Source organism: Algoriphagus sp. 10J20-15 (assembly GCF_055809615.1).
The window spans coordinates 1-115,343 of sequence record NZ_JBVVUG010000032.1; the positions used below are offsets into that span (position 1 = coordinate 1).

Annotated in this window: 101 protein-coding genes, 1 tRNA gene and 15 pseudogenes (1 of these 117 running past the window's edge); 53 read left to right on the forward strand and 64 right to left on the reverse strand. The window is 40.3% G+C overall.

Going from position 1 to position 115,343, the window contains the following annotated elements:
• Positions 1 to 260 (reverse strand): hypothetical protein (locus tag AC0L6R_RS12140; protein WP_473271467.1); only part of this gene is annotated, 260 nt, incomplete at its 3' end.
• Positions 261 to 266: 6 nt separating this feature from the next.
• Here AC0L6R_RS12140 and AC0L6R_RS12145 point away from each other — a divergent pair.
• Both AC0L6R_RS12145 and AC0L6R_RS12150 read left to right on the forward strand, forming a co-directional pair.
• Positions 267 to 410 carry a carbon starvation CstA family protein gene (locus AC0L6R_RS12145; RefSeq protein ID WP_473271468.1) on the forward strand — a complete coding sequence of 48 codons (144 nt, stop codon included), beginning with the start codon at positions 267 to 269 and terminating at the stop codon, positions 408 to 410.
• A gap of 55 nt (positions 411 to 465) precedes the next feature.
• Positions 466 to 999 (forward strand): carbon starvation CstA family protein, encoded by a 534-nt coding sequence (locus tag AC0L6R_RS12150; protein WP_473271469.1) that lies wholly within the window; start codon positions 466 to 468, stop codon positions 997 to 999.
• Between the two features lie 9 nt (positions 1,000 to 1,008).
• On the opposite strand, the gene AC0L6R_RS12155 is transcribed toward AC0L6R_RS12150, so the two are convergent.
• The 6 genes and pseudogenes from AC0L6R_RS12155 to nusA (AC0L6R_RS12180) all read right to left on the reverse strand — a co-directional run.
• Positions 1,009 to 1,140 (reverse strand): hypothetical protein, encoded by a 132-nt coding sequence (locus AC0L6R_RS12155; protein ID WP_473271470.1) that lies wholly within the window; start codon positions 1,138 to 1,140, stop codon positions 1,009 to 1,011.
• 10 nt (positions 1,141 to 1,150) lie between these two features.
• On the reverse strand, positions 1,151 to 1,330 hold the full coding sequence (locus AC0L6R_RS12160; protein ID WP_473271471.1) for a hypothetical protein: 180 nt from the start codon (positions 1,328 to 1,330) through the stop codon (positions 1,151 to 1,153).
• Positions 1,296 to 2,117, reverse strand: a complete 822-nt coding sequence (locus AC0L6R_RS12165) for a hypothetical protein (RefSeq protein WP_473271472.1) — start codon at positions 2,115 to 2,117, stop codon at positions 1,296 to 1,298. The genes AC0L6R_RS12160 and AC0L6R_RS12165 overlap by 35 nt, the downstream gene beginning before the upstream one ends.
• A 143-nt stretch (positions 2,118 to 2,260) precedes the next feature.
• Positions 2,261 to 2,806, reverse strand: a complete 546-nt coding sequence (locus AC0L6R_RS12170; RefSeq protein WP_473271473.1) for a hypothetical protein — start codon at positions 2,804 to 2,806, stop codon at positions 2,261 to 2,263.
• A 384-nt stretch (positions 2,807 to 3,190) separates the two neighbouring features.
• Positions 3,191 to 6,091, reverse strand: a pseudogene (infB, locus tag AC0L6R_RS12175) (translation initiation factor IF-2).
• Positions 6,092 to 6,153: 62 nt separating this feature from the next.
• Positions 6,154 to 7,262: pseudogene (nusA, locus tag AC0L6R_RS12180) on the reverse strand (transcription termination factor NusA); the annotation flags it as partial.
• A gap of 34 nt (positions 7,263 to 7,296) precedes the next feature.
• Here nusA (AC0L6R_RS12180) and nusA (AC0L6R_RS12185) point away from each other — a divergent pair.
• The 4 genes and pseudogenes from nusA (AC0L6R_RS12185) to AC0L6R_RS12200 form a co-directional block, all read left to right on the forward strand.
• Positions 7,297 to 8,403: pseudogene (gene nusA / locus AC0L6R_RS12185) on the forward strand (transcription termination factor NusA); the annotation flags it as partial.
• A 62-nt stretch (positions 8,404 to 8,465) separates the two neighbouring features.
• On the forward strand, positions 8,466 to 11,357 hold the full coding sequence (infB, locus tag AC0L6R_RS12190; RefSeq protein ID WP_473271474.1) for a translation initiation factor IF-2: 2,892 nt from the start codon (positions 8,466 to 8,468) through the stop codon (positions 11,355 to 11,357).
• Between the two features lie 384 nt (positions 11,358 to 11,741).
• Complete coding sequence (locus AC0L6R_RS12195; protein WP_473271475.1) at positions 11,742 to 12,287, forward strand: hypothetical protein; 546 nt, start codon at positions 11,742 to 11,744, stop codon at positions 12,285 to 12,287.
• 143 nt (positions 12,288 to 12,430) lie between these two features.
• Positions 12,431 to 13,537, forward strand: coding sequence for a hypothetical protein (locus tag AC0L6R_RS12200; RefSeq protein WP_473271476.1), 1,107 nt, complete (start codon positions 12,431 to 12,433; stop codon positions 13,535 to 13,537).
• A gap of 9 nt (positions 13,538 to 13,546) precedes the next feature.
• Here AC0L6R_RS12200 and AC0L6R_RS12205 read toward each other — a convergent pair whose 3' ends face one another.
• The gene (locus AC0L6R_RS12205) at positions 13,547 to 15,181 is read right to left on the reverse strand and encodes a carbon starvation CstA family protein (RefSeq protein WP_283413669.1); all 1,635 of its coding nucleotides are present in this window, start codon (positions 15,179 to 15,181) and stop codon (positions 13,547 to 13,549) included.
• A 226-nt stretch (positions 15,182 to 15,407) separates the two neighbouring features.
• Between AC0L6R_RS12205 and accD the strand changes: the two genes are divergently transcribed.
• The 7 genes and pseudogenes from accD to AC0L6R_RS12240 all read left to right on the forward strand — a co-directional run bounded on the left by accD (position 15,408) and on the right by AC0L6R_RS12240 (position 22,542).
• Positions 15,408 to 16,250 carry an acetyl-CoA carboxylase, carboxyltransferase subunit beta gene (gene accD, locus AC0L6R_RS12210; RefSeq protein WP_192347777.1) on the forward strand — a complete coding sequence of 281 codons (843 nt, stop codon included), beginning with the start codon at positions 15,408 to 15,410 and terminating at the stop codon, positions 16,248 to 16,250.
• Positions 16,251 to 16,382: 132 nt separating this feature from the next.
• A pseudogene (gene nqrF / locus AC0L6R_RS12215) lies at positions 16,383 to 17,685 on the forward strand (NADH:ubiquinone reductase (Na(+)-transporting) subunit F).
• 84 nt (positions 17,686 to 17,769) lie between these two features.
• Complete coding sequence (locus AC0L6R_RS12220; protein WP_473271478.1) at positions 17,770 to 18,921, forward strand: formimidoylglutamase; 1,152 nt, start codon at positions 17,770 to 17,772, stop codon at positions 18,919 to 18,921.
• Positions 18,922 to 19,027: 106 nt separating this feature from the next.
• Positions 19,028 to 19,255 carry a cytochrome b5 domain-containing protein gene (locus tag AC0L6R_RS12225; protein WP_473271479.1) on the forward strand — a complete coding sequence of 76 codons (228 nt, stop codon included), beginning with the start codon at positions 19,028 to 19,030 and terminating at the stop codon, positions 19,253 to 19,255.
• On the forward strand, positions 19,256 to 20,098 hold the full coding sequence (locus AC0L6R_RS12230) for an N-acetylglucosamine kinase (protein ID WP_473271481.1): 843 nt from the start codon (positions 19,256 to 19,258) through the stop codon (positions 20,096 to 20,098). It begins immediately after the preceding gene.
• Between the two features lie 86 nt (positions 20,099 to 20,184).
• Positions 20,185 to 20,997 carry an N-acetylmuramic acid 6-phosphate etherase gene (murQ, locus tag AC0L6R_RS12235; RefSeq protein WP_339868084.1) on the forward strand — a complete coding sequence of 271 codons (813 nt, stop codon included), beginning with the start codon at positions 20,185 to 20,187 and terminating at the stop codon, positions 20,995 to 20,997.
• 216 nt (positions 20,998 to 21,213) lie between these two features.
• Positions 21,214 to 22,542, forward strand: coding sequence for a pseudouridine synthase (locus AC0L6R_RS12240; RefSeq protein ID WP_473271483.1), 1,329 nt, complete (start codon positions 21,214 to 21,216; stop codon positions 22,540 to 22,542).
• Positions 22,543 to 22,573: 31 nt separating this feature from the next.
• Here the strand turns inward: AC0L6R_RS12240 and trxA are convergent, their stop codons facing one another.
• The 10 genes and pseudogenes from trxA to AC0L6R_RS12290 form a co-directional block, all read right to left on the reverse strand.
• On the reverse strand, positions 22,574 to 22,879 hold the full coding sequence (trxA, locus tag AC0L6R_RS12245) for a thioredoxin (RefSeq protein WP_473271484.1): 306 nt from the start codon (positions 22,877 to 22,879) through the stop codon (positions 22,574 to 22,576).
• Between the two features lie 65 nt (positions 22,880 to 22,944).
• A complete protein-coding gene (locus AC0L6R_RS12250; protein WP_283413676.1) occupies positions 22,945 to 23,487 on the reverse strand; it encodes an OmpH/Skp family outer membrane protein in 543 nt (180 codons plus the stop codon).
• A 107-nt stretch (positions 23,488 to 23,594) separates the two neighbouring features.
• A complete protein-coding gene (locus AC0L6R_RS12255; protein WP_473271485.1) occupies positions 23,595 to 24,125 on the reverse strand; it encodes an OmpH/Skp family outer membrane protein in 531 nt (176 codons plus the stop codon).
• A gap of 94 nt (positions 24,126 to 24,219) precedes the next feature.
• Entirely contained in the window at positions 24,220 to 26,916 is a 2,697-nt protein-coding gene (locus tag AC0L6R_RS12260; protein WP_473271486.1) for a BamA/OMP85 family outer membrane protein, read from the reverse strand.
• 7 nt (positions 26,917 to 26,923) lie between these two features.
• Complete coding sequence (locus AC0L6R_RS12265) at positions 26,924 to 27,709, reverse strand: isoprenyl transferase (RefSeq protein WP_473271487.1); 786 nt, start codon at positions 27,707 to 27,709, stop codon at positions 26,924 to 26,926.
• Between the two features lie 35 nt (positions 27,710 to 27,744).
• Positions 27,745 to 28,494, reverse strand: a complete 750-nt coding sequence (porG, locus tag AC0L6R_RS12270) for a type IX secretion system protein PorG (RefSeq protein ID WP_473271488.1) — start codon at positions 28,492 to 28,494, stop codon at positions 27,745 to 27,747.
• Between the two features lie 104 nt (positions 28,495 to 28,598).
• Positions 28,599 to 29,474 (reverse strand): NAD kinase, encoded by an 876-nt coding sequence (locus AC0L6R_RS12275; protein ID WP_283413680.1) that lies wholly within the window; start codon positions 29,472 to 29,474, stop codon positions 28,599 to 28,601.
• A gap of 3 nt (positions 29,475 to 29,477) precedes the next feature.
• Positions 29,478 to 30,143: a CBS domain-containing protein gene (locus AC0L6R_RS12280; RefSeq protein WP_283413681.1), complete on the reverse strand. Its 666-nt coding sequence runs from the start codon at positions 30,141 to 30,143 to the stop codon at positions 29,478 to 29,480.
• 92 nt (positions 30,144 to 30,235) lie between these two features.
• Positions 30,236 to 31,437, reverse strand: a pseudogene (gene chrA / locus AC0L6R_RS12285) (chromate efflux transporter).
• 3 nt (positions 31,438 to 31,440) lie between these two features.
• Complete coding sequence (locus tag AC0L6R_RS12290) at positions 31,441 to 32,418, reverse strand: isopenicillin N synthase family dioxygenase (RefSeq protein ID WP_283413683.1); 978 nt, start codon at positions 32,416 to 32,418, stop codon at positions 31,441 to 31,443.
• 75 nt (positions 32,419 to 32,493) lie between these two features.
• On the opposite strand from AC0L6R_RS12290, the gene AC0L6R_RS12295 reads away from it, so the two are divergent.
• Together AC0L6R_RS12295 and serS are read left to right on the forward strand one after the other, a co-directional pair.
• Complete coding sequence (locus AC0L6R_RS12295) at positions 32,494 to 33,261, forward strand: hypothetical protein (RefSeq protein WP_473271489.1); 768 nt, start codon at positions 32,494 to 32,496, stop codon at positions 33,259 to 33,261.
• Positions 33,262 to 33,300: 39 nt separating this feature from the next.
• Positions 33,301 to 34,575, forward strand: coding sequence for a serine--tRNA ligase (gene serS, locus AC0L6R_RS12300; RefSeq protein ID WP_283413685.1), 1,275 nt, complete (start codon positions 33,301 to 33,303; stop codon positions 34,573 to 34,575).
• A 78-nt stretch (positions 34,576 to 34,653) separates the two neighbouring features.
• Here serS and AC0L6R_RS12305 read toward each other — a convergent pair whose 3' ends face one another.
• The 10 genes and pseudogenes from AC0L6R_RS12305 to AC0L6R_RS12350 all read right to left on the reverse strand — a co-directional run bounded on the left by AC0L6R_RS12305 (position 34,654) and on the right by AC0L6R_RS12350 (position 42,054).
• On the reverse strand, positions 34,654 to 35,037 hold the full coding sequence (locus tag AC0L6R_RS12305; protein WP_283413686.1) for a DUF3037 domain-containing protein: 384 nt from the start codon (positions 35,035 to 35,037) through the stop codon (positions 34,654 to 34,656).
• Positions 35,015 to 35,810 (reverse strand): annotated as a pseudogene (locus AC0L6R_RS12310) (HipA family kinase). The gene AC0L6R_RS12305 and the pseudogene AC0L6R_RS12310 overlap by 23 nt, the downstream one beginning before the upstream one ends.
• 49 nt (positions 35,811 to 35,859) lie before the next feature.
• Positions 35,860 to 36,741 carry a bestrophin family protein gene (locus AC0L6R_RS12315; RefSeq protein ID WP_473271491.1) on the reverse strand — a complete coding sequence of 294 codons (882 nt, stop codon included), beginning with the start codon at positions 36,739 to 36,741 and terminating at the stop codon, positions 35,860 to 35,862.
• Positions 36,742 to 36,817: 76 nt separating this feature from the next.
• Positions 36,818 to 37,423, reverse strand: coding sequence for a dephospho-CoA kinase (gene coaE, locus AC0L6R_RS12320; protein WP_473271492.1), 606 nt, complete (start codon positions 37,421 to 37,423; stop codon positions 36,818 to 36,820).
• A complete protein-coding gene (locus AC0L6R_RS12325) occupies positions 37,416 to 38,378 on the reverse strand; it encodes a CdaR family protein (protein ID WP_473271493.1) in 963 nt (320 codons plus the stop codon). The genes coaE and AC0L6R_RS12325 overlap by 8 nt, the downstream gene beginning before the upstream one ends.
• Before the next feature lie 8 nt (positions 38,379 to 38,386).
• Positions 38,387 to 38,705 (reverse strand): annotated as a pseudogene (yajC, locus tag AC0L6R_RS12330) (preprotein translocase subunit YajC).
• Positions 38,706 to 38,707: 2 nt separating this feature from the next.
• Positions 38,708 to 39,250, reverse strand: coding sequence for a DUF1573 domain-containing protein (locus AC0L6R_RS12335; RefSeq protein WP_473271494.1), 543 nt, complete (start codon positions 39,248 to 39,250; stop codon positions 38,708 to 38,710).
• Positions 39,251 to 39,342: 92 nt separating this feature from the next.
• Positions 39,343 to 39,645, reverse strand: a complete 303-nt coding sequence (locus tag AC0L6R_RS12340; RefSeq protein WP_283413693.1) for a YtxH domain-containing protein — start codon at positions 39,643 to 39,645, stop codon at positions 39,343 to 39,345.
• 7 nt (positions 39,646 to 39,652) lie between these two features.
• Positions 39,653 to 40,570, reverse strand: a complete 918-nt coding sequence (gene nusB, locus AC0L6R_RS12345) for a transcription antitermination factor NusB (protein ID WP_473271495.1) — start codon at positions 40,568 to 40,570, stop codon at positions 39,653 to 39,655.
• Positions 40,571 to 40,953: 383 nt separating this feature from the next.
• The gene (locus AC0L6R_RS12350) at positions 40,954 to 42,054 is read right to left on the reverse strand and encodes a Glu/Leu/Phe/Val dehydrogenase dimerization domain-containing protein (protein ID WP_283413695.1); all 1,101 of its coding nucleotides are present in this window, start codon (positions 42,052 to 42,054) and stop codon (positions 40,954 to 40,956) included.
• 145 nt (positions 42,055 to 42,199) lie between these two features.
• On the opposite strand from AC0L6R_RS12350, the gene AC0L6R_RS12355 reads away from it, so the two are divergent.
• Positions 42,200 to 43,990 carry an ABC transporter ATP-binding protein gene (locus AC0L6R_RS12355; RefSeq protein WP_283413696.1) on the forward strand — a complete coding sequence of 597 codons (1,791 nt, stop codon included), beginning with the start codon at positions 42,200 to 42,202 and terminating at the stop codon, positions 43,988 to 43,990.
• 91 nt (positions 43,991 to 44,081) lie between these two features.
• Positions 44,082 to 44,399 (forward strand): hypothetical protein, encoded by a 318-nt coding sequence (locus tag AC0L6R_RS12360; protein ID WP_283413697.1) that lies wholly within the window; start codon positions 44,082 to 44,084, stop codon positions 44,397 to 44,399.
• 61 nt (positions 44,400 to 44,460) lie between these two features.
• Here AC0L6R_RS12360 and AC0L6R_RS12365 read toward each other — a convergent pair whose 3' ends face one another.
• The 7 genes from AC0L6R_RS12365 to hemW all read right to left on the reverse strand — a co-directional run bounded on the left by AC0L6R_RS12365 (position 44,461) and on the right by hemW (position 52,367).
• A complete protein-coding gene (locus AC0L6R_RS12365) occupies positions 44,461 to 45,828 on the reverse strand; it encodes a peptidylprolyl isomerase (RefSeq protein WP_283413698.1) in 1,368 nt (455 codons plus the stop codon).
• 128 nt (positions 45,829 to 45,956) lie between these two features.
• On the reverse strand, positions 45,957 to 47,882 hold the full coding sequence (locus tag AC0L6R_RS12370) for a peptidylprolyl isomerase (protein ID WP_473271497.1): 1,926 nt from the start codon (positions 47,880 to 47,882) through the stop codon (positions 45,957 to 45,959).
• Positions 47,883 to 47,969: 87 nt separating this feature from the next.
• The gene (locus AC0L6R_RS12375) at positions 47,970 to 48,371 is read right to left on the reverse strand and encodes an ATP-binding protein (RefSeq protein ID WP_283413700.1); all 402 of its coding nucleotides are present in this window, start codon (positions 48,369 to 48,371) and stop codon (positions 47,970 to 47,972) included.
• A 13-nt stretch (positions 48,372 to 48,384) separates the two neighbouring features.
• Positions 48,385 to 48,717: an STAS domain-containing protein gene (locus AC0L6R_RS12380; RefSeq protein ID WP_283413701.1), complete on the reverse strand. Its 333-nt coding sequence runs from the start codon at positions 48,715 to 48,717 to the stop codon at positions 48,385 to 48,387.
• Between the two features lie 3 nt (positions 48,718 to 48,720).
• Complete coding sequence (locus AC0L6R_RS12385; protein WP_283413702.1) at positions 48,721 to 50,799, reverse strand: SpoIIE family protein phosphatase; 2,079 nt, start codon at positions 50,797 to 50,799, stop codon at positions 48,721 to 48,723.
• A 122-nt stretch (positions 50,800 to 50,921) separates the two neighbouring features.
• Positions 50,922 to 51,233: a DciA family protein gene (locus AC0L6R_RS12390; RefSeq protein WP_283413703.1), complete on the reverse strand. Its 312-nt coding sequence runs from the start codon at positions 51,231 to 51,233 to the stop codon at positions 50,922 to 50,924.
• A gap of 12 nt (positions 51,234 to 51,245) precedes the next feature.
• Positions 51,246 to 52,367, reverse strand: a complete 1,122-nt coding sequence (gene hemW / locus AC0L6R_RS12395) for a radical SAM family heme chaperone HemW (RefSeq protein ID WP_473271498.1) — start codon at positions 52,365 to 52,367, stop codon at positions 51,246 to 51,248.
• A gap of 61 nt (positions 52,368 to 52,428) precedes the next feature.
• Here hemW and AC0L6R_RS12400 point away from each other — a divergent pair, with 61 nt between their 5' ends.
• The 9 genes and pseudogenes from AC0L6R_RS12400 to porN all read left to right on the forward strand — a co-directional run bounded on the left by AC0L6R_RS12400 (position 52,429) and on the right by porN (position 61,734).
• Positions 52,429 to 53,316: a POTRA domain-containing protein gene (locus tag AC0L6R_RS12400; RefSeq protein WP_473271499.1), complete on the forward strand. Its 888-nt coding sequence runs from the start codon at positions 52,429 to 52,431 to the stop codon at positions 53,314 to 53,316.
• Between the two features lie 7 nt (positions 53,317 to 53,323).
• Positions 53,324 to 54,118, forward strand: a complete 795-nt coding sequence (locus AC0L6R_RS12405) for a BamA/TamA family outer membrane protein (protein ID WP_473271637.1) — start codon at positions 53,324 to 53,326, stop codon at positions 54,116 to 54,118.
• Between the two features lie 2 nt (positions 54,119 to 54,120).
• A complete protein-coding gene (locus AC0L6R_RS12410; protein WP_473271500.1) occupies positions 54,121 to 55,242 on the forward strand; it encodes a DUF4271 domain-containing protein in 1,122 nt (373 codons plus the stop codon).
• A gap of 34 nt (positions 55,243 to 55,276) precedes the next feature.
• Positions 55,277 to 56,050: a uroporphyrinogen-III synthase gene (locus AC0L6R_RS12415; RefSeq protein ID WP_283413707.1), complete on the forward strand. Its 774-nt coding sequence runs from the start codon at positions 55,277 to 55,279 to the stop codon at positions 56,048 to 56,050.
• Between the two features lie 76 nt (positions 56,051 to 56,126).
• Positions 56,127 to 57,107: a PorP/SprF family type IX secretion system membrane protein gene (locus AC0L6R_RS12420; protein ID WP_283413708.1), complete on the forward strand. Its 981-nt coding sequence runs from the start codon at positions 56,127 to 56,129 to the stop codon at positions 57,105 to 57,107.
• A gap of 167 nt (positions 57,108 to 57,274) precedes the next feature.
• The gene (gene porK / locus AC0L6R_RS12425; RefSeq protein ID WP_283413709.1) at positions 57,275 to 58,369 is read left to right on the forward strand and encodes a T9SS ring complex lipoprotein PorK/GldK; all 1,095 of its coding nucleotides are present in this window, start codon (positions 57,275 to 57,277) and stop codon (positions 58,367 to 58,369) included.
• 52 nt (positions 58,370 to 58,421) lie between these two features.
• Entirely contained in the window at positions 58,422 to 59,228 is an 807-nt protein-coding gene (gene porL, locus AC0L6R_RS12430; protein WP_283413710.1) for a type IX secretion system motor protein PorL/GldL, read from the forward strand.
• A 40-nt stretch (positions 59,229 to 59,268) separates the two neighbouring features.
• Positions 59,269 to 60,883: pseudogene (gene porM, locus AC0L6R_RS12435) on the forward strand (type IX secretion system motor protein PorM/GldM).
• Positions 60,884 to 60,915: 32 nt separating this feature from the next.
• Positions 60,916 to 61,734 (forward strand): type IX secretion system ring subunit PorN/GldN, encoded by an 819-nt coding sequence (porN, locus tag AC0L6R_RS12440; RefSeq protein ID WP_283413712.1) that lies wholly within the window; start codon positions 60,916 to 60,918, stop codon positions 61,732 to 61,734.
• Positions 61,735 to 61,752: 18 nt separating this feature from the next.
• Here the strand turns inward: porN and uvrC are convergent, their stop codons facing one another.
• From uvrC to porW, 3 genes are all read right to left on the reverse strand, one after another.
• Positions 61,753 to 63,558: an excinuclease ABC subunit UvrC gene (gene uvrC / locus AC0L6R_RS12445; protein ID WP_283413713.1), complete on the reverse strand. Its 1,806-nt coding sequence runs from the start codon at positions 63,556 to 63,558 to the stop codon at positions 61,753 to 61,755.
• Positions 63,559 to 63,622: 64 nt separating this feature from the next.
• Positions 63,623 to 65,929 carry a penicillin-binding protein 1A gene (locus AC0L6R_RS12450; RefSeq protein ID WP_473271501.1) on the reverse strand — a complete coding sequence of 769 codons (2,307 nt, stop codon included), beginning with the start codon at positions 65,927 to 65,929 and terminating at the stop codon, positions 63,623 to 63,625.
• A gap of 3 nt (positions 65,930 to 65,932) precedes the next feature.
• Complete coding sequence (porW, locus tag AC0L6R_RS12455; protein WP_473271503.1) at positions 65,933 to 68,554, reverse strand: type IX secretion system periplasmic lipoprotein PorW/SprE; 2,622 nt, start codon at positions 68,552 to 68,554, stop codon at positions 65,933 to 65,935.
• A gap of 146 nt (positions 68,555 to 68,700) precedes the next feature.
• Between porW and AC0L6R_RS12460 the strand changes: the two genes are divergently transcribed.
• The 11 genes and pseudogenes from AC0L6R_RS12460 to AC0L6R_RS12510 all read left to right on the forward strand — a co-directional run bounded on the left by AC0L6R_RS12460 (position 68,701) and on the right by AC0L6R_RS12510 (position 76,199).
• A complete protein-coding gene (locus AC0L6R_RS12460; protein WP_473271504.1) occupies positions 68,701 to 68,928 on the forward strand; it encodes an AtpZ/AtpI family protein in 228 nt (75 codons plus the stop codon).
• 46 nt (positions 68,929 to 68,974) lie between these two features.
• Positions 68,975 to 69,358 (forward strand): hypothetical protein, encoded by a 384-nt coding sequence (locus AC0L6R_RS12465; protein ID WP_283413717.1) that lies wholly within the window; start codon positions 68,975 to 68,977, stop codon positions 69,356 to 69,358.
• A gap of 18 nt (positions 69,359 to 69,376) precedes the next feature.
• Positions 69,377 to 70,415: pseudogene (gene atpB, locus AC0L6R_RS12470) on the forward strand (F0F1 ATP synthase subunit A).
• A gap of 38 nt (positions 70,416 to 70,453) precedes the next feature.
• The gene (gene atpE / locus AC0L6R_RS12475; protein ID WP_091695803.1) at positions 70,454 to 70,714 is read left to right on the forward strand and encodes an ATP synthase F0 subunit C; all 261 of its coding nucleotides are present in this window, start codon (positions 70,454 to 70,456) and stop codon (positions 70,712 to 70,714) included.
• A gap of 72 nt (positions 70,715 to 70,786) precedes the next feature.
• Positions 70,787 to 71,281 carry a F0F1 ATP synthase subunit B gene (locus AC0L6R_RS12480; protein WP_283413719.1) on the forward strand — a complete coding sequence of 165 codons (495 nt, stop codon included), beginning with the start codon at positions 70,787 to 70,789 and terminating at the stop codon, positions 71,279 to 71,281.
• Between the two features lie 9 nt (positions 71,282 to 71,290).
• Positions 71,291 to 71,851, forward strand: a complete 561-nt coding sequence (gene atpH, locus AC0L6R_RS12485; RefSeq protein ID WP_283413720.1) for an ATP synthase F1 subunit delta — start codon at positions 71,291 to 71,293, stop codon at positions 71,849 to 71,851.
• Positions 71,852 to 71,874: 23 nt separating this feature from the next.
• Positions 71,875 to 73,455: pseudogene (atpA, locus tag AC0L6R_RS12490) on the forward strand (F0F1 ATP synthase subunit alpha).
• A 64-nt stretch (positions 73,456 to 73,519) separates the two neighbouring features.
• A pseudogene (gene atpG, locus AC0L6R_RS12495) lies at positions 73,520 to 74,394 on the forward strand (ATP synthase F1 subunit gamma).
• A 468-nt stretch (positions 74,395 to 74,862) separates the two neighbouring features.
• Positions 74,863 to 75,180, forward strand: a complete 318-nt coding sequence (locus tag AC0L6R_RS12500) for a sulfatase-like hydrolase/transferase (protein ID WP_473271505.1) — start codon at positions 74,863 to 74,865, stop codon at positions 75,178 to 75,180.
• Positions 75,146 to 75,442, forward strand: coding sequence for a hypothetical protein (locus AC0L6R_RS12505; protein WP_473271506.1), 297 nt, complete (start codon positions 75,146 to 75,148; stop codon positions 75,440 to 75,442). The genes AC0L6R_RS12500 and AC0L6R_RS12505 overlap by 35 nt, the downstream gene beginning before the upstream one ends.
• Positions 75,399 to 76,199, forward strand: coding sequence for a sulfatase-like hydrolase/transferase (locus AC0L6R_RS12510; protein WP_473271507.1), 801 nt, complete (start codon positions 75,399 to 75,401; stop codon positions 76,197 to 76,199). The genes AC0L6R_RS12505 and AC0L6R_RS12510 overlap by 44 nt, the downstream gene beginning before the upstream one ends.
• 25 nt (positions 76,200 to 76,224) lie before the next feature.
• Here AC0L6R_RS12510 and AC0L6R_RS12515 read toward each other — a convergent pair whose 3' ends face one another.
• A complete protein-coding gene (locus AC0L6R_RS12515; RefSeq protein WP_473271508.1) occupies positions 76,225 to 76,371 on the reverse strand; it encodes a hypothetical protein in 147 nt (48 codons plus the stop codon).
• Positions 76,372 to 76,581: 210 nt separating this feature from the next.
• Positions 76,582 to 76,812: a hypothetical protein gene (locus tag AC0L6R_RS12520; protein ID WP_473271509.1), complete on the reverse strand. Its 231-nt coding sequence runs from the start codon at positions 76,810 to 76,812 to the stop codon at positions 76,582 to 76,584.
• A 502-nt stretch (positions 76,813 to 77,314) separates the two neighbouring features.
• On the opposite strand from AC0L6R_RS12520, the gene AC0L6R_RS12525 reads away from it, so the two are divergent.
• Positions 77,315 to 77,785 (forward strand): hypothetical protein, encoded by a 471-nt coding sequence (locus AC0L6R_RS12525; RefSeq protein ID WP_283413725.1) that lies wholly within the window; start codon positions 77,315 to 77,317, stop codon positions 77,783 to 77,785.
• 746 nt (positions 77,786 to 78,531) lie between these two features.
• Here AC0L6R_RS12525 and AC0L6R_RS12530 read toward each other — a convergent pair.
• Positions 78,532 to 79,170: a GDSL-type esterase/lipase family protein gene (locus tag AC0L6R_RS12530; RefSeq protein ID WP_473271510.1), complete on the reverse strand. Its 639-nt coding sequence runs from the start codon at positions 79,168 to 79,170 to the stop codon at positions 78,532 to 78,534.
• Between the two features lie 117 nt (positions 79,171 to 79,287).
• Here AC0L6R_RS12530 and AC0L6R_RS12535 point away from each other — a divergent pair, with 117 nt between their 5' ends.
• Positions 79,288 to 79,944, forward strand: coding sequence for a hypothetical protein (locus AC0L6R_RS12535; RefSeq protein WP_473271511.1), 657 nt, complete (start codon positions 79,288 to 79,290; stop codon positions 79,942 to 79,944).
• Between the two features lie 177 nt (positions 79,945 to 80,121).
• Here AC0L6R_RS12535 and AC0L6R_RS12540 read toward each other — a convergent pair whose 3' ends face one another.
• Genes AC0L6R_RS12540 through AC0L6R_RS12550 form a run of 3 tightly spaced genes read right to left on the reverse strand, consistent with a single transcriptional unit; the run spans position 80,122 to position 81,494 of the window.
• A complete protein-coding gene (locus tag AC0L6R_RS12540) occupies positions 80,122 to 80,628 on the reverse strand; it encodes an acyl-CoA dehydrogenase family protein (RefSeq protein ID WP_473271512.1) in 507 nt (168 codons plus the stop codon).
• A 20-nt stretch (positions 80,629 to 80,648) separates the two neighbouring features.
• Entirely contained in the window at positions 80,649 to 80,825 is a 177-nt protein-coding gene (locus AC0L6R_RS12545; protein WP_473271513.1) for an acyl-CoA dehydrogenase family protein, read from the reverse strand.
• Positions 80,826 to 80,852: 27 nt separating this feature from the next.
• Positions 80,853 to 81,494: an acyl-CoA dehydrogenase family protein gene (locus AC0L6R_RS12550; protein ID WP_473271514.1), complete on the reverse strand. Its 642-nt coding sequence runs from the start codon at positions 81,492 to 81,494 to the stop codon at positions 80,853 to 80,855.
• A gap of 41 nt (positions 81,495 to 81,535) precedes the next feature.
• Between AC0L6R_RS12550 and AC0L6R_RS12555 the strand changes: the two genes are divergently transcribed.
• Positions 81,536 to 82,141, forward strand: a complete 606-nt coding sequence (locus AC0L6R_RS12555; RefSeq protein WP_473271515.1) for a class I SAM-dependent methyltransferase — start codon at positions 81,536 to 81,538, stop codon at positions 82,139 to 82,141.
• Positions 82,142 to 82,157: 16 nt separating this feature from the next.
• Here the strand turns inward: AC0L6R_RS12555 and AC0L6R_RS12560 are convergent, their stop codons facing one another.
• The 9 genes and pseudogenes from AC0L6R_RS12560 to AC0L6R_RS12600 all read right to left on the reverse strand — a co-directional run bounded on the left by AC0L6R_RS12560 (position 82,158) and on the right by AC0L6R_RS12600 (position 89,737).
• Positions 82,158 to 82,541: a helix-turn-helix domain-containing protein gene (locus tag AC0L6R_RS12560; protein ID WP_473271517.1), complete on the reverse strand. Its 384-nt coding sequence runs from the start codon at positions 82,539 to 82,541 to the stop codon at positions 82,158 to 82,160.
• Positions 82,542 to 82,556: 15 nt separating this feature from the next.
• Positions 82,557 to 83,012: an AraC family ligand binding domain-containing protein gene (locus AC0L6R_RS12565; protein ID WP_473271518.1), complete on the reverse strand. Its 456-nt coding sequence runs from the start codon at positions 83,010 to 83,012 to the stop codon at positions 82,557 to 82,559.
• A 62-nt stretch (positions 83,013 to 83,074) separates the two neighbouring features.
• Positions 83,075 to 83,461, reverse strand: a complete 387-nt coding sequence (locus tag AC0L6R_RS12570; RefSeq protein ID WP_473271519.1) for a DUF983 domain-containing protein — start codon at positions 83,459 to 83,461, stop codon at positions 83,075 to 83,077.
• A gap of 83 nt (positions 83,462 to 83,544) precedes the next feature.
• Positions 83,545 to 84,405 carry a hypothetical protein gene (locus AC0L6R_RS12575; protein WP_473271520.1) on the reverse strand — a complete coding sequence of 287 codons (861 nt, stop codon included), beginning with the start codon at positions 84,403 to 84,405 and terminating at the stop codon, positions 83,545 to 83,547.
• Positions 84,353 to 84,901 (reverse strand): hypothetical protein, encoded by a 549-nt coding sequence (locus tag AC0L6R_RS12580; protein WP_473271521.1) that lies wholly within the window; start codon positions 84,899 to 84,901, stop codon positions 84,353 to 84,355. The genes AC0L6R_RS12575 and AC0L6R_RS12580 overlap by 53 nt, the downstream gene beginning before the upstream one ends.
• Positions 84,902 to 85,078: 177 nt before the next feature.
• Positions 85,079 to 86,242 carry an AIR synthase related protein gene (locus AC0L6R_RS12585; protein ID WP_473271522.1) on the reverse strand — a complete coding sequence of 388 codons (1,164 nt, stop codon included), beginning with the start codon at positions 86,240 to 86,242 and terminating at the stop codon, positions 85,079 to 85,081.
• A 291-nt stretch (positions 86,243 to 86,533) separates the two neighbouring features.
• Positions 86,534 to 87,563 (reverse strand): annotated as a pseudogene (hemH, locus tag AC0L6R_RS12590) (ferrochelatase).
• A gap of 101 nt (positions 87,564 to 87,664) precedes the next feature.
• On the reverse strand, positions 87,665 to 88,900 hold the full coding sequence (locus AC0L6R_RS12595) for a cation:proton antiporter (protein ID WP_283413736.1): 1,236 nt from the start codon (positions 88,898 to 88,900) through the stop codon (positions 87,665 to 87,667).
• Positions 88,901 to 88,906: 6 nt separating this feature from the next.
• Positions 88,907 to 89,737: a universal stress protein gene (locus AC0L6R_RS12600; RefSeq protein ID WP_283413737.1), complete on the reverse strand. Its 831-nt coding sequence runs from the start codon at positions 89,735 to 89,737 to the stop codon at positions 88,907 to 88,909.
• Positions 89,738 to 89,947: 210 nt separating this feature from the next.
• Between AC0L6R_RS12600 and AC0L6R_RS12605 the strand changes: the two genes are divergently transcribed.
• Together AC0L6R_RS12605 and AC0L6R_RS12610 are read left to right on the forward strand one after the other, a co-directional pair.
• A complete protein-coding gene (locus AC0L6R_RS12605; RefSeq protein WP_473271523.1) occupies positions 89,948 to 91,555 on the forward strand; it encodes a M14 family metallopeptidase in 1,608 nt (535 codons plus the stop codon).
• Positions 91,556 to 91,567: 12 nt separating this feature from the next.
• Positions 91,568 to 93,296 (forward strand): annotated as a pseudogene (locus AC0L6R_RS12610) (M14 family metallopeptidase).
• A gap of 601 nt (positions 93,297 to 93,897) precedes the next feature.
• On the opposite strand, the gene AC0L6R_RS12615 reads toward AC0L6R_RS12610, so the two are convergent.
• From AC0L6R_RS12615 to AC0L6R_RS12640, 6 genes are all read right to left on the reverse strand, one after another.
• The gene (locus tag AC0L6R_RS12615) at positions 93,898 to 94,464 is read right to left on the reverse strand and encodes a hypothetical protein (RefSeq protein WP_473271524.1); all 567 of its coding nucleotides are present in this window, start codon (positions 94,462 to 94,464) and stop codon (positions 93,898 to 93,900) included.
• 587 nt (positions 94,465 to 95,051) lie between these two features.
• Positions 95,052 to 95,540 (reverse strand): DUF4252 domain-containing protein, encoded by a 489-nt coding sequence (locus AC0L6R_RS12620; RefSeq protein WP_473271526.1) that lies wholly within the window; start codon positions 95,538 to 95,540, stop codon positions 95,052 to 95,054.
• 143 nt (positions 95,541 to 95,683) lie between these two features.
• A complete protein-coding gene (locus AC0L6R_RS12625; RefSeq protein WP_473271527.1) occupies positions 95,684 to 96,229 on the reverse strand; it encodes a DUF4252 domain-containing protein in 546 nt (181 codons plus the stop codon).
• Positions 96,230 to 96,232: 3 nt separating this feature from the next.
• On the reverse strand, positions 96,233 to 96,661 hold the full coding sequence (locus AC0L6R_RS12630; RefSeq protein ID WP_473271529.1) for a hypothetical protein: 429 nt from the start codon (positions 96,659 to 96,661) through the stop codon (positions 96,233 to 96,235).
• Positions 96,658 to 97,149 carry an RNA polymerase sigma factor gene (locus AC0L6R_RS12635; RefSeq protein WP_473271530.1) on the reverse strand — a complete coding sequence of 164 codons (492 nt, stop codon included), beginning with the start codon at positions 97,147 to 97,149 and terminating at the stop codon, positions 96,658 to 96,660. The genes AC0L6R_RS12630 and AC0L6R_RS12635 overlap by 4 nt, the downstream gene beginning before the upstream one ends.
• Positions 97,150 to 97,541: 392 nt before the next feature.
• A tRNA-Phe gene (locus tag AC0L6R_RS12640) sits at positions 97,542 to 97,614 on the reverse strand.
• A 102-nt stretch (positions 97,615 to 97,716) separates the two neighbouring features.
• Here AC0L6R_RS12640 and AC0L6R_RS12645 point away from each other — a divergent pair.
• The 4 genes and pseudogenes from AC0L6R_RS12645 to AC0L6R_RS12660 all read left to right on the forward strand — a co-directional run bounded on the left by AC0L6R_RS12645 (position 97,717) and on the right by AC0L6R_RS12660 (position 102,674).
• Positions 97,717 to 99,054: a 4Fe-4S dicluster domain-containing protein gene (locus AC0L6R_RS12645; protein WP_473271531.1), complete on the forward strand. Its 1,338-nt coding sequence runs from the start codon at positions 97,717 to 97,719 to the stop codon at positions 99,052 to 99,054.
• 203 nt (positions 99,055 to 99,257) lie between these two features.
• Positions 99,258 to 100,047: pseudogene (locus tag AC0L6R_RS12650) on the forward strand ((Fe-S)-binding protein).
• A 79-nt stretch (positions 100,048 to 100,126) separates the two neighbouring features.
• Entirely contained in the window at positions 100,127 to 100,615 is a 489-nt protein-coding gene (locus tag AC0L6R_RS12655) for a hypothetical protein (protein WP_473271532.1), read from the forward strand.
• Positions 100,616 to 100,741: 126 nt separating this feature from the next.
• Positions 100,742 to 102,674, forward strand: a pseudogene (locus AC0L6R_RS12660) (CHU_0125 family OmpA-like outer membrane integrity protein).
• A gap of 76 nt (positions 102,675 to 102,750) precedes the next feature.
• On the opposite strand, the gene AC0L6R_RS12665 reads toward AC0L6R_RS12660, so the two are convergent.
• The 3 genes from AC0L6R_RS12665 to AC0L6R_RS12675 are packed head-to-tail and all read right to left on the reverse strand — an operon-like array spanning position 102,751 to position 105,670.
• Positions 102,751 to 103,740 (reverse strand): YpdA family putative bacillithiol disulfide reductase, encoded by a 990-nt coding sequence (locus AC0L6R_RS12665; protein WP_473271534.1) that lies wholly within the window; start codon positions 103,738 to 103,740, stop codon positions 102,751 to 102,753.
• A 6-nt stretch (positions 103,741 to 103,746) separates the two neighbouring features.
• Positions 103,747 to 104,511 (reverse strand): NRDE family protein, encoded by a 765-nt coding sequence (locus AC0L6R_RS12670; protein WP_473271536.1) that lies wholly within the window; start codon positions 104,509 to 104,511, stop codon positions 103,747 to 103,749.
• A gap of 55 nt (positions 104,512 to 104,566) precedes the next feature.
• Complete coding sequence (locus AC0L6R_RS12675) at positions 104,567 to 105,670, reverse strand: alkene reductase (RefSeq protein WP_473271537.1); 1,104 nt, start codon at positions 105,668 to 105,670, stop codon at positions 104,567 to 104,569.
• A gap of 341 nt (positions 105,671 to 106,011) precedes the next feature.
• On the opposite strand from AC0L6R_RS12675, the gene AC0L6R_RS12680 reads away from it, so the two are divergent.
• The gene (locus AC0L6R_RS12680) at positions 106,012 to 106,383 is read left to right on the forward strand and encodes a BlaI/MecI/CopY family transcriptional regulator (RefSeq protein WP_283414763.1); all 372 of its coding nucleotides are present in this window, start codon (positions 106,012 to 106,014) and stop codon (positions 106,381 to 106,383) included.
• On the forward strand, positions 106,383 to 108,440 hold the full coding sequence (locus tag AC0L6R_RS12685; RefSeq protein ID WP_473271538.1) for a M56 family metallopeptidase: 2,058 nt from the start codon (positions 106,383 to 106,385) through the stop codon (positions 108,438 to 108,440). Before AC0L6R_RS12680 ends, AC0L6R_RS12685 begins: the two co-directional genes overlap by 1 nt.
• 107 nt (positions 108,441 to 108,547) lie before the next feature.
• Here the strand turns inward: AC0L6R_RS12685 and AC0L6R_RS12690 are convergent, their stop codons facing one another.
• Positions 108,548 to 110,146: an ATP-dependent DNA ligase gene (locus tag AC0L6R_RS12690; protein ID WP_473271539.1), complete on the reverse strand. Its 1,599-nt coding sequence runs from the start codon at positions 110,144 to 110,146 to the stop codon at positions 108,548 to 108,550.
• Complete coding sequence (locus AC0L6R_RS12695; protein WP_473271540.1) at positions 110,143 to 111,168, reverse strand: ligase-associated DNA damage response exonuclease; 1,026 nt, start codon at positions 111,166 to 111,168, stop codon at positions 110,143 to 110,145. Before AC0L6R_RS12695 ends, AC0L6R_RS12690 begins: the two co-directional genes overlap by 4 nt.
• 362 nt (positions 111,169 to 111,530) lie before the next feature.
• Between AC0L6R_RS12695 and AC0L6R_RS12700 the strand changes: the two genes are divergently transcribed.
• The 5 genes from AC0L6R_RS12700 to AC0L6R_RS12720 all read left to right on the forward strand — a co-directional run.
• A complete protein-coding gene (locus AC0L6R_RS12700; protein ID WP_283414759.1) occupies positions 111,531 to 111,722 on the forward strand; it encodes a CsbD family protein in 192 nt (63 codons plus the stop codon).
• A 534-nt stretch (positions 111,723 to 112,256) separates the two neighbouring features.
• Positions 112,257 to 112,691, forward strand: a complete 435-nt coding sequence (gene mraZ / locus AC0L6R_RS12705; RefSeq protein WP_283414758.1) for a division/cell wall cluster transcriptional repressor MraZ — start codon at positions 112,257 to 112,259, stop codon at positions 112,689 to 112,691.
• Positions 112,692 to 112,695: 4 nt separating this feature from the next.
• The gene (rsmH, locus tag AC0L6R_RS12710) at positions 112,696 to 113,607 is read left to right on the forward strand and encodes a 16S rRNA (cytosine(1402)-N(4))-methyltransferase RsmH (protein WP_283414757.1); all 912 of its coding nucleotides are present in this window, start codon (positions 112,696 to 112,698) and stop codon (positions 113,605 to 113,607) included.
• Positions 113,604 to 113,987 (forward strand): FtsL-like putative cell division protein, encoded by a 384-nt coding sequence (locus AC0L6R_RS12715; RefSeq protein ID WP_473271541.1) that lies wholly within the window; start codon positions 113,604 to 113,606, stop codon positions 113,985 to 113,987. Before rsmH ends, AC0L6R_RS12715 begins: the two co-directional genes overlap by 4 nt.
• Positions 113,984 to 115,343 carry the 5' portion of a penicillin-binding protein gene (locus tag AC0L6R_RS12720; protein ID WP_283414755.1) on the forward strand. 749 nt of this gene lie beyond the right edge of the window, so 1,360 of the gene's 2,109 nt are visible here — the first part of the coding sequence; the start codon lies at positions 113,984 to 113,986; its stop codon lies off the right edge, out of view. Before AC0L6R_RS12715 ends, AC0L6R_RS12720 begins: the two co-directional genes overlap by 4 nt.

Genomic DNA, 115,343 nt, shown 5'->3' on the forward strand with positions numbered 1-115,343 from the left:
ACCTGATGAAACTTCCTTTCGTGTTGGATTATAAACTTATGCATTTTTAGCTTCAGCTGTTGGGAGTGCTTCTTCAGCCACGTGATTACCTCAATAGCTTTTTGCTCTATGGATTGATTATCGCCGCTGTTCTCGGTGTATTCATTGCCAATCCTGCTATCGAAATGAGTAATGAGATCCACGTTTCTGATGAAAATCTCGGTTAGATTTTCCCAGTACTTTTTGTGACGATCGCCTGTGGAGCAATCAGCGGATTTCACTCTCTCGTGGCTTCAGGCACAACTTCCAAACAATTAAATAAGGAGTCTGATGCTAAATTAGTGGGATTCGGAGGCATGCTAATTGAATCTTTCTTGGCAATTATTTCGGTTGGAGCAGTTGTGATTTGTCCAGGTCAGAATAGATGGTAGGACAAGACTTACAGGTGAAGGTCCTGTCGCACTTTTCTCCACTGGCCTGGGTGGAATGATCGCAACTTTGGGAATTTCAGAAGAGTTTGCGGTTGGTTTTGTCGCATCGACCGTATCAGCTTTCGCACTTACCACCTTAGATACTTGCACTCGATTGGCAAGATTTACCTTGCAGGAATACTTCGAAGATGTGCCTCAGGCAGCAGGTCAGTTCTTGGCAAAAAACAGATATGTATCCACGGGAATCGTAGTTTTATTCTCTATTCTGTTATTACTATCTGGTGAATTCACTACACTTTGGCCAATTTTCGGTTCAGCCAATCAACTTCTTGCAGCTCTTGCGCTATTGACTATAGCTGTCTGGCTCATCAAGAAAAAAATCAATGCGCTCTTTGTTACGATACCCATGTTTTTCATGTTTACTGTAACCCTTTCTTCCTTAGGGCTTTTTGCCTGGAAAAATTTCCAAGACGAAGTTTATGTACTGTCTATCATCGCAGCACTTCTTTTCGTTTTGGCAATCTCCTTGATGGTTTTAGCTACCAAAAGCTTAAAAAAAGAAGTCAAAGAACCTGCAAAGGCTCTTTGACTTTCTGTATTATAGTGAGTTAAAAACCTCTTGAACTTTCTTAGGAATTCTCACGGCTACAGTGAAATTGATCAGGTAATCTGCGAATGCCGCATCCCCATGAACCTCATTATCTGGAGTGGAATTTTCGATATCAGTCACACTTTGTGTTCTATTTCGGAATAAAGCATATCGGCACATTCAGCGTACCAGTCACATTGCCAAGCATATAGCTCACTCCAGGCTCAACAGAAATAATATAGCCTGGTCTTCTAAAACCTTCACTTCCACCGAAGGCATCATGGACAGGAATTCCTTCAATTCTTCCACCCAGCTGACGCTCCCAGACCATGAATTTTTTCAAATGCATGGAAAACACCAGTCCTAAGTGCGAACTGATCTGGAACACTCATTATTGCTTCATTTGGTCGGCTACGATTGGTAAGAGTTCCATTGGTTTCCTTAGGATTAAACATATAAAACCCATCGTAGTACCAGAAGTTAGTGCTCCCGATATTCCAAAGACCCTGAAAATCAACAATTAAACCAGTTCCACCATCTCCTAATTGGATGGATTGGTCTACAGTCATCTCCGTCGGTGTGCTTTCAGGACCTCTGTAGAATGTACTTGTAGCAGCATAATCTCCAGTTGGGAATTTGATTCCAAGGCCAATTGCAGTATTGCCCTTCTGAGCTTTTTCGCCAGAAAGCAACCAGTAACCAGCACCTATCCTCATATCACCAAAACCTTTAGAATAGGACGTATGCCTGTCAGTTCTATTATGCTCGTAAAGCGAACTTCTCTCGTTGTATTGTAAGGGCAGGGAAACAATCCCATACAGCCGCTCTGAGAATGCATAGCTAATATTGATGTCCAGCCCATGTTGCTTATTGATCACTTCAGTGTGATCTGTTAGACGATTGTGTTCTTCTTCCGTCCCACGAAAATGCCTGAATGACTTAAAATAACGGTAATTGGCACTTACGTTCCACTCCCCTTTATTGAGGATATTTCCTTGACCGACAGCATTTCCGAGTCCAGAAAACTGGCGAATAGCAACGCATCCTTGAGCATATAACTCAAAAGAAGCAGAGTAAAATGTAAGTATGAATAGGGTAAGTATAGAGTATTTTTTCATAGTAAATAGAGTAATTTCTTGTGAATTTTTAAGTGTTCTTAAACTAAAACCAAACCCTACTAACTGTATCGTTTTAACAAAAGGGTATAACAAACAATCCAGAACTATATCTGGTAAGGTCTTCAAGCAGGAGAAATAAGAAATTACCCTAACTGGGGAGGAGGACTTACTTGTTGAAAAAAAGGATTACTATAATAGATGAAAGTGAAACCACGAGAAACAAAATAAAAATTGGTAGTAATGATTCCCATTGCAAATTTCTCTGCTCGAAGATAGTCTTTGACTAAAAGCTGAAGCAGAGATTTACCATTTTGATCTTGAGGAAGTTCATCGCTGGTCAGGAAGGAAATCCACTTTTTCACCGTAGTATCTAGTACTCCACGAGCGGTATCTGGTACTACCACCACTTGCAAAGTGTCATTCTGATAGCGTTGCTTGATGGCCCGGTAGAATTGCCCATCCTTCTCAAAGGAAGTATTTGTGGGCTGAAACTCCTCCTGATTAGCCATATAGGGTGCAGAAAGTGGGATTTCCATTAAAGTTTCTTCAGGTACGAGAGAGCTTTCACTAAAAATTATAGCCTCCCATTTACGTTCTAGATGCGAATCGTAGGAAAAATAAAATGCGTAGTACCCAAAGTGGTACATCACAAAGCAAAGTAAAAGAAATATGGAAACGTGATTCTTCAATTCTGGGTTTATTACAATTCGAAAAATAAAACTATTCAATTTGCAAAACCAACGTTACCTAAAAAAAATAACGATAAATTTCCTCAATAAACACAAAATCCAAATTATTTACTATACAAATAAATCATACAAAATAATATTTCACCAGCATCAGAATCATTAAAAGTATTAAAGAAGATAATCCGTAAAATTTTAGGACTTTAAGGCGATTCATTCTATCCAAAAACCATAATACAAAAACGGGCCGTATCAAACCGGCAACTAGACTGGCAAGACAAAAGAAAAACAGTATCCAAAGAAGAATATACACCGCTGATAACATGCCGTAAAACTAAAAAAGGAACAGCAATGCTGTCCCTTTGTTTTCTATATATCTAAGCGAAATTATTTCTTACGCTTGATTTCTTTCATTTCGTAGCCTTCGATAGTATCATCAATCTCAATATTATTGAAACCTTTGATCGAAATACCACATTCGTATCCAGCTTTCACTTCAGCTACATCGTCTTTGAATCGCTTCAATTGATCGATCTCGCCTTCGTGGATTACTATACCATCTCTGATCACGCGGATCTTGTTCTTTCTAGTAATGAAGCCATCAGTAACGTAAGAACCAGCAACGGTGCCCACTTTAGTGATTTTGAATACTTCACGAACTTGGATATTACCAGTGATCACTTCTTCAAATTCTGGCTCAAGCATACCTTCGATAGCATCTTTGATCTGGTTGATCGCATCATAGATGATCGAGTAATGTCTGATTTCAATCTCTTCCTGTTCTGCCAATTTCTTAGCGTTGGAAGATGGTCTTACTTGGAATCCAAGGATAATAGCATCAGAAGCAGAAGCTAGCAAGACATCCGATTCGGAGATCTGCCCCACACCTTTGTGGATAATACTTACTTTCACTTCATCTTTAGAAAGCTTCAGTAGGGAATCAGAAAGTGCTTCTACTGATCCATCCACATCACCCTTGATGATAATATTCAATTCTTTAAATGAACCGATTGCCAATCGACGACCGATCTCATCCAACGTAATATGTTTCTTAGTTCTTAAGCTTTGCTCCCTCTGGATCTGCTCTCTTGAGTTGGCAATATCTCTAGCTTCACGCTCAGTGTCGTAAACTTTTATGATATCACCTGCCTGAGGAGCTCCACCAAGACCCAACACCTGAACTGGCGTAGATGGTCCGGGCTTCTTTCAGCTTCTTACCTTTGTGATCAAACATCGCTTTCACACGACCGTGATGCTGACCTGCAAGGATAATATCACCGATTCTTAATGTACCAGCTTGAACCATAATAGTAGATACATATCCACGTCCCTTATCGAGGGATGCTTCGATTACTGTACCAGCAGCATTTTTATCAGGATTCGCAGTAAGCTCCAATACCTCAGATTCAAGGAGAACTTTCTCCAACAAATCATCAACACCTTCACCCGTCTTAGCTGAAATATCCTGAGACTGATATTTACCACCCCATTCCTCTATCAGGAGATTCATGTTCGCAAGCTCTTCTTTGATCTTTGCAGGGTTAGCATTTGGTCTATCAATTTTGTTGATAGCGAAAATCATTGGTACACCAGCTACTTGAGCGTGATTGATAGCTTCCTTAGTCTGAGGCATGATGCTATCATCAGCCGCAATCACGATAATCGCCACATCGGTGATTTTTGCACCACGTGCTCTCATCGCTGTAAATGCTTCGTGACCCGGGGTATCTAGGAAAGCGATCTTATGACCTGTTTTGGTCATTACATCGTAAGCACCAATATGCTGAGTAATTCCTCCTGCCTCATCTGCAGTCACTTTGGACATACGGATGTAATCTAGTAAGGAAGTTTTACCGTGATCGACGTGACCCATAATGGTTACGATCGGAGCTCTTTCAACCAATTCTTCCGGAGAATCTTCTTCCTCCACCTCGACTTCGTCTTCGATAGATTTGGTGAATTCCACCTCATAGCCAAATTCGTCAGCAATAATTGTAATTGCCTCTGCATCCAAACGCTGATTGATCGACACAAACATCCCAAGTGACATACACGCAGAAATAATCTGATTAACAGATAAATCCATCAATGCTGCCAAATCGTTTGCAGAGATAAACTCCGTTACTTTTAAGATTTTTGTTTCTTCCGCTTCAAAATCTACGTCTCTCTCTCTTTCGGCTTTCTTGTCTCTGACGACTTTTGCCTTTTCCTCCTCCAGAGCTTTTGCCCTGAAGACGAGCTAAGGTCTGTTTGATTTGATCTTGAATTTCTTTTTGAGTTGGCTCAGCTTTCTGAGCTCTGACAGGAGCCCCTCCCCTTTGGTTTCCTCCTTGACGGTTTCCACCACCTTGGTTTGGTCGCCCTCCTTGGCCACCACCTGCGCGGTTACCTTGGCCTGGTCCTTCTCTGGCCTTATCAATACGTTTACGTGGTCGCTTCTTATCTCTTCCTCTTTCGTCAGAAGAAGCTACTGGACCTCCTTTTTTCTTAGGTCGATCCGCAGGAAGTTCTATTTTACCTAAAACAGTAAGTCCTTTCAATGAGTCTGCTTTTGCAGAAATCACCTGATCCTTTGCAGCTGGTGGCACTGGAGTGCTAGGCTGTTGTGGAGTAGGTTTCGGCTGCTCCTTTTTCACCTGAGGTGCTTGAGGAGGGGTAGGTTTTTTATCTTCCTGAGCAGGTTTCTGCTGAGGCTTGTTTTGTTGCTGAGCTGGTTGCGGCTTCCTAGAATCACCATGCTTTTGACCGTGCTTATTCTGGCCATGCTGTTGCTTATGTCTAGGAACCGAACTGGTATTCTTACTCAGGTCAATTTTACCCAAGACTTTAATACCCTCTAGTTTTGGAGCTTCTGTAGAAACTTTTTCCGTATCGGCAGACGGAGTAGGCGTTGAAGAAGGAGCGGGCTTTGGCTCTTCGGGCTGCTTTTGGAGGAGCAGGCGCGGGAGCTGGAGCTGGAGCTGCTGGGTTTTGGCGCTTCCTGTGCTTTTGGTTCAGGAGCTGGTGCAGGTGCAGCAGCAGGCTTTGGCTCTTCTTTTGGAGTTTCAGGCTCTATAGAAATAGGCTCATGGCGCTTCCCTATCGAGAGGTGCGATGTCCTCCTCCTTATCTAGGGCAGAAGATTTGAACTCCTTATTCAGCATCTCAACTTGACTCATGTTGATTTTTGAATTCGGATTATTCTCCACCTCATAGCCCTTTTTGGCCAAAGACTCAACTATGGTTGCCGTTCCCACGTTCGAGTTTTCTGGCTATTTGGCCTAAACGCATCATTTTTTCTTCTGACATAAGCAAAAACTTCTTTCGAAATCTTAAATAATTAGGGTATTAAACGGGGATTAGTTCCCGTTTTATTGATCAAATTCTTGTCCGAGTATCCTGAATATCTCGTCAACAGTTTCTTCTTCAAGCTCTGTTCTACGAGTCAGGTCCTCTTTAGTCAAGCTTAATACGCTTTTAGCAGTATCTAAACCTGTTTTCTTTAATTCGTCGATAATCCAGCTGTCGATTTCATCGACAAACTCCATTAAATCGACATCTTCTTCCTCGTATTCGTTCAATTCACGGAATACGTCAATTTCATAACCAACCAATCTGCTGGCAAGTTTGATATTGTATCCTCCTTTGCCAATTGCCAAGGAAACTTGGTCTGGCTTAAGGAATACAGATAGTCTTTTTGTTTCTTCATTCGCAGTGATTGAAGATACTTTAGCTGGGCTCAGAGCACGAGTGACATATAAATCCAGGTTTTCAGTGTAATTGATCACATCTATATTTTCATTCTGTAATTCTCTTACCACAGCGTGAATTCTAGATCCTTTCATTCCCACACAAGCTCCTACTGGATCAATACGATCATCATAAGATTCCACCGCAACTTTTGCTCTTTCCCCTGGCTCTCTTACAATCTTTATAATTGTAATCAATCCATCGTACACTTCAGGAACTTCATTCTCGAACAAACGCTCCAAGAAAACCGGTGAAGTTCTGGAAAGTATAATCTTAGGGTTTCCATTAGACATGTCCACTCTGTGCACAATAGCCTTCACGGTGTCACCTTTTCTAAAGCGATCTTTAGAAATTTGCTCAGCTTTCGGTAAAATAAGTTCATTGCCTTCACCGTCCATCAACAGGATTTCTCTTCCTAGAATCTGGTAAACTTCAGCACTTACAATCTCACCTACCAACTCCTCATACTTATTATAAAGTAAATCTTTTTCAAGATCCTTTATTCTTTGAATCAATGTCTGACGAGCCATCTGCACAGCACGTCTTCCAAAAGCTTCCAACTCAATTTTCTCGTATACTTCTTCTCCTATCTCAAAATCAGGCTCGATTTTACGAGCTTCAGTAAAGCTGATTTTGTCTAAATCCCATATATCTTCAGAATTGTCGTCAACAATTTCCCGGATACGGAATATCTCGAAAGGTCACCTTGATCAGCATTAATCGTCACATCAGAAGTTCTCGAATCAGCTGATTGCAGAACTTCTGATGTGACGATTAATGCTGATCAAGGTGACCTTGAGATATTCCGTATCCGGGAAATTGTTGACGACAATTCTGAAGATATATGGGATTTAGACAAAATCAGCTTTACTGAAGCTCGTAAAATCGAGCCTGATTTTGAGATAGGAGAAGAAGTATACGAGAAAATTGAGTTGGAAGCTTTTGGAAGACGTGCTGTGCAGATGGCTCGTCAGACATTGATTCAAAGAATAAAGGATCTTGAAAAAGATTTACTTTATAATAAGTATGAGGAGTTGGTAGGTGAGATTGTAAGTGCTGAAGTTTACCAGATTCTAGGAAGAGAAATCCTGTTGATGGACGGTGAAGGCAATGAACTTATTTTACCGAAAGCTGAGCAAATTTCTAAAGATCGCTTTAGAAAAGGTGACACCGTGAAGGCTATTGTGCACAGAGTGGACATGTCTAATGGAAACCCTAAGATTATACTTTCCAGAACTTCACCGGTTTTCTTGGAGCGTTTGTTCGAGAATGAAGTTCCTGAAGTGTACGATGGATTGATTACAATTATAAAGATTGTAAGAGAGCCAGGGGAAAGAGCAAAAGTTGCGGTGGAATCTTATGATGATCGTATTGATCCAGTAGGAGCTTGTGTGGGAATGAAAGGATCTAGAATTCACGCTGTGGTAAGAGAATTACAGAATGAAAATATAGATGTGATCAATTACACTGAAAACCTGGATTTATATGTCACTCGTGCTCTGAGCCCAGCTAAAGTATCTTCAATCACTGCGAATGAAGAAACAAAAAGACTATCTGTATTCCTTAAGCCAGACCAAGTTTCCTTGGCAATTGGCAAAGGAGGATACAATATCAAACTTGCCAGCAGATTGGTTGGTTATGAAATTGACGTATTCCGTGAATTGAACGAATACGAGGAAGAAGATGTCGATTTAATGGAGTTTGTCGATGAAATCGACAGCTGGATTATCGACGAATTAAAGAAAACAGGTTTAGATACTGCTAAAAGCGTATTAAGCTTGACTAAAGAGGACCTGACTCGTAGAACAGAGCTTGAAGAAGAAACTGTTGACGAGATATTCAGGATACTCGGACAAGAATTTGATCAATAAAACGGGAACTAATCCCCGTTTAATACCCTAATTATTTAAGATTTCGAAAGAAGTTTTTGCTTATGTCAGAAGAAAAAATGATGCGTTTAGGCCAAATAGCCAGAAAACTCAACGTGGGAACGGCAACCATAGTTGAGTCTTTGGCCAAAAAGGGCTATGAGGTGGAGAATAATCCGAATTCAAAAATCAACATGAGTCAAGTTGAGATGCTGAATAAGGAGTTCAAATCTTCTGCCCTAGATAAGGAGGAGGCATCGCACCTCTCGATAGGGAAGCGCCATGAGCCTATTTCTATAGAGCCTGAAACTCCAAAAGAAGAGCCAAAGCCTGCTGCTGCACCTGCACCAGCTCCTGAACCAAAAGCACAGGAAGCGCCAAAACCAGCAGCTCCAGCTCCAGCTCCCGCGCCTGCTCCTCCAAAAGCAGCCGAAGAGCCAAAGCCCGCTCCTTCTTCAACGCCTACTCCGTCTGCCGATACGGAAAAAGTTTCTACAGAAGCTCCAAAACTAGAGGGTATTAAAGTCTTGGGTAAAATTGACCTGAGTAAGAATACCAGTTCGGTTCCTAGACATAAGCAACAGCATGGCCAGAATAAGCACGGTCAAAAGCATGGTGATTCTAGGAAGCCGCAACCAGCTCAGCAACAAAACAAGCCTCAGCAGAAACCTGCTCAGGAAGATAAAAAACCTACCCCTCCTCAAGCACCTCAGGTGAAAAAGGAGCAGCCGAAACCTACTCCACAACAGCCTAGCACTCCAGTGCCACCAGCTGCAAAGGATCAGGTGATTTCTGCAAAAGCAGACTCATTGAAAGGACTTACTGTTTTAGGTAAAATAGAACTTCCTGCGGATCGACCTAAGAAAAAAGGAGGTCCAGTAGCTTCTTCTGACGAAAGAGGAAGAGATAAGAAGCGACCACGTAAACGTATTGATAAGCCAGAAGGACCAGGCCAAGGTAACCGCGCAGGTGGTGGCCAAGGAGGGCGACCAAACCAAGGTGGTGGAAACCGTCAAGGAGGAAACCAAAGGGGAGGGGCTCCTGTCAGAGCTCAGAAAGCTGAGCCAACTCAAAAAGAAATTCAAGATCAAATCAAACAGACCTTAGCTCGTCTTCAGGGCAAAAGCTCTGGAGGAGGAAAAGGCAAAAGTCGTAGAGACAAGAAAGCCGAAAGAGAGAGAGACGTAGATTTTGAAGCGGAAGAAACAAAAATCTTAAAAGTAACGGAGTTTATCTCTGCAAACGATTTGGCAGCATTGATGGATTTATCTGTTAATCAGATTATTTCTGCGTGTATGTCACTTGGGATGTTTGTGTCGATCAATCAGCGTTTGGATGCAGAGGCAATTACAATTATTGCTGACGAATTTGGCTATGAGGTGGAATTCACCAAATCTATCGAAGACGAAGTCGAGGTGGAGGAAGAAGATTCTCCGGAAGAATTGGTTGAAAGAGCTCCGATCGTAACCATTATGGGTCACGTCGATCACGGTAAAACTTCCTTACTAGATTACATCCGTATGTCCAAAGTGACTGCAGATGAGGCAGGAGGAATTACTCAGCATATTGGTGCTTACGATGTAATGACCAAAACAGGTCATAAGATCGCTTTCCTAGATACCCCGGGTCACGAAGCATTTACAGCGATGAGAGCACGTGGTGCAAAAATCACCGATGTGGCGATTATCGTGATTGCGGCTGATGATAGCATCATGCCTCAGACTAAGGAAGCTATCAATCACGCTCAAGTAGCTGGTGTACCAATGATTTTCGCTATCAACAAAATTGATAGACCAAATGCTAACCCTGCAAAGATCAAAGAAGAGCTTGCGAACATGAATCTCCTGATAGAGGAATGGGGTGGTAAATATCAGTCTCAGGATATTTCAGCTAAGACGGGTGAAGGTGTTGATGATTTGTTGGAGAAAGTTCTCCTTGAATCTGAGGTATTGGAGCTTACTGCGAATCCTGATAAAAATGCTGCTGGTACAGTAATCGAAGCATCCCTCGATAAGGGACGTGGATATGTATCTACTATTATGGTTCAAGCTGGTACATTAAGAATCGGTGATATTATCCTTGCAGGTCAGCATCACGGTCGTGTGAAAGCGATGTTTGATCACAAAGGTAAGAAGCTGAAAGAAGCCGGACCATCTACGCCAGTTCAGGTGTTGGGTCTTGGTGGAGCTCCTCAGGCAGGTGATATCATAAAAGTTTACGACACTGAGCGTGAAGCTAGAGATATTGCCAACTCAAGAGAGCAGATCCAGAGGGAGCAAAGCTTAAGAACTAAGAAACATATTACGTTGGATGAGATCGGTCGTCGATTGGCAATCGGTTCATTTAAAGAATTGAATATTATCATCAAGGGTGATGTGGATGGATCAGTAGAAGCACTTTCTGATTCCCTACTGAAGCTTTCTAAAGATGAAGTGAAAGTAAGTATTATCCACAAAGGTGTGGGGCAGATCTCCGAATCGGATGTCTTGCTAGCTTCTGCTTCTGATGCTATTATCCTTGGATTCCAAGTAAGACCATCTTCCAACGCTAAGAAATTGGCAGAACAGGAAGAGATTGAAATCAGACATTACTCGATCATCTATGATGCGATCAACCAGATCAAAGATGCTATCGAAGGTATGCTTGAGCCAGAATTTGAAGAAGTGATCACTGGTAATATCCAAGTTCGTGAAGTATTCAAAATCACTAAAGTGGGCACCGTTGCTGGTTCTTACGTTACTGATGGCTTCATTACTAGAAAGAACAAGATCCGCGTGATCAGAGATGGTATAGTAATCCACGAAGGCGAGATCGATCAATTGAAGCGATTCAAAGACGATGTAGCTGAAGTGAAAGCTGGATACGAATGTGGTATTTCGATCAAAGGTTTCAATAATATTGAGATTGATGATACTATCGAAGGCTACGAAATGAAAGAAATCAAGCGTAAGAAATAATTTCGCTTAGATATATAGAAAACAAAGGGACAGCATTGCTGTTCCTTTTTTAGTTTTACGGCATGTTATCAGCGGTGTATATTCTTCTTTGGATACTGTTTTTCTTTTGTCTTGCCAGTCTAGTTGCCGGTTTGATACGGCCCGTTTTTGTATTATGGTTTTTGGATAGAATGAATCGCCTTAAAGTCCTAAAATTTTACGGATTATCTTCTTTAATACTTTTAATGATTCTGATGCTGGTGAAATATTATTTTGTATGATTTATTTGTATAGTAAATAATTTGGATTTTGTGTTTATTGAGGAAATTTATCGTTATTTTTTTTAGGTAACGTTGGTTTTGCAAATTGAATAGTTTTATTTTTCGAATTGTAATAAACCCAGAATTGAAGAATCACGTTTCCATATTTCTTTTACTTTGCTTTGTGATGTACCACTTTGGGTACTACGCATTTTATTTTTCCTACGATTCGCATCTAGAACGTAAATGGGAGGCTATAATTTTTAGTGAAAGCTCTCTCGTACCTGAAGAAACTTTAATGGAAATCCCACTTTCTGCACCCTATATGGCTAATCAGGAGGAGTTTCAGCCCACAAATACTTCCTTTGAGAAGGATGGGCAATTCTACCGGGCCATCAAGCAACGCTATCAGAATGACACTTTGCAAGTGGTGGTAGTACCAGATACCGCTCGTGGAGTACTAGATACTACGGTGAAAAAGTGGATTTCCTTCCTGACCAGCGATGAACTTCCTCAAGATCAAAATGGTAAATCTCTGCTTCAGCTTTTAGTCAAAGACTATCTTCGAGCAGAGAAATTTGCAATGGGAATCATTACTACCAATTTTTATTTTGTTTCTCCTGGTTTCACTTTCATCTATTATAGTAATCCTTTTTTTCAACAAGTAAGTCCTCCTCCCCAGTTAGGGTAATTTCTTATTTCTCCTGCTTGAAGACCTTACCAGATATAGTTCTGGATTGTTTGTTATACCCTTTTGTTAAAACGATACAGTTAGTAGGGTTTGGTTTTAGTTTAAGAACACTTAAAAATTCACAAGAAATTACTCTATTTACTATGAAAAAATACTCTATACTTACCCTATTCATACTTACATTTTACTCTGCTTCTTTTGAGTTATATGCTCAAGGATGCGTTGCTATTCGCCAGTTTTCTGGACTCGGAAATGCTGTCGGTCAAGGAAATATCCTCAATAAAGGGGAGTGGAACGTAAGTGCCAATTACCGTTATTTTAAGTCATTCAGGCATTTTCGTGGGACGGAAGAAGAACACAATCGTCTAACAGATCACACTGAAGTGATCAATAAGCAACATGGGCTGGACATCAATATTAGCTATGCATTCTCAGAGCGGCTGTATGGGATTGTTTCCCTGCCCTTACAATACAACGAGAGAAGTTCGCTTTACGAGCATAATAGAACTGACAGGCATACGTCCTATTCTAAAGGTTTTGGTGATATGAGGATAGGTGCTGGTTACTGGTTGCTTTCTGGCGAAAAAGCTCAGAAGGGCAATACTGCAATTGGCCTTGGAATCAAATTCCCAACTGGAGATTATGCTGCTACAAGTACATTCTACAGAGGTCCTGAAAGCACACCGACGGAGATGACTGTAGACCAATCCATCCAATTAGGAGATGGTGGAACTGGTTTAATTGTTGATTTTCAGGGTCTTTGGAATATCGGGAGCACTAACTTCTGGTACTACGATGGGTTTTATATGTTTAATCCTAAGGAAACCAATGGAACTCTTACCAATCGTAGCCGACCAAATGAAGCAATAATGAGTGTTCCAGATCAGTTCGCACTTAGGACTGGTGTTTTCCATGCATTTGAAAAAATTCATGGTCTGGGAGCGTCACTGGGTGGAAGAATTGAAGGAATTCCTGTCCATGATGCCTTCGGTGGAAGTGAAGGTTTTAGAAGACCAGGCTATATTATTTCTGTTGAGCCTGGAGTGAGCTATATGCTTGGCAATGTGACTGGTACGCTGAATGTGCCGATAGCTTTATTCCGAAATAGAACACAAAGTGTGACTGATATCGAAAATTCCACTCCAGATAATGAGGTTCATGGGGATGCGGCATTCGCAGATTACCTGATCAATTTCACTGTAGCCGTGAGAATTCCTAAGAAAGTTCAAGAGGTTTTTAACTCACTATAATACAGAAAGTCAAAGAGCCTTTGCAGGTTCTTTGACTTCTTTTTTTAAGCTTTTGGTAGCTAAAACCATCAAGGAGATTGCCAAAACGAAAAGAAGTGCTGCGATGATAGACAGTACATAAACTTCGTCTTGGAAATTTTTCCAGGCAAAAAGCCCTAAGGAAGAAAGGGTTACAGTAAACATGAAAAACATGGGTATCGTAACAAAGAGCGCATTGATTTTTTTCTTGATGAGCCAGACAGCTATAGTCAATAGCGCAAGAGCTGCAAGAAGTTGATTGGCTGAACCGAAAATTGGCCAAAGTGTAGTGAATTCACCAGATAGTAATAACAGAATAGAGAATAAAACTACGATTCCCGTGGATACATATCTGTTTTTTGCCAAGAACTGACCTGCTGCCTGAGGCACATCTTCGAAGTATTCCTGCAAGGTAAATCTTGCCAATCGAGTGCAAGTATCTAAGGTGGTAAGTGCGAAAGCTGATACGGTCAATGCGACAAAACCAACCGCAAACTCTTCTGAAATTCCCAAAGTTGCGATCATTCCACCCAGGCCAGTGGAGAAAAGTGCGACAGGACCTTCACCTGTAAGTCTTGCTGCATATTCTGACCTGGACAAAATCACAACTGCTCCAACCGAAATAATTGCCAAGAAAGATTCAATTAGCATGCCTCCGAATCCCACTAATTTAGCATCAGACTCCTTATTTAATTGTTTGGAAGTTGTGCCTGAAGCCACGAGAGAGTGAAATCCGCTGATTGCTCCACAGGCGATCGTCACAAAAAGTACTGGGAAAATATAACCGAGATTTTCATCAGAAACGTGGATCTCATTACTCATTTCGATAGCAGGATTGGCAATGAATACACCGAGAACAGCGGCGATAATCAATCCATAGAGCAAAAAGCTATTGAGGTAATCACGTGGCTGAAGAAGCATGCCGACAGGAGTCACTGAAGCTAAAAATGCATAAGCCAAAAGTGCCAAAACCCAGATTTTATAATCCAACACGAAAGGAAGTTTCATCCCCAGGTACACAAAGAAGTACATCAAGATCACACCTATAACCGTAATGATAATAAATGCGGTTTTCCGATCTCCTATTATTTTATTGACAATTCCGAAGCCCACTGCCAATAAAATAAAGAGTATTGAAGCTGATGCTACGCCTGGATTGGTAACAAAGGTCTTAGCAATAATGTCTGCAAAAACACCGATAACAAGGATTAGAGTAGAAAAACTGAAGATAACGAAGAGCTGTTTTCCTTTCATCCCAATTTGATTTCGGATGATTACTCCGATTGATTTTCCTTCTGTTTTCAGCGAGGTAGCCATACTTCCCAAATCATGCACCGCTCCAAAGAAGATTCCACCAACCAAAATCCAGATCACAGCGGGAATCCAGCCAAAGGTCACTGCGATGATCGGCCCTACGATCGGTCCGGCTCCAGCAATCGAAGCAAAATGATGCCCTAGAACCACAATTGGCTTGCTTGGCTCATAGTCTACGCCATCTCGATGGGTGTGGGAAGGTGCTGGATTTTTATCATTTAAACCGAATTTCCGGTACACATACCTTCCATAAACCTTGTAGGCTATAAATAATATCACTGCGGAACTGAGGAGAAGAACGGCAAGGTTCATGTGTCATTATTTGGGTAAATGTATGTTCTTCAATGAAAAACACACTCATTAGTATTCTAAATCAAAATAAGGTAAATATTAATCCTTGAAAAAGCGATTTTCAAAAATGCTTGGATTTCCTTTGCAATGCGGAAATCCTAACCAATTTTCAAGGAGGTTTTATTTACGGGATTTAACGACTAAATTTGTAACCTTTGACTCGTCAAAAACAACCTAAAAACTCAATATGGCTTGGTTTAAAAGAACTGACAAAGGCATCAAAACATCTACAGCTGAGAAGAAAGATGCACCTGATGGCCTTTGGTTTAAGACCCCAAACGGAAATATCATTCATACCCGAGAGCTCAAGAACAACGCTTACGTATGCCCAGATGATGATTTTCATGTGAAAATTGGTTCGAAGGAATATTTCGAAATTCTTTTTGACAACAATAAATTCAAGGAACTTGATGCTAATATGACCTCAGGAGATCCTTTGAAATTCACAGATACTAAACCCTACGTTTCCCGCATAGAAGCTACGATCAAGAAAACAGAGTTGAATGACGCTGTTAGATCTGCTGTGGGTAAAATGAATGGATTGGACATCGTTATTGCTTGTATGGACTTTAATTTTATCGGAGGATCCATGGGGTCTGTAGTAGGTGAGAAAATCGCCCGTGCTATTGATCACTCCCTAAAGAATAAAATCCCATTCTTGATGATTTCCAAGTCAGGTGGAGCACGAATGATGGAAGCTGGCTTCTCTTTAATGCAAATGGCGAAAACATCTGCCAAGCTTGCGTTGTTAGATCAAGCAGGTATTCCTTACATTTCTATGCTTACGGATCCTACGACTGGAGGAGTCACGGCTTCTTATGCAATGTTGGGGGATTTCAACATCGCTGAGCCAGAAGCATTAATTGGTTTTGCTGGTCCAAGAGTAATTCGTGAGACGATTGGTAAAGATTTACCTAAAGGTTTCCAGAGTTCTGAGTTCGTTTTAGAGCATGGATTTCTTGATTTCATTGTTGATCGTCGTCAGTTGAAAGGCCGATTGACCACCTTGCTAAACCTTTTAAATAACTAAAAGAGTTACTATTAAAAGGATTTCATTATTCCGGCCAAATTTGAACTGTGATTTGGTCTCTTTTAGTGATTAATAAATATATTTGTGCTCCCGTATTGGGCCAATCCATAAGAAAAATTAAACCAAAATTTCATGGGTTCAGTAATTATTACATCCATCGTAGCTTTTACAGTAATCATATTGCTACTGGTATTTATTCTCCTTTTTGCCCAGTCGAAACTGGTCAACTCAGGTGATGTCAACATTATAATTAATGGTGACACTAGTTCTCCAATCGTGACTGCAGCTGGTACAACCCTGCTTTCTACTCTTGGAGGACAAAAAATCTTCCTTCCATCCGCTTGCGGTGGTGGCGGAACTTGCGCTATGTGTAAATGCGTGGTCGAAGAAGGTGGTGGAGAAGTTCTTCCTACCGAAGTCGGTCACTTGAGCAGAGCTGAGCAGCAAAGTAACGTCCGCCTCGCGTGTCAGGTGAAAGTGAAAAATGACATGAAGATCCGCGTTCCTGAGGAGATCTTTGGTATCAAGAAGTGGGAGTGTGAGGTTATCTCTAACTACAACGTTTCTACCTTCATCAAAGAATTCAAAGTGAAACTCCCTGAAGGAGAAACTCTTGAGTTTGAAGCGGGTGGATACATTCAGATTGACGTTCCTGTAATCACAGTGAATTTCAAAGGAATGGATATCACTCCGCATCCAGATCTAGGTCACCCAGCAGACGTTTACCAAAGCGATTGGGACAAATTCGGTCTTTGGGACTTGACCATGAAGAATGATGAGGAGCTTTTCAGAGCTTATTCCATGGCTAATCACCCAGCTGAAGGTAACATCGTAATGCTTACGATTCGTATTGCTACTCCACCTTGGGATAGAGCGAATAACAAGTGGATGGATGTAAATCCTGGTGTTTGTTCTTCTTATGTGTTCTCTAGAGTTCCTGGTGATAAAGTAACTATCTCTGGACCTTACGGTGAATTCCACATTAATCCTACCCAACGCGAGATGGTTTACATCGGTGGTGGTGCAGGTATGGCTCCATTGAGAGCACAGATTTTCCACCTTTTCCATACTGAAAAAACCAGCAGAAAAGTTTCTTACTGGTACGGTGGTAGATCTAAAAAAGAGCTTTTCTATGTGCCTCAATTCAGAGACATTGAGAAAGACTTCCCTAACTTCCAATTCAACATTGGTCTATCGGAGCCACTTCCGGAAGAGCAATTGGAAAATCAAGAAAACTCCGGAAGATGAAGGTGACGGTTACGTTGGTTTCATTCACCAAGTATTATATGATAACTATCTAAAGAATCATCCTGAGCCAGATGAGGTGGAATATTACCTATGCGGCCCTCCTTTGATGAACTCAGCAGTTTTAAAATTGCTAGATGATCTGGGAATTCCTCAGGAAAATATCCGATTTGATGACTTCGGAGGTTAATCAAAAACAAAAGATCCCGCTTCGGCGGGATTTTTTATTTAAGAACCATTTTTGATTATTTTTACCCTAGACTATCACCCCTTTATGAATATCCAATCTTATTTTGACCCAGTAGCCGAATACCTTTGGCAGAAGAAGTATCAAAACAATTCATTCTTTAAGCAAATCCATTTTTTCGGAGAGGAATTTCCTGATCTCAAAGGTGTACAAATAGCCTTAGTCGGAATCAAAGAAAATCGAGGTTTGGGCAAAGTGGAAAGTGCGGATAGAGGTAGTAGTGAGATTCGTGAGAAACTTTATGAGCTGAAAAAAGGCTTTGGGGCATATAGAGTAGCTGATTTAGGAGATTTGATTTCAGGAGAGAAATTGAGTGATACGTATCAACGGATGCAGGAGGTAGGTGACTACCTGATGAAGCAGCAGATTCTGCCAATTTACTTTGGAGGTTCGCACGATTTGGACTACGGGCAGTATTTGTCCTATCAAAAAATGAAAAAGCTGGTCAGCCTGTTGACTGTAGATGCCAAATTAGACATGGAAGAAGATGGTCCACTTGCGGATCAACATACACAGGAGATCATTCTTCATCAGCCTAATTTTCTCTTTTCATCTGCCCATCTTGCTTACCAAAGCTTTCTAGTTGATCCATCGCTGATCAATGTGGTGGAAAAGTTGTATTTCGAGCACGTGCGCTTGGGAGAATTAAGAAGTGAGTTCAAAGAAGTTGAGCCTTTGATTCGAAATGCAGATTTGCTGAGTTTTGATTTGTGTGCTATTCAGTCTGCCGATGCTCCAGGAGCGGTAAATGCTGAGCCATTTGGATTGACAGCCGAAGAAGCGTGTCAGATTTGCTGGTTTGCGGGGACAAATGAAAAGCTAAGTTCCATCGGAATATATGGTTACGAACCATATTATGATGATGCTGCAAATAAGACAGCCAAGGTGGTTTCTGTTATGATTTGGTATTTCTTAGAAGGGTTTTACTCGCGCAAGGATAGCCTTTCTTTTAAAAGCAGTGATTATACAAAATATACCGTTTCTCTTGATACCAAACCGAATACCTTGGTTTTCTACAAAAGTAAGCGAAGCGGTAAATGGTGGATGGAGATTCCACATAATGAAACAGAGAAATTTGACCGAGTGAGTACAGTTCCTTGTAGCTATGCGGATTATCAGATGGCTCAAAAAGGAGAGATCCCTGAGCGGTGGATTAATGCTCAAATCAAGTTGCTTTGATGAAATGGAGCCTGCCTAGGCAGATAGGCATGGGTGCAGCATCAAGTGAAAGAAAGCTCATTAAAAATGCGAGATTCCATGTGGCCGAAAAATATATTATATGCACATGAATACTTATACTAAGCAACAATTGGCACTTCGAAATGGGCAGGATAAACCTGAAATTTGGGTTGCTTATCAAGGTGTGATTTATGATGTGAGTAGTTCTAGACTTTGGAAGAAAGGCATGCATTACGAGCATTGGGCAGGGCAGGATTTGACTGAGGAATTGCCAGATGCACCCCATACAGAAAAAGTATTTGAGAAATTTGAAGCCATTGGGCAATTAGCATAAATGATTTTAATCGCAGATAGTGGTTCCAGCAAGACGGACTGGAGAGTTATTCATTCTGACCATAAAATTAGTCAGCATCGAGGAATAGGTTTTAACCCCTATTATCAAACCTCCGAAGAGATGGCTATTCAAATGAAAGATGACTTTCTGGTTAATCTGGAATCTGAAATAAAGGAAATATATTTCTATGGAGCTGGCTGCTCGAGTCCTGATAGGAAGAATGAAGTTTCATCAGCACTAAAGACAGTTTTTCCAACTGCTAAAATTAGTATTGATCATGATCTTGCTGCAGCTGCTAGGTCCACATGTGGTCACCTGGCTGGGATAGCTTGTATTTTAGGTACTGGTTCAAACAGCTGTGACTACGATGGTGTTCAAATAGTTGCCTCTCGTCCAGCCCCAGGCTACATCTTCGGTGATGAAGGAGGAGGAGGCTATGTAGGAAGAAAACTTCTAAAGGATTTTATCAATGATGAAATGCCAGCTGAAATCAAAAAAGAGCTGACAGAAAACTTTCATCTTACAAATACAGTGATTCAGGAGCATGTTTATCAAAAACCATTTCCTAATCGATACATGGCCAGCTTTTGCAGGTTTATCACTGAGCATAAATCCAATCCCTATTGCTATATGCTCTATTACAATTCCTTTCAGGATTTCTTCCAACAACATGTGATGAAGTATAAGGATTACAGGGAAAAGCCAGTGAATTTCGTGGGTTCTATAGCCTATTATAACAGTGATATCCTTCGTAAAGCTGCCTCAGATGTCCATATTAATGTAAATTTAATCATTGAAAGCCCCATAGCAGGCTTGACACTTTACCACCAAGAGAACTTATGAAATCGAGCATGACACAAGCCTCACACATTGTGGTGATTAATTCATGCGAAGATTCCATGTGGCCTTAAAAGTCAAATTATATACAAATGAAGGTAACTGAAAGTACTTCTCTATATGACAATCTTGAACAGATGGATGTCATTTCTATTCTTCAAAATATTAACCGAGAAGATAAAAAAGTAGCACTTGCGGTTGAGAAAGTTATTCCGAATATTAATGGATTGATTGAGCAGATTGTGCCTAGGATGGAGAAAGGCGGAAGATTGATTTACATAGGTGCTGGGACCAGTGGTAGGCTTGGTGTTTTGGATGCATCAGAGTGTCCGCCAACCTATGGTGTGCCATTCGATATGGTATTAGGACTTATTGCGGGAGGAGATAAAGCGATCAGGAAAGCTGTGGAAAATGCGGAAGATGATGCGGATCAGGCTTGGAATGATATTCTGGAATACGGCTTTAACGAAAATGATACGGTGATCGGAATAGCTGCGTCTGGTACAACTCCTTATGTAATTGGTGGGGTAAAAATAGCACGGGAGAAAGGTCTTTTGACAGGGAGTATTACTTGTAATCCGGATTCACCGCTTTCAAAAGAAGTAGAGCACCCCATAGAAGCAGTGGTCGGTCCAGAATTTATCACAGGGAGCACACGAATGAAATCAGGTACCGCACAGAAGTTGATTCTCAATATGATTTCCACTACTGTGATGATTAAGCTAGGGAAAGTGAAAGGAAATAAAATGGTGGATATGCAGCTTTCCAATGCTAAACTGGTACAGCGTGGAACCAAAATGATCATGGAAGCTACAGGATTAGAAGAGGAAACAGCTCATAAACTATTGCTTAGTGAAGGGTCAGTGAGAAAAGCGACTGAGTATTTTTATAAGCATCTGAACTAGATTTCAGAAAACCTTCCAGGTTTACATGATGGAGTAGTGATGAATTATGGATTCCTTAGTCTTTTATAGAAACCTGGAAGGTTTATGAATTAGGAATATTTTTGAATGCAATGATTAGATATCTCAAAAGAGGCTGTATCTTTGCAGCCCGATTAAGGGATTGAAAACCAATCGCTTAATCACACACAATCAATCCAGCAGTGATGCTGCAAATCTATGAGAGATAACAATTCGAAAAAGCCGTTTTTCGGCGAAGGAAAAAAAGATTCCAACTCTTCCAATTCTGGCCAAAGAGGTGGATACAAAGGGAAATCACAAGGATTCAATAAATCCAAAGATTCTGGATTTTCTAAGTCTGGCTCAGCAAAGAAGCCCTTCAGCAACAGTGAAGATGACTTTTCTGATTTCAATAAAAAGCCAAGAACAAATAAAAAATCGGGGTTTAAAACCTTAGGCGAGAAGAAATTTGGTTCTAAATCGAATTTTGGACCTAAGAAAGACCAAGGTGCTGACTTTACTGAAAAGAAAGATTTTGGTGCTGGCAAGAAGCAATTTTTCGCCAAAAAAGAAGAAGCCGATCGGCCAAAGCCATACAATAGGGATTCTAAAGGAGGTAAGACGCAATCTTCTGAAAAACCAGAAGGACTTATCTACAAAGGTCGTGGAAAGGACCAAAAGCCAGTTTTTGCAGCTGGAAGACCGACCTACAAGTCTGATAAGAAAGAGAACAAGGGTTTCGGTAAGAAGCGTTTTGTAGATCAGGATACCAACGTAGAGCGTCCGGATTACAACTTTGACTCTCTTCCTCAGAAAAAGAAGAAGTTGGAGAATGAGGACAACCTTATTCGCCTAAATAAATACATCGCTAATTCTGGTATTTGCAGTAGGAGAGAAGCAGATTCTTTGATTAGCCAAGGTCTTGTTTCACTGAACGGTGAGGTATGTACTGAGCTAGGTCGCAAAGTGAAGAAAACTGACCGTGTAGTTTATCAAGGAAGAAAGATCAATCCTGAGAAGCCTACTTATGTGTTGCTGAATAAGCCAAAGGATTTTATCACTACGACGGATGATCCTATGGATCGGAAGACAGTAATGAACCTAGTAGGAAATGCCTGTGAAGAGCGTATTTTTCCTGTTGGTAGATTGGATAGAAATACGACTGGGCTTTTGTTATTCACTAATGATGGCGAATTAGCGGCTAAGCTTTCACATCCTTCCAATGAGATCAAAAAGATTTATCAGGTGACTTTGGATAAGCCACTTACTAAGAAAGACGAAGAGGCAATTATCGAAGGTTTAACACTTGAAGATGGCAAAGTTGAAGTAGATGATATGCAAGTTTTATCCTTGGATCGTACGATTCTAGGTTTGGAGATTCACGTTGGTAGAAATAGAATAGTCCGTAGGATCTTTGCCCACTTGGGCTATGAAGTTACTGCGCTGGATCGAGTAGTCTATGCAGGCTTGGATAAAAAAGATTTGAAACGAGGCCATTATCGATTCCTTTCCGAGCAGGAAGTGATTCGATTAAAGTTCTTCATATAAGTAAAAAAAGCTCCCAAATCGGGAGCTTTTTTTATGTAAAACCTTTCAATGCTTGGTAAAAATCCCTTTTAGTAATCAGCCCTCCTTTTCTCCATAGGATTTTCCCTTTTTTGAAAAGTATGTAATTAGGGATGGAGCGCACTGCGAACTGTTGAGCCAATTGTGGGCTTTTATCAATATTGATTTTCAGCAATTTAATTTTTCCTCCCAATTCCGTTAATACTTCGTGAATGATAGGATCCATTGTCTGGCAGGGTCCGCACCAGTCTGCATAGAAATCTACGAGGACTGCATCCTGACTCTTGCTAATGATATCTTTGGGGTTCTTTTTTGGCATAGCTGGAAAACAAAGAAGCCGCTAATTCGAGATCGAGTTAGCGGCTTCTAGTTACTAGTGGTTAATTAATTGGCTGCTGGAGCAGCTGGCATTTCAAGACCTAATTTCGTCAAAACTAGCTCAGTGAATTTATCTTCTTCTTTAGTGTAGAGAAGGATAGGCGCTTGTCCAGCAGATTCAGCGAAAATATGTGTATAGTTATTTTCAGCTGCTACTGCGTTAATAGCATTTACGACTTTAGTTTGTACTGGACCTAGAAGTTCACCTAATTTTCTCTGGTAGCTGATCTGAGAGTCTGACTCCATTTTCTGCAAACTATTTTGAAGAGCAGTCAGCTCATTTACTTTAGCAGCTCTAGCTTCTTCAGTCATGGACTGTGATGCTTGCTCAAATGCCTGAACTTGGCGCTGGAAATCTTCACCTTTTAATTGCATTGTGGTTTGCAGCTGAGTTTCGTAGTCTTTGATATCAGCAGCAATTTGCTCCATCTCTGGCATTAAATCCATGATAAATTCTACGTTGGTATAACCAATCTTTACTTCTTGAGCCTGAGCTGCGAATCCTACGCAAAGCAATGCTACTGCGGAAAGGATAACTTTTACTTTCATATGAATTTGTTTTGTTTTTTAATGGTCACATGGAATCTCGCATCGTTTAGAATCAGTAAGTTATTGACTCTTAAGTTTGCTCGATTTCATCATTTCTGTGTTTCTTTTTATTTGTTATCTTCTATTCCCAATTCCTCCAATACGAATTCCGAATAATCATGTCTAGGATCTGTCCAGATAATAGCCGATGGTTCGGCCGCTTTATCAAATAACATTCCTAGGTTGTTTCTTCGCGTTACTCGCTCTATAGCATCATAAATTTTGGATTGAAGTGGTTGCATTAATTCCGCTTGTTTTTGGAAGTACTGACCATCAATTCCGAAAATTCTGCTATTGAATTCCTGGGATTCTTTTTGTTTCAACTTTATGTCTTCCAGCCGTTGCTGGTACATTTCTTCTGTGAGAAGAACCTCTTCTGCTTTAAGCTGCACAGAAAGTTCTTTGATCTCTTTATCCAAATTTTGTGCCTCTTTCTTCCATTCAGTGCTTATGTTTTCTAGCTCTTGCTGGATAACCTTGTAGTCCGGATGCTTATTTAGAATATATTCCGTATCAATGTATCCAAACTTTTGTGCTACCAAAGGGGCTGCTTGGAGCAGTAGAAGCAGCAAAAATACAATTTTCAGTGGTTTATTCATGAGGTTGGGGAATTTACAAGGAGGACCTATTTTATTAATTTCTTAGCACGTCAATTTTTGCATAAATTAACTATTCCCCTCCCTAAATCCATACTTATCTTATCTGCTGGCCAATTGTGAAGTGGAATTGTGAACCACTTCTCTGAGTAGTACCTGGAATCGCATCGAATCCGTATCCCCAGTCAATCCCCAAAAGTCCAAATGCCGGCATAAAGATCCTTGCTCCAGCTCCTGCGGATTTCTTAAGATCATATGGATTAAAGTCTTTGTATGAAGCCCAGTTGTTTCCTGCCTCAGCAAATCCAAGTACGAAAATGGTTGCTGATGGGTTAGGGGATATTAGGTATCTGACTTCCATCACATATTTATTATATACAATCCCTCCATAAGGCTCTGGATTAGCTGTACCTCTACTATCTCTACCAGGAGTAATCGATTGATCCTCGTAGCCACGTAGGCCGATGATTTCTTGTCCTAGCGCAAAGTTGTTCATAGACATACCATTTCCACCCATCACGAATCTTTCCAAAGGAATAACGCCTATCTTTTGGCTGTATGATCCAAGAAAGCCCATGTGAGCTCTTGCACTGGCTACTAACTTGTTTGAGCCAAAAAGAGGGGTGTATATAGATGCGTCAAACATCCATTTATGATATTCCAACCACTTATATTTTTCCTGGTCGGTGGATTCTTCATCAATATTTTTATTCAAAGAAGAATATGGAGGCGTGAAAGCTGTAGAGAGGATAATATTGGATCCAAATCTAGGGTATGTTGGATTGTCCAGGTTATACCTTGCAATAGTAGTATTCCAAGTAATACTGTTAGATGTACCAGTAGGGTAGCTCAAACCAAAGGAGGTACCGAATTGATCAAACTCATAAATTTGGAACTGTAAGGAATTACTTATGCTAAAGTTATCATCCGGCCAGGTAACTCGCTTGGCTAGACCTAGCGTTACTCCTGTAATTTTGAAGAAGCCTAATTCATCTCCGAAACTGGCCTGATTATAAAAATCTACTTGGCGCTGTACAGAATGGTTAAATGAGAAGCTTAATGCATTTGGCTTTTTGCCACCGAACCAAGGTTCTGTCAAGGATACTGAATAGTTCTGGAAGGAACGACCGTTGGCCTGCACTCTAAGTGATAGCTTTTGACCATCTCCTACGGGAAGTGGGTCCCACTTAGAGAAGTCTTTTATGTTTCTGATCGAGAAATTGTTAAATGAAAGTCCGACTGTTCCTACGAATCCGTAGAAACCGCCCCATCCGCCTGATAGCTCAATCTGGTCATTTGGTCTTTCCTCCAATTCGAATGTAATATCAACAGTCGCTGCTTCGAAGTTTGGTCTTAGATCAGGATTGATTTTCTCAGGGTCAAAATAACCTAAAGTAGAAAGTTCACGAATGGTACGAACCAGAAGTTCTCTGTTGAACTTTTGACCTGGAAGAATACGGATTTCACGCATGACGACATGATCAGACGTACGCTCATTTCCACTGATATTTACACTGTTTACAGTTACTTGAGGTCCTTCAAAAATCCTCATTTCCAAATCAATGGAGTCTGCAAATACATTTACCTCAACTGGGTCAATCTGAAAGAAAAGATATCCATCATTCTGGTAAAGGGAACTAACATCATCCCCCTTAGTTGGGTCGTAGTTTAGTCTTTTATCAAGCTTTTCCTTATCGTAAACATCACCTTTTTGGATACCTAGTTTGGCTAAAAGGACTTGGTCTGGATGAATGAAGTTGCCGTTGAAAGTAATATTTCTATAGTAGTACTTTTTGCCTTCTTCCAGCGCAATGTCAATGTTTATTTTATCTTCACCAAAGTTGTAGATAGAATCTGCGACAATTTTAGCATCTCGATAACCTCTACTTTGATAGAAATTAATGACATTATCTTTGTCGTTTCTGTATTCCTTAGGAATGTACTTTGAGCCGTTAAAGAAGTTAAGTTTGAAGTTTTTGTTGATGTATTCCTTTACATCGTCTTGAGATGCAGAATCTGTGTAAAGTATTGTGTTCTTAATATCTTCTGCTGAAGCATTTGTCAACCGGGAATATCCATCTTTAAAAACGCTTACTCGTGCGTGTTCTTTGGTTTTTTTAAGCTTCTTTTTGAGTTTAGTATCATTCAGTTCCTCATTGCCATAGAACTCAATCGCGTTGATTTTAACTTTAGAGTTTTGCTGAACGTCGAAAATTAATTTAACTGAATTAGGTAGAGTGGTGTCTCTTTCTTGTTTGATTTTAACATCCGCGTTCATGAAACCTTTGTCCAAATAATATTTTTCAATATTTCTTTTGGCATTATTCAGAACATCATCTCTAACGACACGTCCACGGATATTTACTTTGTCGCGAAGCTCACTTTCCTGAGTTTTATTCATTCCGGTAAATTCTACTCTTGAGAATCTAGGTCGCTCAGTCAAATCAAGAAGTAGCGAAATGTCATTTCCTTCTATTTTGGTCACTAAGATTTTTACATCCCCAATGATTCCTTGCCCCCAAAGCTTTTTCAACGCATTAGAGATAGCATCTCCCGGTACCTCGATTTCATCATCTACTTTCAATCCTGATAAGGAAAGAATGGCAATTTCATCCAAGGTGGTTAGACCTACAGCTTTTATTTCTGCGATTCTATAGGTTTGAGGCTTAGCGTAGTTCAGCTCCAAAATATCGATTGGCTTGCTTGTGGCATAGCGACTTTGGCCCAAACGTATTTGCGCCATTGCTGAACTTGCCCAAACCAGACAAAACAGAATCAGTAAACTTTTTTTCATTAATTACTTAAGATTTAACTTGCTCACCCGTTTTGCCAAATCTCCTCTCCCGTGATTGGAAGTCGGAGACCGCAGCAAAGAGATGCTCTCTTCTAAAATCCGGCCATAATACAGGTGTAAAATACAACTCTGTATAAGCCAATTGCCAAAGTAGAAAATTGCTTATTCGGTATTCCCCGCTAGTTCTGATCATTAATTCTGGATCAGGATAGGCAGTTGTTTCCAAATGCTCAGCCATTACTTTTTGTGTAATGTCCTCCACATTCAATTTTCCTTCTGAGACTTTTTGAGCAATGTGTTTAGCGGCATGAGTGAGCTCCCAGTGACCACTGTAGCTTAACGCCAAGATCACTTTGAGGCCTGTATTTTTAGAGGTGATTTCCTTTACTCTCATCAGCGTTTTGTATGCTGAGGGTGGTAAACTTTCTACATCTCCAATACTTTCTAATTTGAAGTTGCCATTCATCAGCATAGGGATCTCATCGGACATGGTCTTCACCAATAGCTCCATCAATCCATCGACTTCAGCTTTTGGTCTGGACCAGTTCTCAGTAGAAAAAGAGAATAAGGTCAGGTATTTGACTCCTAAACTATCTGCTCCTTCTATAGCTTCTCTTACTGCCTTAGTGGCGTTCTTATGCCCAAATACCCGCATAGCGCCTTTTTTAGTGGCCCAGCGTCCATTGCCGTCCATGATAATAGCAATATGCTTTGGGATGTTGTTATTTTCAGATACTTCCTTCATTCCAGCCGTCTCCGGTTCCTTACTTTTTTGGAGGTACAAAAATGCCATTTCTTTTCCAAATATTAGCCCTAGGGCTCGATTTATTAATATGCGTAGCATTTGGTAGTCGTGATAGTATAGCTGATCGTTACGCCTAAGAAGTAGTACCAATCCTTATCGTAAGCATTACCAAAGTTAATTCCATAGGGTTGATCTGGGTTATCAGGATCAGGAAACCTGGGAATTGTTGGTTCTGTACTATCTATTTTGTCTAAGTAATCTGTTAAGGTAGGTCGGAATCCTAATTCAGCTGCCAATGTCCATCTATCATTCAATTGGTATTTGATTCCCCCACCAAAAGGGATAACCACAGTTCCGACGTTATAATTGGATGAAACATTAAAGGCATAAGTATTACCTTTTGCAAAGGCGTAAGCAAACCCGATTCCAAAGAAAGCATAGGGTGAAAAGCGGAATTCTGAATTTGTTCTTAGGTAGTCAAGGAAATTAAATTCCATAACTGCAGAAGCCTCCAATACACCAGCTCTAAACCTTCCATCTCTGATCTCTGCCAGTCGATCAATAGGTTTGATACTATCTGCAGCATTTAGAAATGCTGCGCTCGCAGCAACTCTCAATGACCACACATTGTCAAAATTTCTCTTGCCAAACAACGTGCCTTGAAGTCCTATTTGACTTGGGTCAATTTTCCTGATGATGTCACCTGAATAAGCAGCGACTCCTACCCCTCCTCCTATATCGTATTTCTGTGCGCTGATTTCTCCGTTAAGCCCGAAGAAAAGTGACAAGAGTACAAGTAAGTAGTTGGAAATCTGAAAATTGACCTTTTTCAAGACGCTGCAAGATATGAAGTACCTAACGTTTAAAAAACGCATCTCAGTATTTAGCGGGTTAATAATTGTTAAGCTCAAATTGACTTGGTCTTAAAGACATTGATTCAATTTCTCATGTCAAAACCCCAATTCAGCTTTTGTCTTAATGTGTCAAAGAAATGATAATGAGGCAACTTTACCAATTTTGCTGAAAACTTTTCCTTCTTAACACTAAGCTTAACTTCCGAGGAAATTGACGTTGATCGTGAGTCCAAAGATATTAAGAATTTTTCGGCCCTTCCCTCTATTTCAAAACTGATCTCACTTTCATCAGAAACAATGATAGGGCGCACATTTAAATTATGTGGACTTACTGGAGTAATCACTAGGTTTTTTGCCTCAGGTGAGATTAATGGCCCTCCGCAACTTAAAGAATAGCCTGTAGATCCAGTTGGGGTAGAGACGATCAATCCATCCGCCCAATAACTATTCAAATACTTGCCATCAATGTACGTATGAACTGTGATCATGGATGAGGTGTCCCGCTTATGAATAGTAAATTCATTCAAGCCAAAATTTAACCCATTAAATAATTTTCGATGACTTTCCAGAGAGATTAAGGTCCGGGTTTCCAATTGGAAATTACCCGTAGCCAAATCAGCGATGGCATCTGAAATTTTTTCTGTCGCTACTGTAGCTAAAAATCCAAGTCTTCCTGTATTCAGGCCTAAAATGGGAACTTCAAGATCACCTACTTGGGTAACTGCGTCTAGCAACGTGCCGTCTCCACCTATGGAAATCATAAAATCCATAGCAGCCATGTCCTCTCTGCTTTCGAGTACCCAATAGTTTAAGACCTTGTTGCCATGCATACGAAGCTGCCGATCAAATTGCTCAGTGGCGAAAATCTCGAATTGATGCTTGGTGAGTTCGTTAAAAAGTGACTGAACGTCTGAAAATAATTCTGTTTTCAGAGCTAAGCCATGAAGGGCGACTTTCATGTCCTAAATATCTAAAAATCTTAACAAGTTTCCGATTCTGTCTTCTTCCCCGCTTACACCTGACTCTTCTTGATAATGATCGATGATTTTATAGCCAAATCGTTCAAGCGTTGCTTTTATATGTCTCAACTCTGTTTGATCAAGTTTCAAAGTGAGCTTGATCTTGCTGTCATCTAAAGGGTCTGTTGTGATAAAAGAACTTAGAATCTTAGTGTTCTCAGATTCGATAATTCGAGATATTTCTGCTAAACTATAATCAGTCATTGCAAGAGAGAGGATTACAACACTCCCTTGTGATTTGATGGAAAGACTATCTGCGAATGCAGAAATAGAATCTTCCATAGTTACAATGCCAAGGTAATTTGATTCTCTGTCTAAAACAGCTACAATATTTGAATTTTGCTCTGAGCTAACGCGCAAGACATCATAAATATGCTTGTCGGAATATACCCAGCAATTCGGATTGGAAGGTTGGATATCAGAGATTAAAGTTTCTGGATTGTTAACCTCAAAAATTGTTTCTTCTTTAATGAGGCCTAAAAAAACTCCTTTATCAATAATTGGAAGTACGTCAGTTCTGATTTCTTCCATCCATGCTAATGCCATTCCTGTTTTATCAGAAAGCTTCAGGGGTGGGATCAGATTGTTGATGTATTCGTAGGCGTGCATAAAAGAAAGATAGGGAATGAATTTAGATTATGAAACGCCTGAACCCCTATTCTTGTTCCTTTTTAGCGAAATTAGCGATGGTTTCTTTAGTATTACAAAAGGAAATAATTATAAATTATCCCTAAAACCACACCACCTGCGATGATTATGGGCGATGAGATTTTGGTAAACTGTAGCAATACATAGGTGGCCAGGATAAAAAGAATATTTAGGCCATTTGCCTCCATAGGCTCAAAAAGTAAGTAGGCTGCTGCTATTAACATCCCACACGAAACAGCATTGATTCCTTCCAATGCCGCTCTTACTGGACGGTATTTTTTTAATTGATCCCAAAATCTGATGACAAAGAATATTAGGAAAATCCCAGTGAAGAAAAATTCCTGCCGCTGCGATAAATCCTCCCATAAAAAAACCAGCAGTTCCAAATTCTTTCATCGATAATGCACCTACGTAGGAAGAAATGCTGAAAGTTGGTCCTGAAAGTACCTTGGGAAATTGCATACCCGGTAAGGAATTCCTCCGAGCTGAGAAAATGCTTAAAGTCAACAAATTCTGTGTATAAATAGGGGACAAGGACTTGGCCTCCGCCGAAGATCAAACTTCCGTTACGATAGAAATTCTCGAAAAGTATCAGAGGTTGATATTTAGTAACAGCACCCAGTCCAGCTGCCGCTATCAAAACTCCCGCCCATAGGTAGAAGTTAGCCCATTCAATTTTCAGAGGAGCATCTTTCTCAAGCTTGGGTTGCTGTTTGTATTTGATGGAAGTGCTCAGACCACCAATAATTAATAGAACTGGGAAAATATAAGGTGAACTATAGAAAAATGAAACGAAAGCTGAAATCAAAACCAGTACCATTGCCTCGGTAGTGTTGATTGTTTTACCAATTATTTTTTGCGCAGCAAAAATGATAAAACCAATTGCCATAGGCTGAATAAACCGTGCAAAATCCAATGCTCCTGGTGTATTTTCCTGAAGAAAATAGATGAGCATTGCAGCAAAAATCATGAGAAGTGTTGCTGGTAAAATCCAAACTAGCAATGCGAGGTAGGCTAAATTCGGTCCTCCCACACGATAGGCAATCGCACAAACCAATTGTGTGGAAGATGGACCTGGGAGCATATTGCACAGTGCATTAAGCTCCCAAAGTTCATCTTCCAGAATGTAGGCTCTACGTTTTACCATACGCTCCAGCAGCATCGCAAGAAAGGCCTGAGGGCCTCCAAAGGCTGTAAGAGAAAGCGTGATAGTGTCTTTCAAAAATACATAGTATCGGACTTTCTTTACCGACATCCCTTATTTTCTCAGTCCCAGTTCGCGAAGTCTTTCTTCTAGGAATTCTCCTGCGGTAGCATCTTCAAACTGTTTTGGGTGGTCTGAATCGACACAGCTTTCCAGACAAGTAAGATCCATTTCAGATCTTGGGTGCATAAAGAAAGGAATGGAATACCTACTTGTGTTCATTTTTTCCCGAGGTGGGTTGACCACGCGGTGGATGGTAGATTTCAATTTTTTATTGGTGAGTCTTTCCAGCATATCACCTACATTCACTACGAGTTGGTCAGGCAGTGCAGTAATTGGTATCCATTTTCCATCCATACGCTTCACTTGAAGTCCATCAGCACTTGCTCCCATTAGCAAAGTAATCAAGTTAATATCGCCATGTTCGGCAGCTCTTACGGCATCGGCAGGTACCTCATCGGGGTTTTCAATCGGGAAATAATGGATTTGCCTCAAAATTGAATTTCCATAAGCAACCTTGTCTTCAAAATAATTTTCATCCAACTCCAAAGAAAGCGCAATTGCCTGAAGCATGGATTTTCCAGCGTTTTCAAGCGTACGGTATGCTTCATTTGCATCATTTTGAAATTCTGGAAGCTCAGTAGGCCAGATGTTTGGAGGATATTCAGATTTGATAGGGTCAGTGTCGGGAATTCGGCTGAGTTCTTGCCCTACATGATAAAATTCCTTTAAATCTCCAGTATTTCTGCCTTTGGCATGCTCTTTTCCCTTCCCAGTATAGCCTCGTTGAAAGCCGATTTCCGGTTTCTCATATTTGGCTTTAACATCGTCTGGAAGTTTGAAGAAATTTTTGATCGATCCGTAAAGTCTGTCTTGAAGATCCTGGGATAAGCCATGGTTCTTAATAGCTACAAAACCAATGTTTTGGTATGCTTCCCCAAGCTTTTGTACAAATGCAGCTTTTTGTGCAGGCGTACCCGCCGTAAAATCAGCTAAATCCAAACTTGGGATCTCATCAAATAGGATGTCCATATGCTTAATGTATTATAGTTCTATTTCTAATTTATCTTTAAAATTAAATATCTTTAATCTCAATTTACACGCTGTATGAATAAAATCCTGACTTTACTCTCATTCATTTGTCTTTTTTCAGCTTGTAGTTCCGAGAAAGAGAGGGTTAATGAGGAAGTAGTTGAATTACCGAATAGTCAAGGCACAGAAGATGTAGCTACTCCTCAGGTAAAATTCTTTCAATATGAGGGGCAAGCTGCCTACCCTGATGCAATTCTTGAATTATATACACCTTTAGGAAATCAAATTTTTAAGCCAGGAAAAGTTCCGTTCGAGTTTAATGTCAAAAACTTTCCTTTCGATCTAAACGAAACTAAGGAATTTAAGCTTTTCAATATTTTAAATGGAGGCGATCCTGCTGGGTTTTATTCTCCGATTTTTCAAAGAGATCTTACAGAAGGAAGTTACCGGGTCGTTGCTTATTTGGTAGATGAGGAAGGACTTGCTCTGAAAAATTTCGGAAATTATGTTGATAGAGATTTTCAAGTTGGAGACTCTAGACCTTTTCCATATTCAGCGGAGCCTTATTTGGCTTTGAATTATCCAAGGTCAGATCAGGTTTATGAATCTGGTAGCGAAGTAGTTATTGATTTTTTGGTGATCGGTGGAGATATGAAACTTGATGGACTTAAAGTCGCTATTCAGCTAAATGATCTAAGCTATGAAATTGATCACATGGCTCCTGTCCGAGTAGAAAATCTTCCTGTTGGAAATTACCAGGTGAAAGTGAGATTGCTACGATCCGATGGAAAAGAGCTTGACGGACCATTTTCAAGTGTGAGTAAAGACATCATTGTTCGCTAACATGGTTATCTTTGAGACTTCAATTTCAACTATGTTAAAATGCTTTTAGTTAATCAGATTCGTGAAAACTTCGCCGGCGTACTTGCCGGTCTACAAAAGAGAAATTTCCCAAATGCAGAGGCTGTCTTAAATCAGGCAGTGGCTCTTGATGAATTGAGAAAATCCACTCAGTCGGAGCGTGATCAGATTCAAAGTGAATCAAATGCTATTTCAAAAGAAATCGGAACGCTTATGCGTGAGGGAAGAGCCGAAGAAGCAGTCAAGATTAAAGAGAAAACGGCTGAGCTGAAAATTCAAGTGAAGGATCTTGAAGAGCAAAATTCGAAAGCAGAAGCAGATTTAATAGCCTTACTTTATACTATCCCTAATGTGCCACATATTTCTGTTCCTGCAGGGAAATCTGCTGATGACAATGAAGTAGTCTTGGAGAATGGCGCTATTCCTACGCTGTATGAAGGCAAGCTTCCTCACTGGGACTTGATCAAAAAATACGATATCATCGATTTTGATCTGGGCAATAAAATTTCTGGTGCTGGATTTCCAGTATATAAAGGAAAAGGGGCTAGGCTGCAGCGAGCTTTGATTAATTTCTTCTTGGATGAAGCACTCGAGCAAGGTTATTACGAAATCCAACCGCCAATTTTGGTAAATGAAGACTCAGGCTATGGAACTGGTCAACTTCCAGATAAGGAGGGGCAAATGTATTATGCAGGTGCTGATAACTTGTATTTGATTCCAACTGGTGAGGTTCCAATCACCAATATTTACCGTGATGTGATTCTTTCTGAAAGTGATCTGCCTATCAAAAACGTGGGACATTCTCCATGTTTCCGTAGAGAAGCAGGAAGCTGGGGCGCTCATGTGAGAGGATTGAATAGACTTCACCAATTTGACAAAGTGGAGATCGTGCAGATAACCCATCCTGATAAATCCTATGAGACATTAGAAAGCATGAGCACTTATGTGCAAGGACTATTGCAAAAGCTGGAATTACCTTACCGTGTTTTGAGACTTTGTGGAGGTGATATGGGCTTTACGTCTGCGCTGACTTATGATATGGAGGTATTCTCTGCGGCACAGGAAAGATGGTTGGAAGTTAGTTCTGTTTCTAACTTCGAAACCTATCAGTCGAATCGCCTGAAATTGCGATTCCGTGGGGATGATAAAAAAACTCAATTAGCTCATTCACTGAATGGGAGTGCATTGGCATTGCCTAGAATAGTAGCTTCCATCTTGGAAAATAATCAAACTCCAGAAGGTATCATGATGCCAAAGGTTCTTCAGCCTTATTTAGGATTTGATAGGATCTCCTAATGGATAGACCCTACTTATAGCGTGAAGATTACTTCTTCACGCTTTTTTTGTCTACTCTCTTAAGCCTTGATTCTTTCCTTACCCTACATTTTCCTCAAAAAGGCATTCCAAAGTTTTCTCCAAGTCCTCGGCAGTTCCAGAATGGGGCCGTGAAGTTTGGATAATGGAGCTTCTTACAGCAGTTAGCCATCTAAACCTAGAGGCTAAATCCATGGATGCAATATTACCCCCTGCTTCTGAACCAGTGCATATTTTTTCAAATGAGGCCAAATTAAGTGCAATCATTTCAACATCAGCATGAGGATCCAGCATCAATAATTTTTGAGTGTTCAAATGTATCTTACAGGCAAGGAAATTTCTTTTCCAATGGCAGATCACTACACCAACATTGATGAATTCCTCCCTTTCCACCCGTGGCACTACACGGATGATCGCGTATTCATATAAGTGCTGTTCTTGCATCTTGAGCTTCTTTTATGAATTGATCAGAATAGGAAAGGCGAAGATTCATAAAGTCTTGGTAAACCTTTCTCACTTCATCTGCATGCTCAGAATCGCCACCCGCTAGTAGCCATTCTTCTGGAATAGTATTTACAATTGCGCTGATTTTCTCTGGGGTCAAAACCTTTTTAAAAGTTGCATTTACAGTTTCTAGCTCTGAAGCCACTGGAAGCAACACATGATTTTTAATTATAGGAAAAGGGCTTTCCGCATTTTTCTTCCAATTCACCCATGCATGCTGAAATAAGAAAGAAGCCCCATGATCGATTAACCAAAGCTCTCGATTCCAGATTAGCATGTTTGTGTTTCTAAAAGTTCGATCCACATTCGTGATGAACATGTCCAGCCAGACTATTTGCGAAGCTAGCAGAGGATCTGTATTCATGGCCACGGGATCGTAGTTGATCGCTCCAGATAAGAAATGCAAGGCTAGATTAAGACCTTGGCTACCTTTGAGCAGGTCTTGTATTTCTTCGTCTCCCTCAGATCTACCAAATGCAGGATCAAGGTTGGCGAGAGACTAATTCCGGGATTTTTAAACCTAAAGCTCTGGCAATTTCTCCACCCAAGAGTTCGGCGATAAGTGCTTTTTCCCGCTGACCAGCTCCTCGGAATTTCAAAACATACTTGAATCCGTCATCTGCATCAGCAAGAGCAGGCAGTGATCCTCCTTCTCGTAGTGGGAGAATATACCGGGTTACATTTACGTTGCGTAAACTTAATTTTTGATCCATTTGATACTTATAATGCAAGCCTTGATTGTCCAAAGTTAAAGAATCTGATTTAGATCAGTTCTTCTACATGCTTTTGGATGTTTGAAGATAATTTCCCCATAGGTAGGTCATTGGCATCGGTGCCAAAAGGCTCTTCGATTTCTTCGGCTATCAATTCTAAACTGGCTAATACGTAAAATATAAAAGTCACGATCGGAGCAGCATAATATCCTAGTGAAAACACATAGCCAAGAGGCAAAGTGACTACATAAGCCAAAATGAATTTCTTAATAAAAGAGCTGTAAGAGTAGGGAATTGGTGTGTTTTTGATTCGTTCACATGCACCGCATATATCTGTGAATGACATTAACTCCTGGTTCAAAACGATCAATTGATCGCCTGTAATTATTTTGGCTTTATACAGATCATTCACCTTAGCAAACATCAATTTAGCGACTTGGTTGGGAACATGTTTTTCTGGATCGATCTCGGGTTTTATATCCTCATCTTCCTTTTCATCCAGCATATAAAGTGTCACTTTGGATTGCAAATGTTCCTTTAGGGCGAAAGCATAAATGGGGATTGTTCTTCTGAAAAATTTTCTGGATTCTTCATCAGAATTATCAAGCATTCCGGCCAGCTTTAGGGCTAGATTTCGGCTATTGTTTACCAATTGCCCCCATAGTTTCCTGCCTTCCCACCATCTGTCATATGCAGTATTCGTTCGGAAGACCAATAACATGGAAATCACAAAGCTCAGTAAACTGTGCATGATTGGGATATTTTTCACCCAACTGTTTTCGCTAATCTTTAAATAGTCAATTTCCAGCCAAGCCATTCCTATGGAATAAGCAAAAATCAGGAGCATAAAAGGGCCTAACTTGACTAAGGTGTCAGACTTTTGAATAAAAAATAAAACTTTAAACCATTCCTTTGGATTATATCCTTTCATGTTGTTAGCAAAAGTGTTTTGAATGAGTCAGAAGAAAAGTGACAATTTACTGAGGCCTATTACAGCACGTGATAGTCTATTTGTTGGTAAGGAGATGCTGATGTATTTTTAAAACCTGTGGGATGAGCAACTTATTGTCTGTGTTCTTGATCACAAAATCAGCTAGTTCATTTTTCTGCTCATCTGGAAGTTGCTGGTTGATTATCTGGTTTACCTGCTCTTCCTTACGAAATGGATCACGCATCAATATTCTGGCAATACGGACTTTCAAGGGAGAACTAACATTGATGACTTTATCTAGCGTTTTTTCACCTCCAGTTTCAAAGATTAAAGCAGCTTCTTTTAAGACATAAGGGGCATGTTGCTGCTCTGTCCAAGCAAAAAAATCTTTTCCAACGACCGGATGTACCAGCGCATTAATCATTTTAACCTTCTCCGGGTCTGAAAAGACTTCATTAGCTAAGAAAGTTCTATTTAAGCTACCGTCAGCAGAGAAGGATTCTGACCCAAAGGCATTGGTAAGCTGCCTCTTCAATTCCTCATCATTTCCCATAAGCCACTTTGCTCGATCATCAGCTGAATAAATGGGAATTCCTAGTATAGAAAAAATCTTTGCAACAGTAGATTTTCCTGAGCCAATTCCACCAGTTATACCGACTAAGATGGGAGAGGTGTTACTCATACTTTAATTTTAAGATTTCTGGTTGAGCTACAACTTGTTCGAGGTAGTCAGGGATTGGTTTTACCTGTACGGTGATAGTACTGTCCTCTTTATTCCTTTTGTAATAATCTAAAATTGCTTCGAATTCTAAGTCTTTTAATTCGGATGATTTACGTTCATCCACCAAATATGAAATCATGATTACGACTTCTTCATTTTGTAAAGAAACCGACTTTGGGAAGTTTAATTTTTTAATTTTTAGCCGCTTATTTCCTTCAAGGAATTCAACAACGTCAAATTTAACCTGAATATTTTCGACTTCAAGCGTCACATGATTTCCAAGATTTTCAGGGATAGTAAGCGCTATTTCTTTATCAATTGACTTGTTAATACGGTTTTCCTCCAGATTAACTGGAAAACTTTTTAAACTGTCTAAAAGTGAGCTAGGCCCTTTGAGTGTAATGGTGCTTGGATTAAAAGTAACTGGTCCGATTGCTCTATAGTTTTTACTCATCGAAAAACCTGCCGAATCCAAGACCGGATTGAGTTTGACTGTTTTGATTTTATCAATTTTAAATGTCAATGAATCCTGAAGGACAGAATTAAGCTGAGTTGGAGAAAGGAACTCCCCTAGAGACCTTTTAAGGTCGGCGGTAAGAATGTAATTCTTTGAGGCTGGATTTGATAGCTCTACAGGATAAGAGTCGCTGTTAAAGTTGAAATATTTCCTTAGTAGGTCCCAGCCGTTTCCGGATATTTCTATTTCCAAAGTTTTAGGGAGACTGGCGACAGCTACATACTGATCTTTGTCGTAAACTAATTCAATTGGAAAATCGACAATAGTATTATAATCGTCCTTATTGAGGGCGTTTAAAATCCAAAAAGTGGTAGCTGCTGCGATGCAGAGGACTACCACTTTCAGATTAGAGAGTTTTTTTGGAGAAATCCTTTTTGAGGATTTTTTAGTTTCCGGCAAAATTCAATTTATTTTTTTGTTTCAGTCTTCTTTGAGAAATCTAGAGAAATAGCAGATTTTTCAACTTTGACCTTCATGCCTCTGTCAAGTTCCAGGAGAACTGTGTCGCCTTCAACTGAGCTTACTTTTCCGTGAAGTCCGCCGATTGTTACTACTTCGTCGCCCTTTTTGATTTCTTCAATGAATTTTTTGCTTTCCTTTTGTTTTTTTTGCTGTGGTCTGATCATGAAGAAATACATAATCAGGATAATAGAACCGAAAAGGAAAAACTTGTCCTAAAATTCCGCTACCACCTGCGGCAGCCTGGGCTAGTACTGTAGAAATCATAATTATCGTTTAACTGGGCCTACTGGAGTAGCTGCGCCTGCAATTTTTGGTGTAACTGTACCTTTCAATCTTAATCTGGTCACAGCCGGGTTAGTGTTTGCTTGAATACTTACTGTAGGAGCTTGTGCGCCTGATTTAGAAGTTGAGTTGAAAACTACCTTCACAAATCCTTCATCTCCTGGCTTAACAGGTGCCTTAGACCAATCTGGGCTAGTACATCCGCATGAAGCAGTGATGTTAGAAATAACCAATGGAGCTTGTCCATTATTTGTGAATTTAAAGATATGTTCTACGACTTGACCTTCATTAATAGCGCCAAAATCATACTCCTCTTCTGGAAATTCAAAAGCACCTAGAGTAGATGGATCAGCAACAGTCGCTGCTTGTGCATTCACTGGAGTAACTGTAGGGCTACTTGTTTCTAATTGAGCGATTTTTTGTTCAAGTGCCGCAATCTTTGCGTCTTGATCGCTTTTTGGGTTACATGAAGTTCCCAAAGCAAGCATGACGGAAAATACCGCCATATTCATTACGTTGATTTTCATCTGTTTATGTTTTTTTTAGTGGTCAATGGAATCGTGCATTTCAGTTTTCTTTCTTCAATAGAAATGACACTGTACGCTCGATTTCATTCCGATTAGTTGTTTCCTTGATTGATTTGATCTATTAATTTATTCACATCGCTAAGAAGGTTCTCAGCTTTGTTTTTCGCTTCGGATATTACTCTTTTTCCTTCGGTTTTAGCTTCGTTAAGGTGCATTTCCTTGCCGTCTACCAAATCGTCGATTAATTCTTCTAACTCCTTCTTATATTTTGAGAGTTTAAAAGAAAGTCGATCACGGGTATTTGTACCAGCATCCGGTGCAAAAAGTACTCCAACTGCTGCGCCTACGCCTGCGCCTATTAGGAATGCGATGAGTGAATTACTGCTCTTGCTCATAGTTAAATTATTTATTGTCTAAAAGTCCTCTACCGCTCTTACGGATTTCTCCGCTTTCGGTTAACTCTTTTGCCATCACATCTAGCAAACCATTAACAAATTGCTTGCTTTTAGGTGTACTATACGTTTTTGAAATATCGATATACTCGTTTATACTTACTTTGACGGGAATACTAGGGAAGTTTTTCATTTCCGCTATTGCCATCGAAATAATTACTTTATCAGTGAAAGCAAGTCTATCAATGTCCCAGTTTTTTGTTTTTTGAGTAATGAGGGCCTTACTGTTTACATCATTTTCAATGGTGAAGTTAAAGATATTTTGAAAAAACTCCTTATCCTCGTCCCAGTTCATCGCGATCTCAGGCATTTGGCTTTCATTTTCCTCATTGAGATTAGCCGCATTTTTCAAGACCTTGGAAGCTAAGCTTCTAACAACTGATTTGTCTTCTGTCCAGTTTAGATCTTTTTCAGAGAAGAAATTTAAGATCACTTCATTTTTGAATAGTACTTTCTTCAAAAGATCGTCAACTAACTCAAAATCTTGAGTAACTGTTGGGTTTTCCAATTGCAAGTAAGTCTGATAAAATTCAGACGGCTTTATATAGTCTCTAAACCATTCTCTGATTTCAAGTTCTATATCATCCAGGTTAACATTGTTTCTTGCCACCGCAGCCTTGTAAGAATCTGATTCTCGAAGAGAGGCAAGAACGGTATTGTTCGGAAAATTCAGTTCGTTTCCAAATCCAACTGGATTGTTTGAAGCAAATTTTTTCTTCTTTTCAATTTCTTTTTCTACGTGCTTAGCAAATGCCTGTAAAAGCTCAATTGCTAATAAATAAAGCTGTGGAATTCGTTCTGCAGAAACCACCATATTTTTCAACAAAAACTGGTGATCCTTTTCGTTTGCTTCATGATACTTTTTCAAAGCATCTAAAACAACCTGTTTGACTTTTCTATTTGCCTCGCTGGATTTTAGTAGATCTTTTGAAGTGAGATTCTCTTCAAACAGCTTAATTGCTTCCTCAGCTTCTTTGTTAAGTGCAGTTTTATCCTGGATCTTCCATACTGTTCAGATCCGGCATGAACGAGGCTCGGATAAAATCTTTTGACAGGTTTAGGTTAGAACCTTTGCACTGCTCGTATGCATATAGGTTTTGGAAAGCCTTTACTCTGAGTATTCTTCTGTTTAGCATGTCTTCGAAATGAGTTGCAAATATAGGTAATTTGAGGTGCCTATCATCTAGGTACATGAGACAAAAAAACCACCGGAAGCCATTTCCGGTGGTTTTGATGTTGGAGTTTGTAATCTTAGAAAGAAAGCTTTACTCTACCGATAGCTTCAATTCTGGCTTTAGCTGTCTCGATAGCTGCTTGTTGAGCTGGAATGTTTTCCTTTTCTGATTTATTCAAAATGCCTAAACAGGTATCGAATATTTTTTCAGTTTGCTTATAAACTGTATCTCTATTATATCCGCCGAAATACTCAGCGCCAACGTTGATGACACCGCCAGCGTTGATTAGAAAATCAGGTGCGTACACAATTCCTTTTTCCATTAGAATTTTGCCATGCTTGGCTTCATCTTTCAGCTGATTATTCGCCCCTCCTGCTATTACAGCACATTTCAAGCGGTCAATAGTTTCATCGTTGACGGTGGCTCCTAGCGCACATGGAGAATAAATATCCATTTCCAAATCATAGATTACATTTGGGTCAACTACTTGAGCACCTGTTTTTTTGGCGACAGCTTGGAGCTTGTCTTCGAAAATATCCGTTACTAACACGTTGGCTCCTTCTTTCACCAAATAGTCAATCAAATATTTGCCTACTTGCCCTACACCCTGAACGCCAATTCTTTTTCCAGCCAAGGATTCTGATCCAAAAGCTTTCTTAGCTGCTGCTTTCATACCCATGTAGACACCATAGGCCGTAACCGGAGAAGGATCTCCACCGCCTCCTTTGATCTCAGGAAGACCCGTGACATGACGAGTTTCCAGGCCGATGAACTCCATGTCTGAGGTGTTCATGTTTACGTCTTCTGCGGTAACGTACCTGCCACCTAAGCTCTGAACGAATCTTCCAAAGCGTCTTAGGTAAGCTTCATTTTTCAATTTTGGATCTCCCAAAATCACAGCTTTACCGCCGCCAAGATTCAACCCGGCAAGAGCATTTTTGAAAGTCATTCCTCTTGATAGACGAAGAACATCTGTAATTGCTTCTTCTTCAGAAGCATAAGGCCACATACGGGTTCCGCCTAGTGCAGGGCCCAAAGTGGTGTTGTGAATTCCTATCAATGCCTTTAGGCCGGTAGCTTCATCATGGCAGACCACAAGTTGTTCGTGATCCATCGTAGTGATTTGGCCAAAGATTGAACCTTCACGTACTGTTTCGGTAGCTTTAATCTCTAACATGTGAACTTAGCTTTTTAGAATGTGTTATATTTGGGTACTCCTTGCGAAATTGACCGATACAAAATTAAATACTTTTATTGGCCTTCAAAGGATTAATATACCCAGTCTTCCTAATCTATTTCTTTCATTTTAAAATTTTTATTTGGTGAAACCACTTTGGCGACTCAATAAGTATTTGTATAAATACAAGGGCTTGATCCTTTTGGGGATAGTTTTTACGGTGATTTCTAACATTTTCGTAATTATACCTGCTCAGTTAGTAAGACTTGCAATAGATTATGTTGTTGAAAGTTTTTCGATTTATCAGCCTTTAGAGCAGGGTGGTTTGGGTAATCAAGCCCAAGATATTTTTCTAAAATTCGTTTTTGTGTTTGGAGTACTGATCTTAGTAATGGCTTTACTGAGAGGTATCTTCCTGTTTTTCATCCGACAGACGCTTATCATCATGTCCCGAAAGGTGGAATATGATATGAAAAATGAAATCTATGATCACTACCAAAAACTCCCACTTAGTTTTTACAGAAAAAATAGCACGGGAGATTTGATGGCAAGAATCACAGAGGATGTGAGCCGCGTGCGTATGTACCTAGGACCAGCGATTATGTATGGTTTAAACCTGCTCATTCTTTTTCCCTTGGTGATATCCTATATGATCACTGTTAATCCCTTGCTGACACTTTATGCACTCTTGCCTCTTCCTGTACTTTCGCTGAGTATTTATTATGTGAATAACATGATCAATGAGCGTTCTGAGAAGATTCAGCGCAGTTTGAGTGGGTTAAGCACGTTTGTGCAAGAAGCATTTTCAGGGATTCGGGTGCTCAAAGCTTTTGTCAGGGAGAGTGATAGTGCTAATGACTTTGCGACTGCAAGCGAAGATTATAAGGTGAAGTCTATTCGGCTGACCCGGGTAAATGCGCTTTTCTTCCCGATCATCATGGCCCTTGTTGGTGTTTCAACAATTATCACTGTATATGTAGGTGGATTACAGGTGATCAGTGGAGAGATAGGGTATGGGGTCATTGCGGAATTTATTTTGTACGTGAATATGCTCACTTGGCCAGTGACTTCATTGGGCTGGGTGACTAGTATAGTCCAGCGAGCGGCTGCATCCCAAACTCGAATCAACGAGTTTCTTGATGAAAAGAATGATATTCTTAACACCAACGATATAGAGGCCAATATTACCGGAACGGTAGAAATGGACAATGTTTCTTTCATCTATCCTGATTCAGGTATCACTGCGCTGAAAAATGTAAGCTTCAAAATCCAAGAAGGTCAAACACTTGGGATTATCGGTACAACTGGATCAGGTAAATCTACGATCGCGAATCTGTTAATGCGGATGTACGATCCTAACTCAGGTGTGATCAAAGTGGATGGTAAGCCAATTGATTCGCTTTCTGTTTCAGATCTAAGAAGGCAAATAGGGTATGTGCCTCAGGACGTATTCTTGTTTTCGGATAGTATTGGGAATAACATTGCCTTTGGACTGAATGAGTCGGATCCGAAAATCATTGAACAAGCTGCTAAAGATGCTGATGTCTATCAGAACATTGTGGAATTTCCAAAGGGTTTTGAAACTATGCTTGGTGAGCGAGGAATTACCCTTTCAGGAGGGCAGAAGCAGCGAGTTTCTATTGCTCGAGCTATTGCGAAGGAACCTAAAATCCTCATTTTGGATGACTGCCTCTCTGCAGTAGATACCAAAACTGAGAATGTGATTTTGACAGCTCTAAAAAATATTATGCAAAATCGCACATCCATTATTATTTCCCACCGCGTATCATCAGCCAAACTAGCGGATCAAATTATAGTTTTGGACGATGGCAAAGTTATCGAAACGGGAAATCATAAGACACTGATGGAGCAGAAGGGAGTCTATGCTGAGCTATACGAAAAGCAGACTCAGTCAGGAGAATCTGTTGATAATTAGGGATTTCTATCTATATTATTACTCAGTAAAGCGACGTCTTGAAAAAAGTAATTACCTTCAAGGGTATCAGTTTACCTTAAAATTTTTAGTTATGACAGATAAGAAATCAACCACCCAAGAAATAGAAAAAGTACTTAAGGAGATTGGGGATAAAATTGAAGAACTAGTAAAAAAAGGAGCTGATGCTGGTTCTGATGCAAAGGAAGAAATAGATAAGAAAATTCAGGATTTAAAGGAGAATAAAACAACTCTTGAAGCTGAATTTAAGAAAGGTAAGGAGATTTTAGAACGGGAATTTAAAGAGCGTACTGTCGATTTCAAGCCTAAATTGGAAGAATCTAAGGGGTTTCTGAAAGAAGGCTTGAAGCAAATAGGTTTAGCATTTAAGACTCTCCTAGCCAAGAAGTAAAGTTAAATTCCCAATTCTATCTTATTAAAAAAGGTCCGAGATTAATCTCGGGCCTTTTTCGTCACTTCGCAGCGAGGGCATTACATCGGTCATAGGCTGGGTCAAGATCTATGAATATATCTTCCTTGGCGGTGATAAACCATTTGCTGAGCAAATCATCTTCTTTTTTGCGAAGTGCTGCTGCTTTTAGCTTTTCGTAGTCATCATTCATATTAGCTCTATGTGCAGGATATTTTGCTTTGTAATAGATAATACGAACCTTTTTGCCTTCTCTCGGATCATCAAACTGCATCGGTGGCGTAATGTCACCTACCTCCATGGAATCTATCATAAAATACAGACTAGGATCTTCGAGAGTTCTTAAAGAGAGGCGATTGGAACTATTGGATGGATCGGTGAAAAAGCCGCCATTATCTGATGTGCTTCTGTCATCAGAATAGTCTTTAGCAGCTTTTGCAAATTCCATTCTACCTGCTTCAATCTCCGTTTTAAGGCTATCTAGAAATCTCTCAGATTTTTCAATATCTGCCGTTGTGGCTTTCGGTGACATCAGAATGTGCCTTGTATTATAGGTATTGTCTTTTTTCTCCAATAACTGAATAATATGGAATCCATAGGCAGTTTCTACTGGATCAGAAATTTCACCTTGCCTTAGTAATAATGCAGCTCCTTCGTATTCGGGGACCATTTGGCCTCTTGAGGAAAACCCTAAATTACCACCGTTGGCAGCTGAACCAGGATCTTCTGAGTAACGTCTCGCCAAATCAGCAAAATCCGCTCTACCCTCGGCAATATCTTTCTTGAACTGAACCATTCGGTCATAAAGGTCCTGCTTTGTTTGGGGATTTACTTCGGGTTTGACTACGATTTGTCCTACTGTAGCTTCTGAAGTAAATAGAGGTAATGAGTCTGTAGGTATGCTATTGAAAAACTGTCTAACGTCATTTGGAGAAACAGTCACACCTTCTGTGATCTGACTTCTCATCCGTTGTACAATTAATTGCTCTCTAATCACATCTTCAATTTCAGTTTTGAGTTGATCTGAAGTTTTTCCGTAAGCTTCTACCAGTGTATTTTCATCTCCGCCAAACTGCTGAAGCACCATGTTGAATCGCTGTTCGGTTTGAAGCATTACCTCAGCATCGGTAACGATTACAGAATCCACTTCTGCTTTGGCTACCATCAGTTTATTGATCATCAAAGACTCAAATACTTGACATCTGCTGGGGGCTTCTTGTCCGGGTTGATTTTGGGAAATAGCTTCCAAATACGCTTTTTGAACGTCTGATTCCAATAAAATATAATTGTCCACTTTAGCCACGATTTTATCAAGTACCTGACCTGTGGTAGGTGTTGTTTCTTGAGCAAATGAAGCGGTAATCAGCAAGCTAGCTATTAAAGTGAAAGTTAGTCGGTTTAGCAATTTCATGGGATTTTTTCCGTCCTTACGTTCTAATATGACGGTTTTCTTTTGTAAAATATTATTGATTTAAAGCTATGAAAGTTTCTTCTTTCGCTTTGGGATTTATCTTGATCGGGTATTTTTTTCGTAATGATTCAACTAGACTTCTGTCTGAAGTATTCTTGGTAATCTCGAATTACCACCCCTCGGGTTTCCTCGAATTTTTTCGGCCCTGCACTGGTTTTTTCTCCTAAAATAACAATGTGCAAATGTCCGTTGGTTTCTATTTCTTGATAGGTTAAATCAATATTTGCTTTGGATAATACAGGATGTTCAGCGTATTCGATGGTGCCGGTTTCAGTTTGATATGCTAAAGAGTTAGTGCCTTCATAACTTGCATCAAAAGTCGAGATTAGCTCCTCTGAAAGTGGTTTTCCCTGAAGTAATTGTCTAGCAGCATCCAACTGAGTCATATCAAGTACTTTCACGATGTAGGCGTTTACTCTTTCTTTCCACTGGTAATTTTGGATATTATTTCGATAATAGGCCTTTTGGGCAACAGAATCCATCAGGCCTTTTTGCCAGACTTCCTCATTCATCAGTGAGAATAACAAAATGCCATTTCTATATTCCTTCAAGAGCATACGATATTCCTTATTGTTAGCTTCTAAGTCAGCTTCTTCAGCTTCATTTAGAATGGTTGCTGCAAATCTTTCGTACCAAGCATCGAAAACCCCATCGTTAGTGGGAATCTTGATTTCCTGCTCATTCATATAGTCCACAAGATCTTGTGTGATGTAACTTTTTCCCTGAAGAGAGAAAATTTGATTTTTAGCTAAATCCTTGTCTGCCACTACCTGAGCAAAATCATTCTTGGAAGTTGAGCTTAATTCAGTTCTTAATTTTGCGACATTTTCTTCGTTTTCATCAAAGTTGTAGCGGGATTTCTGAATCGCCATCACCTGTGACTGTATCATCGTAGAACGAGAATCTCTTAGTATTTTAGACCGAATACTTTCTTCCATTGATTCAAAAGTATCAAGCGGCTTTTTACCCTCCAATCTCAGAATATGGTACCCATATTTGGTACGAATAGGAGGAGATACTTCGCCTATTTCTGTCAGCGAAAATGCAGCCATTTCAAATTCCGGAATCATAGACCCAACGCTAAACCAGGGTAGAATACCTCCTTTTTGACTACTTGAAGGATCCTCAGAATAGTTTTTTACGATATCTTCCCAGATTGTATTTTCCTTTTGTATTTCGGTATAAATGTCAGCTACTTTTCTTTTAGCAAGGTCTTCGCCATTCGTATCATTATCATCGATCCTGACTAGGATGTGCGAAACTCTTACCTGTCCCGGATTCGGCTGACGGTCTTTCACATTTATTATATGGTAACCAAAATTGGTTAACACTGGGTCAGAAACTTGACCTGGCTGAAGAGAAAATGCTGCGTCTTCAAATGCCTGGACCATCTGAAGTGCGGTGAAATATCCTAGGTCTCCTTTGTTTACCTGAGCCGAAGGATCATCAGAATATTTCACTGCTAATTCGTTGATGCTGCCACCATTTTTTATTTCGTCTTCAATTTTCAAAGCCATCCGTAAGACAATTAAACTATCTTCTTTGGTTGCGTTTTGAGGGAATTGAAGTAGGATGTGACTCGCACGAATTATCTCCTGCATTCTTGAATAGGCTTTCCTTAATTCACCTTCTTCCAATGAGTTTCGAATGAGAAAGGGAGCTTTTAGGTTTTCTCTGAACGATTCAAATTCTCTATTGAATTCCTCTGTCTGATCGAGTCCCTGTGCTTCGGCCTCTCTTACTTTTAACTTGTAATTGATAAAAAGGTCAAGGTTTTCTTCGTATTCTTCTCTTGACATTCCTGGAGTACCGGGTTCAGACTTATTTCCTTTAGTTAATAAGTAAATCAACTCGTCTTTATCTACAGCTTTACCTCCTAAAGTCAATAAAGGGTCACCCTGATTTGGGGCCTGTATAAATGCCATCGCAGATACTGTGGGTCCAAATACTATAAGGAATGTAATTATATATGCCGAAATGGTTCGGTTTGTCATGTGGTGAATGCAAGATTTGGATTGCAATTTTACAAATTTATTAGGATTTAAAGTCAAAAGTCCCGAATACTAAGGTTTTAACAAGAATTAGGACTGAAACCATTTGATCAGCCGACAGGTATTGGTGCCTCTGGTAGAATCAAACTCAATTTCATCCATGATCTTCTTGACCAAAATTATGCCTAAACCTCCTTTTCGCTTATCACCTTTGACTTTATTTAGGTCGGGTACTTCATAATCGAGCATATTGAATGCTTTACCTTCATCGGTAATTTCAAAAATTAATTTCCCTGGATTTTGTTTGATGTCTAGTTGAATATAATCAAGTGCATTACACTTATGCGAATGAATTATCAGATTAGCACATACCTCTTCCACTGCCAAAATAAGCTGGAGCTGGTCGACATCAGACAGGCGTAACTCTCCCAAGGTCTTTTTTAAAAAGACTCGCAGTTCTGAGAGTGCTGCTGTTTGACAAGATATTTTCATCTGATGTTTCATATCAGCTTTCTAACGCAGTTTTTTTATTTGGGTAAATGTGCATCAACTGATCTAGTCCCAAAATTTTAAATACTTCATATACCCTTTCGGATAAAGAATAGATTTTCAGATCAATCTCTTTTTCCTGAAAATCTTCCAAATAGGACATAAATACGCCCAAGCCTGCAGAAGAAATATACTCTAGGCCCGCACCATCAACTAATATAGAACTACTTCCGTCTGCAACGACCTTAGTGATTGCTTCATCTAGTATTACTGAGTTGCTGGCATCTACCTCGCCAGTGAGTCGCAAAATAGTGTGACCGTTCTCTTCCTGAGTTTCTATTGTTAGCATCGTTTAGCTTGCTTTATTTTGTTTGGTAAATTTCACCACCATCATGGAATAATCATCGTCAATCAGTCTGTCTCCTCCTACAAAATCATGTAGCGAATCAATGATTTTAGTCTGGATTTCTTGTGGATTAAGCTCGTTGTAAACTTCCAATAAGGTTCTTACACGCTCGTAGCCAAATTGATTGGAATTGTTGTTTTTTGCCTCTACTATTCCGTCTGTGAATAAAACCAATACATCTCCAGGTTGATAAGTGAATGTCCTTTCCACTACGTGATTTTCATATTGCTTGTTTCTTAAAATTCCCAAACCTAGTCCATCAATCTCCAAATACTCTGATTTGTTTAATTTTTTCTTATGAATTAGCGTTGGTACATGACCTGCACGGGAGTGGCAGATAGTTTGTTTTGCAGTATTGATAATAAATATGGATGCGGTGATAAAGTGATTACGTTCCAGACATTTACTTAGTGCTGCATTAGCCTTGATCATAAATTCCGATGGACTGAGATTCAACTGTATGAGACTTTGAAAAATTCCTTTCATCTGTGACATGTGAAAAGCCGCAGAGGTTCCTTTTCCAGAAACGTCTCCAATGATCAATACAAACCGATTTTCATCTAATTTGTATGTGTCGTAATAGTCCCCGCCTACTTCATCGGCTGCATTTGAAAAAGCGCAGATGTCAAAATACTCGTTATGATCTAGTTGGGTAGGAAGTAGAGATTTTTGAACGCGCTGAGCAATTTTCAATTCTTCTTGGTAGCGTTCATTGAGGATGGCCTGATTGAGCAAACGATGATTTTCTACGGCAATACATGCTTGTCTTCCAAATGTGCTGATGATGTTCAACATTTCCTTATTGAAGCCGTCGCGCACTTCCTTGCACAACACTATTTTACCAATGACCGATTTGTTGATCACCAGAGGGACCAAAAGAATTGATTCATATTTTGAGTGAGCAATTCTAAGGTTAATAGGACTTAAATTATCCGGCCGTTTTTCAGATTCCCAATCTCGAATAGTCTTTTGAGGTTCGATCAGTGCTGATATTTCTTCTCTTGTCTTTCGATCTATGAATCTCTCCTGAAAAAAGCCTTCTGGGAATTCCTCACTTTTCATCGCTAACCACGCCGCATCTGCATAGGCGGCACTCATACAGGAGTCCATTAAAATATCCAGCACTTGCTCCTCATTTTCTTCTGGCTGAATGGATTGGCTTAGTCGCTGGAAATTTATAGCCTCAGTTAGTTTTTGCTCGAAAACGGAGGAAGTCGGAAGGTTAAATAGCGTTACTAAAAAGCTGAGAACAGCATAAACCAGTATGAACCAAAACAGAGAAATTACGAATAGATTACCCATTAAGTTTGCTAGGTAATCGTATTCCATATCCACTGAAACAGTGTACCACAGCATATAGCTAATAGCTAAAATAATTATGGCAAGGAACAGTAGAGATTTCCATTTCTCCTTAAAAGTCAGATATGGAATCCATTTTAAATTAGTAGAAAGGATGACTGCCAAGATTCCAAGTAGAACCATGCCAAAATAAAAGCTGTACTCATAAGCTTCTCTATCAAAAAACACTAAAAACATTGCTACAAGCAAAGCGATTTCATACGCCTGCCATTGTTTTACAACTCGCTTAGTTTTTTGGTAGAGGATAAGGTGCTGCCATAATAGAGAAGTGGATATCAAAAAAACAGTCATGAGCCCAAAGCGGACATGATAAAAGAAAGTTTTGAGAAATGGATCTCCAGCAAGCTTACTTTCACCAAGGGAGGTGTAAAAAAAACCAATGATTAAATAAACAGTAACTGCGAATATTCCGGTCGATGCACCGCGCCAGATGAGATTCAGAAAGTCGCTTTGGGTACTTTTATTGATCGAGTATTTATAAAAGCTGTAGACCGTGATGAAATATAGGATTTGTAGAATCCAAGTGAATTCGATGGCAATTCCAGAGTCCATCTCATTGAGTACCCCAACCAGCCTCACCAGATTCACAAATAGCAAACCCAGCCATACAAGGATGGCGAGCAGCAAGCTTAGCTTTCCGATATGGATTTGCGGTAGTTTGATCATGAATGCGCTGCCACAATAATACTCATTCGGATTGGAAAATAATGAACCTAGATAAGTTACTAAGAAGAGTCAGGTGTTAAAAAGTGTAAATTGAGGAGGCCTGGACCCTGAATCAAACAAGATTACATACAGACTAAGTCTTCGATCACACCAGTACCGTATTTCTCTTCGATAAGACTGAGTACTTTACTCTTATTCATCAGTAATTCTTTCTTGATTGGCCCTGAACTTAGTTTCACAAAGAGTTTTTTGTCTCTTATAAAAACCGATGTAGTCCGATCCGCGATGGTTTTTCCTACGATTTCAGGCCAATCATGGACCAAGGACTTTTCTTTGAATTTACCTTCTAACCGGTATGCTTTGAGTAGATCGTTGAAAGCTGACTCGAGTGGTGCAACTTCTTTTTTTCTGCTATAATATCCGTCTCTCCCCATAATTGTCATTTCTTAAACGAAAAGTGCTTCTGCTATACTGTCCGCAAGTAGTTTTCCGCTTTTGCTCAAAGATAGGTTTTTATCCTTCCAAATAAGCCAGCCTTCAGAATCCATCTTAGATAAAATAACTTTTTTAGACGTCAAGAGATCTATGCCGAAAACGTTGTTTATTTCTTCGAGATCTATTCCCCACAAGGTCCTTAGTCCTGTAAGGATGGATTCGTTTAATCTATCATCAGCAGAAAGATTATCTACTACGAATGGGATAGCTCCGCTTTCCATACTTTTCAGGTAAAGGGAATTATTTGAGGGATTTGCTCCTCTGTTTTGTCCATCAAAAGAATGCGCGCTGGGGCCAACGCCTAAATAGGGAACGCCTTTCCAGTAATTGGTATTATGCAGGGCAAATTGGTCAGGCATACCAAAGTTAGATACCTCATATTGGATATATCCGGCTTTTTCAGTTTGTTCTTGTAAGATTTCGAATTGGTCGGCGACAAAATCCTCCTCAGCTGGCTTGAAGGTGCCTTTGTTTACCCAGTTGCCAAGTGCAGTTTTTGACTCCACTGTGAGTGCATAGCTAGAAATATGTCCGGGGTTTTGCTTAATTGCTTCTGATAAATCTCGCTTCCAAAGCTCATGGTCAGGTTGTGGAAAGCCATATATCAAGTCTAGGCTGAATTTCTCAAAACCAATTTTTCTAGCTTTTGCAATAGCGGATTTAGACTCCTTTGCAGTATGTGCACGATTATAGAATTTCAATACCTGCTCATCAAAACTCTGGATTCCCAGACTTAGTCGATCAATGCCGAGACTCTTCCAAGCGCGAAGATTGTTTTCGTTCAAATCATCAGGATTTGCCTCTAGGGTGACCTCTTTCCAATCAGAATTGAAAGTAAGAGCAATTTGATTTAGAATCTTATCAATTGAAGTTGGGGGTAACAGTGAAGGAGTTCCTCCTCCAAAATAGACTGTTTCCAGAGTCTTGTCCGGAAGGTAATTAGCTCTTATTTCAATTTCCTGGCAGATCATATTAGCCATCTGCTCCATTCGGTCAAGATTTGTGCTGAAGTGGAAATCGCAATAATGGCATGCCTGCCTGCAAAAAGGAATGTGGATGTATATGCCAGCCAATGTGAATTCTATTATTTTGCGAATATAATCATTCCCAAAGATCCCTTTGAAAACCTTCCTTTTGGCGTCACTTCTTTTTTTTATTGCCGGAGGACAGCTATGCAAAGCTCAAGGTGCTTATTGGCTAAAATGGACAACTGATCCGCCCCTACAATCTGCTGATTGGACTACATTTATTAACAAGATAGAAGCGGAAAGGTATCTCGATTCCCTTGAGCACTCCCTTCAACATCTTGGATATCTTTCTCTTTTCTCGCAAGAAGAGGATGTTTCAAGCGATTCTTTGAGCGTAACTATAACCCTTGGGGAAAAGTACACTTGGCAGGAGATTTCTTTGGGAAATGTTCCTGAAGAATTTTCTAATAATATTGATCCTATTACAGCGGAATACAATTCTGCCTCAAGGTGGATGCATGAGGTAGTTTCGCAGGCAGAGAATAAGGGGTTTCCTTTTGCGCAAGTCAAACTTGACAGTATTCAGCGGCATGGAAACTTGCTTTCAGCTGTTTTCAACTATGACTCAGGTCCTTTGATTCTATGGGATAGTGTGAAAGTAGCCGGCGATACCAAGACCCAGGAAAGGTATTTGCAAAATATCACGGGAATCCAGCCTGGGACGCCTTTTTCCCAAAAACAACTCAATGAAGCAAATCAAGTACTCTCCCGATCACCCTATTTTGTGCAGACGCAATTTCCGCAGGTCGATTTTCAAGTAAAAAAAGCACAACCAACTTTTACTTTGAGGGACAGAAATACGAATGTTCTGGATGGAATAATAGGGTTGCTTCCCAATCAAAATGAACCAGGTGAAGATGCTGATCACTGGACAATTGGATTTGGAATTATACCATCTTGGAGGGAAAGGAAGAGATCTGGTTCTTCATTGGAAGCGACTGAATATTGCGACCCAATCGCTGGAAATATCCGCAAAAGAGTCTTTTGTTTTTAATTCTCCTTTGGACGTAAGATTAGGTTTCAGCTTGCTAAAGCAAGATTCTACCTTTTTGAATAGGTATTTAAGTTTAGATTTTGGGTACCATATGAGTCAAACTAGTTATCTAAGGTTTTTTACTAAGAGGCAATCCAGCGATTTGCTAGACACAGAAGCCTTTGATGAGGTGACCGAATTACCTGAGGTAGCAGACTATCGCTGGAACCAATATGGGATTGGCTGGGCTTTGGATAGGAGAGATTCACCATTTTTTACAAGAAGAGGCTTTCTGATTACCAGTGAATTTGCCTTGGGCAATAAGAGGATTTTAGAAAACACAGGGTTTCCACCTGAGGTATATGATAATCTTGATTTGAATAGTCCACAGTACCTGGGTAAGCTGGAGGTGGAAAAGCATATTTACCTAAGGCCAACATGGGGGATGTGGTTGAAAGGCAGTGGGGCTTTTACACAAAATGAAAACCTTCTGCTTAATGACCTTTTCCGTTTGGGAGGTTTGAAAAGTATACGTGGATTTAATGAGAACTACTTTTTTGCTAAATCATACGGGTACATAAATATGGAGCAGAGACTTTTTTTTGGGGAAAACTCATTTCTCATGGTTTTTGCTGACTTTGGGATTGTGGAAAACCCGTACTTTGCAACTTCCATTGATAAACCGATTTCATTTGGTGCTGGGATCAATCTTGATACAGGATCAGGTATCTTTCGATTTATTTATGGAGTTGGAAAATCGAATCTTCAACCCTTACAATTCTCCTATTCTAGGATACATTTTGGCTACCTAGCCAGATTTTGAGTATGAAAAAATTGATCAGCAAGTCAATAGTATTAATTACCCTTCTTTTGGCTCTTAGCCAAGTTGCGTTTTCTCAGATTTTGGAAGATTACAATCCAAAATGGCAAGAAGGTGAGCGAGAGACTTGGTTTAGTTCAAATGACAGATTGATTTTGGAATTGGATCTGGAAACATTTCCATTGGCCTACTTTTCATTTGAGATTCCAGACCATTCTGTAGTTTTTGTTGGGGAAAAATTATGGTTTTTTACAGAAAAGGACACTGCTTTTAACGAGCAAGTGAATGAATTACAAAGGGAATTTTCGAAGTCAAAAGTAAGTTTGACAGTTTTTAAAAACGGAATTTCTTCAGACCAGGCAAGTGTAATGAAGGTTTTGAAGTCTGAGCTGTTAGGGACCATTTCTACTGGCGAAGGTTTTTTGTTTAATAAAAGAGAATTTAATCGGCAAGTTATCCGTGATTTCTTCATAGTAGGGATGATATCCTGCTTATTATTAATTACTCTATATAAACTGGCATATCCTTTCATTTTTGCCATGATGATCAAGCCTATTTCCTTACTTAATGCAGAAGATTTCTCCGAAAGTGGGAGTTTACAGAAATTTTTTTCCGGAGATATTTTATTGTATGTGTTTATCGTAAATATGCTTCTTTCATTAGCCATGGTGACTGCTATGGTTATTTTTCGTCATGAGTGGCTAGAAGCGAGGATGGAATTGAATTTCAATTCGCTGATAGTATTATGGTTATTAGGATCACTTTTTCTTTTAGTGTTGACTATACTAAAGTTTACAGCGATCAGAATTTTATCTTATCTTTTTGATTTGGGGAAATTAGAATTTGCCCACTTTTTTTATTTACTCCGCCTTGTAGTGATTACCACCATAGGTTTGATTTTAGGATGTGCGTTTTTCTTGTTTAATGAATTCTCAGCAGTTAAAATGGCATTGGAGGCATTATTTACTGGGTTTTTCTGGATTTATATTTTTGGCATTTTAGGATTATTCCTCATTATGGTGAATAGATTGGGCTTTAAGAAATATCATTTATTTACTTACCTTTGCATCGCAGAATTAGTGCCCTTTTTAATCTTGGCCAAATTGGTGCTTGATTTGGGTTATTAATTTCGAAAATCACCAAAAGGAATAATAAAGAAGCATGAGCACAGTTACCAAAGACAGGTTTAGACCAGTAAAAAGTATCCTAGTATCTCAACCGGCACCAGCGGGCGCAAATTCTCCCTACGTACAATTGGCAGAAAAGTATAACCTGAAGATTGATTTCCGTCAATTCATTAAGGTGGAGCCTGTAGTGCCAAAGGAATTCCGCAAGCAGAAGATTGATATTTTGAAGCATACTGCCGTGATTTTCACTAGCCGTAATGCAATTGATCATTTCTTTGCGATCTGCAAGGATTTCAAAATCGAAATGCCTGCTGACATGAAGTATTTTTGTATTTCAGATCAAACTGCTCATTACCTTCAAAAGTATATTGTAATCCGAAAGCGTAAATTATTCGTAGGTCAGAAGACTGCGCAGGATTTATTCGATTACTTTAAAAAACATAAATCTGAAAAGTATTTATTTCCTTGTTCTGATATTCGTAAAGACGATATTCCTGAATACATGGAAAAAAATGGGATAGCATTTACTGAAGCTATTATTTATCATACGTTAGAAGCCGATTTGTCTGATTTGGCTGATGTTAAATATGATATATTAGCTTTTTTCAGTCCATCAGGTATTAAATCGTTGAAAATCAACTTCCCGGATTTCGAACAAGGCGCCACGCGCATAGCTGCTTTTGGCCCTACTACAGCCCAGGCAGTTAGGGATCTGGATTTGTTTTTGGACATTGAGGCACCTATGCCAAATGCTCCAAGTATGACTGGGGCATTAGAGCTTTATATTAAAAAGGCAAATAATTTGTAAAACATAAAACCTAAGTCTGTGGTTTTTCAGTTTAAATTCTTACACTAGTTATTATATTAGACGAAACCACTATAAAATGTTTAAAAGAGGCCACTGTATTAATTTTTTGAGATACGCATTTCTCTTGTTTTTCTGTTTTGAGGTTTCTTCGCTGATGGCCCAGCAAGACCCTCAATTCACCCAGTATATGTACAATGGGATGTATTACAATCCCGCATTTGCTGGCAAAGATGGTGGATTTAGGTTTTCTGCACTGCATCGATCTCAATGGTTAAATTATACAACCACCACTGGTCAGGGTGGAGCGCCTGTGACTCAATTGGTGACTGGTCAAGGTAGGATAGAAGGGAAAAATATAGGATATGGTCTTACTATTGTAAATGATCGAATAGGCGCGACTAGTAATTTGGAGATTAATCTACAAGGGGCCTATCATAAAAAGCTTAACAGATCAACTTTAAGCGTTGGTGCGTATGTTGGAATGTTTTCCAGTGCGCTAGATTATGGTGATTTAATCGTTGTTAATCCTGAGCCTAATCTTCCGGTGGCAGGGAAAGAAAGTCAATTGAATTTCAATTTTGGAGCAGGCTTACTACTGGATGCTCGAAATTATTATATAGGTCTCAGTAGTAGACATATAAATGAGCCTAATTTTGATTTTGGGGATGGTTCTTATTCGAATCAATTGAAAAATCATTCGTATTTGCTCTTGGGATATAGGTTTAGACCGGTAGGTCAATTAGTAATTGAACCTAGTTTCCTATTAAAATCAGTGTCATTTAATAATTTTTCTTATGAGGCTAGCGTTATTGCTACTCATCAGAATAAAATAAGTGGGGGGATAGGATTTAGAGGGGAAGAATCAGTTTCATTAATCTTAGGCTATTCCCTATTAAAAGATAATTCATTGAAATTGGGCTATGCTTTCGATTTGGTATTTAGCGGTGTAGAAGCTAAATCTCCGACAAGTCACGAACTTATGCTTCGCTACACTTTATCTAATGTAAGTAGAGAAATACAACGAGTGATACAAAGAACACCAAGGTTTAGGTTTTAAATTAGCTGAAATTCAATAGGAACAATAGTTGTAATGGATGAGCAACAGAATATCAATTCCTATATTTTGGCAGGTTATTTGCATTATTGTGCCAAATTCAGCTAAATTTCGAATCTTGAAAATACTTTACACATCGTAATTATTTGATGAACGAAAAAACGTCATTTATGTATAAAAAAATGAATGTTCGCTTATTGCCTCTTACTTTAGGGTTGGCACTAGTGACACTTTTACCTAGTTGCGGTCTTTTTAGTAAAAAAGGTTCGGCTAGTGAAAAGATGAATAGAAGAGGAGAGGTAACAGGTGTTCCTAAGCGTGAAAACTGGCAACAAAATCTTCCTTATGACATGGTTCCGGTAAAAGCCGGAACATTCTGGATGGGGCAAGCCGATGAAGATATTGCATTCTCGCAATCTGCATTGAACAAGCAAATAACCATTTCAGAATTTTTCATGGACAAATATGAAGTGTCTAATAATAAGTACCGTCAATTTTTAGAAGCTGTAAAAAGCGGGACATATGAAACAGGTACTCCAACTACTTTAAAAGATCCTCCTCAATTAAATTATGACGAGCTTAAACCAGATACCACTGTTTGGTCTACAAGTTTTGCATACCATTATGGAGACCCATTGATGGAATTTTATTTTGATCATCCGGCATTTGACAACTATCCAGTGGTAGGGGTAACTTGGGATCAGGCTAAAAAATACTGTGAATGGAAAACTTACCACATGAGGGCAAATGACGAGGTTGATTTTGATGGGCCTGCATTTGAACTTCCTTCTGAGGCTGAGTGGGAATACGCTGCTAAAGGAGGTAAGGATGTAGCTAAATATCCTTGGGGTGGTCCGTACTTGAAGAACAAGAGAGGTTGCTTGATGGCTAACTTCAAACCTGGTCGTGGTAATTACATCGATGATGGCTTTGCATATACAGCGCCTGTTGATGTTTTTGCTCCAAATGGTTATGGATTATATAATATGTCAGGTAATGTGGCGGAGTGGGTGCTAGACGCCTATGCTACTACATCTAGTTCAATCACCTGGGATTTGAATCCAGTTTACACAGACCCGAACGAACCAAGAAAAGTTGTAAGAGGTGGTAGCTGGAAAGATATCGCTCATTACTTAGAGACAAGTACCCGAACTTACGAATATGAAGATGTTGCGCAAGCGCATATTGGATTCAGAACTAAGATGACGTTTATTGGCCGTTCAGGATCAATGGATGTAAAAAATTCAACTAGAAGAAGAAGATAATTAATTTAATTTAGCAAAAACAACTACCTAACACCTTATTATATCATTTCACATGGCTAGTAAAAGCAACTCATTTTCAGCAACATTTTATACCAGCATAATGCCAAAAATTTATGGTATTGGTGCTGCAGTCGTTATTCTTGGTGCGATGTTTAAAATCCTAGATTTACCATTCGCCAACTGGATGATTGGTATTGGACTAAGTACTGAGGCATTTATATTTTTCCTTTCAGCTTTTGAGCCACAGCATAAAGAGGTGGATTGGTCTAAAGTATATCCAGAGCTTGCTGGTGATACACCTGCAGCTCCAAGAGCGCAAAGAGTAGTAGCAGGAGGAGGCGATCAAGTTTCGCAAAAGCTTGACGAAATGCTAGCGAATGCTAAAGTTGGCCCTGAATTAATTGAGAGCCTTGGTAAAGGAATGCAAAATCTAGCAACCTCAGCTCAGAAGATGGGTAATCTTTCTGATGCAGCAGTAGCTACTAACGAATATGCAACGAATGTTAAATCTGCTGCTAAGACTTTGGTAGATATGAATGCTTCATATAGCAAAACTGCAGCTGCTTTGACTGAAATGTCTTCTGCTTCTCAGGACGCCAAAGCATATCATACTCAAGTAGTAACTGTAACGAAAAATCTTTCTGCACTTAATTCTGTCTATGAGATGGAGCTTCAGGATGCCAATAGCCATGTTAAAACATTGAATAAGTTCTATGCTAACATGACGGCGGCTATGGAAGGTCTTACTGAAGCAGGTAAAGAAACTCAAGCATTTAAAACAGAATTATCAAAATTGAATCAGAACGTAAGTTCATTGAATAAAATCTATGGTGGAATGCTATCCGCTATGAAAGGTTAATTTCTCTTCAATTCATTTTAAAATCCATTAAAACTTAAAAATGGCAGGAGCTAAAGAGACACCTAGACAGCGGATGATTGGTATGATGTACCCTGGTTTTGACGGCCCTTTTGGCCCTACAGGTAAGCAACCAAATCCTCCAAAAATTTGTATTGATTAACGATGGAATGGAAAGGACTTCCCGAAATTTCATCAATAAAAACCAGAAAACGGTTGAATCGATAGAGTACACGGTAGATCAACAAGGAAACAAAGAAGTGGATGTGCCAAAAGTTGCTGCAGCAAACCAGATTCGAGAAGCTACGAAAGAAACCTTTGATTATTTGGAGCAGCTTAAGCAGGATTTGATTACGCAGTCCAATGCAAAAAATGACGAAGGCAACTACGTAAACGCGCAACTTAAAAATACAGAGATTACTGGTAATCTATTTGCCAATAATGGTAAAGGAGAAGAGATGAAGCAAAAATTAAATGCTTATCCTGCCAAGATATCCGAAATTTTAAGCTCAGTAGGACTTTCTGATCTCAAATTTGATGACATCGCTAAGGATGCATCTGAAATCGAGCTTTTCGCAAATGACAGAGAAGCAAGAAATAAGGACTTTGTTGCATTGAATTTCGTTAAATCTCCAGTTGGTGCTGTAATTGCTTTGATTTCACAATACCAAAACGAAGTTTTGAATATTGAAAGTGAGTCACTAACTGCGGTACAGAATACAATTGGTTCATTCTTTTTCAAAGCTGACGTTACTGAAGCAAGAATTGCTGCATTATCTAATGTTGTAGCAGCTGGTACAAAGTTCGAAGCTGATATGTTTATCGCTTCAAGTTCAACAGCTTCAGTGCCGACTATGACTATTGATGGTCGTGCGGTGCCTGTAGATGCTACTGGGTTTGGTAAAATTGAATTTAATGTAACTCCAGCTTCTGAGTATGATGATAGAGGATTAGCTAGAAGAGTAATCAACGGTGAGATTATCACCAATGTAGGTGGAGAAGATAAAGTGCTACCAGTTGAATATGAGTACTTCGTAGCTCAGCCTGTAATTAAAGTTTCATCTGAAGTTGTACAACAGCTTTATGCGGATTGTGCAAATGAGCTTTTGATTGAGGTTCCCGCTCTAGGAAACACTTATTCACCAGAATTCGCAGTAAGTAATGGGCAAGCTATTAAAGGAAATAAACCTGGTCAATTAACTGTAATTCCAGGTGCATCTGGAAAGGTAAATATTGGAGTTAGTAGTGGAGGAAATAAAATCGGTACAGTGGATTATGATATTAAGCCAGTTCCTTTGCCTAGCTTAGTACCAGCTTCATCTAATGGTACTGAAATTGACCTAAGTCAAGCACAAGCAATCAGTTCTCTAATGGGACTTAAAATGCTAGCTAAGGCAGAACCAACTTTTGCTAGAACAATGGCAAAGGATGCTACCTTCGAGGTAACTGGTGGTGAAATGAGACTGTTGAGAAATGAAGTACCTAGACAAACTACGCCTATATCTAATGGCAATAGTTTAGCGATGCGTTCGTTATTGGAAAGCGCTAGAGCTGGAGATGTTGTGGTGTTTGAAATTAGACAAGTAACTAGGACAAATTTCAGAGGAAATAAAATTCCTTCAGAATTAAGACAAGTTGTCACTATTCGAGTTAAGTAATTCGAGTTTTGGATTAACATAAACCAATAATTATGAAAAAGTATCTTCCAAAATTAATCCTATCCTTGCTTATAGCCGGGGGATTTTCGCCTCTAGTGAGTCAGGCGCAAATTCCTGCTACAAGCGTTAGTCCATCTGGGTATGGGGATCGTCAGTTTGACATGGATACCATCTACTCTGCTAAAAGAATCAGAGAAGATGATAAAATGTATCAAATAGGTGTTTGGAGAAGGATTGATCTCCGTGAAAAGTATAATATGCCTCTTTATGGCTCTGGAGATACCAAAAGTAATGGTATTGTTAATCAGATTTATGATGCTATCGTAGAGGAGAATGCTTTAGAAGTTTTCGCTGATGAGGATTTCACTCAGCCATTGTCAATAGCTGAATTTCAAGAGAATTTCTGGTTGAATGCAACTGGAGATAGTATCTTCTCAAAACAATTGTACTATTTGGATTTTAAGGAAGATTTTGTTTTTGATAAACATCATTCAGACATGGTATTTGATATCAAATACCTTGAATTAGTCATGCCGTCAGAGACAAATTCCAATGCAGGTCAGAAGACAATTGCTTTCATTCGTTACAAAGACTTCTACAATCATTTCAAAGATCATCCTGATGCTAGATGGATTAATTTTCAAAATCAGGCGAGGAGCTTAACTTATGATCAGGCATTTGAGACTAGGTTGTTTAGATCTGTGGTAAGAAAATTTACAAACTCTGAAGAAGCTTTGATTGCCGATTTAGTAGCTGTTGATCATCCTAATCCAGAGATGCAGGCTTATGTGGATGCGCTCAATTTTGAATACAAATTGCTAGAATATGAAAACTCCCTTTGGGAGTGGTAATAAATACAAAGGGGCTTTTTAAGCCCCTTTATTTTTTTCTTTCCATTCTATTAGTGCTTTTGCACGACTAGCTCCTATTACTGCGGCTATTTCTTTCTCGCTTGCCTCATTGATCTTTTTTACTGATTTAAAATGACTCAATAAGTTATCAGCTGTGCTTTTACCTATGCCAGGGATAGCTGTCAGCTGTGTTCCAAAAGCGTTTTTACTTCGGATGTTTCTATGAAAGGTAATAGCAAAGCGGTGAGCTTCGTCTCGGATTCTTTGCAATAGCCTCAAACTCTCAGATTTCTTATCGATATGAATAGGATAGGAATCTCCAGGGAAATAGATTTCTTCCAGTCTTTTGGCAATCCCAATAATAGGCATCTGCCCATATACACCTAATTCCTTAAGCGCCTCGACTGCCGATGATAATTGCCCTTTACCACCGTCTATTACCACAAGCTTTGGCATAGGCTTACCTTCGTCTAATAGACGCTTATACCTACGCCCTACAACTTCTTTCATACTTGCAAAGTCATCTGGACCAACGACAGTTTTAATGTGATAATGTCGATATTCTTTAACAGCAGGTTTACCATTTAAAAAACAAACCATACTAGCTACAGGATTAGTGCCTTGAATATTGGAGTTGTCAAAGCATTCTATGTGATCTGGTATTTCCGGCAAACTTAAATCTTGTTGCAGTTGGCGGATTACTCGGTCTTTTTTATCCTGATTTAAGCCTACTAATAATGCTTTTTCTTTTTTGTAATACAGAGCATTTTTTAAGGATAACTCGATAAGCTTCTTCTTATCTCCAATTTTCGGATGGAATACATTCAATCCCTCTATCTGTTCTGTCAGCTCGATATTTAGTAAGACCTCTTCGGCATCACTTTGGAATTGATCTTGAAGTCTAATTAATGCTGTGAGGAGCAATTGTTCGTCAGATTCATCCAGTCTCTTTTTTAGCTCCACGTTCTTTGATGTTATCAGCGCGCCATTTTTTACCCGCATGAAGTTTACATAGGCATGCTTCTCATCAGACACAATTGTACACACGTCTAGATTGTTAATTGACGGGCTTGCTATTAACGACTTGGCCTGATACTTTTCAAGCAACTCCAATTTTTCCTTGAGTTTGTGAGCTTTTTCAAATTCCAGGTTTTCTGCATGTAGCTGCATTTCTTGTTTGAAATAAGCTTTTGCCACAGCAAGATTGCCCTTTAGGATATGCTTTGCCTGCTCCAAATCTTTATTGTAATCAACCTCATTTTGTAATCCTACACAAGGCCCCTGGCAATTACCTATGTGGTATTCTAGGCATACTTTATATTTTCCCTCAGCTATTTTATATGGGGATAAATCAAGTTTGCAAGTTCTTATAGTGAATAACTCTCGAATCAAGTCCAGTACATTATTCATAGCCTTCACACTGGCAAAAGGCCCAAAGTAAGTTCCTCTCCTAGGAATCATTTTTCTCGTAGGGAAGATTTGCGGGAAATTTTCTTTTGTTAAAAGCAGATAAGGATACGTCTTATCGTCTCGAAGTAAGATGTTATACTTCGGCTGTGACTTTTTTATCAAGTTATTCTCCAAAAGGAGAGCGTCAAATTCGCTGTCAACTAAAGTGATTTCAATTCTTCGTATTTCTTTGACCATCTTTCTGGTCTTGAGATTTACGCCTGTATTTTTGTTGAAATAACTACCAACCCGCTTTTTTAAGCTTTTTGCCTTACCAACATATATTAATTCATTCTCCTCATTGAAATATTTGTATACCCCCGGTTGATCTGGAAGCGTGAGGTGATCAGTTGGTAAAAAGGAAGAGGATTGCATAGGCTAAAATTAAAAAAAAACAGCCTTGGTGTAAGGCTGTTTTGGAAAGAGGATTTATATTTTTTTAAAAATCGTTCTTCTTTGCATCATAATCAAAGTCAGCAAAACGCTGACTTTCTTTTTCATAGACATCGCAATCTATTTCTATACTAAGAGGACGCTCAGGTCTTGGAAATGCACCCTTAGTATATCCTAAACTCTTGTCAGCATAAACTTTTTTCATGTAGTTCTGCCAAATAGGTCGGGCAGTCCTACCTCCTTGACCTTCATACCAAGTTCTAAAGTGAATAGCGCGATCATCTCCACCTACCCATACTCCACTTACTAGGTCTTTACTTATTCCCATATACCAACCATCGGAAGCATTTTGGGTTGTTCCAGTTTTACCTCCAAGCTCATTGTCTTGCCTCAATTCCCAATCCACACCCTGACTTGTTCCGCCGCTTTCTTCAAAACCACCTCGGAGCATATAAGTCATTAAATAAGCATGTTCTTCGCTCATTGCCGGTCTCTTTTTAGCTGTGAATTGCTGAATTACGTTCCCGTTTTTATCCTCAATGCGGTCAATATAGAATGGGGTTGTATGCTCACCTTTATTGACAAAAGTCCCAAAGGCCCCCACCATTTCGAAAATAGAAACATCATTTACTCCTAGCGCCAAAGCTGGAACTTCTTCCAAATCACTTGTTACTCCTAATCTTCTTGCGGTCTCTACCACAATCTTAGGGCTTAACTTTTTCATCATATAGGCAGTAATAGAATTTACAGATTCTGCCATCGCATGTCTGATAGTCATTTTCTTATAGGAGAATGTTCCGTCTGCATTGGAAGGACTCCATGCAGGTTGCCCTGGAATGTAAACTTCCACAGGCTGATCGATCACACTATAGCATGGACTGTAGCCATTTTCAATGGCTGCGGCATATACGAATGGCTTGAAGGTAGAACCAGGCTGTCTCTTAGCTCTAAGTACGTGGTCGTACTTAAAATACTTATGGTCCAAACCACCCACCCAAGCTTTGATTTGTCCCGTATGTGCATCCATACTCATAAAGCCAGTCTGAAGGAATTTCTTATAATACCGCATGGAATCCATTGAGCTCATTAGGGTATCTATTTCTCCTTTTTCCCATGAGAATACCTTCATCTTCTTTTTCTCATTCAGCTTGAGATTGATAGAATCTGTGTCGTTTCCGTACCGTACTTTGAGTAAGCGGTAAGCTTCAGTTCTTCTTACGGCATCTTCGATGAAATTCGGGATAACACGACGGTGTTCATCTATCCATGGGTCATTCTTACCCATTTCCTTATAGAATTTAGCTTGCAAGGTTGCCATATGATCTGCCACTGCATCTTCTGCGTATTGCTGCATGCGGCTATCAATAGTAGCATAAATTCTAAGACCATCTCCATAAAGATCATATGCACTTCCATCGGATTTTAAGTTTTCCTTCGTCCATTTTATCAAATCTGCTTTGACGATTTCCCTGAAATAGGTAGCTAATCCTTTATTTTGATTTGCTACACTATAGTTTAATTCAATGGGTAATTTGGACAGAGAATCATATTCAGAATCAGTTAATGCATCGTTCTTTCGCATTTGTGATAATACAGTATTACGTCTACGAAGTGAGTTCTCTGGATTGTAAACAGGGCTATAGTAGGTCGGAGCTTTGAATAGGCCAACCAGAACAGCTGATTCTTGAACGGCAAGATCTGAGGGAGTTTTATTAAAAAAAGTCTTGGCGGCAGTTTTTATCCCAAATGCGTTAGATCCAAAATCGGAAGTGTTTAAATACAATGTTAGGATCTCATTTTTAGTGTAAGCTTTCTCCAATTGAGTAGCAACAATCCATTCTTTGGTCTTAATGATTAACATCCGCAGGCCAGGGATTGAGCTTAGCAAACCATTGCTGGCATCTGTTCTAGTTTTGAAAAGGTTTTTTGCGGTTTGCTGGCTAAGTGTAGATCCTCCACCGGCATTCTGGCCAAGTAAAATTGATTTGACAAAAACCCGCATCATTGCTTGCATGTCGATTCCGGAGTGGTTCTCAAAACGTACATCCTCAGTCGAAATCAATGCATTAACTAGATTTGGTGACAGGTCTTCATACTTGACAGGGCTTCTATTTTCACGGAAATACTGTCCTAGGAGCACCCCGTCCGTAGAATATAATTCCGATGCAATTTCAGAATCTGGATTTTCTAAAGCTTTAAAGTCTGGTAGCGTTCCAAATAATCCTAGAAAGTTGATACTAATCATCCAAACAAAAAGGATGAAACCAAAAAATCCTGCTATAAAGGCAATCCAAAGAAATTTTACAGTCTTGGTCACCCATGGGGAAGTTTGGGGTTTTGCTTTGTTACTCATAGTTTACTTATAAGCGGACTTAAAGAAAGCCCTATATTCTTCTAAATTTTTGCTTTTACTCAGTAATTGAAAGTTTTCTATCGATATCACAAATGAATTTGACTTTACCTCATCAGGTAACCCTTCTGATTTGAATTCTTTTAGAAACTTACTGTAATATTCTTTTGCTTTTTCGCCATTCGAAAAAGGGCTAATAATCAAAATCGTGTTCTCTCTGTTGAAATTAAAATCTCCTGTTCTCAATCTTTCCTTAGAGAAATTCGACGCATGAAAATTCTCTATATCAGGTAAAAGACTTTTTGCAGTTTCAGGAAGAGTTGGATCCATCACAAGTGCAAAGATGTGCGTTGCCGCCTCATTGTATTTGAAAGGTGAAGAAGATACTCCTTCATTTTTTACTTTATCTTCCGAAGCCGTGTTCTCAATCTGTGTGGAATCTCCTTCTGCTAGTTCTTTTGGGTTGAGTTCTGCCAGCTCTTCTTGAGACAGCATAGGTTTTAGCATATTCCTTGCCAATTCTACCAAACTTTTGTCTTCAGTATTTTCAATGTAATTTTCTAAGCGTTCTCGGTACTTAGCTTTACTTTCAGTTTTGCCCGTCACCATAATGTCCAGAAGCAGTAATCGTTCCGTATTTCGAGTGAGAGGATATTCTTCGAGTGCTGATTTGATTATCGCTTTGCTGGCTTGATATTCCCCAGAATAGTAAGAATTATACGCCTGCTCGTATCTTTTTGAAGATTCTACATAGGCCAAATTTCCCGAGGCAGCATCTGGGTTGTTCACTGAAAAAGTGTATTGTGATTCTGGAAACTCTCGATTCAAACGGCTTACATATTGTTGGGAATTTCCTCCCAAATCTTTTTGAGCTAAATACAATAAATAATACGCTTCTGGCTTTCTTGATGAAGCAGGGTAAACTCGAACTAAAGTTTCAAGGTTCTCAACACTTTGATCGGTTTCTTTTAGCTCAAAGTATAAGAGTTTACCTAACTCGAAGTATGATGCTTCTAATTCTAGGTTTAGCGAAGCAATCTGTTCGGCTGTATTTGGGATTTCCGCCAACAAATTGTCTATGGTTGGCAATTGGCTTAGAAGACTTTCGTTTTCTGTGGCTATGGAGTCTCCTTCAGCAGGTTCAGGTATGGTCGGAGCTGAACTTTGGAAACTCATGGCACTTCTCCTCCAATTATCCTGCAAAGGACGATTACCCCAGGTTCTTCTAAAGTCAATAGCCCCCTGTTGCATGGCGACGCTATTGTCAAAGTAAAAGGATGAGCCAGTCCCCCTGTCATTGAAGGCTAACAGGTTGTCGAAAATACTTGTGCTTTTCGGTTTCTGAAGTTCCGCGGCCTCCCGCATGAGGCGTTCTTCTTCTGATTTAATGTAGTTTTCAGCGACTAGTTTCTGCTCTTCAGGAGTTAATTCCGCTAAATTCAGGAGACTGTCATTGTCTTGGATTCTCTCAAAATGAAAAACATATTGATCAAGAGACTCTTTTTGACTTGTGATTTGTATCGCTATTGGATCACTCTCATTAATGTAGGAAAGCGCAGAATCCAGGTAGTATTTGGTGGCTCTGTAATCTTTGAATTCAGATAAATTGATATCTGCGAGCTTTTGATAAATATATCCTTTCACACGGGGGTTACTTCCGGGTTCTTTAGCTGCCTGATGAAGTAAATCAAGAGTAAGCTCTGTGTCCCCTTGCTTTTCTTCAAAAAGCGCCTTTTCATATATGACTACATCTTTTAGGTCCTTGTTTTTAGGATCTTCGTATAGGTCATCGTAGTATCTGCGTACTTTTCTAAGATCCTTTGAGGCATTTAGTTCAGCCACTTGTTGTGCATACAATTGTGCATAAAAACTACGCTCATAAGGAGGGTTTCCAGCTAGTGATTTTTCGTAATATTCATGGGCCAAGGCATCAAAACCTTCCCGTTGGTAGCGTTGGGCTAGTATAAAGTTGATTCGAGAGGCCTCTTTTTTGTCCTTCGAATATTCTATTGCTTTATCCAATGCCCCGATTACGCCACTCTTATCGCCTCTTTTCTCATAGTAATAGGCCAAGGTTCGATAAAGCTCATATCTGTTTACTTCTGAAATATCAGTTTCCTTGGAGAGGTAATCAATAGTGAAATTCGCATTTTCAACTTCCCCTTGATCTACATACAGCCGTAGCAAAGTGATTAGAGTCTGATGGCGCAAATCATCACTTTTTGAATTTACATTGATGTACTTGAACGTGTTCTGTGCATCGTCAAAATGCGATTGATAATAGTCAAGCTTGCCAAGAATGTAATAGCTATCATCTACCCAATTGCTGATTTTATGCCATTCTATGGCTTTTGATGCGAGTTCTCTGGATGATTGAAGCTTCTCGGCATTTGCTTGAATAGTTGCTGAATCAAGAGGAATAAAGACAGGGAGAATCTGGGTATAGTCTTCTTTATAATTTTTAAAAACTTCAGATTCTACCTCTTTCAGCCTAACATCAGCTAGGTAATAAGCATTAAAATGAGCAGTGACATTATGAAATGTCCTGTTTGTAAAGGTGTTGCGCTCGGATGAGCATGCCCCACTAAAAAGTAAAATGATTAATGCTAGCTTGGAAAATCTCCTCATGAGTTGTTTTGCCCAATTAAAGTAGCAAAATAGGTCTTTTGATTTACTTAGTGAACGAAATCGCTGTTCTATTATTTTTGGATTTTATATTGGCAGGCTATTCGCATCAATTTTTTAATAGTTTTAAGGAATAAATCAGATAATAGATGAGTGAACAGTCTAAAAAGAATGAAGGAAATAATACACCAGTTTATGTTAAGTATATTGGTCTTTCATTTCAGCTTTTTGGAGTTATCGGTGGCGGAACTTGGCTGGGTTGGTGGCTTCAGCAGAAGAGTAATATGAAATTTCCTTTATGGTTACTGCTTTTTTGTTTTGCCTCGATTGGGGTAGCTTTTTATCAGTTGTGGAATTCGATTCGATCGGATAAGTAGTCAGACAAAAGAAAATTTGGGATAAATTTGTAAGAAATTAATACCCATGCTGTTGAAATCTAACTATCATCTGAAATTTTTCCTGCTCACTGGAATAATAAGTCTGCTGATCCTTTTACTGGGATGGTTGCTTCCTTCCACCATACATGCGGACATCTGGAAAATTCTGTCTTTTCTGGCAATATCGTCCTATTTGGTGGGTGTAATGAGTCTTTGGCTGCTAAAAGGTTCTTCAGAAAACCTACTTCAAATAAAAATGTTGGGAATGATACTCAGGATAATTGCCTCCTTATCCTTCATCGGAATCATGGTTTTTATGGGGACAGAGAATATTCTTTTGTTTGTGGTGGATTTCTTTATTCTGTTTTTGTTCTATCTGGTTTTTGATATCTACACGTTTCTGGCTAACTTGCGCCCGATTTCGAAGTAGCCCTCAAAAAAAGAGTAGATGACGCGCAAATTTCTTTCCCTAAGTATTTTATTGTCAGCGTTTTGCTGAGTTTCTCCAGTGTGTCTTTTGCTTCTGGAGCAGATTCTGAAGATGGAGGTGAAGATCCTACGGGCTTCATCATGCATCACATCAAGGACTCGCACGAGTGGCATTTTTTCAATGTAGGCCATACTCACATAACGCTTTCTCTTCCTGTAATCGTGTATTCTGGAGATAGAGGTTTAGAGATTTTTAGCTCTAAGGACTTTCAGGATCATGAAACACACGCCTTTGGTGAGGAGTATGCACATGAAGGATATTATATAGATTCTCATGACCATATGGGTAGAGTGGATGGTGCTAGTTTCACTGATTTGTCCATTACTAAAAATGTTGTGATGATGTTTCTGGTGATTGCAGTTGTCTTGATTTATCTCTTCTGCTGCTGGTCACTATAAGAAGCATGGTGCTATTGCGCCAAAGGGAGCTGCGGCAATCGTAGAGCCTATAGTTATATTTGTTAGAGACGAGATCGCTCATAAAGCGATCGGTCCTAAGTATAAGAAGTTCGTACCTTACTTACTTACACTTTTCTTTTTCATCTGGATTGGTAACCTGATCGGTTTGCTTCCAGGTGCGGCTAACCTGACTGGTAACATCGCTGTTACTGCCACTTTAGCGGTATTGACATTTATCATTGTAAATGTCAATGGCAATAAATTACTGGAAACACGTCTTCATGACTCCCGGTGTTCCTATTCCATTGCTATTGGTAATTGTTCCGGTAGAGATTATCGGCTTGTTTACTAAGCCTTTTGCATTGATGGTTCGTCTTTTTGTAGCCATCACAGCAGGTCACATTGTAATCTTGGCTTTCATAGCTTTGGTCTTCATATTTGAGTCATACACCATTGGAGTGGTTAGTACGCTGATGGTGACATTTATCAATATGATCGAGCTATTGGTGGCGACGATTCAGGCTTATGTATTTACCCTGTTTACGGCGATGTACATCGGTTCTGCAGTAGCGGAGCATGCACACGACGAGGCACATTAATTAGGAATTTCTTTGTTCAATTTATTAAATAAAAACGTATGTTAACTTCAATCTTATTAACAGCTGGAATGGCACTTATGGGTGCTGGTATCGGTGCAGGTATTGTTGCGATTGGCGCAGGACTTGGTATCGGTAGAATTGGTGGACAAGCTATGGAATCTATTGCTCGTCAGCCTGAGGCTGCTGGTAAAATCCAGACTGCTATGTTGATCATTGCAGCTTTGATCGAGGTGGTTTCCCTGTTTGCAGTAGTAGTTTGTCTACTTATTGCTTTGAATGCAGGCGGTATCGCTTTCTAAGAACAAATGAATCGGGATTGGTCGTTAGGGCCAATCCCTCTTTTTGAACAATAACGAAATTATATATATCTAATGGATCTGATTTTACCTAGTTCCGGACTGATCTTCTGGCAGTTGTTTGGCTTTTTAGCACTCTTGTTTATCCTAATCAAGTTTGCCTGGAAGCCTATGCTTGCGGCAATTGAAGAGAGAGAAACCAGTATCAACAATGCATTGAAAGCTGCTGAGACTGCCAGAAATGAAATGGCAAACCTAAAGGCGGAGAATGAAAAACTTCTTGCTGAAGCCAGACTGGAAAGAGATACTATTCTTAAAAAAGCTCAAGATGCTTCTGTTAAAATGATCGATGATGCTAAGGCTGAAGCTGTAAAAGCTGGAGCTTTGATGATCGAGAATGCTAAGGCGGTGATTGAAACTGAGAAAAAAGCTGCTTTGGCAGATGTGAAGTCTCAGGTTGCTTCACTTTCTTTGGACATAACAGAGAAATTATTGAGAGCAAATCTTTCTGATGACAAGTCTCAAAAGGATTTGGTAGAAGGATTCATCAAAGAACTTAAGCTTAACTAATACACCTCCATGTCAAACCAGAGAGTAGCATCCCGCTATGCCAAGTCAATCATGGAACTTTCTTTGGAAAAAGGAAGACTAGAGGAGGTGCATACAGATTTTCTTAGGCTGACTGCTTTGGCAGAAAGCAATCATGAATTGAATTTGGTGTTGAAAAACCCAATAGTAGGTTCTGATAAGAAATTGAATGTGCTAAAAGCACTGTTTGCCAAAAGTGTTGATCCGCTTACTATGACATTCTTTGAGATTATTTCTCGAAAGAATAGAGAAGAAATCCTTCTTGATGTAGCAAAGGAATTTGAAAACCAGTACAATCTTCATATGTCAATTCAGGTGGCTGAAGTGACTACTACTTTTCCTCTCGATGATACACTTCGCAAGGAGTTTGCTGAGGTTGTGAAAGAAGTATCTGGAAAGAAATCAGTACAATTGGTTGAGAAAATAAATCCAGACCTAATCGGTGGATATATTTTGAAAGTAAATGACCGCCAGATAGACGAGTCATTGAGTAGCAAACTGAGACAATTGAAAACTCAGTTTATCACAAATCATTACGAAAGTAAAATCTAACAAAAAGCATTAATCTATATATCATGGCAGAAGTAAGACCTGATGAAGTTTCGGCAATTTTAAGAGAACAACTCTCTGGTGCAAGAACCGAAGCTGAACTCGAAGAAGTGGGTACAGTCCTTCAAGTGGGGGATGGTGCAGCTCGTATCTATGGACTTTCTAAGGCACAGTCCGGTGAATTGCTAGAATTCGACAATGGTCTGAAAGCAATGGTACTGAACCTGGAAGAAGACAACGTCGGAGCAGTACTTTTCGGTGACTCCAAATCTGTAAAAGAAGGAGATACCGTAGAAAAGAACTAAAAGAATTGCTTCTATCCAAGTAGGTGAAGGAATGCTAGGCCGGGTTGTGGATACTTTAGGTAATCCAATTGACGGTAAAGGACCTATTACTGGAGACTTGTACGAAATGCCTTTGGAACGTAAAGCTCCAGGTGTAATCTACCGTCAGCCAGTTACTGAGCCGCTTCAGACAGGTATCAAATCTATCGATGCGATGATTCCAATCGGTAGAGGTCAAAGAGAATTAGTTATTGGTGACCGTCAGACTGGTAAGACAGCGGTAGTTATCGATGCGATCTTGAACCAAAAAGAATTTTACGATAAAGGAGAGCCAGTTTTCTGTATCTACGTTGCAATCGGTCAGAAAGCTTCTACCGTTGCTGGTGTAGTTGCAGCCCTTGAAAAAGGTGGTGCTCTTCCATATACAGTTGTAGTAGCAGCTCCTGCTTCTGATCCAGCTCCAATGCAGTTCTTTGCTCCATTTACTGGTGCATCGATCGGTGAGTTCTTCAGAGATACAGGTCGTCCTGCTTTGGTGGTTTACGATGATCTTTCTAAGCAAGCAGTAGCTTACCGAGAAGTTTCCCTTCTATTGAGAAGACCTCCGGGACGTGAAGCATATCCAGGTGACGTATTCTACCTTCACTCAAGATTGCTTGAGAGAGCTGCGAAAATCAACAAATCTGATAAAATCGCTCAGGAAATGAACGATTTGCCGGATTCTATCAAGCACTTGGTAAAAGGTGGCGGGTCATTGACTGCACTTCCGATTATCGAAACTCAAGCTGGTGACGTTTCTGCCTATATCCCGACTAACGTAATCTCTATTACAGATGGTCAGATCTTCTTGGAGACTAACCTTTTCAACTCTGGTATCCGTCCTGCGATTAACGTAGGTATCTCAGTATCCCGAGTAGGTGGTAACGCGCAGATCAAATCAATGAAGAAAATCGCCGGTACCTTGAAATTGGATCAGGCAGCTTTCCGTGAATTGGAAGCATTCTCTAAGTTTGGTTCTGATCTAGATGCGACTACTAAGCGTACGATCGAAAGAGGTAGAGAGAAACGCAGGAAATCTTGAAGCAAGCGCAGTACTCTCCAGTTTCTGTAGCGCATCAGGTAGCTATTATCTATGCTTCTACTAAAGGCTTGATGGATACAGTTCCAGTAGAAAACGCCAGAGCTTTTGAGAAAGAATTCTATACACTATTGGATACGTCTTATCCAGAAGCACTTGACTTCATCCTAAAAGGAAAAGTTGATGAGGCTGGAAAAGTTCTTTCTAAGGCAGCAGCAGAATTAGCTCCTAAATATTCAAAATAATTGATTTGAACACCGGAAGGCGAGAGTCTTCCGGTTATCTATACCCTAGCACAACGCAACCAAGATGGCTAATCTTAAGGAAGTAAAGGAACGGATAACCTCAGTAGTCTCTACCCAGCAGATTACTAAGGCCATGAAAATGGTTTCCGCCGCTAAACTTAGAAGAGCGCAGGACAAAATCACTCAGATGCGTCCGTACTCTCAGAAGTTGACTCAAATCCTGAATAACGTATCAGCTGCTTCTGAAAGGAGCTGCAGATATTATTTTTGCTGAAAAGCGTGAAGTAAAAAATGTACTGATCATTCCTGTTACTTCAGACAAAGGACTTTGTGGTGCTTTCAATACAAATATCATCAAGGCGGTAAATTTGGCCATTGCAGGACAATTTGCCGGAAAGAATATAACTATTCTTCCTATTGGTAAAAAAGCTTTTGAAGCTTTCAAAAAGCGTGATTTCAATATGGTTTCTAAGTATTCTCAGTTATTTCAAGACCTCAGCTTTGAGAATGCTAGAGAGCGCAGCAGAATTTGCGATGAATGCTTTTGTAGCTGGAGAATTTGACGAAGTTGCTTTGGTTTATAATGAGTTCAAGAATGTAGCTACGCAGGAAGTTCATGTAGAACAGTTTTTGCCTATGGCAAAAGATGATTCTGCTGAAGAGAAAACTGCTGATACGGATTACATCTTGGAACCATCAAGAGCTTATATTATCGAAGAGTTGGTTCCAACGTCTTTGAAAATCCAGTTCTACAAAGCTGTACTAGAAAGCAATGCTTCTGAGCATGGCGCTAGAATGACTGCGATGGATAAGGCAACAGATAACGCTGGTGAATTGCTGAAAGAGCTTAGATTGATGTACAACAGAACTCGTCAGGCTGCCATTACCAATGAAATACTTGAAACTGTCTCTGGTGCCAACGCACTTGGAGGTAAATAATAAACGATAGACCTACTTTCCAAAACCACAGCTCGCAAGGGTTGTGGTTTTTTTGTTTTATTAAAACGACTTTTGCTGTAAGCATATAGCGCTTAATTAGGTACCTTTCATTAGCCTGTTTATACTCTTCTTAAAGGCTGAAAGTAGGATTTTTTGCGTAGCTGCATTATTTTACTTTTATATATGGGTCATTCGCCCTAAATTCAACCATTCTATCCTAGATTTATACAAAATGAAGCTTTATTTCCACCTACTTGCGTATACATTTATCTCTTTGTCGGTAATATCCTGTGCCGAAAAGCCGAAGCAAGAATATAAAAAACCCAACATTATCGGTCATTCTAGCAGATGATTTGGGCTATGGGGATATTAAAGCATTTAATCCTGAAGGAAAAATCAAAACCCCTTTCATAGACGAACTGGCTTCTGAAGGGATGATTTTTACGGATTGCCCATACACCATCAGCTGTGTGTACTCCTACCCGCTATGGGTTTATGACAGGCAGGTACAATTGGAGAAGTACCCTGAAAAGCGGTGTGCTTACCGGGAATTCTACTGCTTTGATACCTGATGATAGAACAACGATTGCTTCTGTGCTCAAAGGTCAAGGCTATAATACCGCATTTATTGGCAAGTGGCACTTAGGTTGGGACTGGGCTACAGTAGATGGAGATTCCTTGAGAGCTGATGGCTGGGGTGCCAATGATTTTGATAATATAGATTTTACAAAGACTGTAACTCATACTCCAAATGATCTGGGTTTTGCACTACGCTTACGGTCATAATGGGTCGCTGGATATGGCTCCTTATGTGTATGTTGAGAATGGTCAAGTGACTGCGATTCCAGATACAGTAACTGTCAATAAAGGCAAATATTCTTGGTGGAGAGAAGGACCAACTTCTCCTGATTTTGATCACGAAAAAGTTACTCCAAATTTCTTTGAGCGATCTATCGCATCACATTTAAGAGCAGGCGAAAGAAGAAAAGCCATTTTTCCTTTACTTGGCACTACCTTCTCCGCATACTCCGATTTTGCCACCGGCTGAATGGCAAGGAAAAAGCGGTTTAGCTCCATTTGCGGATTTTATGATGATGATTGATGACTATGTGGGTCAGTTGAATGAAGCAATCAAAGAAGCAGGAACTGAAGAAAATACGTTAATCGTATTTACGAGCGACAATGGTGGTTCTCCGGCAGCAGGTCTGGATGTGATGCAGGCAGCGGGACACTACTCTAGCTACATCTACCGTGGGCACAAAGCAGATATTTTCGAAGGAGGACATCGAGTACCTTTTATTGCCAAGTGGCCAGCCAAAATCCAAAAAGGAACTTCCAGAAATGAAACAATCTGTTTGACTGATTTGATGGCAACTGGAGCAGAGCTTTCTGGCTATGCCCTCAAGGATAATGAAGGCGAGGATAGCTACAGTTTGGTGTCACTTTTTGATGCAACTAATCAAGTGGATCAATTCCGTGAAGCCACAGTAGCCCACTCCATTAATGGCAGTTTTGCAATTCGTCAAGGCGATTGGAAACTCATCATGGCTAAAGGTTCTGGTGGATGGAGTGCTCCTAAACCTAACACTAAAGCTGAGGAAGGTCTTCCGGAAGTTCAGTTGTACAATCTGGCTTCCGATCCTGGTGAGACTACAAATCTTCAAGCAGAAAATCCTGAGAAAGTAGCCGCCCTAAAAAGTCTCCTGAGCAAGTATATCATAGAGGGTAGAAGTACCCTGCGTGCTCCGCAGCAAAATGATAAAATCGAAGGGGAGTGGAAGCAGATTGGATTTGTGGAAGAGTGATAAAGAAGCTTATTCGAACAACAGGCTATCTATTGGCCGATTCGACAAGCTCGATCATGTCGGCTTGCACTGACTTTCGCTCTTTAAATCTCGCGTCGATCAGTTTGAGTAGTTCAGGATTTTCATCGTAAAATTCTTTTAGTAAATCTTTAAATTTATCGAGACTTCTCATTCCGGTAGTTAGGAATGCATAAGTGCCGTCATTCTTTTCTAGCGTATAAAAGGTGCCTAGCGGAGCCCCATTTTGATCGTAGGTCTGAAATTGAAACAGGCTGGATTTTTCTCCAAGAACTGTTGGCTGTAAAAACCTCAGCGTATTTTCAGTAAAAATAGGCTTTGAAAAAAGGCTGTAACTCTCTCCGTTATAGATAAACCCAAACCGTTAGATATCCTCGGGTTTAAATTTCTTCAAATCGTTATTGCTATCCTGTGCTTCTACTTTGAAAAGGAATTTGGAAAAGTCCACAGATCCAAAAACTGATTTTGGCATCTTGATTTGTGTAAGGACACTGTCATTGCTCAAGGAAATGTAGTAACCAGGGGCAGTTGTTTGAGCTAGTGAATACCCACCAAGAGTGAGCAACAGACAGGATAAAATTACGTGTTTCAGCATTGCGCTAAATGATTGTGTTAGCTGCTACCCTCTAATATTTTCTTAGGGTAAACATCGCGCTAGTTATTCATTTTGCAGCCATAATACAATACCTCTAAAAACTATATTTTTTTAGGAATTCAGTTGCTAAGTCACTCACCTTCAAATCCCTATTCGAGAGGTTTCTGGCTTTATTAAAATTGACACCTGAGATAGTATGAGGGTAAATAAAATATATAGTTAAAAACTAGGACTTAAACTGCCTCCACTAGTCCTGCCCCGTGGTCTACGCCTGCCTGTCCGATGGCGGTGTTTTGTGGAATTAGTTAAAAACCCTCCAGATTTTCGAAATCTACAGTGTTTAATTCTATTAGAAACCCAAGAGCTTATCTCTTTACCATTCCCTATCCTACTGATAGTCAGTGTTAAGAAACTTTTAATTGAGTATTGTATTTAAAACTAGTTTGTTTAAATTCATTTATAGTTTTTAATAATTGTTATTCATTTTTAAACAACCTACACTATGGAGAACCGCATTTCCATCTCCATCCCGCCCGCTGAACTACAGCAAGTTCGGGATGCATTCGCCACCATCACCACGATCATGGGGCCTTATTTCGCAGAGCTAAGCAAGGGCAAAGCGAAGCATCTCGCCCGGATGTCTGATGGCACTTTGCCTTTTGTACAGAAGGCTACAGAGTTTGCAGAGTCCAACCCGCAGTTTAACCCGCCCTTTTTGGATGTGGTCGAGATGCGCAAGGATCTGGAAGCTTACATTCAATTGAAGCCATTTTTTGTGGCAGCAGAGCAGTTGCAAGACGAATTTACGAATACCACTACACTTGCCGGAGCAGAAGCTTACGATCAGGCAAGGATATTCTACAATTCTGTCAAGTATGCTGCGAAAATGGGAATAGCAGGCGCACAAGCACTATATGAAGAGCTTCGCAAACGCTATGAAAGTCAGGGAGATCGTAAAGGTCCTGAGAAGTGAAGTAGCTTGAAAAGTTTAGAATCAATCATCCAGACCGAGTCTTTCTGACTCGGTCTTTTTTTGTGGGTGCATAGAATTGACACACTTCAAACCCTTTCTAGCCTAACTCTCTCCACAGCGAGACAGGCTATTATATTAACCCAGGTAAGGAACTAGTAGGCTGTTCTGATTTAAAAGTTGACAGCCGTCGGGTAAAACATCACTCGAGTCACCTAAAACATCACTCGAGTCAGCTTTTCAGGTCAAAATCAAATAAAAAAGGTCTGCAGTTAGGCAAAACATACGATGTGTCTACTTTAAGATAACTCGTGTCACCTTTTTAATCCAAAATGAGGTCAAAAAGGTAACCGTAGTCAGGTAAAATATCGGATGAGTCAGGTTTAAGGTGGGTTGGGTTAATTAGGATTGGCATGAAGAAACCTTTGTACTGGATTTCGAGTTCGACCGCCTTCGGGGTCGTGGTTCCTTTCGTCCTTTTTGTAAACCATGGGTTGCACCCATGGCTATTCATGGTTTGACCCCGTTCGGGGTCTTGCTTTCACTTTTAGATTCAAATGCACGACCACGAAGTGGTCCAACTTTAAATAACTGACATACTTAAAGTAAATTTCGGGAGTCGTGGATATCTATACTATCCAGTGATATGGAAATCCCAAAGAGGATTGAACTAAAAACCAAAACCCTCCAAATTTCTAAAAACTTGGAGGGTTTGTGACACCGGGCATCGGACATCCGACACCTAGTCCCTACAACCGTATCGCCCTTGCGACCACCTTCGCCATAATGCCCAATCCTTCGGTATTTGGATGTACGCCATCAGGTAGCAAATCCTCATGACCCATAAATGGCGTGTAAAGATCGATTAGCTCGGAGCCTGAGTCTAAGGCAATATCCATGATCATCATTCGCTGCTCGTTGTTCATCACCACAGGAGTGATTCCGAAGTTCTCACGGGTTACGGGCACCGGCATGATCACATAGACTTTGCCATCTGCAGGCATGGTTTTCTTAAACTCCGCAATCATATCCAGGTAATCCTGTCTGAATTCAGAGGCATACTTCCAGTTCTGAGGCTTGGAGTCATTTGTTCCCAACATGATGATAAGAATGTCTGCTCCGAAATCCTTGACTTGCTGAAACTGTGGTTCATTCCAATAAGGGTAGTCTCCTTTGCGGAGCAATGTTCTTCCGGAAACACCAAAATTTCCAACTTCATACGCGTCTCCGAGAATGGCCTGCATCTGCAGTGGCCAGCTATCTGGATTATCTCTTCCAGGACCTTGGGTGATGCTGTTGCCTACGCAGGCGATTTTGATAGGAGCTTGCGCAAAAGAAAAAGTAACGAAGGCAAGTAGGGCTACTAACAGTAAAGTGGATTTTTTCATGATTAAATAAATGATTTTAGGTTTATGGGTTTGAGAATTGATTCGTAAAATAAATAATATCCCTGAGCATCCGAGTACCAACTATGGACTTTTGCCCATTCACCCTATCTTTAAGCTGTGCATTTCCTCTTTAAATTTTATCAACGACTTACTTGGCTTTCCATCGATGTTGTGCTAGGTGCCATGGCTGGAATGCTTTTTTTTGAGCGAGCGCTGCGGGTCGAGTTGAATTGGCAGGAATATGCCTTATTAGGGATGGCGGTATGGTGTATTTATACCGCAGACCATTTGATGGATGCACGAAAACTGGCAGCAGATCGTGCAGCGGATAGGCATCATTTTCATTTAATTTACCAAAAACCATTACTGGCAATCCTTGGATTAGTTGGCTGTATTGGTCTGTATTGGGCAATTAAATTTTTCGGGTTTTCTAAAGAATTGTTTTTCGGAGCAGGGCTCGGGGTACTGATTTTGGGGATAATGCTTGCTGTGAGAAAATTGGCAGCAAAGCAAGTTCGACTAAAGGAACTCAGTTCGGCTATCTTCTATGTGATCGGGATTTCCTGGCTTCCTTGGTATGAAGCACCCGAAATAGATTACACTTGGACCGCTTTTGGCCTGACGATTTTATATATGGGATTGGCTTATTTAAACCTCATTATGCTTTCCAGTTTGGATAAGGAAAGCGACACGGAGTCAGGCTTTTCTTCCATAGCCACTTTAATACCTCAGGAGACACTAAATCCAGAATTCACCAGCTTGCAATCGGATTAATGCTAGCTGCATTGATTGGCTTGCTACTGGTAAATTCTCTTTTTAGGATCTTCCCGAGCTTATATCATTCATGTTACTTGTCCACTATCTGAGCTTTTTCAAATCGGAAGCTAGTCCTGAGCAAATCAGAATGCGGATGGAAGTTGCTTTCCTGATTCCCGCGATTTTACTGTTGCTTTAGACAAATGCGCTATGTCCGGTAATGGCTCGCCCTACGATCAGCGAATTGATTTCCTTGGTTCCTTCGTAGCTGTAAACTGCTTCCGCATCTGCCACAAATCTCGCAATATCATGGCGTAGCAAAATTCCATTTCCTCCGAAAAGCTCACGGGAATGATCCACAATTGATCGCATGCGAAGGGTACAAAATACTTTGGCTAAGGATGCATGCTCGTCTTTCAAAATGTCATCGTTCTGCATTTCCGAAAGTCTAAAAACCATCGTCTGCATGGCCGTCAGGTCACCTAGCATAGTCACCAAAAGATCTTGAACAAGCTGGAAAGAAGCGATTGGTCTGCCAAATTGCTTGCGTTCATTGGTGTATGCCAAGGCCAACGCATATGCTCCTTCTTGAGAACAACCTACGGCTTGCCATGCTACTCCAGCTCTAGTCATGCGAAAGGAATCTTTCCTGGAAGTGTCGCGGAAAGAATTTGCTTCTTGCAATCTGTCTGATTCCGGCACTTCACAATTTGTCAATGTGATTAAAGGCGTTCTGTACTTATTCTCAGCGCCATTTTGTCTTCCAGCTTTTCTGCTTTAAAGCCTGGATTATCTTTTGGCACAATAAAGCCTTTCACCTGCTGGTCATCAAGATCTCTCGCCGAGATCACAGTCATATCTGAGAACGTAGCATTTCCTATCCATTTTTTCTGTTCCATTTAGCACCCCAAACATCGCCTTCTCTTTTACAAGTAGTGGTCAAGCCCCCTGCTACTCCAGATCCAACCTCTGGCTCGGTCAAGCCAACTGACACCGATTTTCTCCAGTTTTTGCATGGAAGGAAGCCATTCCTGCTTTTGTGCTTCTGATCCACAGAGATAGATAGACCCCATTGCGAGTCCACTTTGCACTCCAAAAAAAGTGGAAATTGAAGTGTCTATTCTCGCCATTTCCATAGCCACGAAGCCTTCCAGCAATGCTGAATGTCCTGGGCAGCCATAGCCTTGATAGGTCAATCCAGCTATATCCAGTTCAGCCATTTTAGGGATAATCTGCATGGGGAATTCCCCGCGGTTCCAATAGTCATTGGCGATGGGCTTGATCTCCCGCTCCATAAATTCACGGACACGAAGTTGAATTTCCCTTTCGTGAGCAGGCAGACTTTTGCCTAACTCATAAAAATCTCCATTGATCGGCGGGATGGTTTTCGGCCGGCTTCCGCCTTTCATCATGCCCATCATTTTGGATAGATCTTCCTCGCTCATCTGGGAGACCAGTCCTACCATTTTGGAGATATCTACTTTTTGGGAAAGCTTTGAGATTTGATCCAGATCGACAGTGGATAAAAGTTGACGGAGTCCGCCGATGGTTTTGAATAGATTCTTCATAAAAAGGGTATTTTGGGAAATTAGTTCATTCCTTTAAACTAGTGAAAGATCAGTATAGTTTACTTGCTCCTTGGTATTCTTCTTTAGTGAGCTTCGTTTTTGGCCAAAAGCTGAAGGTGTCCAAACTTTGCTTTTTGGAAAACACGAAGTCAAAACGCGTCTTAATTATCGGGGGAGGAGATGGATTGGACTACGCTGAAATTGCGCCAGAGATTTCAGGGGAATATTGGGAATTGTCCAGCAGCATGCTGAAAACAGCAAAGAAAAATCTCCACTCAAGCCAGCTCAAATTTCATTTAGGGGAATTCAAGGCTGGGGAAAAGTTTGATGAGATATGGCTTCATTTTGTTCTAGATACCATGACTGACGAGGCAATTGGGTCCCTTTTGGAACAAATCAAGCTGGTACTAGAAATTGATGGAAGGATTCTGCTTGCAGATTTTTTTCATCCTAAAAGCTTCTGGCATCGAATCTTAACTAATGCTATGATCATTTTTTTCCAAGCAGTTGTCCGTCATCCTCGCAATGATCTCCCTAAGTACGAAATACTTTTCTCCAAGAAGGGTTTTTTGAAAACTGATGAGCGCCTCTTTATGGGAGGTTGGGTGAAAGCTCAGATTTGGAGTTTAAAAGTCTGTGTTATCTAGTTGTTTTCGGAATTGCTCAGGAGTCAGGTTCGTTTTTCTTTTTGAATAGGCGGCTGAAATACGAAGAGTCCTCAAATGCCAGCTCGTATGCAATTTCTGATATGTTCAAATCCGAGTGTGTCAAAAGTCGTTGTGCTTCCAGGATAACCCTGTCTAGAATAAGTTGAGAGCTGGTTTTTGAAACGGTGTTTTTACACAGTGAATTGAGTTGTTTCATGCTGAGGCTCATTTGATCTGCGTAAAAACTCGCTTCTCTATGTTTCTTAAAGTGATTGTCAATCAGTAATTCCAGCTGCTGGAATTGATTGTGAACCAGTTTTTCTTCGGGCGAAAAAGAAGTTTTGCTGCCTTTGTATCGATACAACAAAATAAGAAGTGTATCAATATAGTTTCTCAGCAAGTCCTTGGTGACGAGTTAGGACTTTTGGTTTTCCTGATCAATTTTTTCAAAAAAGAAAAGAACTTCTCTTGTCTCAGGTGTATCGATTTCCAGGTTGGGAAATTCCACTATTGAGTTGAAAAGTGAATAATCGTTTAACTTTTTTCGTGAGTAAGTGGAGGTATAAAAATCAGTACTGAAGAACAAAATGTGTCCATCTGTATCTGGAGAAAGCTCCCAAGAATGCACCTGCCCAGGACTTAAGAAAAACACTGAGCCTTGCTCTACCCGGTAGGTTTTGAAATCTATGGTGTGGCTTCCTCTCCCTTGAGTGAAAACTACAATGATGTAGAAATCATGCTTGTGTGGTTTCTGGATAAATTGGTGTGTCGCCAAGTGACTTTTCAGTCCAGAATAATAGAAATGCGATGAATCTATCGCGTCAGGCCCGAAATCTGGAATGTGAAATATAGGAAGTGGACTGCTGGGCATAGTTGGAATATCTTCGAAACTCAAGATATTCCAAATATACTTACTTCATAGAAATCAAGTCCTCAAGATGAACTTGGGAGGTCTTCGCCTTTGTAGGAAATAAAAATCGCAATCCAGATTGATCTGCTGATTCGGTAGATGAATGGCAGAAAAACAATGGCCGCTACACCCAGCAAAGAAAGTAGAAGAGACAAAGAATAGTCTGGTTTCAATATCGTCAAAGCCACCCAGGCAGTAATAAATAAGGCAGTGTTGATCGCATAGCTAACAAACATAGCCCCGAAGTAATAGCCAGGTTCTGGTTCAAAGGACTGCCCGCAATGCGAGCAGGATTTGTTCATCACAGAAAACTTGGTTGGATTCAATAATTTACCACGCAAAAACATATCCCCTTTATGGCAGCGAGGGCACTTGCATTGGTATATACTTTTCAGTGTGGAGAATCTCATGGCTTTTAAGTTTTGGCAAAAATAGCTCAAGGATTTTTGAGATAACTGGATAAAAACTACCTATATGAGGACTTTTCGGACCTTTAAGGGCTTGACTTCTTGATAATAGCCATCACCATTTCATCAAAATACTTTCCGTTACCAGGGCCATACCAGTTCATCTCGCGCACCTCGTGGAAGTTTTCGTCATAGAGTTCATCAGGAGTGATGTAGCCAATGTATCCACCGTTGAAAGTCGTGATGATCAGATTCAAACCTCTGCTTTGCGCCAGCTTCTCCCATTTTTCATAGAAAACTCCGGAAAGCTCTCCGCTGGAAGCAATCATAAGCATGTTACCAATCTGCGTAATGTCTAAATGAGCATTGGTCTCGCCTAGTAAATAATTGAACAGCCATGGGCGAAGGCGAAGATTGTCTGAAATACGAAGATGTGGTTCTCTCAATGAAATCGGCAGATAGCCAGTTTGGATTCGATGATTTTTGACAGTTGCGAAATAAGTCATCCTCAGATTCAGCGTAGAGTCTAATTGATGCGCATATCGCTCGACCATTTCAGGTGTGTTTCCCGGCCTCAAAGGTCTATGACTTCCTACCGTTCCTGCGGCATACATAGCAAAGTCAAAATCACCCTCTTCCAATTCTTTGGTCAGGTAAAAAGGATAATCACCAGACAGGCCCATAAACTTGGTGCTCATCGTGGTAGCATGTGCCGAATAGGTAAGGAACGTAGCTTTTTCATCTGTCTTTTTGGTGAAAATAAGTTGGCGGACAAAAGGGTCTGTCGGCCCATCTTTCACGAATCTATTGGCTACTAGCGCACCTGCGTCCGACTTGCGATAGGTGATAGAAACAGTGTCTTGAGTGGCGATGGCATTTTGCAAAGCAGAAAGACTACTCGACACAATCAAATCCACAATGTTTTGGTCGTATCCTCCGAAAGCCATTTCTCCCATCAGGACCAGGCATGTATCCGCCCATTCCAGAATGTGTATGAGTTGCTGTGAAAATCACCTGATCAATTGGTAGGTTTGCTTCTTTTATAGCTGTTTGAATTTGCGCTGCTAGATGTGGGTGAACGATCAGCAATTCATAATTAAGCCAGGCAATCTCTGTATTTCCATTAGAAAGAGCCAACGCTTTGACAAAGCTACTATCCTGCACGAATTCATATTTTCCACGAGGTGCATAGCCAACCAGATCAGCCGGTTCAGCGGGCGTCATATTCACGCTTGACCAACCTGCGATCCATGCTTCGCCTTGGGATTTTGAAAAAGTACTTTGATTTATTCGCTCCAAAGTCTCTTTATAAAAGGCTTGGTCCTCAATCGGAGAACGATCCACTTTGGTCAAAATGATCAAGCCGATTACCACCAAAACAACAAAAGTCCAACTTAGGACTTTTGTTGTTTTTAGTAATATGCTTTTCCCTTTCAATGCCATTTAAATATGGATGTTTACGATTTTATTTAATAAAGAGCAAAGTGACTTCATAAATGGTAAACACTAGCTTTTCCGGTACTTCGGCCTGGCCGCTGTGGCGGGTCTCCCGTCATCGGTCTTCTGACCGGCTGAGCAAGGAAAATACTGGTGCTGATATGATTTCGATTAAATAATAACTTAATATTCGAAAATGCCATGTGGGCTAGTAATCGTTACTTTTTTGCCTTGATGCGGTTCTACTCTACCGATGATCTGTGCCTCTACGCCATAAGACTCAGCAATGTCGATGATCTCCTCAGCATAGCGCTCGTTCAGGTAAACTTCCATTCTGTGACCCATGTTGAAAACTTTGTACATCTCTTTCCAGTCCGTACCGCTTTCTTCTTGGATGATTTGGAAAAGGGGAGGGGTTTCAAACAAATTGTCTTTGATCACATGCACGTCGTCCACGAAGTGAAGGACTTTGGTCTGCGCTCCACCGCTGCAGTGCACCAAGCCATGAATTCTTGGTCTCATGTAGTTCAACACATCCACCATGATTGGAGCGTAAGTTCTCGTAGGAGAAAGGACCAACTTACCGATGTTCACAGGTGCGCCTGGAGCTGGATCGGTTAGGTTATATTTTCCTGAGTAAACAAGATCTTCCGGGACAGATGGATCAAAACTCTCAGGATATTTTGTCTTTAGTACTTTATTGAACACATCATGACGGGCAGAGGTAAGGCCATTGCTTCCCATGCCACCGTTGTATGCTGTCTCGTATTTTGCCTGGCCAAAAGAAGCCAAACCTACGATCACATCGCCACCCTGAATCTGATCATTGGAGATGACTTCATCGCGTCGCATTCTACAAGTGACTGTGCTATCCACTATAATTGTGCGAACTAAGTCTCCCACATCAGCAGTTTCTCCGCCAGTAAGTACAGCGTTGACGCCATTGTCACGAAGCATCTGAAGAACCTCTTCGGTTCCTTCGATGATCGCGGAAATCACTTCTCCGGGAACAAGGTTTTTATTTCTACCAATCGTAGATGAAACGAGGATATTGTTGATTGCACCCACGCAAAGCAAATCATCCGTGTTCATGATGATCGCGTCCTGCGCGATACCTTTCCAAACACTCACATCGCCGGTTTCTTTCCAGTAGGAATATGCCAGAGAAGATTTGGTACCGGCACCATCAGCATGCATGATATTGCAGTATTCAGGATCGTTGCCAAGGGTGTCTTCCACGATCTTACAAAATGCCTTTGGGTAAAGCCCTTTGTCAAGTTTTGAAATGGCCTGATGCACATCTTCTTTGGAGGCGGAAACTCCGCGCTGCATGTATCGCTCGTTCATGGAGGCAAAGTTAATAGGTTATCCGCAAAATGGATGAATAAGAAGGGTAAAGTTAAGTTGCTTGTTGGGAGGATGATTTTAACCGCGGATTACACAAAGGTTGCGCAGAGGGCACAGTTTAGGATTAAGCTGCTTACTCTAGGTTCACTTATTCAATTGTTCAAAAAAAAACCAGCCCTTTAGTCTGGGCTGGGTTATTAAGGGCTTTTAGCCCTGATTGATTCAAATAGAGGACAACAGTAGTGCCCTCTGCGATATACTCCGCCCACTCGGCGGTTAAAGTCAATTAATTCAAGAATGCTCCAGCACCATTTCCTTCACACATTCTACCCAAGTGTTTTCGGAATTCAAGCTAGGAACCAAGTCCCATTCTTCTCCACCTCCTTCGAGGAATTTGTCCCGGTATTCGCCAGCTACCTCCACAGTAGTTTCAAGACAATCAGCTACAAATGCTGGGGAGAAGGCTAGTACCTTCTTCACTCCTTGCTTATTCAGCTCATCAATTACATCATCCGTGTAAGGTTTTACCCATGGATCTTTCCCTAATCTGGATTGAAAGCAATTCACTGTTTTCTCTTCTGGGATACCCAGTTTCTCGGCTATCAATCGAGTCGTTTTGAAGCATTGAGCACGATAGCAATAATGGTTTTTGGCCCCATATTTATTACAGCAAGCACCAAGCTGGCAGTAGCCATCTACAGAACCTTTGAGAATATGGCGCTCAGGGAGTCCATGGTAAGAAAAGAGGATTTTATCGTAATCTTTCCCTTCCAGCATAGCTCTGCCACGTTCAGCCCAAGCCTCTAGAAATAATGGTTGTTCTACGAAATTACTCGATAAATGAAATGTCAGGAATGATCTGCCAGGTTCTTGCTATCTCCATCACTTTGTCCTGCACAGAGCCTGTTGATGCCGAAGCATACTGAGGAAAAAGTGGAAGTACGATGATTTTGGTGACATGTGCTTTCCGCAATTCCTCTAATCCAGCTTCTATGGAAGGCGTTTGATAGCGCATTGCGATCGCTACTTTGTATTGCTTGGCGTCAAGTTTTTCAATCAATTTATCTCGGAGATCTTCTGTATGAAAGAGTAGGGGAGATCCGCGATCCGTCCATAGTTTTTTGTATTCATGAGCTGATTTTGGAGCTCGAAATGGTGCAATAATTAAATTGATTAGCATCCATCTGAAAACAACAGGTATATCTATTACACGACCATCCATCAGGAATTCGCGAAGGTATTTTCTTACGTCGCCGGTAGCGGTACTATCTGGTGTTCCCAGGTTCACCAGCAAAACGCCGATTTTTCCGGATTTATTCATGAGAGCTCTTTGTATGAGGATTTGCGATTCAGAACCCAAAAATACGTCCGATTGTTAGATTTAGCCAATTGATCCTAATAATCAACGATTGAAAAAAGCTTTTATATCTTGAGATTTCTCGCCCAGCCTATGAGCGGCCCAGCAGTCATGCTGGCAATAATCGCTAAAATCACCAGACCAATAAACAGTGGCTCAGTGACCAAGCCGTTTTCTAAAGCTATCAATCCCAGTACGATATCCATACTTCCTCTAGTGCTCATACCAAAGCCAGCGACAATGGATTCTTTGCGCGGAACCCCTGCAAGTCTTCCTCCGAAGTAAGCTCCATAATACTTTGTCACTAAGCCTACAATAATCACAACTCCGACTATTCCCGGATCAAATCCAGTGATGAAGTTTACCTTGAGTCCAATGGAAACAAAGAAGATAGGAGCAAAAATGTTATTGATAAACTGATGTAAAATCTCTTTGGCTTTTTCCGTCAAATACTCCGAATCTCCAAGTGCAACACCAATGATAAATGCGCCAAAAATAGCGTGAATACCAATGAATTCGGTGAATGATGCTGCTAAAAAGCAGAGCGCTAGGGAAAGCGAGAGTAAGCCTCCTGGCCAGGCCAGCTTCTTATTGATCCAGGGCAATACTCTGTTGATCAATCCCTTTCCAATAGTTAGCATTACTAAAGTAAATAGTAAGGTAAGACCAATTGTGGGCCATACTCCTAAACCATCGCTACCAGACTCAGACAGGGATAGAATCACCGAGAAGATCAGCCAGCCCAATACATCTACTATCATAGCTCCAGCTATAATAAGAAGACCAGAGGAGGTTTTGAAGAGATTCAAATCCATTAGAATCCTTGCTACAATAGCTAACCCAGTAATGGAAATAGCTAAACCAAAGAAGGTGGAAGCTACTATTCTGTCATTGATATTAACTCCTAAAAACTCCGGGAATGCGTATGCCACCACGAATCCTGCTATAATTGGAAGGATCATCGAGGCCACAGCTATGTAAAGCGCCTTTTTTCCCTGGCTCCAAACAATATGTAACTCCACCTCCAATCCTGCTATGAATAGCAAAAGTACTACTGAGATCTGTACAAAGCCATCAAAGGCTATGTTTGTCATCTCATGTGATGCGAATAAATATTCATGAGCTCCAGGAAAGAAATTTCCGAGAATGGTCGGTCCGAGTATGATCCCGGCAAAGATTTCACCTACCACGGCAGGTTGCTTGAACTTTCTTGCCAATTCAGCAAAGACTCTAGCCAATATAAGAATAGATGCGAGTTGGAGGAGTAAATTAATTACCTCCTTATGGCCTAACGTTTCCATGGAGGTTTAATTTTTTACGATTAATAAATTACAAGGCAAAGTGCTCAATAGGTCTTCCAAATCATGTGGGAAAATCCTGTCGAAAAAATTCAGTTTTTGATCATCACCCACTACCAGCAGGTCTGCTTCGATTTTTTCACAAAATCTAGCCAATTCAACTGCCCATCTTCCTCCAGTCACTTTAATATTTATCTTCAAATTTCCTTGATCTATTTGCTTTAAAATTCCCTCTACATATTCCACTTCATTCTGCACCAATTGCCGCCTGGTATTTGATGCTTCCTCTTCAGAGTCTTCACTGGCAGTGCCCATTTGGAGACCATACATTTTTATTTCATTCAAAATGTGAACTTGATCTGCCTTTACCGCCTTGGAGAAAATAATTCCACACTCGATCACATTAGCAGTGATTTCTAACTGAGTTCCGTTGAGCACTACTTTTTCAAAAACCGTAGATTGAACTTTCGGCTCAATCAAAGTCAAAACTGAGCAGGGAGATTTACGGATGATTTTTCTGCCCACTGATCCCATGTAATAGGTCAGAAATCCCTCACGCTTCAAAGCCCCAGCCACCAACAGGTCCGCATTTTCTTCCTTACAGGCCTCGATGATCATTTTGACTGGCTTTCCCTCTTTCCAGATTAGCTTGGTTTTGCTCTCATCCAAACCATTTTTTATCATGATTTCACCAAGTTTGGCCTCTAGTTCATCCGTTTTTTTGCCTATATGAATTAGGATCAGCTCGGAGCCGAAAAGCTGAACAAGTCGTTTTGTTTCTGAAATCAAAGCTTCCATCCTAGGGGAAAAAGCTATGGCAAGGGCTACTTTTTGATACATATTGAAAAAGCTAATGACCTTAAATAAGCGAATTTTCCCGATCTGTACAATACTTTTAATTCAACTCCATTTATCCTGATCCCAATCCATTCAAGTGTTATTTCGGCGTTCCGAATAAGGAAAAGGCTTTTTGTCCCGAAATTTTAGTAAAATTTAGGGTTAATCTTTTTCAGGATTACAATAATCAGAGAATTAAAACCCAAACGATTTATGAAGAAAACACTACTCAGTTGGTTGTTGATGGGAGGTATGGGGCTTTCAGGCGCTGCATTTGCGCAATCGGAGTACCCCACGCTTAATCAACTCAATCAGCGTTTGCAAAACGTAGCATCCAATGCTTCCGCCACGCTCACCTCACTCACCAAAACAGAAGGTGGCAAAGATATCTGGGTGCTTAAAGTGGGCACTGGTGAACTGAATCAAAAACCGGCCATCGCTGTAGTAGGCGGAGTGGAGGGCTACGAGGTGCTGAGCGTGGAGCTGGCTACACAATTTGCTGAAAAGCTGGTTTCAGATCATGCGGAAGCGCTTGAGACTACGACTTTTTACATTTTTCCCAACATGTCTCCAGACGCTTACGAGCAGTACTTCGCTTCATTGAAATATGAAAGAAGAGGCAATGCGGTGTCGATTGATCATGATCGGGATGGAACTCCGGGAGGAAGTGGATATACTGATCTGAATGGTGATGGTCTGATCACCATGATGCGAGTAGAAGATCCTATGGGAGATTACGTTCTTTCCAAAGAAGATGAGCGTGTATTAGTGAAAGTGGATAAATCCAAGGGAGAAGCTGGGAAATATTCACTTTATAAGGAATCAAAAGATGATGATAAAGATGGAGAGTTCGCTGAAGACCTAAAAGAAGGAATTGCTTTCAATAAGTCTTTAACCTATAAATTCCCTGTTTTTGAGCCATTGGCTGGTGATATGCCAGTGACCCAAAAGGAGTCTCGAGCGCTTCTTGACTATCTATTTGAGCAGTGGAATATTTTCGCCTTTGTTACTTTTTCTCCAGCCAACAACTTGTCTTCACCATTGAAGTACAATGCAGGAAATGCAAAGAAGAGGGTGGTCACTTCTATTTTGGAGAAAGATCAGGCTATAAACGCTATGATTTCTGATGTCTATAAAGAAACCGTTAAGCAGAAGGCTTACCAGCAGGATAATCAAGGCACTGATGGGGATTTCTTCCAATGGGCTTATTTCCACTTTGGAAGATTGAGTTTCAGCACACCGGGGTATTGGGTGCCTGAATTCAAAGATTCTACTGGCAAAGGCAAGTCAAATGCGGAAGCCAACTATTTGGCTTGGGCAGATTCACTAGCGATGAATGATGTTTTTGTTCCTTGGACTGAAGTTCAGCATCCGGATTTTCCAGGTAAAAAAGTTGAAGTGGGAGGCATCAAGCCTTTTGTGATGACTACTCCTTCTTATGAGAAAGTAGGTGAAATCGCAGATCAGCATACCGAATTCATTCTTAAGTTGGCGGATATGCAGCCAAAACTTGAACTGCATAATGTAAAATCAGAGTCACTTGGTAATGGATTGACACGAGTGACTATGGATCTGTTTAATAATTCTGCTATCCCAACCCACTCAGAGATGGGAGAGCAATCACGTTGGCTAAGACAAATTAGAATTGATATGAGTGCTGATCCCGATGACATAGTTTCAGGAAATAAGATCGAACTAATGGAGTCTTTGGGCGCATTTGAGAAGGCTAGTTTTAGCTGGATTATTCGTGGTTCAGGAAATGTGACTGTAAAAGCCGGTGCTTCTCATGCCGGATTCACTTCTACTTCTGTAAAACTATAAGCCATGAAAAAGATGAAAACAACAAAAATGCTCATTGCCTTGGCTGTTGGAGTACTTAGCCTAGGAAGTTATAAAGCAGATGCGCAGGAGAAATTTTTCCGCGCAGTCGGTACTCCACACAATCCAAAAGTAGATATCGCTTTCAATCGCTATTATACTTACGAGGGTTTGGTGGATAATATGAAGAAGATTGCGGCAGCGCATCCTAACCTTGCCAAATTGGAATCAATCGGTAAATCCTACGAGGGCAGGGACATGTGGACATTGACGATTACGGATTTTTCCACCGGAAAAGATACCGATAAACCAGGAATGTGGATCGATGGGAATATTCACTCCAATGAAATCCAGGGCGGAGAATTTTCTCTTTATGGTGCTTGGTACCTCACAGAGATGTTTGCTGATAATGAATTTATCCAGCAGCTCCTGAAGGACAAGGTGTTTTACATCACACCAACTATAAATCCAGATGCAAGGAATGACTTTTTCTTGGAGCCAAATACTGCAAATTCACCACGATCCGGGATGATGATCTTAGATAATGATGGAGATGGGGTAGCTGGGGAAGATGGAATGGATGATCTGGATGGCGATGGACACATCACAATGATGATTAGAAAATCTCCGACTGGTCGCTATATCAAAGACCCACAGGATCCACGCAAACTGATTATGGTAGGTGCGGATAAAATGGGAGAATATGAAATGTTGGGTCAGGAAGGCACGGATGGTGATGGTGATGGTCGCGTGAATGACGATGGCGTAGGCTATTATGATCCAAATAGAGACTGGGGTTGGAATTGGCAACCAGACTACATTCAGCGTGGCGCATTGAAGTATCCATTTACCTTGCCTGAAAACCGGTCGATAATGGAATTTGTAATGAAGCATCCGAATATCGCAGGAGCTCAAAGTTTCCACAATTCAGGCGGAATGATCCTCAGAGGTCCAGGTGCCGAAGAGGATGTAAGTACCTATAACAGAAACGATATTCGAATCTATGATGCGCTCGGGCAAAAGGGTGAAGAAATGATTCCAGGATATAGATATCTGACGGTATATAAAGATTTGTACTCTGTTTTCGGTGGAGAACTGGATTGGTTTTACGGAGTGAGAGGGGTATTTACCTTTTCCAATGAGCTGATGGTTCCGTATTTGTATTTCCACAAACAAGGCGGTGGGCAAAATGAAATGTTCGAAGTTGATGAATTCTTGACTATGGGCGATGCTTTTGTGATGTGGAAAGAATTTGAGCATCCACAATTTGGAACAGTGGAAATAGGAGGGTTTAAAAAGACTTTCGGGCGGGCTCATCCAGGTTTCTTGCTAGAGCAAGATGCACATAGAAATGTAGCTTTCACGATTTATCATGCCTATCACACGCCAAAGCTTTCCATCATGGAGGTTAAAGAAGAAGACCTTGGTGGAGGATTAAAAGCAATTACAGCAACGATCTATAACGAGCGCTTGATGCCAACTCACGCTAGTCAGGATCTCAAATACAAAATTGAGCGGCCAGACTATGTGACCATTTCAGGTGCTAAGGTAGTGGCTGGATTTGTGGTGGAAGATGAAGACTTCAACAAATTGTCGGAGCAAAAAAATAATCCTGAGAAAATACTGGTAGATAATGTGTCCTGGTATGACTGGAGTGAAAGTGAAGTGGATTGTTTCTTCAGGCTCTAATTATTCTATCACTGTTGATTCTGCCAAAGGTGGAAAGGCTAGTTGGAAGAAATAGTAAAAGTAAAGCCGCAGTGATCAGTATTCATTGATCAGTCGGTTTAATAATAAAGAAACGAATGCGGAGCAGAGATGCTTCGCATTTTTTTGGTTTAACCGCAATGTACACGGAGGTTAACGCAGAGTTCGCAAGTTTGTGTTCTATTGAATTCTATTGTGTAAAAATTGGATCGAAATATTTGATTTGAAGGCCTTGCGGCAGCTCAAGGAGGCTATTTTTTTCTTTTTGCACGTCCATTTAGGGAAAAACTATGGGTGGAAAGGAAAGTTGATGGTGCTATCTGCCGTGCCTTTAGGTACGGGGCTAATTTATTGTATAGATAAAATCCTGCTTCTGGAGAAGCAGGATAACATTAAATGTAGAATTACACAGAACGCAGATCCATTGGCTTCGAAATGGTGTTAAAGGCGGTGTAATTGGACTTCGGCTGCGCTCAGTCAGAAAATGGTAAAAGTTTTATCTATTGCCCCAGCATAAATTCATTTCTAAACTGCGCTCTCCGCGTTTATCTCTGTGATCACCGCGGTTAAGTCACCTTAAACAACAAAACCCCGCTTGATTGCTCAAGCGGGGTTAGTTTATATGAAGTTGGTTTAGCTTATAGGCTAGTTACATATCCTTCGAATCCTGATGCAGTTTTCACTTTAAAGTTGATACCTGCTCCACTTACTTTATCGAAAGAGTAAATTTTGTGAAGTCCTTGAGGATTGTCAATTTTCTCAGTGTGGATCAAATTGTCTCCGTCATAGATCATCACTTCGATGTCCTTCGCGTCAAGGTTGCTTACTAGCAATCTGTATTTGTTGTCTCCCATTGGAGAAACTCTTGAGAATACAGCTGGAGTCTCTGCCACAAAGTTGTTGAAAGAAGCAGTTCTCAATACGCCTGATTCGTCCGTTACTTCTACAGAGTAGTTTCCTTGAGGAAGAGCTTTCAAATCATATTTCTTAGCAAAAGCTTCATCCTTAGTGATTCTGTCTCTCAAGATCAAACGATCTTCAGAATCTGTGATTTTAACAATCACAGTTCCTTGTGGTGCTTCATTGAAGGATACCGCAACCTTAGTAGTTTCAGTTTGTCTAATTAAGACAGATGCACCTTCTGATTTGGCAAACGCTCCTGCAGCGATCCCCGCTACGAAAAGCAATGTGAATAATTTTTTCATTTTAATAATTGGTTTGAATAGGTTCTAATTTTTCAAATTAACCGCCTGACGGCTACTCCGTCTCAGGTGGGGAAATTTGGGCTGTAATTCAATTCGGTTACCGATTGGTTTGTTATTACGATTCAAAGGTACGACTGAAATTATCAATTGCAAATACTTCAATAAAAAAAGATCATTGTTAATGATTTGGTAATGAATCGCTTTAATATTTGCGGATTTAATAAAATGCTTTCGCAATCGATAGCGAAACTTGTTGTGTTCTGAAAATTGACCGATTTATAGAATATATATTTGTTTTTAATGATTTTACCAAATATTGTATTTATGCCCCAAAGAGATATCTATTCTTCACCAATGTATATTTTGTGAAAAAAAATTAAAAAAACTTTTGAAAAGGAGTTTTGATTGGGGTCAAATTCCACCTGATTTGATTTAAATCAACAACAAGTGTTGGTAAAAAATGCTTTTTATTTACCCTGCCTTTTAAATACAAACAAAAAAAACAGGTCTAGAGTCAATTTTCTAAACCTGTTTTTAAAATTATTGCAAAAATTGGAATCAATCCAATTCCGAAGTTTTGAGAGATATTAGTTTTTTCCTTTATAATTAGCAGCTCTTGCTACCAATTCTTGGTCAAATGATCCTTTGAGTTCTACCACAATTAAGTCTCCATCATCACCGCCTACGAGGACTACCAAGTCAGATATCTTATTTCCTCCTTTAGAATAGACCATCACTCCTCCTTTTTTGCCTTCAGACGCCTCCATTAAGAGATCGTACCTTTCTTTCTCAAGGCCTTTTTGTAATGTTTTATATTCTACTCTTCCTGTATCTGCATGATCGGGAAGGGTAAAGAAGTTTAATTTTTCGATTGACTTCGCCACAGTAGCCATGTCATTCTCATCAATGTCAATTTTGAAGCCTTCGGCAAAGTTCATGAAATTGCCTCCAAGCTCCATGTGGAAGAAGTCGTCTTCACTTTTGTATTTTTCATAAAGAGCCTTGACACTTTTGCTCTGTGCCTGAACGGATATCGCTGCTCCAATTAATGCTAGGGTTAAGAATAGCTTTTTCATGTGTTTATTATAAAGTGTGGTTTGTAGTTAATTATTTTCGAATTGTGAAACCTTCTTACTGTCTTTCAGTTTCGCCATAATTGATAATTGATAATTGATAATTGATAATTGATAATTGATAATTGATAATTGATAATTGATACTTATTTCACACCCTTCGGTCCTTTACTGCCTTTTCCATACATATCCATGCCTGGAATGTCCGTTTTCTCAGCAAGTAGGTTTAGGTCTTCATAGGTGAAGCTTCCAAGCATTGATAATAAGGTAAAGTCTCCCTTTTCTCCTGAAATCATCATGAGCTCTTTTACCAAACCGCCTTCTTCGCGCACCATAAACTTCAGGCTACTTCCTTTGTCTTCGACAATCATCAGGTCCTCGTATTTGTTTTTTGTAAGCGTCCCCATAGCTTCCTTGTAGAAAGTCATTCCATCCACTTCGTCAGAAGAAAGAATTCGAATCCCTTTTACCTTTTGAATCAATACACCTAAATCCTCTGAATCCTTGTCCGTACCGGCATTACTTTTCAGAAAGCCACCGGCCATTTGCATCATTTTTGGACTGATATACACTCTGGAGAAGCGGTCGTCATCCATGTATTTGGAGAAAAATCGTTGGATAGCATCATCCTGAGCTTGCGCTTTTATAATAAAGGCAAACAGCAAAATCGGAATTATTAGAATTTTCCTCATGGCTTATTTATTTATAGGGTTGCCAAATAATTGGTTTGTTGTATTCAGGTATCTCATTTCATTCATTACTCCCATTTCTTCTTGACCTTTGGATAGATTAGTTTGGATCAAAGCAAAAGCTTGCATGACTTCCATGTATGCCTCCTCTTCAGCTTGCTTCTGTTCATATACAGTCCATCCCCAGATAGAGCCCACTAGAATTGCTACTGATGCTGCCCAGTTCATCCAATTTCTGGATTTGATTGGAACTGTCTTGGTAGGCATTTTCAGCGTTGGTTCTTCCGAAGTGAGCTCATTAATTCCGGAGAATAAAATTTTCTCTTCTGTATATCCTTCTGCAGCTTGAAGTAATTCCTTCAATTCCTGCTCTTCGGCAAGGGTAGTCTCAGCTTCCCAGTACTTTTCGAGTAATTCGTCTATTCGCTGGTTCATTTGGTTGATTTTTGGTTGAGCATCCGCTCTCGAATGCTTTTTCTGGCTCGGTGAAGGTTAACTTTCACTTGTTCCAGGCTTATGTCTAGGTGCTCGGTAATTTCCTCGTAACTCAAGCCTTCTACTTCTCTCAGATGAAAAATCTCCTGCTGACGAAGTGGCAAACCTTTTACAAGTTTCATCACTTGTCGCACCGAGTCTTTTGTTTCCTCAGGCACTGATTCCTCAATTTCCAATTCCTCTAAGCCATCGAGAGATTCTAATTTCTTGGTCTGGCGAAAATGCATCAAAGCTTCATTTTTCAAACTTCTCACCAACCAAGCAGTTAAATTGGGATGAATCTGAAGTTCTTTTTCTCGTTCCAAGGTTTTTTCGAAGACATTCTGAAGCAAATCCTCCGTAAGGGATCTATCCCTCACCCAGAGATACCCCAGCCGATAGAGCCTGCCTCTTAGTGGCCAGATATGTGCTTCAAAAAATGACTTCATTTAATACGGTAATGCATGGGAAAGACGAATGTTACACTAGCAATAAAAAAAAGTAAAAGTTTTTCAAACATACTATCTAAAAGGATAGCTATAGATTCTCAACTGTTTAGGCTTTTGGCAGATAATTCTTACTAGACTAAATTGCTTCTAAATTAGAAATGGAAATAGTATGCATGCCTACTATTTGTTAAATTGCTTATCTCGTACCCAACCAATGATTCAGGATTCCCTAATAAACCAATAACGGCTATGGTATTTACAAAGAAGATAAAAAAGGAGTCGACTACTCTAAATTTATTTACAGCATATGTGACTGTGCGCTCCGTGCAAACTTTCTGCTCTTTGTGGATTAAAAAGCAAATAAAAAAAGCCATGAATTTCTTCATGGCTTGTGGTGATAAGTGGACTCGAACCACCGACTCACGGATTTTCAGTCCGATGCTCTACCAACTGAGCTATATCACCTTGTTGTAAAGTGATGCAAAGGTAGGTATTTGAGTATTTGAAGCAAGTCATTTTAGAAAAAAATATTGATTTAAACCCAAGAAACACGCTAATAACGTCACTATGAGCTTTTTACCGCAACTTATATTTTTGATCATTTTGAGCGCAGCTAGCTTCTTTTTGATCAAACGTGTCAAATTTCTCCGCAGAAACATATTTCTAGGGAAGGCTGAGACAAGAAATGATCATCCAGAGAAGCGTTGGCAAACGATGGCGCTGGTAGCTTTTGGTCAACAAAAAATGTTCAAACGTTTTCTTCCGGCATTTCTTCACCTCATGGTCTATGTTGGCTTTGTGGTGATCAATCTTGAGGTATTGGAATTTGTGCTGGACGGCATTTTAGGAACTCACCGACTATTCGCTCCGATTTTAGGAAGTGTATATGCGGTGGCTATGAATGTTTTTGAATTTCTAGCATTTGCTGTTCTGCTTGCTTGCGTCATCTTCTTAATTAGAAGAAATGTGGTTAAAGTTCCACGGTTCACCATGCCTGAAATAAAGGGCTGGCCAGCAATGGATGCGAATATTATTCTGGTAATTGAGATTGTATTAATGATCGCAATTCTTAAGATGAATGCAGCTGACCAGATTTTGGCGGCAAGAGGAGTAGATCATTACATACCTGTTGGAACGCTATTTTTCAGTGGTTTGCTTTCTCCGCTTCTAGAGAATTTCAGTTCTGAGTTTTTGATTTTCGTAGAGAGAGCTGCTTGGTGGTTCCATATTGTTGGGATTTTGGCCTTTGCTATTTATGTGACCTATTCTAAGCACTTGCATATATTCCTTGCTTTCCCTAATACTTGGTATTCGAACTTGAAGCCTAAAGGAGAGATGGCAAATATGCCAGCTGTCACCAATGAGGTTAATATGATGCTTGGAATTCCTACGGATGCACCTGCTGACCCCCCTGCAGAGATCGGGAGATTTGGAGCCAAAGACATCAATGACCTAAGCTGGATCAACGTGATGAATGCCTATTCATGTACCGAATGTGGTAGATGTACTTCAGAGTGCCCAGCTAATTTGACGGGTAAGAAACTTTCTCCGCGAAAAATCATGATGGATGTGCGGGATCGTGCAGAAGAAGTGGGTAAAAGTCTGGATGCTGGAGGAAAAGGTCTTGAAGACGGTAAGTCACTTTTGGGTGACTACATCACGAAAGAAGAATTGAATGCATGTACTAGCTGTAATGCCTGTGTGGAGGCTTGTCCGGTGAACATTGATCCACTTTCTATCATTTTGGAAATGCGTCGCTATGTAGCCATGGAGGAGTCAGGAACGCCAGCTCAGTGGAATGCAATGTTCCAAAACATGGAAACCAGCTTTGCTCCTTGGAAATTCAGTCCTCAGGATAGATTCAATTGGGCTGAGAAAGTGAAAGAGGAAGAAATTCCAGATTAACAATTGAAAAATTTAAAAATTGAAAAATTAGGTGTCTCAAATAGTTTGGCTCTTAATACCCTAATTATCATTAAAGAAAATATTATAAAATTCTGATTATGCTGGCATTGAGGCTACTTCGGTCACCCGTCATCGGTCTTCCAGCCAGTTAACCAAAGAGGAGAACTTACTGGCATAATCACAGATAAAGAAAACTAATAATCATGTCAACATATAAAGTACCAACCATGGCCGAGATGGCCGGCAAAGGAGAAAGTCCAGAAGTGCTATTCTGGGTAGGTTGTGCCGGATCTTTTGATGATAGATACAAAGCCGTTACACAGGCTTTTGTGAAAATTTTGAATAAAGTAGGTGTAAGCTTTGCCGTGCTCGGTCCAGAAGAAGCTTGTACAGGAGATCCTGCCAGACGGGCTGGGAATGAATTTCTTTTCCAGATGCAAGCCGTTGCCAACATTCAGGTAATGAATGGCTATAACATCAAAAAAGTAGTCACTGCTTGTCCTCATTGCTTCAACACCATTAAAAATGAATACCCAGCCTTGGGAGGAAATTATGAAGTGATTCACCATTCACAGTTTCTTCAGCAACTGATCAATGAAGGAAAAGTGGCGCTGAAAGGAGGGGGAGAATTCAAAGGAAAGAAAATCACTTTCCATGATTCCTGCTACTTAGGTAGAGCAAATAATGTCTATGAAGCACCACGAGAGGTGATCAAAGCTTTAGATGTGGAATTGGTGGAGATGAAGCGTTGCAAGACCAAAGGACTTTGCTGTGGAGCTGGAGACGCAGATGTTCAAAGAACCAGAACCAGGCAGAAAAGATATCAATGTGGAGCGGACAGAGGAAGCTTTAGCTACTGGAGCCAGTGCAATTGCTGTAGGTTGTCCATTCTGCTTGACGATGATGACAGATGGAGTGAAGAACAAGGAAAGAGAAGCTGATGTGAAAGTCTATGACTTGGCTGAGATGATCGCCAAGGATATGGGGATTTAACTATTTTCTCTGAATCAATTTGACCCTTTTTGCCGTTAGGTAGAAAGGGTTTTTCTTTGCTAATAAGTAATAAGCATTTATGTACGTAGAATTTAAAGATATTTCAGAAGATTCACGGGTTTGGGTTTACCAAGCGGCACGTCAATTTACTGAGCAGGAAAAGGAGTTGATTAGCAGAAAACTTTCGGCCTTTTGTGATGGTTGGAATACGCATGGTAATCGAATGCCTACCTCATTTCAGATTTTGGACAACCAAATTTTGGTGTTAGCAGTAGATGAGTCAGGCTTAGGGGCTAGCGGTTGCTCTATTGATAGTTCTGTGCGGACTTTGCGTGAGCTGGAGAGTGAAATTGAAAACAATATCACGGATCAAGGTAAGGTGACATTTAAATCCAATACGGGTGAAATCACCGTAGCTTCTGCTTTAGGGATCAAGTCAAAAGTCACTTCTGGAGAGATAGATACTCAAACCCTCGTGATTAACCCACAGGTTAAGAATAAAAAAGACTTGGAAAGTATATGGATTTTGGCTGGGAATAGCTGGCTGAACCGATACTTTCCAAATTAATTTAGTAATATTCAGAATAGATCGCCAATCACCTTTAAGATGAAATCGGACATGATTCAATCGCAACATTGTGAGAGGTTACCATGTGAGATTCCATATGCCCTTTGAAAGACAAATTATAAACAGATGAAAAACCATTTTTTTTGGATTTGCTTACTACTCTTCATTGGGGTAACCTCATGCAAGAGCCTTCAGGAAAAAGGAAATGACCAGTTTCTCTCTGGTCAATATCAATATGCTATTAATTCCTTTTCTCAAATCTTAGCAGATGACCCTGAAAACAAGGAGGCAAACCAAATTATAGCGGAGAGCTATAGACTGTCTAACCGAATTGAAGAGGCAGCTCCTTATTATGAGAAACTTGTGGAAGTGGATCCTACTTTTGATAGTTACTATCGCTTAGGTTTAAGTTTGAAAGCTCAGGATAAAGATGAAGAAGCTAAGGAAGCCTTCGAGAAAGCAAAGGGCTACACGCAGGATGAAACGTATTTGGCGGAGACTCAGCGTCAACTTGAAGCCATCAAATTGTCGGAGGGCATAGAAGGATTACTGGCCATATCATGAGTTGGTGAATTATAAAGACTTAAATACTGCCGGACCTGATTATGCGCCGGTTATCAGTGAGGATTTTATTTATTTCACATCAGGTCGTCAGGCAAGCGGACTCTATCCTGCAGATGGATCACCCTATACTAAATTATTTAGAGCAAGAGCAGATGGACTTCGTGTAGATGTAAGTGGAACTCAAGCTCTTCCAGAATTCAAAAATGAAGAGGGGTTGAACCAAGCTGCGATAGCGATCAGTCCTGATGGCAACACCATTATTTATGCTCGGGGTAATTCTACTTCGGACAAAGATCTTCCTGAAACTGCGCTTTTTGTTTCTTATTTCAGAGGTGGAGGCTTTACACAGCCAATCTGGATGCCTGTAAATGAAGATGAGTTTTGGTGGAATTCTACACCTGCTTTCTCCGAAGACGGCGAGGTATTGTACTTCGCCTCAAATAGACCTGGGGGTTATGGAGGGATAGATTTGTATAGCGCAACCAAATTGGCAAATGGTGACTTTGGAAATCCAAAGAATCTAGGACCAACCATTAATACGCCAGGAAACGAGCTTTTTCCAAGACCTATGGGAGATGGCAAGTTCTTCTTTTCATCTGATGGACATCCTGGATTTGGAAAACTGGATCTTTTTGTGGCAGAAAATGATGCATCAGGAAAGCAGGTTATCAAAAATCTCGGAGAAAACTTCAATAGTACTAATGATGATTTCTCGCTATTTTTTACAGAATATCCGAAAGCAGGCTTTATTTCTTCCAACAGAGATGGGGGAGTAGGAGATGATGATATCTATTTCTTTGAGGACAAAACTCCTAAGCCAAAAATCATCAATGTCTTGCTTAACGTTTATACCAAGCAACGAGTGGCTGGGAAAGATGACGAGGTTCTGGAGCAAGCAAGAGTGGTCCTTTACGATAGTTTGAATAAACAAGCAGGTGGAGATTTCTCTAACACGAACGGTAGAGTAAGATTTACTTTGACCCCGGATTCTGACTTTACAATCATTGCCTCGAAGAGTGGCTATTTCTCTAAATCAATACCATACACGACCACAGGAAAAACCCCGGATATTTCTACTCTGGTACAAGACGTAACCAATATTACGCTGGATACTACGATTGTGCTGGATCAACTGGTGCTGGATCGTTCTATTGTTCTTGAGAATATTTATTACGATTTGGATAAAGCAGATATTAGACCTGATGCCGCTGTCGAACTGGATAAATTGGTTCAGATACTTAAAGACAATCCAGCTATCAGAATCGAGTTGAGCTCGCACACCGATGATAGATCGTCGGATCAATACAATCAAGACCTATCTCAACGTAGAGCACAATCTGCGGTGGACTACATTGTTTCCCAAGGAATTTCTGCCGATAGGTTAGTCGCCAAAGGGTATGGAGAAAGTCAGTTGATTATCAAAAATGCAACTACTGAAGAAGAGCACCAGACAAACCGAAGAACAGAATTTAAGGTAATTGAGATAAAGGAATAAAAAGTAAGCTGTCCTAAAATAGAAGAGCCTGATCGAAGTGATTCGATCAGGCTATTTTGGTTTTAATCCCAACTTCTTACTTCTTACTTTTCACTTCTGATTTTTGCACTATATCCTTCACGATCATCCCAGCATGTACCACGCTGTTTTCGATGAAGAACTCACGTGTATTCAATCCGCCACAAACTACTCCCGCTAGGTAAACTCCAGAGATATTTGATTCATGAGTCAATTCATTGTACTCTGGCTGCCTTTTTTCATCCTCGCTCAATTTGACTCCCAATTGATTTAATAAACTGAAATTAGGCTTGTATCCGGTCATTGCCAGTACGAAATCATTCTCAATAGTCACATCTCCTTCAGGAGTAGCAATTACGACCTCATGTTCGCGGATTTCTTTAAGTCTTGATTTGGTGTATGCCTTAATAGATCCTTCTTTGATCCGGTTGACAATGTCAGGACGAACCCAATATTTCACCGCCTGATCCACTTCATCTTCAAGTAAAACCATACTCACTTCAGCGCCTTTTCTCCAGCATTCCAAGGCAGCGTCGACTGCAGAATTAGCTCCGCCGACTACGATGATTTTCTGGTTGATAAATGGCCAAGGTTCTTTATAGTAATGATGAACTTTAGGAAGATCCTCACCTGGAATATTCATCAGATTTGGCAAGTCATAGAAGCCGGTTGCCATTACGATATTCTTGGCGAGATACTCTCCTTTTGAAGTCTTTACTTGGAATAGCTCCTCTTGTTTCTCCATCGTTTTTACAGCTTCATAGAGCTTGACATTAAGATCGAAGTGAGAGAAAATTCTTCGGTAGTATTCCAGGGCTTCCGTACGATTTGGTTTGTTTCCAATGGACATAAAAGGAATTCCTGCCATCTCCAACCTATCTGAGGTGGAGAAAAAAGTCATGTTAATAGGGTAATTATAAATTGAATTTGTGAGTGCGCCTTTTTCGACGATAACATAATCCAACCCAGCTTTCTTTGCCTCCACACCGCAAGCAAGACCTATTGGTCCGCCTCCGACGATGAGCATGTCATATATTTTATCTGTCATTAGGTCTTAGGTTTGATCAAGTTGAAACTGAAAGCCAGTATCTTGATAAAGATCTGGATTCCATTGGAAACTTCGTTGTTTGAGCTTTACAAGCCCGGACTTATGTTGAACCACTGCTGCTGCCGAAACCGTTCCATAATTCCCCGACATTCTTATTAATTGCGCAGAGAGGGAAGTTTCCATTTCAAGTGGCACACCTGTGTTTGGTAATTTTTCTTGTGGAAATGTCTTTTTAGATTTTAGAATATTGAGTACATCAGTTGTGGAAAAAGCAGATTTTGATAGGCGAATCAATTGCTCTTTTGCCAGTTCTACTTTTGGCCATCGTTCATCGAGTAGCGCATTGCTCAAACCATAGATCCCGGGTTTTATTTCTTGGATCTGGGGAGAATAATTACTGAAATAGAATAGCTTTTTCCCATCGCTCACGAGCAGATTAAATCCATCATATTGGTCCTGATATTTTTGAATTCCTTCCAAATATTCTTCTGGTGCGATCGTACTTTCCAACCAAGCTTGAACTAGCTTGCCCCGACTGATCTTGGCATTTCGTGGGTTATTAAAATCCCGGTAATTCGTAAGTAATGACCAGCGCCCATTTGGGTGATATCCCATCCAGGTGCCACCACTTCTTAAATCTTTTCCAGCGTAAAAGCCAGCTTCCCAGACATGCAAGGCCTCGGAGGGTCGATTAAAGAACTCATCTCGGTTGGCACTAATGATTAATGGATATTCTGGATGGGTTTTCCAGGAAAAAGCTACTAGACACATAGGCTAAAAATAAAGAAAAGGCCGGATATTCCGGCCTTTAGGGTGATTACACAACTTAGGATTCCTTCATCGTAGGGTAATCGGTATAACCTTTTTCACCAGGTGTATAAAATGTATCCTTGTCTGGCTGAGCTAGATCGGCACCTGCCTCAAAGCGGGCCACTAAATCCGGATTTGAAATGTATAATGTCCCGTAAGCAACTGCATCAGCGTCTCCATCTTCGATTACTTTATTTCCCTTTTCTTGGTCAAAGCCAGCATTTATTACAAGCGTACCTTTATATAACGGTCTAAAATGCTTTGCAATATGGCTCACTAGGTATGGAATTTCTGAAACATCAGTGAATGGCTCAGAAAGGTGCAAATAGGCTAAATCGTAATCATTCAATTTCTTCACGATATACTCAAAAGTTGGAATCGTTTCCTCATCAGCTTGCATTCCAAACACACCATTAAGCGACGGGTTTAGTCTCAAACCGATTTTTTGCTCTGGCATTACTTCTTTCAATGCCTCGATGATCTCGAAAAGTATCTTGGCCCTGTTTTCTATTGACCCTCCATATTCATCTCTCCTGGTATTACTGGTAGCATTGAAGAATTGGTGTAGTAGATAGCCATTGGAACTGTGTATCTCAATGCCATCAAAACCGGCTTCCATTGCGTTTTTACCTGCATTTTTGAAATCTTGAACAGTCTGTTTGATTTCTGCCCGTGTCATTTCCTTGGGAGTCACTGTTTCTTTAAAACCTTCCGGAGTAAATGACTTTTCGTGCGGATTGATGGCTGAGGGAGCTACAGGCAATTCTCCGTTGTGGAAATCGGGGTGCGAGATTCTACCTACATGCCAAAGTTGAATGAAAATTTTACCACCTTCCTCGTGTACAGCTTTAGTTACTCCTTTCCAGCCTTCTACTTGTACATCAGAATATATTCCTGGGGTATTTATGTAGCCTACGGCTTGTTTGGAAACTTGTGAACCTTCCGTGATGATCAATCCTGCAGAAGCTCGTTGAGCATAATATTTTTCATGGATCTCAAACGGTTTATTTGAAGGATTGTCAGCACGGCTACGGGTCATTGGAGCCATCCAAACTCGGTTTTTTAATTCCAATCCGCCTGCAAGCGTGATAGGTTTGAGTAAAGGTTGATCGGTGTTCATGGTAAATGTTGGTTTGTTTTCAAAAATTCGGTGTCTATACAACTAATGTAGAGGCAATAAAGTTCAGGCTTTTGGGTAATGGTTTCTGTGGATTCCATTTTGTGCTATAACGGACAATAAAACCTTACCAAACTTCAGAAATGGACAATGGTTTGTGATCCTCTGTAATAGGAAAGGGGATGTTCCGCGCTAAAACCTAAGTATCATTCGTTTGCTTATAAATAGTACTAGTATTTGAATAACAGATTGTTAACACTTTTTAATACGATTATTTTCGTAGAATTTTGCTCTTACGATTTTCATCGTATATCTTTGGTACGAAAGTTATCGTATAATCAGCCATGAGCAAGCCAACAGAATCAGAATTAGAAATACTTTCCCTGTTATGGGAAATGAAGCAGGCAAGTGTACGCCAAGTCCACGAGCGTTTAGCTGAGACAAAGGATACTGGATACACGACCACCCTGAAGACTATGCAAAATATGCACGCCAAACAGATGGTCAGTCGGAACGAGTCGCAGCGAACACATATATACAGTCCTGCGACTAATCAAAAAGAAACACAAAAATCTCTGCTGAAAAATTTGGTAACCACAGCTTTTGGTGGTTCAGCTCAGAAATTGGTACTCCAGGCGTTGGGTGAAGAGAACCCGTCAAAGGAGGAGTTAGATGAAATTAGAGCATTTTTAGACCAACTAGAAAATAAAAAATAATGAATCTTTTGAACGACTGGATTCCCGAAAGTTTGCTGTATGCCATGGGTTGGACTCTTGTGCATTCACTTTGGCAACTTGTCCTAATAGGTGCAGGCCTTTGGTTGCTTTTGAAACTGTTTAGAAAGAAAAGCCCTGCTTTCAAATACACTATGGGTTTGGCAGCCCTGGGGTTGACGGTTGTGGCAGCCCTCGGAACGTTTATTTATGAGATTTCCAGCTTTACACCCACCCCTTTATTTGATCGAATGGCACTTATTGCAGGTGCCCCTCAGGCCATGCAATCTTCTTCTACATTTGGAATTGATGCTGTGATTGCGATGTCTGTCAATTGGATAGAACTTCAACTTCCGCTGTTGGTAAATTTCTGGTTTGTTGGTGCATTGCTCTTTCTTTTCCGGTTATTCAGTAGCTTGTCAGAAGTGCGAACATTAAGGAAATCCTCTTCGAAACCTCAGGATTTCCAGTTGGAAAAAATGCTTTATCGCCTAATGGGAAAAATGGATGTTTCGAAAAACGTAGAGATACGCTTGACTTCTTCTGGGGTATCGCCCATTACTTTTGGCTTTCTCAAACCTATTATACTTATTCCTGCAGGATTAATCTTCCAGCTTACCCCAGTGCAATTGGAAGCCATTATAGCACATGAGTTGGCCCATGTGAAGCGTAATGATTACCTCATTAATCTAATTCAATCGGCTCTCGAGGTGATGTTCTTTTACCATCCATGTTATTGGTGGATGAACCAAACGGTAAAAGAGCTGCGAGAAAATGCTGCAGATGATTTGGCTGTAAAGATTGGTGTCACACCCAAAGAGCTGGCTTATAGCCTGGCAGAAGTATTGAATTTTGCTAAACAAAATCCTCCCGAACTTGCCTTGGCAGCGGGGAAAAGAAGGAACCCTACCCTTCAAAGAATCAAAAGAATTCTGGGTCATCCGGCTCAGACATATCCGCAAAACCCTATTATCTCTATCCCTATGTTACTTACACTCTTATTAAGCGCTGGCCTAATGGCGACCGCACAACAGGACGCTTCGGTCTCTGTTGAGAAAATAAACCCTGTTACAGTTGACGTGAATTCGGAAATGCAAGCAATTGCTGAAGTTGAAAAAAACATCAATCTCAACGCCAATGTCAATTCAAACACCAATGTATCTCTGGATACCATAGTAGATAATGAAGTTGAAAAGGTTGTGATCACTGATGGTAAGCCAGCCTATGTAAACTCGAAAAATCAAATCGTAGAATATCAATACGCAAAGCCTGAGCATGTTCTCGTTAAAGGAGATACTATCATTACAAAAGGGGATACTGTTATCATAAAAAATAGCAAAAAAGCCTCTTACGTTTATAAGCAAAATGGTGATGTATTGATTTTAGAGGATTTGGCAGTATTAGACTTAAGTTCAATGCCTGTCTTCCCTGATCAAGCGATGGCTCCTTTGATGGATTTTGACATGGCACCTATGCCGCCGATGGAGTTTGAAATGGCTCCAGTTCCAGACTTCGATATGAGCGGAATGCCTTCAATGAACTTCGAAATGGGCGATCACCCAATGATTTTTGAATTTGATGGGAAAAATGGTCCTGGTGTTTTCTTTAATGCAGATACCATCAAAAATATGACTCCAGAGCAAAAAGAAAAATGGACGAAAGATATGGAGCGTCGTTCTGCGGAGTGGGCAAAAGCGGCTGAATTAAAGGCTGTGGAATGGGAGGCTCATCAAGAGGAGTTTGAGGCTAAAATGCAAGAATGGCAGAAGGCGATGGAGCCAAAAATGAAGGAATTTGAGAAGAAAATGGCTGAGTGGCAAAAAGCATATGAGCCGAAGATGAAGGAATTCGAGGCAAAAATGGAAGCTTGGCAAAAAGCTAATGAGCCCAAAATGAAGGAGTATGAGGCGAAAATGAAAGCTTGGGAAAAGGAAATGCAACCAAAATTGGAGGAGTACCAACGCAAAATGGAAGTTTGGCAGAAAGAGAATGCAGCCAAAATTGAGGCTTACCAGAAAAAATTAGAAGAGCAGTTAAAGAAAAAAGACGATAACAAATAGAACTAACATTCTTAAGATATACCTGAAATGGTAATTGTGTGTTGATGCTTTGAAAAAGACTTGCCCCATGGACAGGTCTTTTTTCTCGTGCTCCTACTTTGAAATGTTCATTCAGGAATCAATGCCTTAAGGTCATCCAGCGTATTGGCATCCTCAATCTTTTTGTCCTGCCTCCAGCGAAGAATTCTGGGAAAGCGAACAGCAACCCCACTTTTATGACGATTGGAAAAAGCAATTCCTTCAAATGCCAATTCAAAAACTAGGGTAGGAGTAACACTTCGTACCGGTCCAAATCGCTCTAAAGTGGTCTTTTTGATGATGCTGTCTACTTTTGCAAACTCCTTGTCCGTCAGGCCTGAGTAGGCCTTTGCGAAAGTTACCAGCTCCAACTCACCAGCTTCATTTGGTTGCCAAAGGCCAAAAGTGTAATCAGTAAAAAGATTTGTTCTTCTACCATGACCGCGCATTGCATAGGTTAGCACCGCATCAATCGTAAGCGGATCCGTTTTCCACTTCCACCAATCGCCTTTTTTTCTCCCCACTTGATAAGAGGCTGATTTCTTTTTCAACATCAAACCCTCACTTCGCTTATCTCTGGAAAGCTCTCGTTCTGCAGTTACTTCTTCCCAGGAGGAGAATTGCATTTGTTCTGAAATATGTAAAGCTGGGTGATTTGTTTTCTGAACCAAATCTTCCAAGAGAGCTCTTCGCTCCACGTAGCTAAATGCTCTAATATCTTCTCCATTAGACTCCAAGAGGTCATAAGCTTTGAAAATCACCGGGACTTTTTGAAGGATACCCTTGCTTACATTTTTTCTACCTATACGGGTTTGCAAATCATTAAATAGCCCAATTTGTCCGTCGATGAAGGCTAGGATTTCCCCGTCAATTACAATTCCATCAGGAAGAAAATTTACCAATGCTGCGATTTCGGGATATTTGTCAGTGACAAGTTCTTCACCTCTGGACCACACGAATATTTCTCCTTTTCTTGCTATCACCTGCCCACGAATTCCATCCCATTTGTGCTCAGCAACCCATTCGGTAACATCGCCTAGTTCTTCAAGCTCATTTTCTAAGGCATAAGCGAGATAAAATGGATAGGGTTTGGATACATAGGCCTGTTCATTTCTTCCAAAAACCAATTCGTCAAAAGTAGTGGTCCCTGGTTCCCAATCCCCCATTAACCGGTAGGCCAGTTCATCTTGAGGCACGGAAGTAACCTGCGAAAGAGCCTTGGTCATTAGCTTTTGACTTATTCCAATCCGAAAGGATCCGGTCAGAAATTTTGTAAAGACAAATCGGGAATAATAATCCAACTGCATCCACATATCCTGCACATACTTTTTCTTCTCGAGGTCAGTTTTAGGTTTTAATAAAACGAGCTCGTCTAGAATGGTACTCAGGGATTTATCACTCGAATGAATATCATTTGGCACAACCAATGCTATTGACTCAGCAAGATCGCCCACGATGTGATAGCTTTCTTCAAAAAGCCAAAGTGGGATTTCTGCTAATTCGGCAGCATAGCTGCGAAGTAAGGTAGTGTTTACAGGTCGGGGAGGTCTTCTGTGAGAAAGGATGGCCATAGTCCAGAGTTTATCCTCCTCATTCGCTTCCGCAAAGTAAGAAGCCAAAGCGGCCACTTTCTGATTGGTCTTGTTAGTTGAGTCCAGCTTCTCTATCAATTGGGCAAATTGTTTCATGCCGATTGAATGGTTTCAGTGACAGATGTGTCCTCTTTTTCACCTTCATAATCGGTGTTTTCAATACTTGCATCATACCCGATTTCCCGTAGATACTTGCTGAATATATCGGTATATCCATGTGTACAAATAACCCGAGTCGCTTCACTTTCCTTAATGCTTTGCAAAAGTCCCTGCCAATCACAATGGTCCGATAGGACAAAACCTTTATCGGTTGCCCTCCGCGCTCTTGCTCCGCGAAAAGCCATCCATCCACTGCAGGTTCCGGTTTCAAAAGGGACCATTTTTCTCATCCATGGCGTGCCATGAGCACTCGGTGGTGCGATTACCACATTTCCCAAAATTTCTTTAGAAGAAGTTTCTCTAGTAATTAGATGTGTTTCGGGCATGTTCAATTGGGGACGGAGAACTTCCGTCATATTCTCAACCGCTCCATGGGTGAAGATTTTTCCTATTGATGGATCAAGATGCATAAGGATCCTTTGTGCTTTACCCAGTGTGTATCCGAATAATACAGAAGTTTTACCTTCATCTTTGTTGCTTTGCCACCATTCATTGATCTCTTCGAATACGTCAGCCTGAGGTTTCCATTTGAAAGCAGGTAGTCCAAATGTGCACTCAGTAATCATCGTGTTGCATTTGATGGGTTCATAAGGAGAGCAAACTCCATCATCTTCGGTTTTGTAGTCTCCTGTAAAGACCCAAACTTCACCTTTGTGCTCTACTCTTACTTGTGATGATCCTATAATGTGTCCGGCAGGGTGAAGGCTAAAAGTGACACCATTTATGTGAAATGGTTCATTCCATTCAATTCCCCGAACATTAATTTCTCCTAGTCTATGGAGAATAATGGGGATGTTACTGTGATGAGTCAAGTAATTCTTATGTCCAAATCGCGCATGATCAGAGTGGCCATGGGTGATAATGGCATTTTTCACTGGTCTCCATGGGTCAATGTAAATCTGAGCTTTTGGACAGTAAATTCCTTTTGAATTAAAAATTAAAAGGTCTGAGTGCTTCATTTGCAAGGGTTAAACTAAGTTAGTATAGAATAATTTCAATCATCATTCCATAGACACCAATACAATGATGGGTTATTAGGGAATTGGCCTCTTAACTTATTTGGAGAGAAAAAGTATACGGAATCTAGGAACTTACTGAATTCAATTGAAAGAAATGATTTTTTAAGCTTCAGCTTCTACTAATAATATCCTCATTTTCTGAATCTGATTCCCCAATTTGAAGAACAAAGTCTTAGCCGGAAAGCTGGTTTTAAACGATAAGGCCGTTTATTGCTGTTTAAAGCTAAACTAGTTAAGTGGCATTAAATATGGTTTATACTCAATACAATTAATGAAAACTATAACCACTAAACTCAACAATTATGAGCGCATTTGAAGATAAAGTAAAAGGAAACTGGAACGAGATCAAAGGTAAGTTGAAGCAAGAATACGGTGATTTGACTGACGATGATCTTATGTATGATGAAGGTAAATCTGATGAACTTCTTGGTAAGATTCAGAAGAAAACCGGTAAGTCTAAAGAAGAAGTTAAATCATTTATCGATAGTATTTAATCTCGAAAATGTAAGTATTCTTTTAGAAGTGCTCTCCATGCGAGAGCGCTTTTTTTATGTCTGGACGTTTTGAGTTCTTTGAATTCATGCGTTTTAATACCTAGTAGCTATTTTTGATTCATGAGTTGCTAGATCCTGAAGTGGGTAGGTGAAGGGTTTAAATAGTAAGGTTGGAATTTCTCATCAGTGGGTTTTTTCCCCACTTTGTTCCTTATTATTGAAAAATCCCGGGAAATTCCCCCACTTTTCTTTTTATATCAGCTGAGCTCCAGCCATTATAGACTTTTTAGCTTAAGAAAAACCTCCAATCCGCTTTGTTTTGCCTCATTTTGGGGAATCTCTAACGGCTTTCTAATCAATACAATACCTCCAAAAAAATCCTTGAATTTTTCAATTAATAATTGGGATGGAATAAAGAAATCCCTACTTTTAAGTCAAAGTGGGAATTTGTGGAGTAAAGTGGTAGAAAGTGGAGAGCATTTTGTTACTTTTGTCTTTACTACATACTCATCATTCTAAAGAGTTCAAAAATTTATGTTCAACAGTCAATACGATTGCAAGCTAGATCCCAAAGGGCGTCTGGTTTTGCCGGCCAAGATCAAGGCGGCAATTCCGGAGGCAAATGGGAGTGCGCTTATGCTTCGAATGGCTGAAGATAGGTGTTTGGCGCTCTACACTATGGTGGAATATAAAAAATTAGAGAATCAAATAAAGTCTCTGAATATCAATAATCCTGAACAGCGCTTGCTGCAGAGGTCTTTTTTCAATTCAGTCACTGACGTAGAATTGGATAGCGCGGGCAGGTTGTTGATTCCAAAGCATTTTCAGCTTTATGCTGGACTGGAAAAAGAAGTAATGGTGGCAGGGAACGGTACTAGAATAGAAATCTGGAATTCTGAAAACTACCTAAATAATATTATCAAAGATCCGGCGGACTTGTCTAGCCTGATGGAAAAGCATCTCTCTTAATCTCATGACGGAGTCTATTTACCATATCCCAGTGATGCTAGCCGAATGCACTGAAGGCTTGTCTATTGATCCCAATGGGATTTATGTAGACGTGACTTTTGGTGGAGGTGGGCATTCACGTGAGATTTTGAAGCATCTGGACAAGGGGCATCTCTATGCCTTCGATCAAGACGTGGATGCTGAGGCAAATATTCCTGCGTCTGACAACTTCACCTTTATCGCTGCGAATTTCCGGGATTTAAAAAAATACCTGAGACTACATGGCGTGAAGAAGGTCGATGGGGTATTGGCGGACCTTGGCATTTCATCCCATCAGATCGATGAGCCTAGCAGAGGTTTTTCTACCAGATTCAGCGGAACTCTGGATATGCGCATGAATCAGTCGGCTGATGTCTCAGCCAAGGAAGTTTTGAATACCTACGACGAGGGAAAGCTTCACAAGATTCTTGGAATGTATGGAGAGGTGAAAAACGCAAAGACCTTGGCGCAAGCAATTGTCTCCGAAAGAGCTTCTCAGCCATTCGAAACGACAGAGGGGTTTACAGCCTTTTTGAAACGATATGCCCCAAAGGGAAAAGACTTTAAATACTATGCTCAGGTCTTTCAGGCTTTGAGAATAGAAGTTAATGACGAAATGGGTGCTTTGGAAGATATGCTGCTCGAGGCGGTAGAAGTGCTTAAGCCGCAAGGGCGATTGGTAGTGATGAGCTATCACAGTCTGGAAGATCGTCTGGTGAAAAATCTGATGATCAAAGGCAAATTTCAAGGTGAGGTGGAGAAGGATTTCTATGGGAATCTAATTCGGCCTCTGGAGCCAGTGAGCAGAGGGGCTGTAGTGGCGAATGCTGAAGAAATCGCGTCCAACCCAAGAGCAAGAAGTGCAAAACTCAGAATAGCGAAGAAGACGGAGGTATGAGCAATAATACATTCAGAAAGAAATTGAAGTCAGGCAACAAACCAAAAGGTGGTCCTCGCAAATCCATTTTCACATGGATAGAGGAGAAGCTGGATGTCACTGGTGTGTTGGGAGAAGGAGTGCCTGTCCAATTGGTTCCGCCGGTTGGATTTGTGGCTTTATTGGCTTTGATCTACATCTGGAGTAATCACCGCGCTGATAACATGGTGCGGAAAATAGAAAAAGCGCAGCAGGAAGTAGAAGATCTTCGTGCGGATGTGACTACGCTCGAAGCAGAATACATGCTGAGTAGCATGCAGTCCGAAGTAGCGAAGCGAGTAGCTGAGCAAGGCATATTTGAATTGAATCAACCACCGATAAAAATCGAGGTAGAGAAGTGAATTTCAAAAAATCCATATTGATCCGAGTGCGGGTGGTGTTTATCCTGATAGCGTTATGCTCAGCGGCCATCCCGTACAAAGTCGCCAAACTTCAAATGGCGGAGGGAGACGTATGGCGTGAAAAAGCTGAAACGATCAATTTCCAATACCGGGAAGTGCCCGCAACTCGCGGTAATATCTATGCTGCTGACGGAAGTTTGCTTGCAACTAGCCTTCCTTTTTATAGAGTGGCTCTAGATCCGACTATTGCTAAGTCTGATCGGTATAAAGCTGGGATTGATTCCTTGGCTAAAATGCTTTCCGGCTTTTACAAGGATAAATCAGCATCCTCCTACAAAAGAATGATCAATGATGCCAGATTGGACAACAAGCGCTATTTGGTTTTGAACAGAAAGCAGATCGGGTATCAAGGCATGCAGGAAATGTCCAACTGGCCAATTTTCAGAGAAGGAAGACTGGGAGGTGGAGTTATTTTCGAGAAAGTAGAAAAAAGATATAGACCGTTTAATTCCCTTGCCAGCCGAACAGTTGGCTTTTTGAATGAAGACGAATATGGTGCTGGAATCGAATACAGCTTCAATAATTACCTGCAAGGTCAGGATGGAAAAGCGCTTTTCCAGCGCTTAGCCGGAGGAAGTTGGAAGCCGGTTTTTGATGCGGAAGATGTGAAGCCTGAGAATGGATACGATGTCACTACTACGCTTGATGTGAATATTCAGGATGTGGCAGAAACTGCCTTGAGACGTCAGTTGACAGATCGAGATGCGGAATTTGGATCAGTGATCGTGATGGAAGTAAAGACTGGAAAGATCAAGGCAATAACCAATTTGCAGCGTAATACCAGTGGCAATGGATATGGTGAAAACTACAATTACGCCATTGGAGATCAGGGGAATACTGAGCCAGGATCTACGTTCAAGTTGCTTTCCATGTTGGCGCTTTTGGAAGAAAATAAAATCACACTGGAAGAAACGATAGAAACTGGCAACGGTGCTCATAAATTTTACAATCGTACGATGCGTGATGCCAAGAATGGTGGTTATGGTACGTTGACCATACGTGAGGCTTTTGAGAAATCTTCCAACGTCGCAGTGTCCAAATTGGTTGATGAGCATTTTGGCGCCAGCCCATCCAAGTTTATGGCTTATGTAGATAAAGTTGGACTTCGCGAGCCTTTTGGCTTTCAGTTAATAGGCGAAGGCAAACCTTATTTTAATAAACCTGGAGAGAAAGGCTGGTCAGGTGTATCGCTTCCTTGGATTTCTATAGGATATGAAGTGAAGCTGAATCCTCTACATACGCTTGCATTATATAATGCTGTAGCTAACGGAGGCAAAATGATGAAGCCATATATCG

What these genes read in the sequence shown, in the direction of transcription:
- AC0L6R_RS12290 (WP_283413683.1), bottom strand. Translation starts at nt 32,418, where the DNA reads ATGGACATCCTATTTGATGAGATCCCAAGTTTGGATTTAGCTGATTTT.
- AC0L6R_RS12575 (WP_473271520.1), bottom strand. Translation starts at nt 84,405, where the DNA reads ATGGCTTTCGGAGGATACGACCAAAACATTGTGGATTTGATTGTGTCG.
- AC0L6R_RS12655 (WP_473271532.1), top strand. Translation starts at nt 100,127, where the DNA reads ATGTACGTAGAATTTAAAGATATTTCAGAAGATTCACGGGTTTGGGTT.
- AC0L6R_RS12335 (WP_473271494.1), bottom strand. Translation starts at nt 39,250, where the DNA reads ATGAAAATCAACGTAATGAATATGGCGGTATTTTCCGTCATGCTTGCT.
- serS (WP_283413685.1), top strand. Translation starts at nt 33,301, where the DNA reads ATGCTTTTAGTTAATCAGATTCGTGAAAACTTCGCCGGCGTACTTGCC.
- AC0L6R_RS12150 (WP_473271469.1), top strand. Translation starts at nt 466, where the DNA reads ATGATCGCAACTTTGGGAATTTCAGAAGAGTTTGCGGTTGGTTTTGTC.
- AC0L6R_RS12160 (WP_473271471.1), bottom strand. Translation starts at nt 1,330, where the DNA reads ATGGTCTGGGAGCGTCAGCTGGGTGGAAGAATTGAAGGAATTCCTGTC.
- accD (WP_192347777.1), top strand. Translation starts at nt 15,408, where the DNA reads ATGGCTTGGTTTAAAAGAACTGACAAAGGCATCAAAACATCTACAGCT.
- AC0L6R_RS12230 (WP_473271481.1), top strand. Translation starts at nt 19,256, where the DNA reads ATGATTTTAATCGCAGATAGTGGTTCCAGCAAGACGGACTGGAGAGTT.
- AC0L6R_RS12305 (WP_283413686.1), bottom strand. Translation starts at nt 35,037, where the DNA reads ATGCAAGAACAGCACTTATATGAATACGCGATCATCCGTGTAGTGCCA.
- AC0L6R_RS12465 (WP_283413717.1), top strand. Translation starts at nt 68,975, where the DNA reads ATGCTGTTGAAATCTAACTATCATCTGAAATTTTTCCTGCTCACTGGA.
- AC0L6R_RS12365 (WP_283413698.1), bottom strand. Translation starts at nt 45,828, where the DNA reads ATGAAATTGCTAAACCGACTAACTTTCACTTTAATAGCTAGCTTGCTG.
- AC0L6R_RS12360 (WP_283413697.1), top strand. Translation starts at nt 44,082, where the DNA reads ATGACAGATAAGAAATCAACCACCCAAGAAATAGAAAAAGTACTTAAG.
- AC0L6R_RS12675 (WP_473271537.1), bottom strand. Translation starts at nt 105,670, where the DNA reads ATGAACACCGATCAACCTTTACTCAAACCTATCACGCTTGCAGGCGGA.
- AC0L6R_RS12350 (WP_283413695.1), bottom strand. Translation starts at nt 42,054, where the DNA reads ATGTTAGAGATTAAAGCTACCGAAACAGTACGTGAAGGTTCAATCTTT.
- AC0L6R_RS12375 (WP_283413700.1), bottom strand. Translation starts at nt 48,371, where the DNA reads ATGAAAATATCTTGTCAAACAGCAGCACTCTCAGAACTGCGAGTCTTT.
- AC0L6R_RS12585 (WP_473271522.1), bottom strand. Translation starts at nt 86,242, where the DNA reads ATGAACGAGCGATACATGCAGCGCGGAGTTTCCGCCTCCAAAGAAGAT.
- AC0L6R_RS12205 (WP_283413669.1), bottom strand. Translation starts at nt 15,181, where the DNA reads ATGAACCTTGCCGTTCTTCTCCTCAGTTCCGCAGTGATATTATTTATA.
- AC0L6R_RS12295 (WP_473271489.1), top strand. Translation starts at nt 32,494, where the DNA reads ATGAATAAAATCCTGACTTTACTCTCATTCATTTGTCTTTTTTCAGCT.
- AC0L6R_RS12415 (WP_283413707.1), top strand. Translation starts at nt 55,277, where the DNA reads ATGAGCACAGTTACCAAAGACAGGTTTAGACCAGTAAAAAGTATCCTA.
- AC0L6R_RS12550 (WP_473271514.1), bottom strand. Translation starts at nt 81,494, where the DNA reads ATGAAGAATCTATTCAAAACCATCGGCGGACTCCGTCAACTTTTATCC.
- AC0L6R_RS12530 (WP_473271510.1), bottom strand. Translation starts at nt 79,170, where the DNA reads ATGAAAAAATCCACTTTACTGTTAGTAGCCCTACTTGCCTTCGTTACT.
- AC0L6R_RS12390 (WP_283413703.1), bottom strand. Translation starts at nt 51,233, where the DNA reads ATGGGGAGAGACGGATATTATAGCAGAAAAAAAGAAGTTGCACCACTC.
- AC0L6R_RS12480 (WP_283413719.1), top strand. Translation starts at nt 70,787, where the DNA reads ATGGATCTGATTTTACCTAGTTCCGGACTGATCTTCTGGCAGTTGTTT.
- AC0L6R_RS12420 (WP_283413708.1), top strand. Translation starts at nt 56,127, where the DNA reads ATGTTTAAAAGAGGCCACTGTATTAATTTTTTGAGATACGCATTTCTC.
- AC0L6R_RS12595 (WP_283413736.1), bottom strand. Translation starts at nt 88,900, where the DNA reads ATGGAAACGTTAGGCCATAAGGAGGTAATTAATTTACTCCTCCAACTC.
- AC0L6R_RS12460 (WP_473271504.1), top strand. Translation starts at nt 68,701, where the DNA reads ATGAGTGAACAGTCTAAAAAGAATGAAGGAAATAATACACCAGTTTAT.
- AC0L6R_RS12695 (WP_473271540.1), bottom strand. Translation starts at nt 111,168, where the DNA reads ATGAAGCACTCAGACCTTTTAATTTTTAATTCAAAAGGAATTTACTGT.
- AC0L6R_RS12715 (WP_473271541.1), top strand. Translation starts at nt 113,604, where the DNA reads ATGAGCAATAATACATTCAGAAAGAAATTGAAGTCAGGCAACAAACCA.
- coaE (WP_473271492.1), bottom strand. Translation starts at nt 37,423, where the DNA reads ATGAGTAACACCTCTCCCATCTTAGTCGGTATAACTGGTGGAATTGGC.
- AC0L6R_RS12665 (WP_473271534.1), bottom strand. Translation starts at nt 103,740, where the DNA reads ATGACAGATAAAATATATGACATGCTCATCGTCGGAGGCGGACCAATA.
- AC0L6R_RS12410 (WP_473271500.1), top strand. Translation starts at nt 54,121, where the DNA reads ATGAAAAAATTGATCAGCAAGTCAATAGTATTAATTACCCTTCTTTTG.
- porK (WP_283413709.1), top strand. Translation starts at nt 57,275, where the DNA reads ATGTATAAAAAAATGAATGTTCGCTTATTGCCTCTTACTTTAGGGTTG.
- AC0L6R_RS12620 (WP_473271526.1), bottom strand. Translation starts at nt 95,540, where the DNA reads ATGAAAAAGCTATTCTTAACCCTAGCATTAATTGGAGCAGCGATATCC.
- AC0L6R_RS12200 (WP_473271476.1), top strand. Translation starts at nt 12,431, where the DNA reads ATGAAAAAATACTCTATACTTACCCTATTCATACTTACATTTTACTCT.
- AC0L6R_RS12450 (WP_473271501.1), bottom strand. Translation starts at nt 65,929, where the DNA reads ATGAGTAACAAAGCAAAACCCCAAACTTCCCCATGGGTGACCAAGACT.
- mraZ (WP_283414758.1), top strand. Translation starts at nt 112,257, where the DNA reads ATGTTCAACAGTCAATACGATTGCAAGCTAGATCCCAAAGGGCGTCTG.
- AC0L6R_RS12545 (WP_473271513.1), bottom strand. Translation starts at nt 80,825, where the DNA reads ATGGAACAGAAAAAATGGATAGGAAATGCTACGTTCTCAGATATGACT.
- AC0L6R_RS12615 (WP_473271524.1), bottom strand. Translation starts at nt 94,464, where the DNA reads ATGAAAAAATTATTCACATTGCTTTTCGTAGCGGGGATCGCTGCAGGA.
- AC0L6R_RS12220 (WP_473271478.1), top strand. Translation starts at nt 17,770, where the DNA reads ATGAATATCCAATCTTATTTTGACCCAGTAGCCGAATACCTTTGGCAG.
- AC0L6R_RS12565 (WP_473271518.1), bottom strand. Translation starts at nt 83,012, where the DNA reads ATGCCCAGCAGTCCACTTCCTATATTTCACATTCCAGATTTCGGGCCT.
- AC0L6R_RS12690 (WP_473271539.1), bottom strand. Translation starts at nt 110,146, where the DNA reads ATGAAACAATTTGCCCAATTGATAGAGAAGCTGGACTCAACTAACAAG.
- atpE (WP_091695803.1), top strand. Translation starts at nt 70,454, where the DNA reads ATGTTAACTTCAATCTTATTAACAGCTGGAATGGCACTTATGGGTGCT.
- AC0L6R_RS12280 (WP_283413681.1), bottom strand. Translation starts at nt 30,143, where the DNA reads ATGCACGCCTACGAATACATCAACAATCTGATCCCACCCCTGAAGCTT.
- AC0L6R_RS12670 (WP_473271536.1), bottom strand. Translation starts at nt 104,511, where the DNA reads ATGTGTCTAGTAGCTTTTTCCTGGAAAACCCATCCAGAATATCCATTA.
- AC0L6R_RS12255 (WP_473271485.1), bottom strand. Translation starts at nt 24,125, where the DNA reads ATGAATAAACCACTGAAAATTGTATTTTTGCTGCTTCTACTGCTCCAA.
- AC0L6R_RS12600 (WP_283413737.1), bottom strand. Translation starts at nt 89,737, where the DNA reads ATGTATCAAAAAGTAGCCCTTGCCATAGCTTTTTCCCCTAGGATGGAA.
- AC0L6R_RS12635 (WP_473271530.1), bottom strand. Translation starts at nt 97,149, where the DNA reads ATGAAGTCATTTTTTGAAGCACATATCTGGCCACTAAGAGGCAGGCTC.
- AC0L6R_RS12315 (WP_473271491.1), bottom strand. Translation starts at nt 36,741, where the DNA reads ATGAAAGGATATAATCCAAAGGAATGGTTTAAAGTTTTATTTTTTATT.
- infB (WP_473271474.1), top strand. Translation starts at nt 8,466, where the DNA reads ATGTCAGAAGAAAAAATGATGCGTTTAGGCCAAATAGCCAGAAAACTC.
- trxA (WP_473271484.1), bottom strand. Translation starts at nt 22,879, where the DNA reads ATGCCAAAAAAGAACCCCAAAGATATCATTAGCAAGAGTCAGGATGCA.
- AC0L6R_RS12525 (WP_283413725.1), top strand. Translation starts at nt 77,315, where the DNA reads ATGGAGAACCGCATTTCCATCTCCATCCCGCCCGCTGAACTACAGCAA.
- AC0L6R_RS12625 (WP_473271527.1), bottom strand. Translation starts at nt 96,229, where the DNA reads ATGAGGAAAATTCTAATAATTCCGATTTTGCTGTTTGCCTTTATTATA.
- porL (WP_283413710.1), top strand. Translation starts at nt 58,422, where the DNA reads ATGGCTAGTAAAAGCAACTCATTTTCAGCAACATTTTATACCAGCATA.
- AC0L6R_RS12685 (WP_473271538.1), top strand. Translation starts at nt 106,383, where the DNA reads ATGAATCTTTTGAACGACTGGATTCCCGAAAGTTTGCTGTATGCCATG.
- AC0L6R_RS12265 (WP_473271487.1), bottom strand. Translation starts at nt 27,709, where the DNA reads ATGGCATTTTTGTACCTCCAAAAAAGTAAGGAACCGGAGACGGCTGGA.
- AC0L6R_RS12515 (WP_473271508.1), bottom strand. Translation starts at nt 76,371, where the DNA reads ATGAGAAGTCTCGATAAATTTAAAGATTTACTAAAAGAATTTTACGAT.
- porN (WP_283413712.1), top strand. Translation starts at nt 60,916, where the DNA reads ATGAAAAAGTATCTTCCAAAATTAATCCTATCCTTGCTTATAGCCGGG.
- AC0L6R_RS12605 (WP_473271523.1), top strand. Translation starts at nt 89,948, where the DNA reads ATGAAGAAAACACTACTCAGTTGGTTGTTGATGGGAGGTATGGGGCTT.
- AC0L6R_RS12275 (WP_283413680.1), bottom strand. Translation starts at nt 29,474, where the DNA reads ATGAAAGTCGCCCTTCATGGCTTAGCTCTGAAAACAGAATTATTTTCA.
- uvrC (WP_283413713.1), bottom strand. Translation starts at nt 63,558, where the DNA reads ATGCAATCCTCTTCCTTTTTACCAACTGATCACCTCACGCTTCCAGAT.
- AC0L6R_RS12370 (WP_473271497.1), bottom strand. Translation starts at nt 47,882, where the DNA reads ATGACAAACCGAACCATTTCGGCATATATAATTACATTCCTTATAGTA.
- AC0L6R_RS12505 (WP_473271506.1), top strand. Translation starts at nt 75,146, where the DNA reads ATGATCTGGGTTTTGCACTACGCTTACGGTCATAATGGGTCGCTGGAT.
- AC0L6R_RS12225 (WP_473271479.1), top strand. Translation starts at nt 19,028, where the DNA reads ATGAATACTTATACTAAGCAACAATTGGCACTTCGAAATGGGCAGGAT.
- porW (WP_473271503.1), bottom strand. Translation starts at nt 68,554, where the DNA reads ATGAGGAGATTTTCCAAGCTAGCATTAATCATTTTACTTTTTAGTGGG.
- AC0L6R_RS12260 (WP_473271486.1), bottom strand. Translation starts at nt 26,916, where the DNA reads ATGAAAAAAAGTTTACTGATTCTGTTTTGTCTGGTTTGGGCAAGTTCA.
- atpH (WP_283413720.1), top strand. Translation starts at nt 71,291, where the DNA reads ATGTCAAACCAGAGAGTAGCATCCCGCTATGCCAAGTCAATCATGGAA.
- AC0L6R_RS12570 (WP_473271519.1), bottom strand. Translation starts at nt 83,461, where the DNA reads ATGAGATTCTCCACACTGAAAAGTATATACCAATGCAAGTGCCCTCGC.
- AC0L6R_RS12630 (WP_473271529.1), bottom strand. Translation starts at nt 96,661, where the DNA reads ATGAACCAGCGAATAGACGAATTACTCGAAAAGTACTGGGAAGCTGAG.
- AC0L6R_RS12680 (WP_283414763.1), top strand. Translation starts at nt 106,012, where the DNA reads ATGAGCAAGCCAACAGAATCAGAATTAGAAATACTTTCCCTGTTATGG.
- AC0L6R_RS12645 (WP_473271531.1), top strand. Translation starts at nt 97,717, where the DNA reads ATGAGCTTTTTACCGCAACTTATATTTTTGATCATTTTGAGCGCAGCT.
- AC0L6R_RS12240 (WP_473271483.1), top strand. Translation starts at nt 21,214, where the DNA reads ATGAGAGATAACAATTCGAAAAAGCCGTTTTTCGGCGAAGGAAAAAAA.
- AC0L6R_RS12380 (WP_283413701.1), bottom strand. Translation starts at nt 48,717, where the DNA reads ATGCTAACAATAGAAACTCAGGAAGAGAACGGTCACACTATTTTGCGA.
- AC0L6R_RS12340 (WP_283413693.1), bottom strand. Translation starts at nt 39,645, where the DNA reads ATGAGCAAGAGCAGTAATTCACTCATCGCATTCCTAATAGGCGCAGGC.
- AC0L6R_RS12520 (WP_473271509.1), bottom strand. Translation starts at nt 76,812, where the DNA reads ATGCTGAAACACGTAATTTTATCCTGTCTGTTGCTCACTCTTGGTGGG.
- rsmH (WP_283414757.1), top strand. Translation starts at nt 112,696, where the DNA reads ATGACGGAGTCTATTTACCATATCCCAGTGATGCTAGCCGAATGCACT.
- AC0L6R_RS12165 (WP_473271472.1), bottom strand. Translation starts at nt 2,117, where the DNA reads ATGAAAAAATACTCTATACTTACCCTATTCATACTTACATTTTACTCT.
- AC0L6R_RS12385 (WP_283413702.1), bottom strand. Translation starts at nt 50,799, where the DNA reads ATGATCAAACTACCGCAAATCCATATCGGAAAGCTAAGCTTGCTGCTC.
- AC0L6R_RS12700 (WP_283414759.1), top strand. Translation starts at nt 111,531, where the DNA reads ATGAGCGCATTTGAAGATAAAGTAAAAGGAAACTGGAACGAGATCAAA.
- AC0L6R_RS12580 (WP_473271521.1), bottom strand. Translation starts at nt 84,901, where the DNA reads ATGGCATTGAAAGGGAAAAGCATATTACTAAAAACAACAAAAGTCCTA.
- AC0L6R_RS12250 (WP_283413676.1), bottom strand. Translation starts at nt 23,487, where the DNA reads ATGAAAGTAAAAGTTATCCTTTCCGCAGTAGCATTGCTTTGCGTAGGA.
- murQ (WP_339868084.1), top strand. Translation starts at nt 20,185, where the DNA reads ATGAAGGTAACTGAAAGTACTTCTCTATATGACAATCTTGAACAGATG.